Raw genomic sequence first — 115,343 nt, forward strand, 5'->3', positions numbered from 1 at the left:
TTTGGTTCCTACGGCGAAGAGGTATTTACCCTAGTGCTCATGTATATCGGGACCGTGTTTACTTTCAAACTAGCCCAGATCTACTTTTCCAAAATAGCGTCATTACTGGGTTCTATGATCTTTCCATCCTCTTGGTACCTCTTCTCCTCAGGAGCCGTTTCCTCTTCTATTTTTTTCAATGATCTCTTTACTTATTTTTCGTTACCAGTACTTACTTATTTCGTGGTAGCTTACTCCAAGGGTAAGATTCCATTTTACAAATACTTTCTCACATTCTCACTAATAGCATTCATAAGCCTTACCGCATCTGGTGACGTGATCCCGTTCGAATTTGTATATCTGATAATAATACTTGTGTACTTTATAAGGAAGTTCAACGTCGTAATAGCCTCAATCCTGTCAATGATCCTTGGTCAACTCTACTGGCTTTACTTAGCTGTAGCACCTACAGTATCATATTTTAGTGGAATAGCAAACACTTCCTTGTCTATATATACTGACCTTCAGACGTACACCCCTCTTAGCCTTACAATAAGGAGTCTGGGGGCTGTAAGCATTACTTATATCCCAAATTACGTTTTACTGTTGTCACTAATTATTCCTCCCGTTTTAACAATACCCCTTCTGAAAAAGAGGAAGGATATAGCGTTTTTCTACTTCATTTGGATACTAGGGGTTGGTCTACTTTCCTCTTATACTACCCCATTTAGACCTTTAATAGAATACGGTATACTGCACAGCGGTTTGTTTGCCCCTTTTAGAGACGCACCGCTCTTTCTGTCACCAATAATTACACTACCTTATGCACTGTTAATTTCTGCTTTCCTTGAAGAGTTACTTAAGTTCAAAGCCGGTTTAATTACCTCTCTTATGTTGTTCCTAGTCCTGAGTTTAGTAATCCCTTACCCAGTTATAATATCTTATAACACTGGTAGGATTAGTATACCACAACAGTTCATAAAGACAATTACTTACCTTAATGAACAAGAGGGGGACTTTACAGTAATACTTTTGCCGTTTCCTGTTTGCGGTTGGTACGGGACGAGTTGGTATTACGGTAATAACATATTCTTATACTTTCTCAAAAAACCCTTGCTTGCAGGCGGTACCTATTCAGGAGGATATTTTATGGAACTTACAACTAAATTGAACTATCTAATCTACATTATTCGAGGGGAGAATAACGTTAGCACTACCTTACAGTCCATTAAAAACCTCCTTATGTTATTCAACGTGAAATATATCGTGGTCGAGGAAGATGCGCAGAACGTTGGAATCGTGGACTTAATTTATCTCCCTCCTCAAAACTACACTGCGTCATTAGAGATTCTACAAAAGTTTGGTATAGTAGATTTAGTCGAAAATTACTCACCTTTCTTAATATACAAAGTTAACTTAAATACGTCCTATGTATACGAGACTAACAGCAGTAACATAACTCTTAGTGAGAATTTGAGCTCTATTCTAAAACCGGTTAAATTTACCTTTAACGGTTATCAAATTACTTTCAACGTGAGTAACTCCAGACATATACTTCTGACATTTGCTTATTCTCCCTATTGGAAGATTCAGGGAAAAACAGGCTATAATATGCTTGGGTTCATTATGTATAACGTGAGTGATAACGGAAAAGTGACTATATATAACTCGCTTACACCGAAGCTCTATTTATCTTATGGTATAGCCATAGTATACCTAGTAGCGTTGATTTTATACACATACATCTTACGTAGGTACGGTTCATCTCGGGTACTTTTCAACAGAGTTTTAAATGTTTTCAGAGCTTTTCTTATTAAAAAATAAACTTAAAAAAGTTTAAACTTAAAATTCCTCTATGGCAAAATTCCTCATAGTAGTCAAGTCCCAAGACCAACTTAACGTAAATACTGCGGTTAACGTAGCTCAAGGGCTAAAAATGATGGGAGCACAAGACGTCAAAATGGTGTTCCTAGGCCCCGGGATTACAGCCCTATCAAAGAAGAACAACATATCAGAAATAGTTTCAAAGGCCTCTGAAAATTTAAAGAAAATGAACATAACCGTTTACGCATGCGAAATGGCTATGAAGAATTATAGCGTGAGTAAAGAAGACTTAGTATACGTTAATGAAATATCGAGAGGAGCCGACGTAATAGTTAAATTCGCTGACAATGGGTATACTGTATTAACTTTCTGATTTTTTAATCTCATCTTCTTTTTTGTTTATAATTTACGGATTTAACTTCCTCACAAGAAAATCTATTATGGGCTTACCGCTTGATGAGATTCTGAAATATTACCCCGATGAGGACACAGTTAACCTTATAATTACTACATCGTGCGATAAGGTCGATGATTATGTTAAAAACCCCAGGTTTTTCCATAAATATTCTAAAGTCCTAGACAAGTTATTACCTTGTATCAGAGACGTACGAGCTCTTTTAGAAAACTTAGATAAGGAACTGTATTTAGGAGATAAGCTGTCATCTTGGAGAATAATTATATCGGCATTCAAAAAAGGCGTAGTCGATAGGGACTTCATAGATTCACGTAAGAATACATTGAGTCAAATACTTACGCAAGCTGAGGGGTGGGAAATAATTCTTGAAATCATAGACTTGGTTAGGGATAAAATAGAGGAGAACAAGAAAAAATTGTATGAATTACTGCCTTCACACGAAGAGTTATGGGAAGTCATATACAGAGGAGGAATTACAATCCCTTCTCTCGTGCTTGAGGATCCTCGTGTTAAGTCTGGCTTAATAAAGTCCAAATACTTCTGGAAATTCTTGCTTAAAAGTAGAAAAGACGGAACGATCAAACAAATAGTTATTAACGGGCTTAAAAGGGGGAATTTAACAACGTGGTATTACTCTCCAGAGTTCGTACGATCAGGCGCTATCTCAGAAAACGAGATTTACTCTAACTCCGCAGTCCTCCTAAACAAGATAAGGTCTAAGTCTACGTGGATAGTGATTGCAAGGATTTCTCCTTTTCTAGAAAAGGATCTCATCTCACAATACATAAGCGTATTTTTCGAGAGACTCTTTGATGGAAAAATTTTCATAAAACTCTTAAAGAGCGGAATACTGACATCCGAGTACAGGGAGTATTATTTAGAGCTCCTTATGTTTGATCACAGAGCATGGGTTTACGTGGACAAAGCTGTTAAGTATAACCTTGTGAGCAAAGAAGAACTCGACATATTTAAGGAATATTTCGAATACTTCGTTAAAGTGTTTCCAGATCTTAAAAGACGTGAGAAAAAGATCAGGGAAGTATTAGGTTGGGCTTGAACACCACCAGGTAAGTATAAAGCCCAAGACTGTGTAAAATAGCGATACACGTTTCATTTCCTGACTAAAAATGTTCAGATCATGAAAGGTAAGTTTATAGTGATAATAGTCACCGAAAGCTAGAACAAGGACAGGTATAAAAGAACCGTCTAGATGGATCTTTAACCCAACTCAAGCCTCTTAATAGTGCTAGGCATGTAACCGGCGTGGGAAATAAACCCCGAAACGTCTACATCCTTCAATTTCATTACCACAACCTTACCTAAAAGTCCTCCTAGGTCTACGTAGGAACCGGGAGGGGAATCTACTGGAATAATCCTCGCCCCCAGAATTTTGTTCAGTGTAATACCCAGGGCTAAAACGTCTGATATGAGACCTATAACCTTGTCCATCCCTTGGGACTTACTGACACCCACCATGTCTATCCCGCTATTACAAACCGCTGATAAGGCGATGAGAGTGTAAAAGTCTATATACCCTTCAAGTGCTCTCTCGATCATAACTGAGTCTTCGCTCACCGGAATAAAGGTACTACTAAGCCCTCCTACCGCTGAGGTAGCCATAGCACCTCCCTTCTTCACCGCATCCATCAATATTGCTAATGCAGCTAAAGATCCATGACCTCCCATCTTCTCTATGCCCATCGCCTCTATTATACCAGCAACACTGTCCCCAACCGTCGGAGAAGGAGCTAAGGACAAGTCCACTGTTGTAAAGTTTATCCCCATCTTTTCAGCAACCCTCTTCCCTATCAATTCGCCGAGCCTTGTGACCTTAAAGGCCGCTCTCTTGATCACATCATGAAGTTCTTCCAGTGTCTTGGGTTTGCTCCTCCTTATTGCGCTTTCTATCACACCCGGTCCGCTAACTGCTATGTTAATAGTAGCTTCAGGCATCCCGAGACCATGATGGGCTGAAGGTACGAAAGGCGAATCGGGCGGTACGTTGGCCATTATACTTGCCCTAGAAGACGAGGTAGGTGGCATGTTAAAGATTTCGTTGACATACAGTTTTATTGCCTCCATATTCATCCCGGCAATTGTAGAGGCAGCGTTTATCATCCCGGTCAGTCTGCGGGTGGTGTTTAAGGCTTTTGCAAAGGTCTTTAGGGTCTTTAGAGCACCTTTAGTAAACCCCCTATCAGCAAAGGCTGAATAACCACTTATATAGTCTATTTTGTGAATCTCGGCTAGTTTATCTAAAAATTTAGCTATTTCTATTCCTTCTTCTTCTGATAAACTTTCTAGGAAGAATTGAATAGGAGATACAGCAACCCTTCTAGTCACCACTCTTATACCGTATTTCCCTGACACTTCATCCACGGCATAAGAGAACTTTTCCAAGGTTTGGTTTAAAGTCTCCAATCTCTTTATGGTTGATTCTAAGTTCCCTGCAAGTGCGAATAGTGTGTTTATACTTAATGTAACAGACCTTATGTCTAATTCTTCTTCTCTCAGCATTCTATAGACTTCGATAATTTCATCAGCACTGTACCGCATTCTTCACACCCTTTCTATATACCTAAAGACCTCTTCATGGTAGGCTTGCACTTCTACTCCTAGTTCCTTACCTTTCTCTTGCAATTGCTTCCTTAACTCCGCTAGGGACACTTTACATTTCGATATGTCTACCACCATTATCATTGCGAATATTCCTCTGACTACGGTCTGTGAAATGTCTATTATGTTGGCGTTATTTTCCGCAAGCTTAGATGCGATCCCAGCCACTATTCCCGGTTTATCAGCCCCAACTACGATAATTATAGCGTTCTCCATCTGGATTATGTACGAGTAGAGTAATTTAACTCTTGGGATTTTTTCCGTATATTAGTTCTAGAACTTATTTATAATTGTAGATAAATTGTGATATGTGCTATATATTATAAATTACATTTTAAAATTTGATTCAGGATTCCCACCACCAACTCTGAGCAAAATATTTATACTATCCTGTTATATATATAGTAGGAAAAGTAAGATGAGGGAGACTATAGAGGTGACCAGAATTGCGATTCCTGAAGTATATAGCTATAAGTTGGACTTTATGGGGAGTATCTCTATATCTATTTTCTCCATACTTAACTATTCTTCTTGAGAGTTCTATATCTACTCCTCTTCTTGTAGACTTAACATATATAATAAGTTCTATCGCTGGAATACTCTTTATAAATCTACTAAAAGTATTTAGAGACGAAAGCATCATTAAGATGTCGATAGTGATTTCTGGACTAGGTCTCATCATGCTAGGGCTGTCAAATAATGCTGTAATGGCAATATTAGGTTTAATAACGTACAACACTTATTGGATTGCCGTACCGTTCTTCTACTACAATTTATCAAGAGCAGAGAAAGAGCAGTTCTCAAAGACTTGGGCGATTTCTATGATTCCTGCATTGATATTACCTATTGTAGGGGGATTAATAACACTTCACATTGGAGTCAGAGCTACCTTCATAATTTCAGGGGTACTGATGATTCTGGCAGCAGTTCCGTTAACCTGGGTAAAATTTAGTATTGAAGGGGAGGGACGTTCCGAAAATAAGGAAAGTTTAATTCCGCTTATCTTCTCCGTTCTTCCCTTATCTCTAGCCCTCCCCTTCTTATATGAGCTGAAGTCCTTTGAGTTATCAACCGTTTGGCTAACGTACGAGATAGGGGAAATCGTCGGCATATTGTTAACATGGATATCGTGGAGAAATAATAACTCCTTAGCTGTGGCGCTGCTGATCTTTTCAACAGTGATCGTAAACTCCTTTGTAGCGTTAGGAGGTTTTTACTACGGACTATCGGAGGCTGTCCTGAGCTCTGGAGTCGGTAGCGTAAACCCCAGAAGTTTCAAGACTGCAATTAGAGTAGCTACTATGGAAGCTTCGTTGTGGACAATAGGATACATCATCTCGTCTTTAGCCTACATAGTTAGCTACTCACTGCCCTTTGTTTATGCAGGTCTTATAGCACTTCTATTTGCTTTACTGATAATGGCTAGAATTGAAAATAGAAGGGTCAGAATACCTAGCCTAAGGAGAATCGAACTAATTGTCCCTCGAGGAATAAAACACGTGGCTTATGAAGGAATAGAACCCTATTTTAAGTTCGCATAGTTTTTAAAGTGAAGGACTATTTGCAAAGATAAACTTTTTTCATATAAGTTCTAATATTCTCTTAATTTAAATATAGAGTATATTGAATCTTTAAGTGTAAGAAAAAGTCTAAGGCTCTTAACTTCTTAGTTTTATAAATAACGCTTAAAAGTGTTGAATGAGATGCTCATTGAGCATGAAACTTCAATATGAGATACCGATAGCTATAGGTCTTTGGTGGATACCCGTCATAGGTCCCGCAATATTTGGAGCTGTTGACGCGTTTATAGAGAGGGACTTCAAAAAGGGCATGATATCTACAGCAATATCTTCAATTTTGGCTTCATCATTTTACATTTACTTAACATTTTCCGTGATAAGAGCACCCATATTAGGCAATTTATTACCGGTTATTACAGTGGTTATGTCTGCTGTAGGTGTTATAATATCATTAGCAACTGTGTACCTAATATTATCAAAGCTGAGTATTACTTCTGTAAGCGGAAATGGGATTTACACTGAATTCTATTCCTCTAGTGTGGAAGAGGCAAAGAGCAAGGTCGAGAACTTTATATCTAGTTTAGGGATAAATCCCTCAGACTGTCCTAGTCCCTCCCTTGAACTATCGGAAGATAAAATTAGGACTACAATGGCATGCAACGGTCTAAAAATACAGTACGAAGTTACTCAGGAGTTAAGGGGGAAGTATAAAGTAAAGGTGTGGGTAAATAACAGCAATGAAGTGTAACAGTTAAATCCGTTTGTCGAAAATCAATTTAATTAAATGATCCTCCCTCATCAAGATATAAGGGAGTTATTAGGAAAAGTAATCATAAACTATTCAGAGCAAAACGTTAGGGAAAATGGTTACGATCTGAGAATTTGTGGAGATAAATACTACGAAGTGCTAGGTAATGCAGAGTTACCAGAAAAGAAAAGCGAGGTAATGTCATTTCACTTTAATGAAGTTGCTAGATTGAAACCGTTAAAAACGTATCTTTTTGAGACGTGTGAGGAATTCAGAATGCCGGATAACTTAGCTGCATTGCTTACACTGAGGAGCACCATGGCTAGAAACGGTTTTCAAGCCCCACCTACAGTAATAGACGCTGGTTATCAAGGAAAAATCACAGTTGCAATAACTAGCTTTTACGAGTCCTCTCTAAGAAAGGGCATGGCCACACATCACGTGATTTTCATGGAGCTAAAAAAACCTACAGAGAAGACTTATCGCGGGCAATACCAGTTTGGAAAAATAATCTGATGTTGGCTAACTGACCATCTCTAGTAACTTCCGATGTTCTTCGTCCCTTTTCATCCTAGCATGTCTCTTCCAATTGCCGAAAGTCTTACCCTTGATCTTCGCCTTACATACCGGGCATTCTTCGACTCCGAACTTCTCAAGATGTATCTTTAGACTCCTGATGTCCTTGAACTTGTGCAAATCCGGAAATAACTGACTTGTCATTTAGGTCTTTGAGGGGAGCAAAGAGAACCCGTAGCATCTTGTAACTATACTACGAGAACATTAATAAGTATTTCCTTATCTTAAAAATAGGAAAAGACCGATTTTTAATAATAATGACCAAGCTTATTAGAGAAAATTAACCTCATATTACATAGAATTTTATATCTTAAATGTTGAAATAAGAGTTGGTATTATGGGATTTAAATAAACAGTACCAAACTACCATGGAAGTAAGTACAGTCATCAGTTAACTTATTATCCTCAAGGAATTTCACAAGCCTTATTTCTCCACGGTACTGGCTGAAGTTTATATTAACTTGGGGGTGAATTTAAGACTCACCGAAGAAGTCCTCATAACTTATTACGTTTTGACTAGTAGTATCTTATAAGTTGACCGAAAGGGAAAAGCTGACCTTTTACTTAGGAGGGAAAGGGATAGGAAAGACCACTTATGTAAAGCAACTCTTAAAGGGTAAAAAGTGGATCGACCTAAGGAGCGTAAACACCTCCGATTACATCTCGCTTAAGGATTATATAGGGGTAGTGGATGTTTATGATCCCAGTACAACCTTAACAAATTATAGAGTATTTGACCAAAGAAAGGCGATTAGTAATATTCTCGAGTTCTTCGACAAAGGAGGAAAGAAAGTTATAATAGTGACTCACACCCTTGAACCTTTCAAGGAAATTCTATCCTCTTATAATCACGATGTAATCGAGCTAGACCTCAGACATGTTGTAGATCAGATTTTAGGAAACAAATATAGTAGCGAAGTTAAGAAACGTTTGAAGGAGTTTAGCTATGGTTACGCTGTAGGCGCGAAGTACTTAAAGCTGTTGAACAAGGAAGTCAACTTTGAGTCCCCTGAGGACATTATAAGGGAGTACATAAAGTCCCTAAACGTAGAACCTATACTCGTCAAAATCAGGGGAAAACTGGGTGTCTTACCCAGATCAATTGTAGGTGAAAACATACTCTCCCAGAAACTTGAACTCCTAGTGGAAGAAGTTTTGGAAGATATGGCGAAAGACTTAGGGGAAGAGGAGACAATGCTGAAACTCCAAGACATAATCTTGCGCTTTGATGAAGAGTGCATTAGGCAAGCGTTCTTAGTTTCGGTTACAGTTAGCAAAGCTGGTTACCTCTGCGATAAGTGCCCTCAGCTCTGTGTCGAGCATGAACTACCCTTAAGTATCAGACAAGCAGTTTTATACCCTAGTAGGATAACCTTGAGGCTACCTTTTAGGGGATGCGGGAGGACTTCAGATGACGCTATCAGATACGGATCCTCAGATAGAGAGGGAGTGTGCTCTAAAGAGATCCTTAGCAGTATTACTAAATACGTAATGAACGAGTTCTCCGCTCAGGTCTTGCACGAGTATTTGGGTCGTTTCTACGCTGATAAGGCGAACGACACAGAAAGTTTACGAGCTTTAGGTGTTTACGTGAGGACTATGTCCTTGTACTTGAGAGATAAGATACTACCTTACGCAGAGAAGATAATGGATAAGGGAGATTGGATAGCAAAGTCGTTGATACTCCCCTACTTAGTTGACGTTACAAGTGATGCTAAGCCTTTCATAGCTACAATATGCATGGAAGGTATAGAACAGTGCAAAGTAGCTCTGATAGATGGTGGAATAGACGAACTTAACGCCAGATATGATAGGGACTTAGACCTGAGCATAAGGAAAGCCCTTTCTGATCCCCCTATTTTGGTAAAGGATTACACTAGGTATCTCGGGATTGACACTGATAAGTGGCTAGTTATAAGGAAGGAATATTATGAGAGCACATTAGGAAAGTTCTTGGTTTATGCAGGGTATCCCGATGAGGCACAAAAGCATCTCATACACTGCGTTAATTCTGAGATAATGGATACGATGGTGAATTGCAGGATACTATGGGCAAAAACGATGGTTCTAAAAGGTCAGGACGTTTCGGAATACACTAAAGAGTTGTGGAACGAGGTAAAGAACAAAGTAGAGATCCTACCACAAACTAAGGCTATAGTCTTGTCCTTTTACGTAGTCTCTAACGACGATAGTGTAACTTACGAAGCGTACTCTCATTTACTCCGTCATGTACCTTACGTTAAAGTCCTTGTAGACTGTTATTTCGGTAGTTGTAATAAGGTTGAGTTTGCGTTAGTTACTGCCCATAAGGACACTATGGTCCCTGCTATTATGTACAAATTAGGCGAGATTAGTCAGGAACAAGCCTTTGAAGAGTGTATAAATACTTCTGACATTACGGAATGCGACAATTACGTTTTAAACCCAAATAAAGCTGTAGAAGACGTTTTAAACAGGACTATTCCGGGCAAAATGCTTTTGAGCGGAAAGTTAAATAAAAAAGAGTTATTACTTTCAATTTAGGTCAAGTCATGACCTTTTGAGATTTCATCTAATATCAGCTTCTCAATTATGACATTGAAAGCGTCATCTAATGATAACCCTTCGCTTAAAGCGTAGAGCTCAACTTGCCTTAAGATTTCTTCATCTAAGGTAAGCGTAACTTCCGTTCTCATCAAAATTTCTATCGAATTTCATATATAAGGCGTTATCTATCCCTTACTCCTAAAAAAATAGGAAAAGTCATTCATAGGATAAAACTAAGATAGTCTAAACTCTTCTCCTTTAGTTCCCTCTTAACTCTTCCTAAAACCGTATATCCGCGGATTATTTTTAAATAATTACCTTGATACATTTATACGTATTACGTCATCAAATGGTTTAAAATTCGGAAGTATTAGTTTAATTTTCGAATCAAAACTATCTTCTCTCTTTTTTAGATTTAATAACGATTTAGACAAAGAATATAAAGTTTTTTATTTCTATTACTCTTCCTAGTTGATCGCACTGTTACTTCCCCTCCCCTGACAGAGATTCGTAAGTGACTTAAAAGAAAATATGACTTAACAAGATTTATACATTCTCCATAAGACATTTCATGTCATAGCCGTACTTAGTTTTAGACAAGGGCGTTAAAAGTAAAATCTTTTTAATACTTTACCTACTAACGTTTAATAATTCTACATCACTCAATCATAATTATGACTTTAGCAGCTGTTGATATCGGAGGAACATTTACTGACATAATCATCCTAGAAGACGACGGTAGTTTGAGATTTTATAAGGGGTTGACAACACCAAAAGAACCAGAAATAGGTGTCAGAAAAGGGCTACAACAACTCGGAGTCAAGAAATTGTCTAAACTCTTCCACGCAACAACTATCGCAACTAACGCACTTTTAGGACAACTTAACTTAGAGTTACCGCGTACAGCCCTAGTCGTAACTAAGGGTTTCAGAGATATCATAGAAATCGGTAGACAAAACAGACCAGAACTCTATAATCTCTACTTTACCAAACCTAAACCTCTAGTTCCAAGGGACTCAAGATATGAAGTCGACGAGAGGACAACTCCAGACGGTAAAGTCATAAAGGAACCTAACTTAAAAGATTTGGACGAACTGCTCAAGAAAAGTTACGAGGCAGTAGCTATTTCCTTCCTCCATTCTTATAAGAATCCCGAAAATGAAAAGAAGGTTAAAGACTACTTGTCTAAGTTCTTTAAATACGTTGTAGCCTCCCATGAAGTGTCACCTGAACAAAGGGAGTACGAAAGGACTTCTACGACAGTGATCAATGCAATGCTTATGCCTATAGTGTCGAGATATGTTGAAGGACTACGAAGTCTTGCCGAAGAGGTGTACATAATGTCTAGTTCTGGAGGACTGATAACCTTAGAGGAAACGGTAAGGAGACCAGTACAGATAATAGAAAGCGGTCCCTCAGCTGGACTAATAGGTGCTAAAGTATTCGCGGAGAAATTGGGATATAAAGACGTAATAAGTTTCGACATGGGCGGTACTACGGCTAAAGCAGGGGCAATAGTTAACGGCGAAGTAGAGATTACTTCTGAATACGAAGTTGGGGGGAGGACACACCACGGGAGGATTATAAAAGGTTCTGGCTATCCAGTGAGATTTCCATTTGTAGATCTTGCCGAAGTCTCTGCAGGTGGAGGTACGATAATATGGGTTGATGAAGGAGGTGCACTTAGAGTTGGTCCAATAAGCGCTGGTGCAGATCCGGGTCCAGTGTGTTACGGTAGGGGAGGCGTTTACCCCACATTGACAGATGCTATGGCTGTTGAGGGTAAAATAGGGGACTTACTCTCAGGTGAAATGAGGTTAGACATTAAATCTGCCGAAGCTGCATTATCAAAGTTAGGTGACCCAATAGACATTGCAGAGGAAGCCATAAAACTCGCAAGCGTTGAAATGGCTAGGGCAATCAGACTCGTTACTGTAGAGAGGGGATTAGACCCTGAGAACTTTACGTTATTTGCGTTTGGAGGAGCTGGTCCCCAATTCGCTCTTGAACTTGCTGATGAAATGGGAATTAGAGAAGTAATTGTCCCACCCCATCCTGGGTTATTCAGCGCACTATCTTTACTAACTGCTGATCTGCGATTTGAGGCTAGAAAAGCATTTCCTGAGGACGTTGATAAGGCATTTGAAGAACTTGAGAGTAATATCCACGACGTTGATTACTTCATAAGGTATATTGACGCTAGGTACAAAGGACAAGGTTGGGAGCTAACTGTAAGGGTAGAAAAAGGACAAGACTATCGTAAAGCTTTCGAAGAGAAATACCTCTCGACATACGGTTATACTTTACCGTATCCGATAGAAGTCGTCCTAGTTAGGGTTTTCGGTGTCAAAAGACTTATCGACCTTAAGCTCACAGAGCAAACTAGTGGTGAAGTAAAAGTAAGTAAAAGGAAAGTGTATTTAGGAGACTGGACTGAGGTTGAAGTATATAAGAGGGAAACCTTACCCAAGGGGTTTAAGGCAAAGGGACCGGCAATAATAGAGGAGTATAGTTCTACTACAGTGGTAAAGGATGGGTGGGAATTCGAAGTTAGTAAGTTTGGGTCTATTATACTCAGGAGGGTCTGACCATGAAGTGGGAAGTAATTGATAAGGCTACTACTTTCATAGCGGAAGAAATGGGCGTCCTCCTCAAAAGAGCTGCCCTCTCTCCGAACATTAGGGAGAGAATGGATCATAGCTGTGCAATAGTGGATAAGGAGGGTAGAATAGTAGCCCAAGCCGAACACATTCCAGTTCATTTGGGCTCATTTAAAGTTGCAGTGAAAAACGTACTCCCTTATGTTAACTCGGAGACTGTTATATTTAACGATCCTTATATTTCAGGCACACATTTAAACGACGTAGGGATAATAACGCCAGTGTTTTATAGAGGCGATTTAGTCGCATACGTAGTTAATAAGGCTCACCATGTTGATGTAGGAGGCCCATCTCCGGGGAGTATTAATCCTAATGCGTCTACCTTATATGAAGAAGGAGTAGTTATCCCTCCCATGCCGCTTAATGACGAGGTCTTGAAGATAATAAAAGAGAACTTTAAGACTCCAGAGATATCCTTGGGAGATATAAAGGCTCAAGTTTCTGCAAACAACATGGGAGTAAAAAGACTGAAGGAGCTCTTTGATAAGTATGGTTTAGAGAACGTCCTTAACGCATGGGAGAAGAGTATTGAACACACTAAATCGTTGTTACCGAGGTGGAAGGAAGGAATATATGAGGCTGAAGATTACATAGAGTGGAAGGACTCCTTACTCAAAATTAAGCTCTCATTAATCGTAAAGGAGGACAAGGTGATTGCAGACTTCTCAGGGACACACCCACAAATAAATGGACCTCTTAACGCAGTGATTGGAGTGACTTATTCTTCTGTGTCATTTGCAATAAGGTCTGCAATAAATAAGGAAATACCTACTAACGAAGGTTTTTACTCGTTTATAGAAGTGAAGGCCGAGGAGGGTTCTTTAGTAAACCCAAGAAAACCCGCTGCTGTGGGTGGTGGTAACGTGGAAACATCACAAAGGATAGCAGATGTTACATTCTTAGCCTTGTCAAAATTTTTACCAATTCCAGCTGCGGGATCAGGAACTATGATGAACGTGATGATGGGAGGCATTCATGATGGCAAATATTGGGCCTATTATGAAACAATAGGTGGTGGTAGTGGGGCGAGACCTAATTCCGACGGTGTCTCGGCCGTTCATGTCAATATGACGAACACTATGAATACCCCTATTGAGGTTGCGGAGTCTTCCTACCCTATCCTCTTTACTTCATATAAGATTAGAGAAGGTAACGGAGGAAAGGGAAAGTATAAGGGAGGAGATGGGATTATAAGAAGTTTTATAGCCCTCGATAAAATTAAGTTGTCTATCCTAGCTGATAGATTTAAGATAGGCCCTTGGGGGTTATATGGAGGAGAGAATGGAAAGCCTGGGGCAGTAACCATAAGGAGAGAGAATGGAAAAATAGAAGTTATGCCAAGTAAATTTTCTACGGAGCTTGAAGCAGGGGATGAGGTTATAATAGAGACTCCTGGTGGAGGGGGATACGGGAAACCTGAAGGATTAACAATAGTATTATCTCTAAATGCTTTTTAAAGTCAATATCTATTTCTTACAAATCAAAAATGATATTTGATGATTATTATTCCTATCGTCGTAAATCTTTCTTAAGATTGTCAATATTAGCGGGTTTTATACCGATCTTAATACTAGAAATTGTAGTCTTTGGTACGTCGTCATATCTGGTTGATCTTATCATTGTTTTTGTAACTCTCGTAACTTTGTTTATTCCTTCCAAGTTATTTTATGCTTATAAGATAGAAAACAGATCCCTTTATGCTCTAGGTAGAAAGATATTAGACTTAACGGATATAAGAAGTGTGATTATAGAGAATAGGCGAATAGAAGGAAGAATATACATGGGTGATTTAACAATTTACACGAAGGACGGGAAAAGAATAACTTTACCTAAGATCCTAAATCCTGACCTTCTCTATTCTACTTTGAGTGGAGAGAAAACACCCAATGATAACGAAAAGTAAGCTTTCCTAATTGAAAAAGTTTATAAATATTCTTGATGAGAATACACTATGCAACAAGTAATACAACAAGAAAAACAAGAAAGCAATACGATTAGCAAGATAATGAGCAGTAGGAAGAAGAAAGAAGCTGAAATTTTAGAAACTCCTAAAGTTGTAGTAGACTAAATTGAATAGAAAAAAATTAAAGTTAACTTTTATGTAAGTTTTTTGTTTATTTCTTCTTGGTACTTATGCAATTAGGAATTGCAGCCCACAGTTCAATACCTTCTAAAGAAGCTGAAGAGAAAGTGAAAAGGTTTATAGATTCGTTAACCTGTAAACCCAGAATATTGCTGGGCGGTTATTGGGGACTTATGAAGATAATTGCTGATGAGGCAATTTCAAGAGGTTTACAAGTTGTAATTTTTCTACCCGTGGAAAGGGAAGACGTAAAAATACCATCAGAAGTGATTAGAGTAAATACTGGGTGTGAATACAGATGCAGGTCGGTTATGCTAGTACGTTCATCAGATGTCCTAGTATCGTTAGGCGGAGGAGTAGGTACGCTAATAGAGATTGCGATGGCTTACGCTATGGGAAAACCCACATTCGTTCTGGTAGACGCAAATATGCCTACGGACGAACTACGGAAGGCTTATCCACGTTATTTCGACGATAGGGCAGTAGTTGATATAAAGTACTTTTCGGATCCTGAAAAGATAGCTAAAGTTATCTGTTCTGAAGAGTTTACAACTGTGAAAACCGACTTCGGTTAAACCGGGTATTTAGAACAAACATCTTTATGCTTTGTTTAAGAGTTTTATACCATGCCAGACGCTTTTTCCATTATATTAGATGAAGTAGCCGAAGATGTCTACAAGCGTTTAGGTAAAAGAACCAATGCTTCCGTCAAGCTGATTCCCTTTAACCCCACAATACTAGGTTACGTTAAAGCTAATGATTATACTATATATTTAAATTCAATACCATTCAGCTTAGTTAAAAATGACCCCATTAAATCGAGAGAATATTTATACGTAGTTATACTCCATGAATACTTGCACTTAGTCGGAATTGCCGACGAAAGAGAAGTGAGAAAAATTACTACTGAAATAACAGCCCAAAAGTTCGGCAGGACAAGTTACGCATACTTATTGGCTGAAAAACTGACAGACCCGATAGATTTACACTTAATGAACAAAGGGGACAGACCACCAATGTATATGTAGTAAAAATTAATTATTTCGCCGTTAGTATAGTAAACTTGAGTGATGACATCGCCAGTATAAGACTGGATGACTTCACCTGGCCTTCCTGAGTCATGGCCTTCCTGAGTCACGGTTTCCTTTTAACTTCTTCCCATCTTCCGTTTATAAGGACGTACCTACCATCTTTCGCTATGACTTCTCCTTCCCTTATTACGTATCTCGGAGGTTCCATGAACCTTATGAGGTCAATTTCGTCTTCAGCATTAGTGACTAATAAATTCGCCTTTTTGCCTTCTTCTATACCATATTCCGTTCTCCAAGCTCTAGCTGCGTTATAAGTTATCAGATTTATCGAATTTCTCAACTCGTCAAAACCTGTAAGTTGATCTAAATGAATTGCCATAAACAGTACTTGTAACATATTACCGCTTCCTAAAGGATACCAAGGATCCATAATACAGTCATGCCCCAAAGCTACGTTCACTCCGTGATCAAGCAGTTCCCTAATAGGTGCCATTCCTCTTCTCTTAGGATATTCATCTAACCTCCCCTGAAGTACAGCATTTACAAGGGGGTTCGGTATTACTGTAATTCCAGCCTTTGAAACAATGGGTAAAATCCTATATCTATATGCCTTATCCCAACTATGCATTGCTGTGACGTGTCCTGCAGTGACTCTGTTAAACCAATTGTTCTCTATTGTCTTTTTAGCCACAACCTCTAAATACCTTGAGTTGGGGTCGTCAGTTTCGTCAATGTGACCGTCCACATCTTTGTTAAACTCTTTAGCTATGTTAAAGGCTAGATCTATTGAATTTACTCCATCCTCTCGTGTTATTTCATTGTGAGGGATCAAACCTACGTTATCCGCACCTAGTTCTACAGCTTTGTAAAGCAGTTCATCGTTACCCTTGTCTGTATATATCCCGTCTTGGGGAAAAGCAGTTATTTGAATGTCCGCTATTTTCTTTAGTTCCTCTCTTACTTTCAATAGAGCTCTTAATATTTTAAACTCCTTTTCCGTTATGTCTGCATGACTTCTGATCCATAAAGTCCCGTAAGCTACCATGAGTTTCACAGCTGTCGTAGCTCTCTTTATCACATCGTCTTCAGTTAGTTTTCCTTTAATTTCTTTCCATATCCTTATACCCTCCCAAAGAGTGCCGCTAATGTTTTGTACTGGAAGGAAAACACTGTCAAGGTGGAAGTGCATGTTAAAGTAAGGAGGTATAACTAGCTTACCTCCAGCGTCAACGAGTTCTTCTCCTCTACATTCCCCTACACATGTGATTATCCCGTTCTCAATTCCTATGCTAACTTTTCTACCGTCAAGAAGTTTAGCATTTTTAACGATATACATCATGAGACATAAGAAAACGTATGTTATAAACGTTATATCTTATCGAACGGTCAGTTTCTCCTAACACTGATTATCCAAATTCCATCTTCTTTAGCCTTCTCAACTTCATACCCCCTAAACAAGTAGGATATATCTACATCACTCATCAGAATAAGAGTTTCATTTCTCTTCAATTTTTTAAGCAACTCCTTAGACTTATTTCTAACTTCCTCTAAGTCTTTTTGACTCATATCTACTACTATTATATTCTGCATAGTCATGAGTAGGATAAAGGGATTATAAACGTTTTTCAGAGAGTCCTTGATCACTGTTTATTAAACAGTGTTAATCAGCTTAACAAATTTTAAATTACAATATAAATTATAAAAATTACCTTAATTAAATATAAATTGAAAAAATGTCAGAACTTTAAAAAAGGAATTAACTTTTAGCAATTTTTGTATAAAAGCTTAAGTCTATCGCAGTCGATAACGAGAATGGTGTAGTACAAGCTATAAGCCTGCATTTATCTCTTTCACACTCGTATAGTCCATACCCAGTACTGCACCAGTCACTTTTCCTTATCGTATAGTATTTTGAGATATTTGATTTCATAAAACAAATTACCTTAAATAAAGTATATAAGACTTAATCTAATTATTTGGATTAAGAGTATTAAAAATGAGGACGGTTGTTTAAGCATTTCGAAACTAAAATAAATAATTAGAATAAAGTAATTTAACTTATTAAAAATCAACAACTACTCTAGTTTAAACCTCCTTAACGAAAAGTTAAAAATGTTATATTTCAACCTCTACCTTGAATTTAGACTACTTTATCTCTGATTCACGTCTCCTTTGTCAATCTTCATTAATCAAGTTCAATTGAATAGTTGTTTTTGTTTAAACTAAACTTTTTTAACTAAAAAAAATAATAACTCACTTATGCTTGAGCTCACTTTACTCCAATACGTGCTCTCGGTAATCTCAGGATTTCTAGTGGGCTTCAGTTTAGGGCTAATAGGAGGAGGAGGTTCTATACTAGCAATACCTCTACTCCTCTACTTTGTAGGTCTAGCGTATTTACCAGGAGTGAACTCTAACTATATAGATCACGTGGTGATTGGGACTACAGCACTCGCTGTAGGATTAAACGCATATATAAACGCTTTTATCCACTGGAGAAAGGGAAACGTAAGGATTGTAGAGGGAATAGCGTTTACAATACCGGGAATATTAGGAACTTACACCGGTGCTAGAGTTGGGCTGTTAGTTCACGGAGGGCTCTTGCTTTTCTTATTCGGAATTTTAATGATTGTAATAGCAGTAATGGTTTACAAAGGAAAGGATAGACCCAAGAGTACTAAGGTAGCAGAACCTAACACTAATTCGCAAGGCTTAATAGAGTCTTTAAGAAGAATTAACTTCGCTAGAATTATTCCGGTCGGATTTGCTGTAGGCTTTGCTTCAGGTTTCTTCGGAATAGGTGGAGGATTCTTAATAGTCCCCGGATTACTCTTCAGTACTGGTTTATGCATGATTAAAGCTGTAGGAACTTCACTGATATCTGTAGGAACTTTCGGTGTCACTGGAGCTTTAACTTACGCGTTAGCTGGTGAAATAGATCCTGTGATCAGTATATTATATTTAGCTGGAGGTGTGGCAGGAGGGTATGTAGGTGCGAAAATAGCCAGCAGCCTACCAAGAGGGATGTTAAGAAAAGTCTTCGCCGTGATAATAATTTTGGTAGCAATTTACTTAATGTACCAAAATGCTTATGCGTTAAAGGCATTTTGAGTTTTTTCATTTAAGACCTTTTGATAATATAAGACCATTCCAAAAAGTATTCCAAGTTCATATAGATAAGGCGTGAAGAAGGTAAGAAGTGTTCCTAAGACTAGAACAAGGTAAACTATCCTAAGAATCATTTCTTTAGAGTTGAAAAGCCCTATCAAGCACAGACCTAAGGTTATTATAATCGTAGAGTATACCCAGAACGGATCAGCAAGCAGGATGGGAGGGAATGTAGCGATTCCTATCAAGGGGAAGGGTCTTTTCTCACGTTCCCGTTTCGTATATAATTTATTATATAAAGGGATAACATTTCAGCCATCATAGGATAGAAGAACCAGTAAGAGTTAACAGAATAGTTAAACACGTCCAAGGTATTTTCGAAGTACGAACTTCCTAAGTAGGCTAAATTAAAAGTATAACCCATCAGGAATTCATTGATTACTGCCAAAACGGATATGTATATCTCATGCCCACCTCTGTATTCCTTCGAAGTAAGCTTTTTAGCTACTAAAAAGAACGGGACTAGTAACGATACCATATAAATACTATTGGTGAGAAAGGCTAAGGCAAGTGAGAAAGACGGGGGGTAATATAAATAATAGATAGCACTAAGAAACATTATTGCCATCATGCCAAGAAGGAAATATACAAGGAATAACCCAGCGTAATTTTTCACCCTCTCTGACAAGTATAAGATCGCCACTATCACGACAACCATTACCGATGCTATTCCAGAGTATAGTAGCAGATCCACTACCTATTTTCCCTTCCTATTGTTTAAAAGGTTTCCCACATTTAACGTTAGACTCATTTAAGTGTTTAACGTTATATTCACTTTTATAAAAATTTATAAAATTAGCAGAGTTATTAACTATCATGACAGATAAAGCAAACTATTTGGGAGCCTATTTTTCATGGGTAATGGACTCATATGACCTCGGTGCTGTAGTAATAACTGCTTCTGTTTTAGAAAAATTATTTTATCCAGCACTGGGACTCTTAGGAGCTGTTTTACCGATAGTCTTCACCGTAATATCAAGACCTTTAGGAGGATTCTTGTTTGGTCTCTTTTCAGACCTTAGGGGAAGAAAGATAATGCTAATCTTTACAGTGTTAGGATATTCTGCTACAATCGGTATAACTGGGATTCTTCCTACATATTATCAAATAGGAATTCTAGCCCCAGTTATACTTTCGCTGTTAAGAATATTTCAAGGGATATTCATAGGTGGTGATGTATCGAGTAGTTTTACATTAGCAATGGAAAGCGTTAGTACGAGAAGAGGATTATTCTCGGGAATAATGCAATCCGGTACTTTGGTGGGTTTTGTATTGGTCGATTTACTTTTTACTCTACTCGCACCTAAGCCCTTCTTTACATCTTATGGATGGAGGATAATTTTCTTAACTGGTATGATCCCAGCTGCCCTAGCAGTGATAATAAGGTTTAAAATGTCAGAGTCCAGGATCTACATGAAAGTAGAAAAGCCAAAAACTAGGGATGTTATATACGGGCTAAAGCCGTTAATTCAGACAATATTTGTTATGATAGGATTTTGGATTATGATATATGCAGGCCCACAATTCGTCCCCGTATTGTTAGGTACTATAATGAAACTACCTCCTTCAGTTTACGGCCCTCTAACACTATACATGAACCTGATAGGAATCCCATCGATGATAATCTCCGGATTTATTGCCGACAAAATAGGGAGAAAGTTTATGGGCATATTGGGAGTTATAGTGTCTTTAGTCACAGCGTCCATACTGTATTTAGGGGTAATTCAGGGTTTTCCTCTACTTTACGCGATATTACTCTTTGGCTTTGGAGTTAACCTTCCCTCAGGCATTACTCCAGCTTACCTCTCAGAGAGGTTCAGGACTATAAGTAGAGCTACTGGAGTCGGATTCTCGTATAACGGTGCGTTCATCGTAGCCGGATTCTCCTCTATATACATATCACTTCTGAGCAAAACTTTATCGCCATATATATCTGCACTTATAGTGTTCAGCATAGGGAGCGTGATTTCGATAATAGCACTCCTGATGGGTCCGGAAACGCTAAGACAGTCTGAACTAACTGCAGAATAAGAACTTATGAATTTTCCTTACCAATTCTTTTTCGTCTACATTAACGGATAATGTTAGAGATCTCATCCTACCAGAAGTAGGGACTTCAGGTAGGTTAAGACACTCATCAGTTCTGAATATGTAATCCACAAACTGAGAAAACTTCATCCTTTTTTGTTCTGAGGCCTTGAGCAGTATTTCGTACCATTCCTGAGGTATTTTTACCTTCATTTTTTACCCTATGCTAGTTGTCTTCACTTGATATTTAATAAAAACATAACCGCAATTAGGACAGACTTTAGTTATCACGTTTCCCTCTCTCACTACTTTTATTTCCACCACGTTACCGCAATTAGGACAAGTCCTCTTGGCCATGAATTAATTGTTTACGTTAAAAAGTTTAAAAGACTCATTCCTTTATCTTAAATTGCTTCAACACATTGTCTCTCCTGATTAGCTTTGTAATGTACGGTGGAACAGTCACAGTACCATTTCCTTTACCTACGACCCTGCCTATTACCTGAGGACTTTCGCCTACCTTTTCTAATTCGTCTAGTAGTTGATCAGCTATCTTCTTATTTACAAACATCACTATAGCTCCATTAGTCCCTATAGTTGAATTGGGTATTATGAAGTTCTCTGTGGCAAACTCACATATTTCACGGTTTATTACAGGGATTGAGTCCAGTTCAACGTTAACCTTTGCCTTTTCCGCAAACTCTTTTATAACAAATATACCGGGACCGGTAACGTCCGTAGTCATCGCAATATGATCTTCCTTAGAAAAGGCTCTCCCAAACTCCGGGAGGTGATTATAAATTACTTTCGCCACGTGAATATTAGGTCTTGACATCACTCGTAAAGCTTGACTCTTAACCTTCTCGAGTTTCGAAAATGATATCCCCTTGCTTTCCATGAGTTCCACTAGTTCAGGTACTGCCAGAACCCACAAGTGGACGTTTATCGGGGTTAACTCGCCAAAATACCGAGTAGTCACGATGACCGTATTTTCGTCTACTTGGTCGTAGAAAGTAGGTAACTCGTGATCACTCTTGCCTATTACTGTAGCACCCATCATTAAAGTCTTGGTTGATGGTTGTATATCATTCTTAAGCTCCATGTTGTACTTCCGCGTGAAGTTCTCATAGTTCCTTAACAGTTTATCTTTAAGTTCTTCATTAGGTGCGTCTGCGACGGGTATGACCGTGAGGTCTTGGAAGACACCTTTAGTGAAGAGATCATTTAACGAGTTTGATATCGCTACGTCTACTTGAGTTTGGGAGCCAGGGTTATCTAACGGGTCGACTATCTGTATCGTATCATTATTAGCTACCGTATAGGATTTTTCTAACTTACCCTCGAGTCTAAACAAGTCTAACACCGCTACCTCACCGTCCTTCTTTGTAGTTACTATTGAGTGCCCTTTGCCAATTGTTAATTTTCGGTTCGTCTTAATCGAAGTATATGCGTTATAGAGGAAATTAGCAAAGGCTTGTGGATCTCCAGCAGTTTCTTGGTTAACTTGAATTAAGCTAATAGCTCTATCTGCATCAAATTCCCCTCCGTTTATCAGCCTCTTATGTATGACCTTTTCAGTCGAAATGAAGATGTCTGCGTCCTCTCTAGGTAGTATGTAAATGTTTCTCTTTTCCAGATCCTTCCTGAGTTTTTCAAGTGCGGGATACACTGTATCTATAAGGTCTACCTTAACAGCACAACCAGTTGCTAGTGATAAGGGATTTAAACCCATGCTTTTATAAATCTCTAAATTCTCTCTAAATTTAACAAAAATGTCCATCTTGCTAACCACTGAAAAAAAGATTATTTTTGTGTCTTTTAAATTCTTCTAAGAAAAAGAAATAATCATCCTAAAATAATATAATGCTTTTGAGATAATTCTCATACTCTATAATTCCGTCCCAATATCTTTAACATGGTAATAAATATACCTAATCCTCTCTGAACGTCTTCGTCCCTCATCGCAGCAATTAACCCACCTAGTGTGATCTTTGGTGGATTAGAGAGCATCTTTTTAGCCTCGTCTGAAGTTAAGGAAGAGACCATGTTATAAAACACTGGATCCATAGCGTGCTCTAAGAACTCTAAACCTTTTGGTAAGAAATCTAGTGTTAAGGATAATGTTGATGCTATATTACCTAAAGCCTCGTCGTTCAACATATCCTTTAACGTTTTCAGTGCATATAAGCTATTTAACCCGACTTCAAGAGCCCCAGACTGATCTAACTCCTTTAATTTAACCATCAGTTTATCTACAACATCCCAATTTTTCAGGGTGTTTGTAATCCCCTTATAATTCTCCGCAAATACATTTGAGAACTCGAGTAACGCTGAGAGTGTGTTCCCCAAATTCGCTAACGCGTCGTCGTTTACCATATCTTTAAATGTCTTCAATGAGTAAAGACCGTTAAGTGCTACATCTAAAGTACCACTCTCCTTCAACTCACGGAGTTTCTTAGAAACATATGCCAGAGAGTCTAAGTTTTCTATAAGTTCTTTAAACTTATCGTAGTTATCAGCGACGCTCTCCGATAGTTCAAGAATTCCAGACAGCATAGCACCTACGTTAGATAAGGCATCATCGTTAAGCATATCCCTTAACATCTTAGCTGAGTAAGATAAGTTAACAAGAGTGTCCAGTGCACCGCTCTCCTTAAGCTGAGTCACTACCTTCAGAGTCTCATTAAGAGCTGGCAGATGATCTATTAGTTCTGCAATCTCGTCTACTTTCTTCTCATCTATCTTACTTATTACTTTTTCTAAGTTAATGTCCTGCATACTTACCCTCTCCTCACCATACAGATATTATCTGGCCACCACCAACTTCCATTTGAAAGCTCGTAATCCCTACAATATCATCAACGACATCGCTATACTGCCCTTTCTCTATTCCGAACAATTTACTGACGTAAGAGCATGCGTAAACTTTCAACCTACCGCTCTTCTTAGCCTTTCTGTAAAACCCCATCACGTCCTCATTTGATGCTTTCTTTGACGTTTCATCGCTAATTTTCATCTCTGGGTTTTCCTTTACAAACGCTTTTACGACATCCATTGTTACAAATATTACTACTTCATCTCCCATACTAGTTGATATGACACTCCACATTCCGGCAAAAAGTACTTTAGAAAGTTCGTTGCTTCCAAGGACTATTCCCACCTTTGCCATTATGCTCACACTAATGCCTTCGCTGTTACTGTCCAGTATAGCTTATTGTACAATATCTTACCCCACCAGTGGACATATGATGGTGGTGGTGGAATCGGTGGGTTATTATAGTTAAACCTAATGTATGTCGCTTGGTCTAGTCCAGTAACAATGTAACAGAATACTGAACCATCATACATCTTCTTCTGTTTAATTCCTCTTATGTCATTTACAATGTTTGCTGTTACCACATAGGATTCGAAGTCCGCAGTAGAACCGGCCTTTAATATTGGAATATCTGTAGTATCACCGATCACGTAGACATTTGAATACCCCTTCATTTGCAGAGTGAACTTGTCCGTCGGTACCCAATTCCTCTTGTCACCGATACCAGAGTCGCCTATTACTTTAGCACCCACATGTGGTGGTACTCCTAATAGTAAGTCAAACTTGATTTTCTCTCCTTCTTGTGACTCTATTACCTTCTCTTTAGGATCAACCCTAGTTACTGTGAACGGAGATATTATTTCAATTCCTCTCTCTTTAAATATCTTTATCATCAGGTCATTTGTAGACTTTATGCCGAAGACTCCTTGGATTGGGTAAGTGTAGATTATTCTGGTCTTATCCCTTATTCCTATGCGCCTAGTCCAGTCCTCAAACATTAAAGTCATTTCCAGAGGCCCTACAAGACATTTGTGTGGTAGTCTAGCCACATTAATAACTACTGTACCACCTTGGAATTGCTGGACGGCTTCCCTCATTTTCAAGGCATCTTCATAACTCCACGGAGTGTATTCAGTCTCTCTTAAGCCCGGTATTTCGTCCCAATTTAAATGAGAGCCAGTTGCTATAACTAAGTAGTCATAAGTGTGTTTCACTCCGTCAGCTGTCACTACCGTGTTATTAGCGGGGTCTATCTTGGTTATTTCTCCCTTCTCACCGTGAACGAATTTAACCCTATCATCAAGTAAATCCCTTTCGTTCTTTACTATCTCTGTAGGTTCTACCAGACCCATACCTACGAAGAGTTGGCCAGGCTGATATACGTGCCTATCAGATTTATCTAAGACTACTACTTCTACCTCTCCCTTGCCTATTTCTGGTGATAACGCTTTAGCTAGTCTATTAGCTACTATTGTTCCAGCTATTCCACCACCAGCTATAATTATCCTCTTCATGACCCCTCACTTCTGAATAATTAATTTGAACTTGTTTCCCTCTTTCGTTTCACTTACTACCTTGTATCCCTTCTTAGTTACCCATGCAACCACATCTTTCTTTGTTGCTTCATCTCCTAGAATGACTTCTACTGCCTCTCCCACTCCGATTTCATCCATAACTCCAGAAAGTTCCCCTATTGGACCAGCACATGAAGTTCCGGTTAAATCGAGACTTTTTTGGATTTTGTAGGAAGACATAGCCCTCACTATATATTAAATATTTTTCGGATATATATGTTTTTATTAAAATTCTTCTTATTTTTAGTAATTTAAAAAGAAATTAATGCTTGAATTAACAAAAAGAATGATTAAAAACGGAAAATTTGTGTTAAATTCATTTAAAAGAAAAAATAAGCTACTTTAACAGAGTTAAAGTGAAGTTAAGATGAGAGTAAATGAGGAGTATTCATCACCATATTATCCACACATAGTAGATGTATTCCCTTCGGTAGTGAGAAATATGTGGAAGAAAAATAAAGTGCTAATTCTCGACATAAGGACTCCTATGGAGTATGAAGACCATCATATTCCAGGTGCACTGCTCGTTCCAATGGATTACCTTGATGTTTTATTACATAAGATCCCTCACAAAGAGATTGCGGTATTTTGAGAACATGGCAACAGAGCAAGACATGCCACGTATGGAATGCCAGACTTATGGAAAGGCGGGAAGGTATACTACGTCTTAGGTAGAATGGCAGGATGGATGGGAATGGGGTACGAGGTTGAAAGTGGAATTGATGAAAACGGAGTAAAATGGCAGAAATGGCTAGAGGAACTTACAAACTCTTGAATTTTAAGAATGTATTTTTATAATATAATACTTTCCATAACTTCTATAATTTATTCTATATGTTGCCAAGATTTATATTAAACATTTTCACAACTTAACATATAGTTATTTTGATAAATTCAGTTACATATTAACCTAGATGTATTACAATCAAATTCAGAAGCCGTGATAAAAGTTTAGATAATTAATTAAAAAATCAACCATAATTATACTTTATACCACCATTTGGAAACCTGAACTTAATAGCACCATAAGGACAGATAACTAACGCGCCACCACACTCTAAACATCTCTCGTAATGTACTATGATTCCACCATCTGTGACTGCTCGTATGTACCGGCTGGACAGGAAACAGTACAAGGTTTATCTTTACAATGCAGGCATTTCTCTTGGTCGACCTCTATATGCGGGATTTTGTCTACTTCGTAAGTGTTTAGCCCTAATCGCTTCAATAAGGGTATCATAACATCACCTTTATCAAGTCGTCTATAACTTTACCGAGAGAAACACCCTTCTCTCTCAATATAATTAGAGCGTCTGTGACCAGCGTTCTCCTCTCCTCACTTACAGTGAACATATCAGATAGGATATTACATAGTATTTCAGGATAGAGAGACAACGACGAGTTTATCACGCTAAACCGGTTATAAGCTAATTTCATGTGCTTTAATATGAAACTCTCCTCTAACATTTTGTAGTAAATCTCGGTATCTTCGTAATTCTTACTCTCTAAGATCTTCTTAGCGGCAATACCTGCAATTATACCTGAGCCTATAGCTAGATCCATACCCCTGATAGTAAAGCCATCATTTATTAGGAAACCTCCAGCATCACCTACGGCAATTACGTTCTTTGCATATAAAGGAGGGAGATTACTATAGCCGTAATAAGGGATCGCATGAGCTGAATACTCTAATACTTCTCCCTCAATACCCATTCTTTCTCTAAAAGCCTCTACTAGGTCTTTAGCCGGGACTTCGCCTTTCGGTAGCGAATCGAAAGTCGCTGTAAACCCTACTGATAATGTGTCCTTATTAGTGTATATAAATCCTCCCCCTTTAACCCCCTTTATTGCATTGACGATAGTTATTGCCTCTCCCTCTTGTCCTTCCTGCAAATCAGCTTTTACGATCTCCTTAACTCCTAGCATCCACTTGTCTGCTGTAAACCTCCTTAAACCCAAACTCCTGAACACTACTGACGTAACTCCAGATGCGTCAATCACTAGAGGTGCTCTTAATGAACCTTTGTCTGTCTCCAACGTAATTCCTCCCCCCTCCCTATAGGCGTTGTAAACGTTGGTAGAGTAGGAAATTAACAAACCTAGATTTTCAGCCTCACTCGCCAACCATCTATCGAACTTAGCCCTAAGAACGCTATAACTATTCCTTTTACCTCTTTCCTCAAAACTAAACGTTATCTTTCTGTTATTCTCGCAGAATATGTAGTAAGTTTCCTTAGTTATTGGTCTTTCTAGGGGAGCCCTCTCCAAAGCATCCGGTATAAGCTTAAGTAATGAGTGGATATACATTCTTCCTCCAGACACGTTCTTAGCACCGCTGTATTCACCCCTTTCAAGGAGGACTACGTTAATCCCCTCCCTCACAGCGGTTATACCGGCAGATAGTCCCGAGAGCCCTCCGCCTACAATAATTAAGTCGGCATCAAAGCTCACTTGTTCCTCACCTTTTCAGTGAAAATCTTACAGAATTCTAATACGTCACCAATAATTGTGTAATCTGCATTATCAACGATAGGAGTGTTTTTATCTTTGTTTACAGCGACAATGACCTTTGCGTCCTTTATCCCGGCTAGGTGTTGAGGTTGTCCAGAGATTCCTAGAGCGATGTAAAGCTTAGGCTTCACCTTCTGTCCTGACAAACCTATTTGTCTGTCTTCGGGAAGCCACCCTAACTCAGCTGTAACTGGTCTACTTCCGCCCAACGTCCCTCCTAATGCTTTTGCTAACTCCTCAGCGTACTTAATGTTTTCCTTTGAACCTATGCCTCTCCCCACACTTACAATGATTTGGGCACTTGATAAGTCAATATTACCACCTTCCTTATGTTTCTCCTCTAGAATCCTGACTTTCTTATTTCTCGGTAGGTCAACCTTAATGATTTTACAATTATTGTTCGCTTTCACTTCCACGTTTTTCTTACTGACTGTTATCACGATAGGTAATGTGAACTCGAGTTCGGCAATCGCCATACCGCTATAAACTATCCTCTTCGCCTTGTTGCCATAAAGTTCGATAACCTCTGGAATTATTGGAACTCTTAGAGCACCAGCAACCAGTCCCGCGACAGTCTTATCTCTTTTCGTGCTTCCAATTATTGTCATTTCAGGCTTCAAACTTACTATGTACTCTGCAATTTTGCTCCTCTGTAGCCTCTTGCCCGATAACATGATTTTCATCACCGAGTTTTGTCTCATTCTTCGAGACTACTATCGCTTTTTCTTTTACCATACTCAATGCTGTCTTTATAAAGTCTAAGTCCTCAGAATAAACTACCGTAGTCATAAAACGTTCTCCTCCTTCAAGTACTGTATGAGTTTCTCCACGCTTCCTCTATCTTTCCCTCTATAATTACCCTCTTCCTTGGGTAAGGGAGACTATCTTGATCTTAGAAGACGAGTTACATTGTAATGTCCTTATCGGTTTTTTCTGAGACTCAAGTATTTGCTTAACGCTTGGGATTCTGGGCGTATTTATCTCCCCAACCACTGAGATAACTGCTGGTAAGTCGCTTTCTACTACTTGAGAAAAATACGTCAAATTTCTCTCAGCTCTTACCTTATTTTCGATATCTCACGTAAGTAATCACAGAATATCCTAAAAGTGAAGCTAGGTAAGGTATAAATACACCCCCACTACTATCTGTCGTGGTTTCTCCTCCTATTACCAAGCTAGGGTTAATACTTTTTATCTGTTCAGCTACATTTTCAGCGACGGACTGTACGTCCATTTCCCTCATTTCCAATGAGATCACTTCGTCAAGTCCCATAGCTAGAGCTTCTCTTATGCTCTTCCTATCAGTTACCCCTGCGGTAATACCTATAGCCTTAAATCCATACTTTTCTTTTATCCTTACGGATTCTTCGATTGCATTTTTATCGTAAGTACTGATCTTAAAGGGCACATTCAAGTCTATGCCGTTAGGCGTTATCCTTATGAGAGTGTCGTCCGGCACGATTCTGAAGAGAGCGACAACCGAACCCATGATTATATATTTGTTTTAATACTTATACGTTTGACTAATGTTAATAAGTTAATATTCTGAATATTTAAGAAATTTTTAGAGCCTAAAAAAGCAATAGAAGGGAAACAAAAAGATGTTACACAAAATTACTTGGCTTATCTTGAAACCCTTTACTTTCCTTTCTCAGCCTTTGCTAACATGCCTAATAGCTCTTTGGGAGCGTCTTTCTCGCTTACAGCCCCCCTACCAGTCTTGCCATTGTCGTCATAAGTGAAGGATATCATTTTTCCCACTCTCCAAACCTTCTTTATCTTTGAAGTATCTACTTCTTTCTCTTCTCCCTTATACTTGAACTTTACCTTTGCCATTTTTCTCGATCTTCTCTATGTAGATTGTCTTTTATTAATATTTTCATTACAAATGAGGTATTACATTTAATCCAAATAGCATTAGTAACACATTACAATTTATTTCATTAATAACCTCACTTTTCCATTTAATACCGGTGTTCCTCCATAATCGTTAATATCACCGGGGACTACAGCGTTTAACAATGCCTTGTCGGAGACTAAAAAGAACTTGTAGGTAAATAGAATACCTTTGGGTAAGCTCTCGTCTTTTAACATTTTAACCTCGACCATCATGCCGTTTCCCTCAAGTATTGCGTAACCTTCATAACAGCAGTTATAGACCACAAGTTCCCTACTCCTGTAAACCTCTTTAAATTGACTGTTTGTGTAGTTAGGGTGAGAGGAGAAGACTAAATAGTAACCTTCAGGTGGTCTAATAAGTTTCGGTAATGGTTCAACCTTGACTTTCTTTACCTCCCTTTTGACCTCGACTTTCACTATCTTTTCCCTCTTCAACCTATCCACTGTTACACCAGTATTCCTGAGCGCGTAGTTCAAAGCGCTCCATTCGTCCTCCTCTATGAGGGGATGAGAAATACCTAGTTCTTTTGCTATCATCCTCATTAACCTAATTTCGTCGATGCCTTTCGCTGGTCTTATCGGTTCGTTATAAACCAGAAAGTTATGCCAATAACTATATACTACATCATGCTTTTCTAGGAACGTGGGCGCTGGGATAACTATATCGGCTACTTTTGCTGTATCGCTCAAAAAGGGATCGTGTACAACAAGCTTAACCCTCCCTTCCTTTACGGCTTTAAGAATCTTATGACTCTTAGGCAGTGAATGTAACGGATTGGAGTTCCAAACATACAAAACCTCTATCTTTCCCTCCTCTACATAATCTCCTACATTAGCCATTGGCACTATATTCCCCGGTCTAGAATAGTGCAGACCCCTCAAATAGGCAAAGTCGATTCCCAAGCCTTGGCTGTTTGAATAGTAAAAGCCGTAAGGTATTCCGAGAAGTGCTGGGATTAACGAAATGAGAGCTATAGCGTAACCACCATGATATGTCCTGCCGAGGGCAAAACCTATTATAGTAAGCGGACTTTTTTCAATATAAATCTCACCTATTTCCTCGATTTCAGATCTGCTCAATCCAGTGATTTCTTCGATTTCAGCCCACGTATAGTTGTCAACATACAATCTCAACTTTTCAGGATCATCTAACAGAGGATGTAGTGAATTCAAATAGTTCATGAGATATTTCAATATACCTACTGCTAAGAAAGAATCACTAGAGGGCTTTATGAGATATCTCTTGTCACTTCTTTTCGCTGTTTCACTCATCCTAACGTCTATAGCAACCTTAAACTTATTCCTCACCAAAGCCCATCCATGAATAAATGAGAAAACCGCTTCACTTCCCCAGAACACTACAGAGTCAAACTTTTCGAAGTCCTCAGGTAGTGCACCTAATGACGAACCATAATGAAGCTTTATTGCCTCATGACCTTCACTAGAACATATAGAGTAATCGGTTGATAGTGCACCTAAAACGTTCCACAACCTAGCCGGGAAATACCAGGTTAACAAACCTTGGTTCCCGTCGTAGTCTACGTGGAGTATTTTATCTTTCGGAGTGTTCTTTACAATTTCTGCAACTTTCTTCACTGCCTCTTTTAACTCTACCTCCTTACCTTCAATTAGAGGATGTAAGACCCTATTGATTTCGTTTCTCTTTAGGTCTGTCCTACCCCTTGAACATGTAAAACCGTTTACGGGAAAAATATTAAGGGGTTTATAATTTTCACCAGAGAAAACACAAGTGTCATAACAGTCTCTAGTACACGCTATTACCATGAGGACAACTGTGTGAGAGTAAGTTTAAAAAATTAAACTCTACTTAACCATTCCTTCACGGTAGTCATGTTCGGTCTTTGCCTCGGGTCTGGATGAACCAACCATAGTAAGACCCTCTCTAAAGCATTACAGTTTTGACCCCTCATATTACAATCGTTAACTAACCCATTGAAGTAATTGTAGTATTTGCTTACCACATCGGGATAACTGGAGTTGGCTATCTCTGGAGGGTTAAAACCGTGAACTCCTTTGTATAGAGAGTATAAGGATGCTCCTAAGGAGAATACGTCCATCTTAGGGTCTGCAAGCGAATTAACGTTGAACTGCTCTGGAGGAGCGTATAATGGAGAGATCTCTGTTACCTTCTGCCCTATCTTCTTTGCTGCCCCTAAATCGCCTAACTTTACGATTACACTACCGTTTACAAACTGGTTAAGGATATCTTGAGTGGTCGTAAAGTTTATTTTCTTGCTCAAGAAGAAGTTCTCCGGTTTAACGTCTAGGTGTACATAACCTTCTTTATGAACGACTTCTAAGGCACTCGCTATCTGATAGCCTATTAATGCGACTACTTTATACCATAATGAGGAATATACCGTACGGTCATTGACGATAGTCCTAATATCACCTCCTTCCATGTACTCCATGACTATTGCTGGGGGACTCTGAGTATACTCTCTTAAGCTACCTTGAATGACATTCCTCAACTTATTTGAGTCTATGTAGATAGCGAATATCTCCACGAGGTGTGGTGACCTCTTTGATAGGTTAATTAGGTTAGCAGATTCCGTCTGAAGATCTTGGAATACATCTAGAGCTATTTGCGTTAAGTCGTTGGGTGCAGTTTGGGAATACGAAATCTTTCTTATTTTCATTGCATAGTACTTCCCACCATAACTAACGAGAAAAACTACACCGAATCCTCCCTCTCCCAGAATACCCTCTACCTTGTAACCATAAATTTTCCTACCTATCCACTTAGTGTAATCAATTTCATTAGACTGCCTTTTAGTCCTCTGCTGCCTCGGTCTTATAGGTTGTTGCAATAGTTTCTGTTTAGCCTCTTCAAGCTTCTTAATCGCTTCGAAAAGGGTAGGCTCTAATGTAACAGCTATATCGAATTCCTCTATCGCTTTTTTATAATTACCCATCGCAAAATACACTAAGCCCTTATTATAATGGACAGCGGCGTTCTTGGGGTCGAGCTTTAACGCTTCATTGTATTGTCGTATTGCTGCCTCATACTTTCCCATCTTATAGTATATTTGCCCTTTGAGGTTATGTACCTCAACAGAGTTAGGGTTCTTTCTAGAGACCTTATTCAGCTCATTGAGGGCCTCATCGTATTTACCTTTATTTAGGTAAACCACTCCTAAACCCAGATGGGCAACAATGTTGTGAGGGTCGAGCTTGATTGCTTCCTCGAAGACTTTCTGTGCCTCATCGTATCTGCCTAGACCTAACAAAGATAGACCCTTATAGTTAAGGGCTTCCACGCTCAATGGGTCTACTTTCAATGCCATCTCTAACATTCCAAGGGCATCGTCATACAACCCTTGGCTATAGTATGTTATTCCTTTATGAAGATAAACGTCAGAGTCCTTAATGTTATACCAGAGTGACAATTCTATCACCTTATCGAGAAAGGCTAAAATATGTATTTAGGTGTAAGACCTTAAATACTTGATCACAGAATGAAGAGAGAGTGATGAGAGCGACCGTATCGGAACAGTGAAGAAATTCCTTTAAGCTGAGTTTTCCTAATAGCGATAATAGTAATAGTGACTATAACCCCCTATGTAGTAGGAAGCAAATAACATGAGTACTCCTAACATAAATGCCAACCCGTTTACAGCAGGGTTATTGTAAGAGAAGTGGGCTAATGCAAATCTCCTCCACTTTCCATTCCTCTTCACATATATCCCCCTTTCCGTGAAAACATCTAATAACATGTGTGATGGACCATTCAACAGACTTACCAAAGCTAAGGATAACAGTTCTTCACTCACATATTCATATATATAATAATAAAGTAATGACAACAACAACGCCGGGATAAACCCCCAGATAACACTCCTCGGCAGTGTGTGAGTTAATGGAGTCCTCTTAATTATCTCCTTCCCGTAAACACTCCTTACCTCATGCCCCAGTCTGTCTATCAACGTATTACCAAGAACTGACACAACTCCTGAAAAAAAGAGTGAAGTGTAAAAGTGATGAACCAAGAGAGTGTCAAGAAAAGTAAGTAAACCCAAAGAGAAAACATAATGTGTCTGAAGTTTCACAAAGGTATAATTTAAAAAGAAGGTAAAAAATTCTTTTTATTGTGTATGATTACCACTTACTACGTATTGTATATGATATCTTCCTATATGCTTTAAGATCGCTATTACTACTCCAAGTCCTACTCTAACCTCTGGATCTTTGAACATATTTAGTAAGTCCCACCAATGATCTATCTTCATTATCTTCTCCTCCTTTAATGCTTCACCGGTCTCGTTTACTAATAACGTGTAGTATTTGAAGTTCGTTAAGTCAAACCTTGACATGTCTTTCACTATGGCACTCCAGTTGGTCATCAAGTTAAAAGTAAAGTCATTTACTAGCCCTGACATAATCTTTCCTATGGTTTCCTCATCGTCTAGAATACCTTTAATAACGTCTATTAACCCTAATTTCTTGATCTTGCTATACAACTCTATTACGTCGTTGAGGGTGGTAAGTGTGTCTTCCTTAGTGGCGAACTCCATTAACTTTACTATATTACCCCAATTACTTATGACGTTAAGAGTGCTATCGTTAACTATAGCTGAAAGTATTTTACCGAGTGTTTCTTCATCTTGTAATAGTCCCTTTATCGGGTCTAATATACCGGTCTTGTTTAGAATTCCTACTAAATCGAGTACAGCATTTAAATTCTCAATTGTTGAATCATCAGCAAACATATCAGCAAACTTCATTAAATTGTTCCACTTAGTCATCAAGTTCAGGGTCTGATCGTTGATAATAGAAGATAGTACCTTTCCTAACATCTCTTCGTCTGATAAAAATCCTTGAATCGCTGAAAGAAGGCCATACTTATTTTCTGCTGTTGATAAAATATCTACTAATTTTGTAATTGCTGGAAGTTTCTCATCGGATAGAAGAGATTCCAGTTGAAGATCTGCTGACATCATCACCAGCTCGCTAAGAACTTCTCTAGAGCCATATCTCCTTTAGTCCACATGAAGTACTTCGTGAATAACTCTTTCTTTAAATGGTTTGCAGCTGAAGGTATTGCCTCTGAGACCTGACCGCCGTACCAAGTATCATCTTTTACAGCTACGGCAAAATTCTCATATGGATTGTCAGCTACACAAACTATAGTGGGATAGTATTTGTCTATTTTTACGCTAACTCCTAATCTATTAGCCAAGTGCTGTGCAGCAATTCTTGCCGTCTGTACAGCTAAATAGCCTAGTTTAGGAACTGTTATAGAATTCGCATCACCTACTGCATATACATTATCATACTTTATGGATACCATATTTAAATCGGTTGGAATAAATCCTCCATCATCAATTAGGTCTGGCGTAGAATTCTTTAATGCCGGATTTCCGGTGTACGGCGGAATTAGTATGGTTAAGTCAGAGGGTATAGTCTTACCATCCTCGCTTACTATTTCATGCTCTCTTATCTCCTTTATCTTAAAGTTATGAACTAGCTCAATTCCCATAAATTTATAGATCTCAGCCACAGCTTTTCTCGAATTTGGTGACAAGTCTGATAAGTACTCACCCGGTGAGAAAACTGTGATCTTTGTCTTGTTCCATACTCCTCTTTTCTTTAAATATCCAGATAGCATTAATGACATTTCGAAAACTGGTCCTTCGCATGCTGCATCTGCATTAGGCACGTAGTTCTTAGGAACTTTAGGAGCTGGGTTGTGGCCCTGATAGAAGAAACCGGAACCAATTGCAATATTTCCTCCTTCAAAGGTTAGTAGTCTATCTCTAAGTTTTACAGCATATTCAGGTTCACAAACACTGTAACCATACTGATCCCAACCCTTAATTAGTTCTGTAGCTAAGTTAGCACCTAATGCAACTATAACGTAGTCGTATTCCTCTTCTGTTTCAGCTCCAGATGGAGTTTTATAAATAACTTTGTTACTCTTTGCATCTATCTTAGTCACTGTTCCCTCTTGGAACTGAATACCTTTCTCAGGTAGTGCTTGAGCTAGGTCAATCTTTAATTGTTCAACATCCATATAATTCACTGCTACGTGAGGTAACGCAGGTCTGAAGTAGGAAAACCTACTTTTATTAATCACTTTTATATCAGCCGCTTTACCTACTAATCTCTTTAATGTGTATGCAGCTGTTAATCCACCAAATCTAGCTCCTAATACAAGTACTTTTGGCATAATTAACTAAGTGAAACCGTGGGTTATATATTTTTGTAAGAAAGTTTTTTTATTAAAAACCTTAAAAACTAAATCAATTCCTCCATTCTGACTGGAATTTTTGTAAATTTTTTGCCAACAGCTTTCTCTAACGCCCTGATTATTGCTGGGGGTGCACCTATAGTAGCACCTTCACCTATTCCCTTTGCGGGTAGTGGGGCGTTAGACTTACCCTCCTCTGAGTATATCCACTTCATATTAAAGGACTCAACTGCACTTGGTATAGCATATTCTGAAAAGTTAGTAGTCAACGGATTACCGTCCTTATTATACACTATTTCCTCCAAGAGAGCCTCCCCGAATCCCTGAATAACTCCCCCGTGCACTTGCCCCTCAGCTAACATAGGATTTACTACTAAACCTATATCGTCTAGGGCAACGTAATTTAACACTTTAACTTTACCGGTTTCATCTACCTCAACCATTGCAATATGACTACCGTATGGGAAAGTATAATTGTCTAAACCGAAAGAAGCAGTAACTTCCAGCGTTGGCTCAGCCTTATACCTCCAGACTCCGCCTAAGTTTGCCGTTGCTTTTCTGGCTATTTCTTTCAGGGTCATTTCCTTGCCAGACTTAGGATTATATACCTTACCGTCTTTGTATTGCAATTCCTCTACATCACTCTTAAGGAAAGACGCTGCTAACTTCATTATGTTATCTTTCAGCCTCCTAGCTGCTAGCAATGCAGCATTACCTGCTAAAGTTAAACTCCTGCTACCGTAAGTTCCGAAAGCGTTGGATATTTTGTCAGTATCGCCCCAAACAACTTCCACGTCATCTATACTTATTTGAAGTTCATCGGCTACTATCTGAGCTATACCAGTAGCGGTCCCTTGTCCATGAGGAGAAGCTCCAATTATTACCTCCACTTTACCGTCAGCTAGCAGCCTAACGGACGCACTTTCCCAAGGGCCAAAATTATTCTGCTCGACGTAGAAAGATAGACCTACTCCTACTCTTCTACCTTCTTTTCGTAATTTTTCTGCCTCTTCTTCCATCTCTCTGTAGAACCTCTCCGCCTTTAATATCAAGTTCATATAGTTACCGTTGTCGTATTTAAGTCCGAAGGGGTTAGTATAAGGGGTTGACTGGATAACGTTTTTCTTCCTGACCTCTATCGGGTCTAATCCGAGCTCATCAGACAATATATCCATTATTCTCTCGTATACAAAGGCTGCCTCAGGTCTACCAGCACCCCTATACTGGTCTATAGGTACTTTATTCGTCAGTACTCCATATACGTTGGCTAAAGCGTTTTTAATGTCATAAGGACCAGTAACTAACGTCGCAGCAATATCTGCCAAATAAGTACCGTGCCATGCGGCGCCTAAATCAATTATTACATCATCAATAATCGTGTTAACTCTACCATCTTTGTTTGCCCCCACCTTAACTTTATGTATCTGCCCTCTTGCGTGATAAGTTGACAAAACGTCCTCGCTTCTGGTGAGGACTAGCTTTACGGGCCTTCTCGTAATTAATGAGACATAGACAGCAATATAATCCTCTGGATACGGGAATAACTTCGATCCGAAAGCTCCTCCTACATCAGCCTGAATTACCCTAATGTCCTTTACCATGTCTGAAAAAGCTGCTAGTAAGTATGACCTCATGAAGTGGGGTGATTGCGTTGAGGCATAGACAGTTAATCTATCCTGCTGATAATCAACTACTAATCCTCTGGGCTCCATTGCTGCGGGATAAACTCTGGATATGTAAATTTTTTCCTCGATCTTAACTTGGCTTTGCTCGTAAGCCTTTTCTGGGTCTCCCCCTTTGTAGGTCTTCTTGTAAACAATGTTATCCCTACCTTCAACGGCTTTCACTTCATTTTTCATCGCTTCTTCAGGGTCTACGACAGCAGGTAATTCCTCGTATTCGTAAGTAATTGCTTCAAGAGCGTCATACGCTACGTATCTGTCTGTTGCAATAACAGCAGCTATTGGCTGCCCCACGAATAAAATTTCATCCTTAGCCATAGGGAAATTTCTTGGCCTATTATCTACTTGTAGATTCAGCCCGGTAATAACGTTCACCACTCCAGGTAGCTTTAACGCATCTTGATAATCTATATTCTTCAGCTTTGCATGAGGTACTGTGCTCCTTAAAACAGCTACGTAGAGCATACCGTTTAATTGTATGTCGTCAACGTATCTTCCGGTCCCAGTTATTAACTTCAAGTCTTCTTTCCTTTTTACTCTTTGTCCAACGTACACATGCTTACTTAGACTAAAATTTTATTTAAGTTTTGGATTTTTACTTGACCAAGTAAATTCAAAAAGTAAATGATTCTGAATTACTTTACATAAATAATGTAAAACTTTATTAGATAGTACGCGCAATAGTTCAAAACGGATACTAATGGAGAAAAGCAACATTTTTGTAAGGGAGTCTTCTGGTCTAATTAAACAAGTGAATATGTTAGACGTCATTATGCTAAACGTCGGTAACATGTCTGCGGGTCTAGCCCTTTATACTGGAATTACACCTTATGTTCAGCCTGGCTCTAACCTGCTCGTGGCTACACTAATCGGTTTTATCCTAGCGATCCCTCAAGCTCTAATATATACTTACTTTATAAGGAAAGTACCTAGGACGGGCGGAGATTACGTATGGATCTCGCGAACCCTACACGGAAGTATAGGAGTCATTATGGCATTGTCTCTAATGATTGAGTCCGTAGCATATTTCGCTCTAACGGCGTTTTTTGCATCATCAGCAATTCAGTCTGTTCTTGCCGAGATAGGTAGCTTAAATGGACAGACATCATTAATAAACTTGGGGAATTACTTAGCCTCACCAATACCTTCCTTTATACTCGCTTTTGCTGTAATGGCTATAATAGTTGCTATAAATATTATAAAGGCAAAATGGGGTTATTCATTAATATCAATTCTAGGTCTGTTCTCTCTTTTTACTACGATCCTCGCTATGGGAGTTTTAGCTTTGAATGCAGGAGACTTCTCCATAAAGATACAGCCAGTTCTCAAAGCATTAAATATCACTTATGTGACTTATAACGGACCCTCTTTCAACTGGAACGCAACTTTATTCATGCTACCTTTCTTAGCACTTTATACCTTCCCGTGGATGCAAGCAGGTCCAGCTGTAGCTGCTGAAATAAAAGGAAAGAATGCATTAAAATACAACGTGTTCATAAGCCTCATCCTCACTTTCATCATAGTTGAGGCAGGTTATGGGTTAATGTATTATGTGGGTGGTTACGGATTTACAACTGCAGAATATATGCAGAACGGATTCGTTTATACTTTCTGGAGCGTTGCTATAGGTCTTGCTAACAACATAGTTTTAGAATGGATAATAGGACTAGGACTAATAGTCTGGGAGTTCTTCATATTAGCTTACGGTGTAATAGTCTTCTCTAGGTATATCTTCGCAATGGCTTTTGATAGAGTGCTTCCGTCAATATTTGCCTCAGTGAGCAAGAACGGAAGTCCGGTTTACACACACTTACTAGATTTAGGATTAGTCACAATGTTCTTAGCGGTAATATACTTCTTAGGGTCTTCTAATGCTTTATCTTTATATGGTGCAACTATATTAGGTGCATTATACTTCCTCGTTGTTTCAATAGCTGGACTGAGACACGGTATTAAGAATAATAATAGTATACTAATTCCTGCGTCGGTGATCTCTATAGTTTACTTCGCGTACTTGACTTATGTGTCTGGAACAAATCCTGACTTTGGCTTTATGACAAGTAGTGGAGTTGACTTCATCACTTTAGTTTTCGTTCTGGGGACTCTTATAGGATCAGTTATAGTCTACATAGTTTCTTACATACATAACAAGAGTAAAGGAGTAGACTTAAACCTAGTATATAAGGAGATACCGCCAGAGTAAGGTGGTTAGGTTTTATTTTTTAACCCTTTAACCTCTCTTCTCTGCCTTTGTTTTTTAGATCTTCTTCTGAAGTTGTAACAAAGCATCGTAGTCTCCTAAGGCTGATAATAAAACCCCCATAACACCCTTTCTCTTTAACGCTTGTATGAAGTCTTGCGCCTTGTCAATATCAACTGTGGGTTGGTTAAGGACTTTAGCCAACTCTTTATTCTTCTCGGTTTTCACTATTACGTAAGGGATTAGGATAGATGTATTAAGCCTATCGAGCTGGTCAGGGTCTTCTAGCCTTAAAACCAAATAAAAATCAGCATTCGCAAACTTTAACCTTTTCTCGATTTCCTCTCTACTCTTTCTCATGCTGATCATCAACCCTGCGTTTACTCCATACTCCTTAGCAATTTTGACCGCTTCTTCAGGAGAAACATAACCGACTTCCCTGCCTATTTTAGGCTTATCTCCTCTAGTAAATGTTATATCGAAGTTCATCATTTTGCTAGTTATAGATAGAGAGTGGAGAAAAAGCTCGTTAGTGTCTAAGGTCCTTTGGTTTATTATAATCCTCTTGTCCTCAAGGATATGCCTGATGAGAGTCCCAACTACTGAGGGCAAGGGTGAAGGCATTCCTAAAGGTGAGTCCGGAATGTCAAATCCATCAAAGGGCTCCAATTGTGATATTATTTTCATGAGCTTTTCTAACTTATGCTTATGATGAACTTCTACTAGAATTTGCATTGGTTTATGCTTTACAGTCTGGTTTATATGTTTTGATGCTAAAATTAGGATTATGAAATGTGCTAAGTGCGATGAGAAGGCTATTATTAAAATAGCTTACGCTAATATAGCTCTATGTAAAACACACTTCTCGGAGTGGCTCGAACACAGATTTGAGAGGTTAATTAAAAAATATCACATGTTAGATGGGATAGAAAGAGTAGGAGTAGCTGTATCAGGGGGTAAGGATAGCACTACCTTACTTCATTTAATGTACAAGCTCTCAAAGATTTACGACTTTGAATTAGTCGGAATAAACATCGATCTCGGAATAGACATGGGCAAAGCATACTCTACCAAAAGTAGTGAATTAGCTGTGAAAAACTTCGAAATGTTGGGACTCAAGTACAAAGTGATCAGGATAAAGGACGAATACGGTTTCACCATTGACGAGGCTAAGAAAAAAATTAAGAGACCTGTTTGTAGTACGTGTGGATTAGTCAAAAGGTACACATTAAATGATATAGCTGAAAGGGAAGGGTTAGACGCGATTGCAACTGGACACAACTTAAACGACATGGCTCAGTTTGTACTATCCGGTTATTTTAGCGGAGATATTCTAGATCTTTCTAGGTTAAAGCCGGTCTCTCAGCCTGAGAAGGGGTACAAAGTGAAAAAGATCAAACCACTTTTTCTAATATATGAAAAAGAAATACTGACTTACGCCATTATTAATAAAATCCCGTTCCTATATGATTCGTGCCCACATACCTTTAGGGTAGGCGGAGCGACGCAGGACAAGATAAGAAGGAAATTAGAAGAGTTAGAGGATGAAATCCCAGGTTTCATGATGATGTTAGTTCAAAACTTTGTGGACAAGATCCAAGGCCCCCTTGAAAAGGAATACGCAAGAGAAGAAGATATATCAAGGTGTAAAATCTGCGGTAGACCAACTTCTAAAGGAAGGGAGATCTGTTCTTTCTGTGCAACAAGAATTTCAATGGGGGTACTGAATGAAGCAAGGTGAGGACGAAAAGGGCAAAGTCATAAGATACACGCTAAATTACCCAGATGGTTCTTATGCTGGTTACGTTGTATTTGATGGTAAGTACTCCAAAGTGTACAACGAGAAAGGAGAAATTCTATTTGAAGTAGAGGGTCTCTTTCCTCCGAGAAGGAGGAAGGTGAACTACCAGTGGATAGAAAAAGTTCTGGAAAAAGGTATGCCTGATTGTAGAAAGAGATTTATACTTTACGTAGCTAGCCGGTATTTGGTAAACGTTAAAGGTTTGGATGAGAACGAAGCCATAGAACAGTTAGAGGAGTTTTACTCTAAGAGCGGAGGCAAAGTCTATGAATCTTGGTTAAAATCTGTCGTACGGGGGGTAAAGACTAAGAAATTACTCCCATGGTCACTAAAGAGGATCGAGGAAAAAGATAAAGAGATGTACGAAATAATTACAAAAATTTTAAATGAATGAATTTATACTGTGAAGTTAGATGAAACTTTTATGAGCAAGAAGTGGAGCGCAACCACTTGGTTTGTAGTTCTTGGTCCCCTTGTAGTATTTCTTGCATTGACTATATGGGTAGCTAATGTATTAGAAAGAGTTCCAGGTTGGCAACTGGTTCCTTACATAGCAGTACCGATGGCTGTAATATTCTTACTACTCGGAGCCCTATTCAGGTATAAATGGGGAAAATTCATATTTGGTTAAGAATTAGTTAAGGGAATTACTTCTCCATGAGGACATTTTCTAGGTTCTCCAAGGTACTTGTGTAGTTTTTCAATAATCTCCTCGGGGACTGCGAAGTCGAATTGTGTAGAGTACTTACAAGCATCATCAAGAGAAAATCCTATCTCCACCAATAAGGACTCTATAACCCTATGTGCTTTTATTAAATTGTCTATGGCTTTCCTACCCTCACTTGTTATTTCTATCCCACTTCTGGTCTTCTTTATATAGCCCTTGCCTTCTAAATGCTCCAGTTCCTCGTAAGCACTTGCTGGAGATACGTTTAACTGTTTTGCTATCCAACTTAACTTAGCAAGTTGTCCCTGATCATTATACTTCTTAATAACAAGGAGATACGAGAGCTCTCTTCTTGAGATACTCACAATCTATTGATCCTTAACTAAATATTTAAACTATTATACGATTAAACACATCGTGGAAGGAATTATACCTGAAATAGTAACACCGTTTGCACAAGATGAAAGTCTAGACGAGAACTCATTAAAAAATTACCTAGACTTCCTAAAGAGAAATGGAATACAGACTGTGTTCGCTTTGGGAACTACGGGAGAATTTAACATGTTAAGTATGGAAGAAAAAGAGAAGTTTATAAAGTCACTGAGACTATCCACTAACTTGAAGGTCATAATAAATATAACAGAAAACTCCACTTTAAACGCTCTTAAGTTAGCTAAACTCGCTGTTGAAGTGGGAGCTGATGGGATTGCATCTTTACCTCCGATATATCATAAACCCTCAGAAAAGGGGATAATAGGTTACTTTGAATCGCTCTCGAAGTTTGGAATACCTCTTTACTTATACAATTATGATGGAAAGGCATATGTAGAGTTAGATTTGGTGAGAAGGTTAGTAAGTGAAGGAATTATAGACGGAGTCAAATTGACTACTAATAACATCTTGTTACTACAACGGTATGTAGAACTAAAGCAAGAAGGAAATCCCTTCTACGTAACCATAGGTAACGACGAATTGATATTTTATGCAATGATGTCGGGAGCTGACGGTGCGGTATCAGCTACTGCAAACGTCGCACCGGAGTTAGTATTGAAACTATTTAAGCAACTAAAGGAAGGTAACTTTAAAGAAGCGTTAGAATTCCAGAAAGACGTAACTACGCTTACCAGAGCGATTAGTAATGGAGATTACCCTGCTGGTGTGAAAGTAGCGTTAAAATATCGCGGAATATACGTTGGTACGGTCAGAAAGCCCCTTGAAGAAAAGATGGAACAGAATTCAGTTATTTACGCCACTCTTAAGGAGTTAAACTTGTGATGAGGGTCGATGTGATGATTTGGTGATTTCAAATTATCCCCGGCTGAAAGTCATAACTTTTTTCAGCTCACCCTTTTCGGTACGTCCCTTATTGTAAAAGAATATAAGGATAGGATTACTGGTACGACAGTATATAGGAATATGGACACTACCGCGTCCTGAATGCTACCCACAGTCAATGGAAATATATCGAGTGCTTTAACGAAAAGGCTAAACTGTGAGTTAGCTAATGGTAGAAATGGTAACTGAGTAGCACCCCAAGAAGGCAGGGCTAGGGCGATAGATATATATGTAGCAATGTGTGTGAAGTTGCCTATGAATACAAGTATGTCAGAAACTAGGATAGAACCTATCAGTAGAGAGCTAGAGATTATGAAGGAAAGACTGCTCCTCCTCAATATCTCCCCTATAGAGAAGGCTACGGAGAAGAAGACTAAAGATGACACAAGGACTAGTCCTACTATCTTAGGTAAGTCAATTAGGTCTGTCTGGGCTCCGAAAAACCAGAAAGAAAAGACTAGAGAAAGAACTACCATTAACCCGTAGATCATAGCCAGAAGAGTAAAGGAACCGAGCCATTTTTCAGCGTAAAACCTTATCCTCGTGACGGGCTTTGTTAAGAAGAAATCGATCGTCCCCTGCTCATATTCCTCCGACATTGAACCAGATGCTATAGAGATCGCTAAGAAGTGGAGGAGTAAACTCTGAGGCAGGAGAGCTCCCACAGCCCACATGTAAGGGTAAAGAGGTATGAGGATTACCCTAACTGCCTTAGACGGCACTAGATATAGTGCTAAATACACTGCTATCTCGAAAAAAAGTGATACTAACACAAGAACTATAACCTTCTTACGCGCTATAGCCCTCCTCCACTCGTAAAGCAGAATGTCAAACATTATTTATCGCCCTCTCATACGCCTTTTCTATGTCGACATCTAAGTAGTAGGATCTTACTTTTACTCCCTGAAAGATTAATTCCCTAAGTAGCTCCTCTCTTTTGTCTTCAGACAAAGTGACATAATACTTACCACCACCGTCACTTTCGACCTTCTTCACAAAGTCAAGACCTTTTAGTACTTCTTCAGCTCTCTGATCTGCCTCTATCACTACAACTATGCCCAAAAACTTCTTTATCAGCTCCTCCACATTACCTTCGAATACCTTGTTTCCTCGATATATTAGAACTACTTTATCAGAGAGTTTTTTCACATCCTCCATTTCATGAGAGGTCATTAAGATTGAAGTTCCTTTTTTCTTCAATTTGTTAAAGGTATCCCTAATGTGAAGGGAAAAGATTGGGTCTACTCCAATATTTGGCTCGTCCATAATTAGAACCTGAGGATTGCCCAAGAGGGCTTCAGCAATTGCAATCCTTTGTGTCATCCCCTTACTGTACTTAGCTATTTGTCTGTCCGCAAATTCCTCAATGCCTACGAGTTCTAAAAGTTCATCAACTTCATCCTTACTCGCTCCCTTCATTTTGGCTGAAAGCCTCAACACTTGTCTGCCAGTTAAAAAAGGAGGAAGGTTCGGTAACTCTTGAACGTAACCTACCTCACGAAATACAGACTTGTCCTTAAAGGGATTTTTTCCTAATATCTCCACACTACCTCCGTCTGGAAACATTAATGCTAGTGTACACCTGATCATAGTGGTCTTTCCTGCCCCATTAGGACCTAAAACCGAAACAAACTCTCCCTTTTTAACTTCCAAAGAGACTCCGTTCAAAGCTACTTTACTTCCGTACTTCTTTTTGAGCCTATCAATCACTATCATTTGACTTTTTTCAACTTTACGAGAGAAGATAAAAACTTTTATTCTATGGATAGAAATTGATCGTTATGACAAGACATGTATGGATGATAGGTGGAGCACAAGGTTTGGGCGTTGATACTTCCGCAAATATATTTGGGAATGCGATAGCTAAAGCTGGTTATTATATCTTTGGTAATAGAGAATACTACTCTAACATTAAGGGAAGACACAGCTACTTTCAAGTAGTCTTTGATGAGAAAAGGATTTTCAGTGTATCTTCTTATACGGACATTCTAACGACTTTCGACGCTGAAACACTGTTTCAACACTTTACTGAGGTAAGAGATTACGTGATTTACGGTATCGATTACGAAAATACTTCACTCGACATGGTAAAGTCTATTGAACCGGAGATAGCTGAAGAGGTCAAAAAGGAGTTGAAGAGCGGTTTCACGGTAAAGGATGTAGTAAATTACCTGACCGCAAAAGGGGTAAAGGTAATAAAAGTAAATTACCTAGATTCTTTGAAGAAGATAGCTAACACTTTCAAAGTACCACTGTCCGTAGTTGAAAGAAGCAAGAATATGATAGCTGTAGGTGTCTCATTCGGTCTCCTTGGTCTTCCATTTGGGCTCCTTAAAAACGCAATTCAGGAGACTTTTAAGAACGAGTTATTCTTCAAGATGAATACAATGGCTGCTGAAATGGGATATAACTTAGCCCCAAATGCCTATCATCTCGCCGTGAGAGAAGTTAAGAAAGATAGAATACAAGTTGACGGAAACACTATTTCAGCGATGGGTAAGTTAGCTGGGGGCTTGAGATTCCAATCCTACTACCCAATAACACCGGCCTCTGATGAGAGCACCTACATAGAGGCTAACCAGAATCTGGATATGATAGTTGAGGGAGGAGAACTCCGGAAAGGAGGTGCCGTAGTAGTTCAAGCCGAGGACGAGTTAGCAGCAATTAATATGGCTATTGGTGCAGCTTTGACGGGAGCAAGAGCTGCAACAGCTACTTCTGGCCCAGGTTTTTCACTAATGTCAGAAGGTATAAGTTGGGCTGGAATGAACGAAGTACCGGTTGTTATAACTTATTACATGAGGGGTGCACCTGCAACAGGTTTGCCGACTAGGTCTGGGCAAGCTGACTTAAAGTTTGCGCTCAACGTGGGACATGGGGAATTCCCCAGAATAGTCATTGCATCTGGAGATCATGCAGAGATATTCTGGGACGCGATTTGGGCTTTAAACTTGGCTGAGAAATACCAAACACCCGTAATACACATTATTGAAAAGACTTTAGCCAATTCATATACCATTCTGGATGAGGACTTACTTACCTCAGCCCCAGTGAAAATCGAGAGGGGTAAAATAGTATATCCTACTACAGAGAGGTTTAACAGGTTCGAAATCACTGAAGACGGAATTTCACCGCGGGTATTCTTAGGTTATTCCAGCATATTCTATACTGGTGATGAACATAACGAAGAAGGACACATCACAGAAGCGAGTAACAATAGGCTCAAGATGTATGAAAAGAGAATGAAGAAGCTTGAGACGGCAGATAAGGAAATCCCTGAAGAACAAAGGGTGAACGTTGTTGGTGATGGAGACATCGTGCTCTTAACGTGGGGTTCACCTAAGGGAGCCATTTTGGACGCAATGGATGAGTTGAATAAGGAAGGAATTAACGTTATGATGGTTCAGGTAAAAATGTTTAACCCTTATCCCGTGAAATTAATGAGGAAACTATTAGAAGGAAGGAAGAAAATTATTGCAGTTGAAAATAATTATCAAGCTCAAGGTGCTGAAATACTGGCTGAGAAAACTGGAATATTTGCTACGAATTATATACTTAAGTGGACTGGAAGACCAATAGCTAGAGAAGAAATTATATACGGCGTAAAACAAATTATTAAGAACGGAGACAAGAAAGTGGTGTTGAATTATGGAGCGTAAACCAGTATTTAACGATTGGTGTCCAGGGTGCGGAAACTTTGGTATACTAAGAGCTGAAGAGATGGCGTTAAGGGAACTAGGTGTTGACCCAAAGAAAATAGTGATAGTTTCTGGTATAGGATGTTCCGGTAAGATCCCACATTTCATCGAATTACCTATCAGTGGCGTTCACACACTTCACGGTAGGTCTATAGCTTTTGCTACTGGGATAAAGACAACAAACCCATCGTTAGAAGTTGTGGTAAATGTTGGAGACGGCGATGGTGTCGGAATAGGAATGGGTCACTTCGTGCATTTGGGTAGAAGGAATTTGGACATCACTGTTATAATACATAACAATGGAGTCTATGGTTTGACTAAAGGACAAGCATCACCAACATTAGGAAGAGGTGTGAAAACTAAGTCTTTACCAAGACCGAATATAAACGACGCTGTAAACCCCTTAGCAGTAGCCTTGGCTGCAGGTTATACTTTTGTAGCAAGAGGATACGCGTACGATATCGTACATCTGAAAGAACTTATAAAGAAAGGGATTAAGCACAAGGGAAGTGCAGTAATAGAAATTCTTCAGCCATGTCCTACTTATAATGATGTGAATACTAAGGAATGGTATGATAAGAGAGTTTACAAGTTGGATAACGATCCAGCATGGGATCCAGTGGTTAAAAGAGAGGAAGAAACAAAGACAAAGTTTGAAAAAGCCATGATGAAAGTAATGGAGCTAGGAGAAAAAATACCTCTTGGCGTGTTTTACCAGAACGAGCTTATCCCGACTTTTGAGGAAAGGCTTGAACAAAACATACCTAACTATAGAGAATTTTACCCAGCAATCCAGCCTATTGAACTTAAAGGTATTGGCACTACTGACATCACTGAGCTGATAAAAGCTAAAAGAGTTTGATTTTATCATTTTCTAAACATTTTCCCTCAGCATTTTCTTTATAATTTTTGCCTTTAATAAGAAATTGAATTAAGATACAAAAGTTATACCTTTAATTTAGTTTGTAACTCCTACCAACATAAACTTCTTGCTCTTTTTGTCCTCTATTACAGTACCTTCTTCTGCCAACTCGTACAATGCTTTCCTTATTTTCTCATCACTTGCTAAGTTAGTGAGAACATTGTGTATCTCTTTTACGTCCATTGGTTTCTCTTTAAGAAGATTAAGTATAACTTCCTTTAGCTCGTCCTCCTCTGGAGCTATTACAACCGTTAGCTCATCGTCGTCATAAACCACTTCTAGCTTATTTTCTATCTCCTTCCTTTTATTCACAACCTCATTCATTCTTATCCCTAATATATTATTAACTGTTTGTTGGGATATAAACTTTTGTTAGGTATGTAAAAATAATTTAAACTAGTAAGTGCTGTTTTTCTTATTAAAATTAAATTAAGCTAATAATATGATGACTAATAGAAGAAAAAAAAATTCAAAATTTCTTCCGAATAATTATTTATCATTCACTCTTTTTTAAATCCACACATATCTCTCCAAAGTTCCTCTAAGTAGCCAAACAGATAATGCACATATAACAGCACCTATCAACGATAAATGTGATAAAAGCTGATTTCAAATCTTGAAGTCAGGTAACTTGCTCATTGTTCTAAGATTACTTCATCACTAATGTGAATAATAGACGTATAAACAATAAGTCATAGCCGTCAGTAAATATCTATATCTCGGTTTTACCAAATCACTTTATTTATATATCATAGAAGGTCTTGTGATCTAACGATATAAATACATCCTTCGGATTTGTATGATATTTCAGATTTAAGTTTTTTATAAAAACCATTCAAACGATTTATATATGACTATATTTTACAATTTCGCCTATATAGTTATTTATAACTTATCGGGAAAAACTATATATTACCGCCTATTGATCTACTTTTGATGGAATATAAGCTAAGGGACATAGTGAACGACAACGGAGAAGTAGTTAATGTACCTAAAGGATTTTCAGCGATAATGCTCGATAAAAGACTAATGCTTATAAGAGGAAGAAACTCTATAATACTCGTTAAGGTTTTCAATAACCTCTATGCAATGAGGGCTGTGATAAACGGAAAGATGTATTATCGATTTGTAACATATGACAGTAAAATAATAGAGAACGGAAGTATAGTTTTACCAAGAAGGTATAAGGACAATAATATCATGAAAGCTCTAGATTTAGTAATAAGAAAATTGGAGGAAGTAGAAGACGTTGACAAGATAAAGGATGCAATATTTTACCTTTACTTAGCAAAAAACTGCCTTAAAGGAGACAAACAGTCGTGTACAGAGCTTGAAGAACAGTTGTTCTTTGAAGCAGAACCGTGAATACATTCAGATCTTACCCAAACGTCCTTTTTCTTTAACATTCAAATATTCATAAACTAGTGAGATAAATTGATGATCTTGTTCCTTTTCTTTAGTTACAATGTATCTGAGTGTTTCTAATTCTAAAGAATTTACACTGTAGATTAAAACGAAAAGACCAGTAGGTTTGTGAATTATGGCCACAATACCATTCTTGAAAACCAGTAGTTTTAGCGTATCTCCTTCTAGGGTCTCAATGGGTTTCAGTTCTAACGGGTTCAGCCTAGTTATCTTGTTTTCCCATAATACTCTAAGCATTCTCTCTTCTGCTTCTCCTATCCCTTCAAGCTTTGAAAACTCTTTAATTATATCCATTCACAAATTTTTAAGGACACAAGGTTATTAACTATTTACTTTGTTAGTCGGAGTAACTGATGAAGGTGAACTTGCTAGAAGTATTGCCAAGTATCTCAAACAAGTGATTATCATCGACTCACCACAGAGGGTAATAAAGGAAAGACCTAACGTTGTAATCCACACATTTGAGGTGCCTTACGATGAGGCTAATAGAAACCCCTCGGCTGCGTGGAACATTAACACGTGGTATTCCATTAACGTGGCTAGGAGCGCTCACAAAGTCAACTCCACTAACGTTTTTCTCTCGACTTTCATGGTATTTGATGGCAAGAAAGGTTATTACACCGAGACTTCCACACTCAACCCACTCAACTATTACGGGCTTAGCAAGCTTGCAGGAGAATCTGGAATTATGGCTCTAGGTAATTACTTAGTGGTTAGATTTGGTGCATTATATTCCACAACTTATAGAGGAATATTTTACCCTTTTGTGAAGGGTATCTTGAGAGGAAGGAGAGTAATAAAATGCAACTCTAACTTTTACGTATCACCGATAACCGTTGAGGAGGCTTCAGAGATAGTTTCTAGCTTGATAAAAAGAGGGATTAAGGGAGTTGTCAATGTAGGAGGAAAAAGGAAGAGTATGGTTGAGGTTTGCGAACAACTAGGCGATATGTTTAACGCTAAAGTAGTTCCATTTGAAGGAAAATACTACGATTTTTCCCTAGACGATTGGCTCCTAAGAGGTCTTGGATTCACTGTCAGAAGTTAAGAAGAAGTTATATCCTTTCTTAATCATCAATCTGTCCATCTCACTTACGAAGTTCTGCATGTAAAAGTCAATATAAGGAAACTTTGTCGTTATCGCTTCTTCCCTTAATAAACTAACTATTTTTCCGAGCCTCTCAAGCTTCTTTTCACCGCTCTCCTCTAAGTATAGGAATCTCATTATCTCTCTACCCGTAGTCCTCGATAGCTCTCCATGACGCAGATAAACTAATTTTAACATTAAATAAAGTGAACGTGAAACCCTGCGTAATAGTTCATCAATATTTTCCGCATTTTCTATCGAGTAAACATTTTCAAAGTATAATTTTTCAACTGTCTCAACTTTCATAAGAGAAATATCTCATTACACATTTAAATTTTTATGTCAGATACAGTCTTATGTCACTGGAACTTCTACTCAGTAGATTTCTTTATTACGTCGAAAAAGGGGATCCGTTACCCATAGCCTTCAAAAAAGCTCACGAAATGGGAAAATATAAAATCGATAGTAATGATGCTTACGAAAAAGCAAAATTACTGATACTACAATACCTTTCTTTGAAAGGTAAAAGCAGGAGGAAAAAAGTCAAGGAATTCTTGCAGGGAAAAGGAGCAGTAGTTTTCCCTGATTGGATGGAAAAAAAGCTTTCAGGACTTTACGACATAGGAGAGCTAAAAAGGTCGCTGATGAGAAAAACCACGTGGTTTTGGGTTAACACTCTCAAAACTGATGAAGACAAAGTGATTAAGAGTTTAGAGAACAAAGGTATGGTATTGGAGAGAGATAAAGATTATCATTTTTTATATAAATTAATAAATGGTAATCTCTCTAAGACGAAAGAGTTCAGAGAATATAAAGTTATAATACAAGATAAGGCAAGCGTGAGTGTGGTTGCGACACTTTCCCCTAAAAAAGGTGAGAGTATATACGATATGACCTCAGCACCTGGGGTAAAAGCAACACTAATTATGGTGCTCACTGAAAACGGAGCTAAACTCACTCTTAGTGAGGTAGAGTATAAGAGATTAATAAGGGAGGTCAACTTCATGAAAAACGTTGGAGTAAATTTGGACAGAGTTAATATTATACACGGTGATGCCACTCATTTAACTTTCTCTAAAAAATTCGATAAAGTTCTACTAGATGCCCCTTGTAGCTCTTCAGGTATGATTTCAAACGAGCCAACGGTACTCCTTAGGTTAACAGAGAGTAAGGTTTCAGAGTTTTCAAAGTTGCAGATGGAGCTCTTGGGTAAAGCCCTATCTCTATCATCTACTGTAGTATACGCTACATGTTCAATATTCCCAGAGGAGGGAGAGGAGGTTGTTAAGAAGGTTACTCATAATGTAGGTCATAAGGTAGTCTTTTCTAAACGCTTCATACCTTATATTCACGATACAGAGGGCTTTTTTGTGTCAAAGCTTGAGGGGTAACCTAGATACGCTTTGCTAATTAATTTTCTTATTCTCCTTGACTTTAAGTAGTCTCTAATGTTCACATAGTATTACCTTAACGAACAAGGTTTATAAGGGAGAGGGCAAATTAAACAATAATAATCAGGGAAACTTGAAGTGGTATAATGATTAAACTATTTCAAGTATGAAAAATAACGATATTCCCCCTTCTTTACCCTTTAAATAGTTCCTTATCCTTAAACTTTTTATGTCATACTTTGAACTGATCAGTGATGATAGAAGACCTAACTAAATTATTGAATGAAGTAAAAACGAAAATATATAATGAAAAGAAGGAGTTGATGAAAGATATAGGAAAGCTCACTTCCTCAATTCATGATAATATAGCTTCAGAAATCGCAAAAGCTAAGAAGGAAGGTAGAAAAGTAGATGAACTAGAGAAGGAGTTCAAAGAGTTACTAAGTAAGCTCGATAAGTTAAAGGAAAACCAAGTTAAGATGAGCATAAAGGACATAAAGAGTGCTTTAGATACTTACATTAAAAAAGCTGAAGATATAGTAGAAAAATTAAAGAAAAAATAACGAATTAATTATCTTTTTAGCCTTTCTTTTACGCCTATTCTATCAATATCACATGACGCTTGCTCTTAGGCCACGTTATTATACTCACGAAAATTACTGCTGTAGAGAACAAACCCACTATATCAATTCCCTTCACTAATCCTTCGACACCAAAGTACTCACCTATAAACCGTTTGTCTCTACATTTTCATTTTACTCGTTTTATGTTGATCAGGTGTAGGGACTTAGCCCTCAAAAAGAACTGAAAGTCAGGTGAGCCACGATACCACCAGTCTAGTACCTGTCGAAATAAAGAAGAACTGAAAGGTGCATAACCTATACCATATCTAGCCTGGACTATACCAGTTATTGTCCACGGGGCTCTCGTAAGCCAACACAGTCCCTGCAGTCCACTGTGCACCCATAAACATCCCTTCAATTATCCTGGAAGCATAAAGTACTTCTACGTTAGGAATAAAGGTAAAGAGAGAGTAACCGGTTGTTCCGATAATTGAAACCGGTTTCCTACCTATTTTGTCAGCCACATTCCCGAAGTAAGTTCCACCCATGATCCTTCCTAGGGTGAAGAGCACTGTGTAGCCAAAGAAATCTAGCCCATAAACTCTCTCTAGGTAGGAATAGATATGACAATAATAATAAGTCGTAAATGTTACCTGTCCAGGCAGAGATTGACATAATGGTCGAGTGGATGTAATTTTCAGGCTTAAAAAATTGAAAAAAGGTTGTTTGTATTATACTTTTACAAATTAATATAAATCAAAGAATTGAAATAAAATCTTTTCAGCTTAAGTTCGAAATTCTACATTACAGTTCCCGAAACAGTTTTACATGAGATTGGAGACAAGCTAGGTAAATTTTTTATTAATAGTTTGTGTTTCGAATTACTATGAAAATAGGACTAGCTGGATTAGGTATAATGGGCTACAGGATAGGGGCAAATTTAGCAAAAGCTGGAAAACTACACTTAGTTTACAACAGAACGGAAAGAAAAGCAGAACAGTTCAGTAAAGAATACGGTGTTAAGTACGTCAAAGATCCCATTGAATTACTGAAAGAGGTCGACCTATTGATTACAATGCTAGCTGACGACGATGCTGTTAGCAATTTCTTAACACCTTTGATACCTTATAGCAAGGGTAAAATTATAATAGATATGTCTACTATATCACCCTCAGTATCAATTGGAATTGCAAAGAAAGTTGCAGAGAATGGAGGTTTCATGTATGACGCACCAGTTATAGGCACTTCAGTTTTCGCTGAACAAAAGAAGTTAACAGTATTATTGGGAGGTCCAGAGGAAAAATTGGATGTGGTTAAGGAGATACTTTCTGAAACTGCGTCTACGATCCTCTATATGGGAGGAAACGGAATGGGATTATATGCTAAGCTTGTAAACAATTTGATGGTAGGCGTTTATGTGGCCGCATTAGCAGAAGCGTATAACTTCGGTGTAAAGGCTGGATTAAAGCCAGAGGACGTTCACAAAGTCCTAGCCTTATACGGTAGTGCTAAGTCTCCAACCTCCGAGCTGAAGATACCTAAAATGATGAACAATGATTATTCAACTCAATTTGCAACAAAACATATGAGAAAAGACCTAGAAATAATAACAAAAGAGACACAGAATATTAAGGTAATTAACCCATTGTCGTCAATAGCTTTACAGTTGTACAGGGTGGCAGAGGCTATGGGTCATGGAGAGAACGATTATGCTGCTGTTTTAGAAGTATATCGTAAAGGTAACAAATAGAGTCTTAATACTTAAAAAATAAAATCTCGGTTAAATAAGTCTCTTTCTATCCTTTCTCAGATACCTCCACGATATACTACAGAAAGAGATAAAAACTATTTTACTTATTTCGTCAGTATTAAATATCTATCTCCTTGTTCCTTAACTTTTAATTCTTTTAGTTCATCTGGAACTGTAGCTTTCCTTTCAAAGAGAAGTAGTATCTCATCAAAGTTATTTAGCACTTGTTTAAAGAGCTTACCCATGAATTCTTTATTGTATATAGATGGAATGGCCTCTACTTTATAGTAGTTTCCTTGGTCAATATAGTCAGCAAACTCTATCTCCATTATTTCCTTAACTCTACCGTCCCTCTTAGCCGTACTTTCAACCATAGGTATAACGACTCGTTTACCTTTTAGATTTTCTATTACTTCAACTTTCTTCTTTAACTCATCAACAACTTCAAAGAATTTCTTCATATAATATGTAGCAATATCCGTTAAGAAGACCTTATCCTTAGCATCATACTTCACATGAAACTCACTGTAAAGCCAGTTATAAGCTTCAATTATTTCCTCACGTCTGTTAGCAATTATGTCAAAAAACTTTATCTTTAGACCCTTTGTTAGAGCTACGTTTAGCAATTGCATTCCTACTATTACATCACCGTCCGAGACTTTGTCTACTGGATAAGAGGAGTTCGGTATTACTGCTAACGGTTCAGCTCCGATTCCATAAAGTACTCCGTCCTCTAAGTCTGTATAGGAGTAAAATACTATTCTATAGTGATCAAGGAATTGTGAATTGGGGTACCATTCTAAATACTTTTTCAATCCCTCCTCCTTTACTTTTTCGATTTCGTCGTAAATCTTCTCAAAAGCATCCTCAAATTTCTTGAAGTTACCGTCAAGTCTACCATAAGGTATGAATATGGGTTCTCCGAATTTAGGAGATAAATACCTCAGCCCATAATACTTAGCTACATCGTTAAGGTTTACGTCCATAACTGTCTTTATAACTTCTCTCATATGCTGGTTAAGTGAATCTATGTGGAAGATCTTCTTTTCTCCTCTCTTTAGTAATGCCATAGTGGTTATTTGAGAGCATTAAAAATAAATCTAGTGTTCGTAATATAGTAAGCTTATGACATCTAGTAATGATATCGTCTATTTAACATTACTTGAACTGTTTACGCTATTGACTTTCGCTCAGTTAGGAAGGCTCATAACCCAAAGGTTTTACCTCCCTATTATCATAGCTGAAATAATAGTAGGTATAATACTGAGCCCTTACGCTATAGGCGGATATATTGACAATTTGATCGGGTTGCCTATCTTTGAAGTTAATTCCTATCTTATTCTTTTTGCGGATTTCTCTGTGGTCCTACTGATATTCGCCGCTGGTCTCTCACACGGATTTAAAGGTTTGAAAGAGTCCGGATTACCGGGTTTTATAGCAGCTACAGCCGGTGCTGTAATTCCCACATACTTGGTTTACGCAACTTTCACCCTCATTTACAATACAACAGTTTCCGCTATTATGGGAGCCGCAAGTGCAGCGACAAGTCTGGCTGCAACTACTTCGATTATTGAAGAGTACAAACTTTATAAACACGATTTCACGCGACTGGTTATATCTGCAGCGGCTTTAGATGATGTTGTATCACTCATCATTTTGTCCGTAATTCTTGAGCTAGTTACACTAAAAACTATTTCCTTTGGTCGGATACTAGTTAGCGTGATAGAAACGGTCTTAGCGTGGTTAATAATGTTGTTCTCAGCAGTATTCGTAATTCCCAGAGTAATTTCTAGGATAGAAGATGATTTAATTAACAACGTCTCATTAGTAATACTTTTCATTTTAGTCCTTATAATGTTACTCTTAGGCTTTTCTCCCGTAATTGCAGCCTTCATAGCCGGTGTGGCAATTGCTGAGAGTGTAAAATCAGAAAAAATAGTTCAGTTCACTTCAACATTACTTTCTATCTTTGGCCCTGTTTTCTTCATATACGTCGGAATGGAGACCCCTTACACCACGTTCCTTAACCCGTATAATTTATCCCTAGGTCTTCTATTAAGTTTTCTCGGTATCTTAGGGAAAATAGCTGGAATCTTTCCTGTTGCCTTTTTCATTACAAAGAGTGTAAGAAGGTCGATCATCGCTTCAATAGGTATGATACCGAGGGGTGAAGTAGGGCTGGTAGTAGCTACTCTAGGTCTTACCTCGGGTATTATAGATACTAATCAGTACTCTCAGATCATTATTATGGCTATAGTAACAACAATTATAGGCGGATTTCTGTTCTCCTATCTTGTAAGAAAGTGGATTCTGACTACTTAAACAACCTTTAATTTAACTTTTAAAAGCCATAGGTGTAAAATTGTGTCTATGGTTTGGAAACGCACTATAAGTGCTAAAGCCCTAGAAAAAGCTAAATTTGCGTCAGTTAAAGTAGATGATAAAGTAATTTTCATCGCAAACGTTAATGGAACCCTATACGGAATGGATGCAGTCTGCAGTCACGCTAGGTGTATACTAGGATTACTAGATGAACAAAAGCTCACAGTGAAATGCCCATGCCATCATGCTGTTTTCGACCTTAAGACTGGAGCAATGTTGGAACCACCTTACGTTGCACCAGACGCCCCTAAAGAAAAATTGGGATTAAAAACATATCAGGTAAGAGACAACGGAGGATGGGTAGAAGTAGACATTTAAAAATAAATTTTATCCTTACTAAACAGATTAGTTCATTAAGGTCTTATTAAGTAGGTAGTTTTCAGTAGAGATTTCTTAAGCTCCCTAAAATTTTTTATAGGGGTAATTAAGCTCTCATTTTTTATCTTAACCTAATTAGATATAGCCTCTTGGTTGATTGGCATATTCTTCTTGATTTTTCTAACGTATTGACTGCCTTATAGAGCTCCTCAACCGTATTTTTCTTTCCTCATCAGCTAGTCCAGTCTAATCTAAGACATTAAAATTCCATTGTTAAATCAAAAGAGGTGAGTATATATTAAAGTGAGTCCAAAAGCTAAATGAGATGAATGACAAAGACACAATCTTTGATTGACTATATGAAACTCCTTATGAATATAGCTTCTTGATTTCATGTTCTGCTACTCTATGAAAAATACTAACCTGACTTGAGAAGAATAAAAACTAAATAAGAAAGTGTTAAGTAGTTTGTTTAACTTGTGTTAATTGAGCTCCGCAATTCCCACAATATTTTGCACTAGGCGGATTAATGTAGCCGCATTTGGGACACTTGATCGGCATTAAAGAAGCTCCACAATTAGGACAGAACTTAGCCGCAGCAGGGATAATAGCTCCACAATTCCAACACTTCTGCGTATTTTGTTGTGTCTGCGAGTATTGGCTACTTTGTTGGTATTGTGATTGAGTATATCCTTGCTGATATGTTTGTCCCTGCTGAGAATACGGTTGACTATATTGACCATAGTTAGGCTGCGGATATTGCGGTTAAACTGGATATAAGGGTGGAGCACTCATGACAGCCATCATAACTATATTCATGATCTGGTCTTCCTGCATTAGATCCTTGGCTATATTATATACATCGTATGCAGCTCCTGCACCTCCAAGTAATGTAAGCAACTTGTTGTGTAAATCCTCATCCGAAAGTACGGCAATACCACCAGAAGCTAGTAATGGTAGCATATCTTGCAATAAGTCGGTCATTCCAGTCTCTACCATAACATAATTAGGACCCTGACAAATCCTTATAGTATAAGCTTTATTTGAACCGGTTAAATAACCCAAAAGGCTCGTATGTTGTGCTTGTATTATTGCAACGTTCTGCCCAGTCATAGGATAAACCTGAAATCCTTGACTCATCAGATACATTGTAACTTGTTGAACCACATATTGGAGGTTTACGGGATATTGAGTAGGAATCATCTGTTGCTTACCGCCCAACCCTACGGGTTGCATACACATCATTATGTTTGCCATTCCTGAGGAGTTACTCATAGGGCCGTTAGGATAGCCGAAGGGTTGAAAACCCATTCTAACCATTCTTATGAAGACCTAATTATAAAAACATTATGTTAGTGAAAACAATAGAGTAAACATTAGACTCCTTCCCTGATTTCTTATAAAAATGAGAGTTAGTATCACGGTCGTGTAAAGAATAAGAGCAAATCCAGGATGTTAGATAGTTTATTGGACGTGATAAGGCAGTGCTGGTATGAAAACCATGTCGATACCAAGCACTGGAAAAAGTCTCTTCCTTCAAGAGCTCAACTTATCCATGATAGTTTGGTCTCTATTATTAGTGAATTATTATGTGAAGATAAGAGGCAAGTGGTTCAGTCTCTTTCGACATTGAATTTAACGTAAGCAGAATAAAATGTATTAGAACCAATATTGAGAAAGCAAACTTATTCGTTATGAAGAGATAATCAACTTTACTAAAAATTTCTATTATTAGTTCTACGAATTTTTGAATAATTTTTTCTATATAGGAGTTATTAAAGTTGGTGGTAAGATAAAAGCTAAGAGATAGGAAAATTTATAATATGGATAAGCTATCCATATATTGATGAGAACAAACTCAGACCTCAGAACTTTAAAGATTATATTATTTTATAGTATAGAAATTATTCTGACAATAATACTTTTTTATGGTTAACAGTCATTTCGCAACAGTTGGGCAACGTTGAAGTAAAGGTAAAAGGGATCGGGGCAAGTTTCTTTACTCTAGGGGTCCTTGCATATATATTCGGTTTGAGACATGCAGTTGACGCTGACCATCTAGCTGCAATAGATAATTCTACAAGAAAGCTTGTTCAAGAAGGTAAACCATCAATGTTTACAGGTTTGTTTTTCTCTCTTGGTCATTCTTCCGTAGTTATTATTCTCTCTGTAGCGTTAATGGTTTCAACAAGGTTAATAGAGTCTTCTATTCCCCAACTAGAAAATTTAGGTTCTATAATAGGCACGTTGATAAGTGGAGTTTTTCTTTACATAATAGGTTTTCTAAATCTTTTAGTTTTATTCGAGATTTACGAATTATTTAAAAAAGCTAAAAGAAAAGAGTTGGACGAAAATAAGCTGAATGACGCTTTGCTTAAAAGGGGGTTCATGAACAGGTTTTTCAAGAACTTGTTTAGGATTGTCAGCAACCAGTATTACCTTTATCCGATAGGTTTCCTATTCGGCTTGGGTTTTGATACAGCTTCAGAGACCGCCCTATTAGCAATAAGTGCAGGTACAGCAGGAGTCTTCACCAAGATCCCGATTTGGACATTACTAGTTTTCCCCTTCTTATTTACTGTCGGTATGTCACTAATCGACACTACAGACGGCTTTTTCATGAACACAGCTTATAAATGGGCTTTCATAGGCAACCCTTTGAGGAAAGTGTGGTACAACTTAACAATGACGATGGTATCTATTCTTGTCGCATACTTGGTCGGTACTTTAGAATTATTAGGTTTAGTACAGTCTGAGTTTAATTTGACCGGAGGTGTCTGGGACGTAATTGCACTAATTAACGGTGATGTCTGGTGGGGGAATATAGGCATATTGATAATCCTGACTTTTGCCATCGTATGGGGGGTGTCAATCTTACTTTATAACATAAAAATAAAGAGGTATGAGACGTAGGCAAGGTAAGAAATATGTGGAAACTGATAGAACGATAACTCGAAAATAGACTTTTACAACGTTAGACACACAATTTATTTGCATTTAACGTGGATTATTGTTTTTCTCCTCGTCCCTCTAAAGTTTTCGTATAAATGTTATTCACATCATTAAGTAAAATCTAATTTTTATAGGATGTGGTGGGCGGTACAATTTTTCCCTTCTTTATCTACTCCTCTTCTAAATTTATCTTTCCTCTCATTTCATTGAGAAATCTAGTATACCTCTTTATAGTGTCCATCACGAAAATGATTCCAGCTATAAATACTATTATTAAGGAGAATACCTCTGCACCTAAAGAGTCTAATCTAGTTAAGTAAAGGGATAAGATAAAAGATGTAAGGAAGAATGAGGCAAAGAACACGCTCTTGGGTAAGACATAGTTAAAGAGAAGTACGTAATCATCGTCCAATATGACCTTCTTAACTACATATTTACCGTCATAAGTCTCTTGAATAAGACCAGCACTCTTTAGCTTGTTCACGTGATACCTAGCGGCGCTTACTGAGGAGAAACCTAAGTCTTCTTGTATCTGTTTCAAGGTAACACCGTTTCTATTCGTCAGTATATAATAATAGACTTTCTTCGTAGATTGTCGCAGATCTAATTGCATATTATCAATTACTACTAATGTTAAATAAACTTTTCCAACGTTCACATTGGAATAGATATATAAAGTATTTCAAGCAATCTATCATTCGTGAATAAAGTATTAGTAGCGACAATCGCAGGGGTATTATTTTCGCTGGGTATTGCATTTGCGGTGATCTATGTAACTACTTACCTAATGATTTCTCCTCACTCCAATAAGCCTTCCCAAGTGCAGACTAATGCGGGAAATACGACTGAGCTAAAACCTTACGTATTCGACGTTAACGTTAGCCAACCGGATTTTGAAGTAGAACAAGCAATAATAGGGGAAATAAGAAATAATATAACTCTCGTTCAAGTCCCCTCGTCTATAGAGAACTATACTTCTGAAATTAGTAATGGAATTGCCCCAATAAACACATCATTCGACTTTGCTTCTGTAGAATCTCGGTACTCAACCGTATTCTATGTAGTACCTAATCTTATTGAGGCAACCCCGAACTCCACTGTACACTTTTATCTTTACTTGAACATGTCTTACTATAACGATCCCGTTTACACATATTATATTTACGGTGTCACTAAGAACGTTTCAGTAACCTTCTTGAAAAACGTATCAGGTTTTGGAGAATACCAGGTCAATATTACTCTCGGTAACGTGAAGCCTGGAACTGTAATATTCCTGCCAGTATGGGACATTCACGGGTACGAAATAGAATATATAATTATATGGGTTGTCCCAGCTAACTTACACAACGTGTAAGGCTCAGCGCATGAATGGTTCCTCATCACTCGGTTGTCCCAGTTTTCTCTTCATCGCTTTTTATCCACTCATTGTTCGTTCCCGCTAGCCGACATCACATCTCAGCGAGGGAGACCAAGATCACTCATTTTGGTGTAACTTATTAAATTCTTCCAGGAAGTCATCCACGAATTTTTTCTCTCCTAGTACTGTTATATCATCAACTTTAGGGTCGTAATATTTCTCTATAATCCTTATTATTGAAGTCATAGAGTTAGGAAGTATTTCAACGACCTCGCCTCCCTCGAGCTTATCTGTCTCATATATAGCAAATGATTGATTTTTATACACGACAACTTTAAGGATAGCGATAACCTTTCCGTCCTCTACTTTCTTATAAACGTTAACATTTCCTATAGGTTCACCTAGCCCATGGCGGACGTATTCAGCATACTTAAGCATAACTTAATTTACTCCCGAGAAGTTTAAATTCTGTGGACTACCTCAAGGACTTGTTTGAATTCCTCAAGATAGACACTACATCGGCTAAAGGAAAAGGAGAAGAAGGGGCGAGATTTCTCGTCGATTACATGAAAGAAAATGGTATCGAGGCAGAGTTAATACAACATAAATCTAAGAACCCTTACGTTTACGGAGAAATAAACGTGGGAGCCTCAAAAACTCTCCTAATTTACAACCACTACGACGTCCAACCGGTAGAACCGTTAGACAAGTGGAACACAGACCCGTTCAACCCCGTTATTAAAGATAATAAAATCTATGCAAGAGGGGTAGGTGACGATAAAGGATCACTCCTCGCAAGGTTACAAGCTATAATAGACCTGATGAAAGAGAATAAACTAAAAATAAACATTAAATTTCTATACGAAGGAGAGGAAGAGATCGGAAGTCCTAATATGGAGGATTTCCTAAAGGACTATCACGAGAAGTTTAAGGCTGACTACATACTATGGGAAGGTTCAGGTAGGGCTCCTAACAACGCCCCTCAAATAGTCTTAGGAGTTAAGGGCTTGTTGTATGTGGAGTTGAGAAAAAAGACTCCTAAAGACCTCCATTCTATGTATGCACCGATTGCAGAGAATCCAGTATGGGATCTAGTCTACGTGCTGAGGTCATTAAGAGACGAGAGCGGAAGAGTCTTAATCCCTCACTTTTACGATAAAGTAAAGAAGTTAACAGAGGAAGAGAAGAGGTATCTCAACATAGACGAGCGCTATCTAGAACAAGCAATAGAACAGAAAGTTCAGGAGGGAGGAATGTTGAGACTGGTAGAGGAACCAACATGTAACATAGCAGGGATTTATGGAGGGTATACTGGAGAGGGTTCTAAAACTGTAATACCCTCTTATTCCTTCGTTAAGATAGACTTCAGGTTGGTCCCAGATCAAGATCCTGAGGAAGTTCTGAAACTACTGAAAGAGTATATAGCTCCTTACGGGATTGAAATCGTAAAGTATGGCTCCGTAAGACCTTACAGAACGTCGATAAACAGTGAGATAGCAAGGGCTTTAATAAACTCAGCAAAAAGAGTGTATGGTGTTGAACCCATTGTGTTACCTAACAGTCCAGGTACCGGGCCTATGGAAATGATCAGTAGGCACTTGAACATTAAACAAATAGCTGATGGGGTCGGAGTAGATAACTACGGTTCTAATATTCACTCCTTTAATGAGAACATATACGTAGACGATTATAAACTGGGAATGATGTGGATGAAAGAGTTACTAGCGGAGTTGAGCCGTTAAATGCTCTGGTTAGTACTTACCACGGGAAAATGCAACCTCACATGTGACTACTGTGGTGGCTCATTCCCTAAGGAGATTGTACCGTGGGGAGTTAAGTATGATATAAATAAGCTCAAGGTAAACATTGAAAGGGACCCCAACGCGACTGTGATATTCTATGGTGGAGAACCGTTAATGAATCCTAAGTTTATAATTCAGGTAATGGATAATGTTAGGGCCAAAAGGTGGGGTATACAAACTAACGGGATAGCCGTAAGATTACTTCCTGAAATTTACTGGAGAAGAATGAACGTGGCCCTGCTCTCTATAGACGGGAGGGAAGAAGTCACAGACAAGCACAGAGGGAAGGGAGTATATAAGATAGTAGTTAAGCACGCATCTTATCTCAAAAAATTAGGAGTTGAGACAATAGCTAGGATGGCAGTGACTCAGGATGCCGACATCTACGAAGAGGTGATGCACTTGTTGTCACTAGGTGTCTTTGACAAAGTCCACTGGCAATTGAACGTTATATGGAGCGAGAGGTGGGACTTCGAGCGTTGGGCTTACTCTTCATACCTACCCGGAATAAGGAGGTTAGTAGACTATTTCATGAGTGAGATGAGAAGAGGGAAGATCGTAAAGATCGTTCCTTTTTTGGGAGTGATAAGTGCTCATTTCTTCAAGAGATATAGGGGTGTAGCTTGTGGTGCTGGCTATGATAGTGTATCTATCTCAACTGACGGTAGAGTGTTATCCTGCCCCATAGCTGTCAGAGAGAAGTGGGCGGAATTAGGAACACTTGACTCCTTCAAGTTACTCGAAGAACCATTACCCAAAGAATGTAGGAACTGTGAATTTAAGGACTATTGTGGAGGAAGGTGTCTCTATACTATTCATGAACGGTACTGGGGTGAAGAAGGGTTTAAGGTAGTTGACGATGTTACGAAGGAGTATCTAAGGATAGTTCTCTCACGCGTTGATGAAATAAAGGAGCTTATAAAGGAAGGAGTAATAAGGCTGGAGGATCTGAGATACGACCCTACAGAGGACTCTACGGAAGTCATACCTTAATATATTCCTTTATCGTTTTTCTTATTGTGAGTGTTTCTACATTCCTAAACGAAATAGCGTCAAAGTGGCAAAAAGCATGGGAGGAAAACAAATTATACGAAGTAGACGCTGAAGAGGGAAAGCCTAAGAAATTCATAACAGTAGCCTTTCCTTATACTAATAGCCCTTTACACATAGGTCACGGTAGAACTTACATCACTGGAGATATCTACGCTAGGTACTTGAAGATGAAAGGTTATAATGTACTGTTCCCCTTTGCGTTCCAGTATACTGGTACTCCGATTCTGTCCATAGCTGAGGCCGTAAGAAGGAAAGATGAAGATATCATCTCAACTTTCGTTAAGATATACGGAATACCTGAGAGTGAAGTTGAGAAGTTCTCAGACCCACAGTACTTAGCGGAATACTTTACAAAGGACATGGAAAGAACAGCTAAGACCCTCGGCTTAAGCGTTGACTGGAGAAGGAAATTTACCACAGTAGATCCTTATTTCGAGAAGTTTGTCCAATGGCAGTACAAAAAGCTAATGGAGATGGGATTCTTAAAAAAGGAAAAATCTGCAGTAGCCTATTGTCCAAACGACCAATTCCCCGTAGGAATGCATGACACTAGAGGAGACATAGAACCAGAAATAATAGACGTTGACGTAATTTACTTTCCGTCAGAGGAAGGTCTTTTCTTTCCCGCTGCTACATCAAGACCTGAAACTGTTTTCGGAGCAATAGCCTTGTTAATTAATCCAAATACGGAGTACGTAATAAGTGTAGATAAGAAGAGAGGTAGAAAGGTCGTTTTATCCAGATACGCTTACGAGAAGTTAAAATATCAGATAGAGTTAGAGGTAGAGAGGTCAGTAAAGCCTAATGAACTTCTCACATTCAGAGTGAAGAATCCGTTAACCAACAAAGACATGAAAATTATAAAGAGTAAGTATGTTGAGCCAAAGCAAGGTACTGGTATAGTAATGGCCGTTCCGGCACATGAGCCGATCCATTACTTAGCTCTAACCGAACTAGGTGAAAGTTTTGAGATTATACCGGTGATTTATACCGATGATTACGGAGACATACCAGCATCAGATGTTCTTGCGTTAGCACAGACGACAAATCCTCAGGAATTAAAGGACTACATAGATACGCTTTATAGAACGGAGTATCATAAAGGTGTAATAAGAGAGGATATACTAGATTACGTTCCCAATTTCCTCAAGGACGCGGTTAAGGAAAGGGTAGTAAACAAGAGTGTGAGGGAAGCTAGAAAAGCTGTAGTTGAAATGTTAAAAAACTTAGACTCACATTTTACAATTTATGAAATAACGAACGGCCCCATATATTGTAGATGCGGATCAGAAATAGTCGTAAAATTAGTTGACGAACAGTGGTTCATAAACTATTCTAATAGTATTTGGAAGGCGTCAACCCTGAAAGCCCTGGAAAAAATAAAGTTCGTACCTGAAGACACTAGAAGAGAAATGGAGAAAGTTGTCTTCAATATGCAACCCAGAGCATTTACTAGGTCAAGAGGGCTAGGAGTGAGATTACCTTGGGATGATAAGGAAATAATCGATAGTCTCAGTGACTCTACTATTTATACTGCTTTCTATACAATATCTCATAAGATAAAAAATTTAGACTTAAATAAACTAGATGATAAGTTCTGGGACTACGTGATGTTAGGTAGAGGAAGCCAACCAGAATTAGGAGCTGAAGTAAACGACATAAGGAAAGAGTTCACTTACTGGTATCCAGTAGATTCTAGGCACAGCGGAAGGGATCTGATTCAGAACCATTTAGCATACTACATCTATCATCATGTCGCCATATTCGGTGAAAACTTACTACCGAAGCAAATAGTCACTAACGGCTTTATCAGAGTAGGAGGAAAGAAGATGAGCAAAAGTTTCGGAAACATATACCCTCTATCAAAAGCAATTAGCGAATACGGTGTTGATACGGTCAGGTTAGCTTTAACTTCTACATCTTCCATAGGCGACGATATTGAGTTCAATGCGTCGATAGCCAAAAGTATAGGAGACCAACTTAAACATATCCACGACTACATTGTTGCTTTGTTAAAAGCTCCTTCAACCCAAGAAATCAGGAAACCAGATTTGTGGCTTTCGTCAATAGTATCTGATTTCGTGAAGAAAGTAGATGAGTCTATAGATAAGTTAGATTTAAGGTCAGCGTACATTATCGTTTACTACACTATGTATGAGACTGTAAAAGACTATGTAGAATTAACTAATGGAATTGTCAATAGGGACATTTTACTAAGCGTTTTATCCACATGGATAAGGATGATGGCCCCGTTCACCCCACATATAGCTGAAGAGTTATGGCATTACTTCAACGATAGTTTTGTAGTCAATCAAAAGTTTCCTGAGCCTTCTGAGTTAAAATATGATGGAAGTTCGTTATTAGAAATAGAATATTTAAGGTTATTAGTCGATAAAGTAAACCAACTATCCGCCAGTATGAATAAGGAACCTGAAAAGCTAGTAATTTATGTAAATAGCGATCAAGAGCTAAAGAAGATGCTAAGAAGGGCGATAAGAGCTATACAAGAAAGAAAAACGTTGAGAGACTTCATAAGTGAGGTGGGAGAGGACTCCATGTCAAAGAAATTGTACGAGGTAGCGTCCGAATTACCATATCTGGTTAGAGAATTATATCTACAGAACGAACTTAACGAGGAAAAAGTGTTAGTATCAAATCTAAAGTTCATCATGAATAAACTGAACTTGACCGAGATAGTAATATACGATGCTAAAGACCAGTTGAGTCCAGATATTAAAGGAAAGAAAGAGTTAGCGTTACCTTTGAACCCTGGGATTGTGATAATATAAAGGTGAAAAAGTTTGGATTTTTTACTTTCAACAAAAATCCTAGAGAGAGCTAGACAAGTTATTTTAAATGCCGATAAGGAAATAACCGTTATATCTCCTAACTTCGATTATGATTTTGCATCCTTACTGTTGGATAGAGCTTCGAGGGGTATCAATACTACAATAATAACCAGTAATCCCGATTGGGCAAGCTGGTTTGAAAATAAAAAGAAATCCTACGGAATGGACGAAATAAACGAACTAATGAAGGAAAGAGAGAAGCATAAGCGAGAACAAGTTAGGTTAATGAGACTCAGAATTATTACACCAGCTATTTTAACAGCAGTAGGTGTTTCAGCCTTCTTCCTGATTTATAAAGTGCTAAATACCTCCGTTTATGTATCTGTTCTTCCACTCATTATATTAATTATCATTTCTGCTTATGCGGTTATGAGGTTCCAAAAGAGAATAGCTGAACTTAACTCCACAATAGCAATACAACAACAAAGCCTCGATCAAAGATTACAAGAGACTAGTAACATTAGGCAAGAGATACAAAAGAACCTTAAGTGCTTTCTTAACCCAAGTGTGTACTTTACATTAGTATACAACGGTGACGAAGGATTCGTAACTTCACTACCCTTATCTGATGACTCAAAAAATGAAAAAGTCTCGTTCTATGAAAAGATTAAAAAAGAGGAAGTAGACTACGTAGTAAGGTTATTAAGCAACCCTTCTTAAAACTCTGAGTATTTCTAGTGCGGTGTCTATTTCTACTTGTATATCACTAAACTTCCTACTTGAGAAATAATCTTCTACCTCTTTCACACTTACGCCCAAGTAAGGTATTGCTCCTCTAAGAGACCTACCCAGAATTGCTGTCCCTTCATAAATGCTTCTAAGATAGTCCATGTAAGTCTCTAGCCACTTCCACACTGCAAACCTCGTGTACGGATTTCTGGCAACCACCGGTAATATCCTCGCTGTATCTTGCCGTTTAATTTCACCGGTGAGACCTAAACTTAAAGTGTTTACTACGAGATAAGGCTCTCTGAAACTCAACATCGCATTTAGTAATCTAATTTTCTCTTCATCGAACTTTTCACTTCTATACTTCTTCAACAATTCATCATATGCCTCTTCACCGTATGCTATTGCATACGCAGTAGCTACAGCTTCCTTAATGTTAGAGTCAAGACTATCGTACCCCTCAAAGGCAACAGCTAAACCTAGAGCGAACTTGTTATCTACGTAAGCATATGTTCTTAACAAGTTACCGTAAATCCTTCTTGAGTTTTCGTCTTTTTTACTCACCCAATGTGGAGTCTGCAACTCTAAGAACTCGTGTATCAACGTATATTTAGACGTGTTTATACTCCACAGCCCGAATAGTTCTCCTCTGATCTCATCGACTACTAAGTAGTTATCGTCACTCATTAAACTCCTCACTACATTTTCATATGTCTTATATTCAACTTTTCCAGCCAATAACATGTTATAATAGTCATCTAACAATCCCCATCTCTCCAGATGGTTGGGGTTGGACTCGAAGAATAAACTTACATCGTCATACATTACACGATAAAAACCGGTTCTGTCAATGTTTAACTTCAATGATTTTACGTCTTCCCCGATATCAATAGTTGCACTCTGATCCTTCATCAAGAAGGTAGACTTTTTACCGTTAACTTCAAGAGTTATGGGTATTGTGTAAACTCTGGGTGTCCCTTTAGTTAGGGTAAACCTCTCCTGCGTAAGTTTAATTCTCTTATCCTCTACTGTAACTTGAATTAACGGGTACCCGTCTTTTGTAATCCAGTCCTTTACTATTTCACTCACAGGTTGTCCCGAACCTACCTCTAAGCTACTCCAGAAATCACTACCGGTAGCATTTGAGAACTTATACTTCTGAAGGTAGTACTGAATACCCTTTTGGAAAGCCTCTTTACCAATATAAGCCTCCATCATCCTGAGTATACTTGCTCCCTTTCCGTAACTTATATCATCGAAAATCTGTTCCGCCTCTTCAGGTGTCTCAACATGAGTCTCTATGGGATGAGTCGTGGAGAGGGAGTCCCTGAACATAGCTCCGCTTGTCTCATCCGTTAAGAACTTAGCCCAGAAGTCCCAGTTCGGGAATAATGCGTCTACAGCTTTATAGCTCATAAATGTTGCAAAACTCTCGTTCAACCATAAGTCGTCCCACCACTTCATAGTCACTAAGTTCCCGAACCATTGGTGAGCTAGTTCATGAGCAACAACACTGGCAACTCCTCTTTTCTGTGCAAAAGAGGAGTTCTCGTCTGCTAATAGTGCTGTTTCTCTGAAAGTTATCGCACCCCAATTTTCCATAGCTCCGAAGGCGAACTCGGGTACTGCTATCAAATGTTCTTTTGGTAACTGGTACTTTATCCCGAAATAATTATTGTAGAAGTCAATTACCCTCTTAGCTATATCGAGTGCAAACTTACCCTTGCTTACCTTACCTGGTACCGTAGCTACTATGATGTCTATATCATCTAGTTTATCTCTTATCTCCTCAAACTTACCTATTCCTAAGTACAGCAAGTAAGTTGACATTCTGGGTGTCTCTTTAAATTCTACAACTTTCTTACCGTTCTCAGCGTCATATACTCTCTCAACGGGCATGTTTGATATAACGTCTAGGTCTTTGTCAACTTTCACAGAAATCTTAAAACTCGCTTTATATGCAGGGTGATCTACACAAGGTATAAACTCTCTAGCGTGGCTTGATTCAAACTGAGTCGATATTATGTAATTGCCATCATAAGGGGCTTTGTATATACCAACTAGACCCCTCTCCTTCACCTTCCCTTCAAACTCCACCTCAACTACATCTTCCACATAGTTTGTGTCAATTAAGACCCTACCCTTTTCATGAGTAAAAGAGACATTTTTTCCGTCAACCTTGACAGATTTTATCGTTAAACCTACAGCATCGAGCGGGAGCTTTTCTCCTTGAGCTAACTTGCAGTAAATCTTCTCGTTACCCTTATAAGTTAGCTCTTTAAAGTTAAAATCTAAAAATACTTCGTACTTATTTATTTCCATAAAGCACACTTGTATATAAATACCTAAAAATCTATCTTCATTCATGTTAGTCCGAATAAAAGTAGGTGGCGAATTGGTTGAGGTAAATACTAGTTCGAAGAGAAGCTACATATCTTCATTTGGTGAAAGTAAGTATTACGCTGGAAGGCTCACATACTATCTACTAAAGACAATTAACAACATACCTAGACTTTACGGTTATATAAAGGGAGATCCGATAAACGGGTGGAGAGAAACATTCGAAAGGACATTTTTGAATTTAATTGCATCAGATCTAGACGTTGCTAAGAACTGGTTTAAGGCATCTTATGAAGTTGAGTTAACCCCACTAAGTATAAAGGGAGAAGTTGACGAAGGTAATGTATCAGCTGAGGTAGAGCTTAAGGAAGTGCCTCAAATAAAAGAGCAAGGTATAAGGGGCACATTTGAGGTAGACTCCTTTTACTTTTCTAAGATAGAGAAAGTGAAGCCTTCGATAATACCCGCTGGAAGAGTAGGATACTTATCGGCTTTCAGTAAGTTCCTTGTTATTCAATACGAAAAGGCTCCCGGGATCCCAAAGGCTTTCGGTATTGCTGCAGAGTTCATAAATTCCATGATACTACCTCAAGGTTTCAGTGACGAAATTAACGGTCACAAGATCTACGTAAACCAAGAGGAGAACTCGGTGTATATGGATAAGACTCCATTACAGAACGCTCCTCCAAATGTCTTATCAATTTTAGCCTTAAGGACATTTTTGAGAAGAGCCACTGAGAATGAACTTATAATTATAGAGGACCCTGAGATCCATCTTGATGAGAGCGAACTTAACGAGGTTAAAGAGCTCTTAGAAAAAACGAGAGCTAGAATAGTACTTGTGACTTCTAATAAAATACTTTAATTCAGGCTATCGACCCCTCTTCATCTTTCCGTTTATGTCGACCTCATCATAATGTCCCCCACCCGGCTGAGGATCTTCATCGTCCGTCAAAACCTCAGACCCTGGTGGAGGGTGGGGTAATTTTAATTATTTCCTTCAAGTTAATAACGATAGTGTCGCAAGCAAAAAAGTTTCTCGAAATCCAAGATCTAATATTAGCAAGGACTGCTATGGAAAAAGTCTCACTCCATCTCTCTAACAGAAAAGAAGCAGTTTTCCCTTGGGTTGAGAGGGAATTGAAGGAGTTTATCAGAAAATATTCAAACCACAAGGAGCTGTCCACTTATGCAATCAGTATCAAAGATGCGATAGAAAAAAAGGACACTGAAGCGTTAAGGAAAAGTGTGAATGAGGCCAAGGAGAAATTGAGTAAGATCATTGAAGACGCGTATAAGTCTCTCTCACAAGGACAGTAAATCAACATAAATATTTTAAATTGTAGAGTATATTATCGTGGATTTACAGGAGATTGCCGAACAAGTTAGAAACTGTAGAAAATGCGACTTGTGGAAGACTAGGAAGAATGCTGTACCAGGAGAGGGAAATCCGCACGCTGAAATAATGTTCGTAGGTGAGGCCCCTGGTGAAAATGAGGATATTGAAGGTAAACCCTTCGTCGGTGCTGCTGGTAAATTGCTGACCAAATTAATCACAGAGGTTTTGGGATTAAAGAGAGAAGACGTTTTCATTACGAACATAGTGAAATGCAGACCTCCTCAGAATAGAGATCCTACAGAAGAGGAAATAATTGCTTGCAGTCCTTATCTAAGATTGCAAATCGATATTATAAAACCTAAACTGATCGTTACTTTAGGTAGGCATTCTACTTCTTATTTGTTCTCTCTCATAGGGAAGTCTTTCAGTTCTATAACTAGAGTTAGAGGTAAAGAATTTGAGTGGAAAAAAGACGATAATACTATAATCAAGGTTTTCCCTACATATCATCCTGCCGCTGCCCTTTACAATCCCAACTTGAGGAAGACTCTTGAGGATGACTTCAGAAAGATTAAGAGTATTCTGACTAACACAACAAGCTCAAAAAGGGTTACACTGGAATATTTTATGGGTGGAGAAAATAGACCTAGGGATAAAGAAGAAGAAAGTAATAGTCACGGCGTCCAGTAAAGGTATAGGTTTTGCTATTGCAAAGAGGTTTTTAGAAGAGGGGGCGGAGGTAATTATCTCCTCACACGATGAGTACAACTTGATCAAAGCTTATGAAAAACTGAAACCCTTAGGCAAAGTTGATTACATTAAGGCTGACCTCACAAAGGCTGAGGACGTAGAGAGATTGATCGACGAGGGCTATAGGAGACTGTCCGGCCTAGACGTTTTGGCTTATGTTACTGGAAGTCCTAAACCTGGAAACCTATTTGAATTAGGAAATGAAGACTGGCTCAATGCGTTTAACCTACTTCTTATGAGTGCGGTAGTCGCTGTTAGAGAGGCAGGGAAAAGAATGAAAGAAGGAGGTCGTATAATACTATCAACCTCAATGACGTTAAAACAACCCATTGATAACTTAGACTTGTCCAACGTAGTTAGATTATCTTTAGCCGGTCTCATCAGGGTCGCGTCAAGAGAATTAGGGCCTAAAGGAATCACAGTTAATGGCATAATGCCAGGTTGGACTTTAACAGACCGCGTAGACCAACTAGTCAAGGACAGAGCTAGGAGAGAGGGGAGGAGTGAACAAGATGTACTAAATGACATCGTTAAAGACGTACCATTAAAGCGTATTGGAAAGCCTGAGGAAGTGGCAAACGTAGTCCTATTCCTTGCGTCCAATCTAGCAACTTATGTCAATGGTGCCCTTATACCCGTCGATGGAGGAATTCTAAGGTGTATCCTTTAAAATCCTTAGTACTAATAATACTCTCTTTTTTCTCTTTATAGGAGACATCCTAAAATTTGGCGTTTAACGATTATATGTATGCCATCAAATTAGATCGTAGTGTGGTTTAGGTATGAAAGTTATCAACTTTTACGTCAACAACTTTCGAAGTCTTTCCTCAGTAAGACTTGAGGAACTAGGAGGATTAAACATCATAGTAGGTTATAACGGATACGGTAAGACTAACTTGTTGACAGCTTTATATCTATTCATAAAGAACATGGGAGCAGGACTCGAAAAGAGAAGTGTTGAGGATAGAGAAGGAGAGTATGTACTTCTTTGGAAAGATTACGACGTGTCAAAGCCTATCACCATAGGTGGAGTAGTGGAGTTTAACGAAGATGAGACAGCAATGGCTATAGGAAAACCAATGAGGATGAGAGTAGAAGTCTCCAATAAGATCAAGTATAATAATAAATACGTTGAGTGGACTTTAGACACCTTAAACGTAAACAACTCTCCTCCAACCAGCGACAATTTAGAGACAGTTAGAAATTTGTTCGCATTTGCCTCCCAACGCGTCGAATATGTGCCAATTTTTGATCAGGTTTACTTCGATTCTGTGATAAAGAAAATGATAGAGATGAACAGAAGTCCAATAAACATGAAGAGAAAGTGGTACGACTTCATCAATCTAATTAGTGATACGATCCCCGAGATTAAAGGAGTGGAGTTTTGGGACAGTAATAAGTTAGTTTTAAACATCCAAAACCTGCCGATCTACATAGATTTAGCTGCCAGTGGTTTCCAAAGAGTAGTCTTAATGCTTTTCATACTTTGGTTAAGCGGAAGTAAGATCTTACTATTGGAAGAGCCAGAAGTGAATATGTATCCTACATTGCAGTCCAGAATCATGAAGCTGATTAAGGAGTGGACGAACAAAAACGTGTTTCAAGTGTTTATCACAACTCATTCACCTTATGTTGTTAGTGCGAATGTAGACTCCTATATTATAATGAGGAAAAATAACGGAGTGTCAACAGCAATAATGGTAAGACCTGATGAACAATTAAAGTCTGTATTAGGCATTTTAAGAGCTAATATGAGTGACCTATTGTTTAGCAAGTTCGTTATATTAACAAGTGAGCTCGCTGAGCCTTCAGTAATTCTGAACTGGCTTAAAAGAATCGGGATATCTAACGACGAGTTAGGAATAACCGTTTACAAAGTAACTAACGATATAGAATTGCACTTGTGGACTAGGCTCAAAGACTTGTTAGGTCTGAATGCTATCTTCTTGGGTTTGTGTGATCGCGTAGATCCATCGTTAAAAGATTACTGTGTGTCTCTAGGGAAGGAAGTTGAAAACTATTACACTAAGTCCAGACTAATAGAGGTGATAAGAAAGTTCGGAATAAATCCTGACGATAAGGAACTTAGGGATCTAACTAAAGGTGATACATACAGTTGGCTGGTCAATATATTCAAGAAGAGGGGGTTCGATTACGATAAATTCAGAAACAGCATAGGGGAGCTAGTCACAATGAATGATGGTATTGATATGCCTAAGGAATTGGAAATTTTAGCAAATAAAATTAAATCTTTTGAAACCTAAAATATATCTTGTGATAAGTCAACAGTTACTATTAGCAATAGGGCTTTCCTTAGTATTCTTAGGCATATTGACAATCATAGTGGGTATTCTAGTTGAAATTTTCAGGGAAGCTAAGGAGAGAAAAGAACATCCGCAAGAGGAGAAAAGTAAAACCGAATACGGTGGAGTTGTATTCATAGGCCCCATACCTATAGTTTTCGGTAGTAATAAAGACATGGCTAAACTAGCGCTAATAATAGGAGTTATAATGTTCGTATTCATAATTTTGATTATCATATTAAGTACGATTACGTAAGGCTTAAGATTTCTTCTTCCCCAGTAATCCTTTTCCTACCTCTATACCCCTCCTCAGCATAGTGCCAATACATTATATCTTTCTCACCCATTTTCCAACACAAATAAGCAGGCCTGTTATTTATCACAGCCGGAAAGTCGACCAAACCTATGTCAGGGTCTCTCAGTATTATCCCCTTCTCTGTGATCTCTTTTACAATCTTGTCAATTTGTATCGTATATTGTAAAATTGCAGACTTATCACCTTTTATCAGGCTCTCCTCTGCCATGTATTTGACTCTCTTAATCTCAGTAAGCTTCTGCCTGAGCCACGGTAACAGCTCACGAGCACTTTTAAGATCGAAATAAGGATACTCCACAAATATAGTTTCTCAATCATCATTTATATTTACTTACTAGTACCCGAAAAGGACCTACCGATGCTTTATAAATTGATTAACCGATCACATGTACTCGCGTTATCCCATAAAGACATAATGTAATTCCACAATACTACATCAATAGACAAATGTCTATTACACACTCTGGCTTAGGTTAATAAAGTTACACGAGTAGAAAATAGTAGTGATTGTGATATGATATATCGGTATATAGATTTGGATGAGTATTTAACCTTAGTAGCATTAGGATATTATTAATGAGACTAGCGGAGAAGTTTATAAGGGACGCTTTATTTTTATCGCTTAAAATGATGAATGAAAACGACTCTTCTTTGGCAGGGAAAATTTGGGAAAATGTAATAAAAGCAATAGTAGCCTTTGCTCAAGAGAAAAGCGGCAAAGACGTTTTAGCACTTGCCCTAGGTATGGCAAGTATAAATGCGGGAGAGTTCCGCTCAAATAACTATAAAAGTATAGTGAAGGAGACGTTAAAAGTAGCTGAAAAGATTGGCATTCAAGACGAAGAAGTTAAAAAACTATATCAGGAGGTTAAGGATAGTTTAAAAGAATTGGAATAATTAAAACCCTTACTTGTAAAATCAAACATAAAGATTATATTACTACCTCCTCCAGAAGCAGTATCGTAATTACAATATAGTATTAGAAATGACATGAGCGTGAAGATTGCAGAATGTTTACATATACGTTCATAATATTACGACATGCGCACTAATTATATTTCCCATTGGAAGACTTCACCCTTTAGCCTTTAGAGTGAAGAGCAAAATTAGAAACCTGAAAACCTTTTCTATACCAGTATAGCACTGTGAAGATTAACTACCCTGCGCCTAGAAGTGAAACTAAACTTACATCGTCTATCTTTATTTATAAATGCCCATCCTGACGTGTATCCAGCATTTTTAAAGTTTTTTCCAAAAAATTGGGTAAAGATAGATATAAAGATTAGATGAATAAGTTACTATGCAAAGAGGAACACCTATAGCTGTTACTGTAACTAGATGGATAGGTCTACTAGGAGCATCTCTATGGGCAGGAGTACACTTAGTTCTAGCGGCTCATGTAGCATTCCCAGGGTATCTTACAGCCACGGAGATATATAGTACATTCTTCGGCTTTACTTCGGCTCTAGCGATAGTTACTTCAGTAATATTCCTGTTGGGAATAAGAGGCTTATATCTGCCTACACTAATTTTCTATATAATTGACTTAGCATTATTAACTGAGACAAGAACTGCACCCGCATTATTTATAGGTAAGGTTCTTCCGGTAAATATTTACGTAGAAATAAGTTGGGTACTTGACGTTCTACTGATTATAGTAAGTGCATTGTTATGGAAAATTGACAGAGCATAAAACAAGGTAATCTTTTTTTAAATACCTTCTTCTTTGTTACTTTTACACTAAAAAAGAAATAATTTATAGACTGTAAGACTGTACTATAAAATGAGATTTTTAAATTGTGGTAAATTTTTAATTATGTCCAGTGGGGGGATTGAGTGCTCATTAGAGCTCTATGAAATCCCCTTGTCCCCATTTCCTTCAGTAAACTTTTTTGCTTATACATGATAAATTCTCAAGTGAACGAAATAATAGATTTTCTCATCAGGAGAAGAAGTATAAGAAGGTTTCAAAATAAACCAGTAGACATGAATTTAATCAAGGAGTTAATAAGAGTCGCAAACCACTCCCCAAATTCCAATAATAGGGAACCGTGGAAGTTCATAATTATTGCGGATGAATCGATTAAGAAGGAACTCTCAACACTACATAAAGGAGCTTCTCACATTGCATATGCCCCAATAGGTATTGCCGTAGTAGCAGAGCCTGATTTAAGTCCAGAGACGTGGATGATAGATGCCTCAAATGCTACATTATATTTTGTCTTAGCTGCTTACTCAGTAGGATTGGGAGTAGGATGGATAGCTGCTTATGAAAATAGGAAGGCTAAGGAGATCTTAGGGATCCCGGAGGGAAAAATATTAATGACTCTTCTCTCCGTAGGATATCCTGACCCTGAGTACAAAACCCAGCCCAAGGAGGTTAAGAAGCCCGAAGATGTGATTTTCATAAACAAATGGGGATTAAAAGTACTTTGATATAAACTCTTCATAATACTTCACTGCTTTCCTTAAATTTTCTACTTCGTTCTCATGCTTAGATAATTCAACGTAAGCCCTAGCTAAGAAGAGTGTCTCATTAGCTTTCTCAGCATACGATATTGCCTTTTTAAGAAAGTCCACTAAATTAGTCCTTTTATAAAGCTCGTTCAATAGCCTGACTTTATCGCTATCAGTTCCCTCACCGTACTCCTCTAATTTCTGGAGTGCTTCATATAACAAATCTTTATTGTAAAAAGAGAGCTTGTATAGAGCTCTAGCCTCTCCTTTTACATCCTTTAACTCCCTAAATAACTCCAATGCCTTTTCGAGATCCTCTTCTGCTTCTGAAGAGAGAAGTGCTTCCGCTAATAACCTCTTGTTGCCCAAAAATTGGGCTAACTCAATTGCTTTCTTCAAATACTCCCTTCTGCCGTTCCTAGCCAGATAAATGTAAGAGACTATTAGGTCTTCTGTAGGCTCATCGAAGTTTTCTAGAATAGCTCTTGCTTCGTCCACATGTTTGATGTCACCCATTGCAAGGCAGACCTTAGCCAAGAGCCTTTGAGAGTGAACTTTCATTACATTTTTTGTAACCGACAGTTCCTTCAGTATTTCATATGCTGACGTTAAGTCTTTCTTTTTAAAGAGACATATGGCTAAATTAAATTTAATTATAGCTAGATCGTCATCGTTCTTTGTTTTCTTCAGTGCTTTTCTGAAAACTTCTTCAGCTTCCTGATACCTCTCTAATTCGGTATAAATAAGTCCTAATTGGTTCAGTGACGCAACACTGTCATCCCCTTGTAAAAGCTTTACCGCTTCATCTAAAAGACTCTTATCTTTTTTCCTCTTGTACTCTTCATAAAGGGCTTTAGCCTTCTCTAGTCTGCTACTGTCTCCCATATATATTTATAATATTCTTCAGAGGTTTTATTCCAATCGTACTTTAAAGAGGACTCATAGCTTAGCTTCGACAGATACCTCATGAGGTTCTCGTCTTCTATTAAGTAGTTAATAGCCTCTGCTGCCTTGTTATAGTCCTTATAGTTTACTAAGAAGCCGTTTACACCTTCCCTTATAATCTCAGGCATAGAGCCTGTGGAATAAGCTACTGCTGGGGTACCACAAGAATTAGCCTCAACTACAGTCATTCCCCATCCCTCGATAAAAGAGGTCGAAAGCACTACCCACGCCTTTTGGTAAAGCTCTATCTTCTTTTTTTCGTCTACTTTTCCGAGAAAGAATATGTTCTTCTCACCAGCTATTACATCTTTAATCTCTTTCTCCATTTCGCCAGAACCTACCATAATAAGAACAGCCCTTTTATTGCTCAGTTTCTTGTAGATCTTTATAGCATCTAACGGGTTCTTGTACTTCTTTAACCTACCTATCCATAAGATGAGTGGGTATTCTGACTTCTCACCAGGGGTAAATTTTTCGTGGTCTATACCGTTGTAAATAACCTTAATTACATTCTCATTAATTCCGAACCTTTTTACTAACTCCTCTTTAGTAGTGTTAGAAACAGAAATAAGTCTGGGGTAGTTCTTTACTCTTTTCTCAAGAAACTTTACGACATGTGATAAGAGCGGGTTGAGTTCGAAGTCAACGACATCCTGATGGACGTGATGAATCAAACCTATACTCCTCTCATTAACCTTATAGGAAAAAAATGGTACAGCATGAGCTACACTGTCAATGACTACATCGTATTTCTTAACCTCCTTTAGCGAGTAATAATGTAAAGTAAGGGAATTTCCTTTCCTGATTAACTTTATCCCGTCTATCTCTTCCTCTGCCGTGCCCTTATTCTCACTCATCCAATAAACTTCTATACCTTTCTTAACAAGCCTTTTTCCTACTTCATATATTACTTGCTCTGCACCTCCAGCTTGAGGGTGAAAAATATCTCTGTGATTAACGAAAAGTAATTTCAAGTCGGGATTATTTACTACTGAAATACGTATAAAACTATTTGTAATGTTACGTTTTAATTCCAGCGATATTGTACTAAAATTATTACTTAGAGAATTAGTCATTATAGACTAGCTTTTGTAAAAGTCCATTAGTTAGAAACAAATTTATATTTAGAAACTAATAGTTCAATTCCGAACAAACATGAAGAGTGAATGGATTGCTTTGTCCAACACCAGCATCGCAATATTCATAGCCTTTGCAAATTACAACATGATAATTATCGCCTTGCCCCAAATATTCAACAGTCTAAGGTTTAATCCAACAGCTCCTGATGCACTGGGTTACCTAATTTGGCTAATTTTAGGATACATGGTAGTTACGTCTTCTTTAGTAGTCACATTCGGCAGAATATCAGATCTCAAAGGCAGAGCAAAGTTATACTCCCTCGGATTTCTGATTTTTGCAATATCTTCAGGTCTATTATCTACGGTAAACGGCTACGGTGACAGTGCAGTTCTCGAAATGATAATTTTAAGACTTTTCCAGGGTGTAGGCGGAGGCTTATTGATGGTAAACAGTGCGGCAATTCTTACTGACTATTTCCCGAAGAACGAATTGGGCAAGGCTCTCGGTCTGAATCAAGTATCGGGACTGGTCGGCGGAGTCGCAGGGTTAATTATAGGAGGTGTTCTTTCTGTGATAAACTGGAGATACATATTCCTCTTGGACTTCGTAGTTGGGATTATAGGAACTCTTTGGAGTTTCAAGTCCTTGAGAGATGTTCAGAAACCGATCAAACAACCGTTAGACATAATCGGCAATATCCTATTCGCACTTGGAATAACTCTACTCTTGATCTCAGTTACTTACGGTCTTTTACCTTATCATAACCAACAGCTGGGTTGGGGGAATCCCTTTGTAATCACTGGCTTAATTATCTCCTTCTTGACAATAGGTATGTTTGTTTTCGTGGAAAGGAAGGTTAAGAACCCTATGTTCGACTTATCCTTGTTTAAAATCAGGGATTTCTCCGTAGCTAACTTCACTAATTTTATCGCCTCTATGGCGAGACAAGGAATACTTCTAATGATGCTCGTCTTATTACAAGGAATATGGTTACCGCTTCACGGAGTGCCTTATTCCCAGACGCCTTTCTGGGCGGGGCTTTACTTAATACCTAACACGCTCGGATTTGCAGCGTTAGGCCCGATAAGCGGTATACTCTCGGACAGATACGGGTCTAAAGTACTCACTTCGTTGGGCCTCTTCATAAGTGCACTAGGGTTCTTTCTACTCTCCTTATTGCCATATGATTTCCAGCTCTGGCAGTTCTTCGCAATATCCTTCCTAATGGGGGCAGGGATGGGATTGTTCTCTTCACCGAACATGGCTGATATAATGGCTTCAGTACCAGTACAAAAGAGAGGAGCTGCTTCAGGTATGAGGGCTTCGCTACAGAACACGGCATCGGCTATAAGTGTGGCCCTTTATTTTAGTGTAGTAATTACCGGTATGGCTGCCACACTAAACTCTTCAATAGAATCTGCTTTGTCCTCATACGGCATTCATTTAAATGTAAACTTACCTGCAGCAGTCGCTATATTCTCCGCTTTATTAGGCTATGATCCCCTTTCTAGCCTGGCTTCCTCATTACCCACGTCTGTAGCTTCACATATAGATACGCCAGCCTTCTTCATTACAGCAATAGCCCCTTCTTTCATTTCCGGATTTAGGTTAATGCTAAATATATCAGCTGCGTTATTAGTATTGTCTGGAATATTATCACTAGTAAGAAAAGGTGTTAGAGTTGGAGAAATGGGAAATCGTGTTGAAAGGACACAAAAAGCTGAAAAAGCTCCTGCAGATTGAGGCTGAAAAACTCGGGCTTACGTATACTGAAGTCCAGGTCTTGCATTACCTCACTGAGGGAGAGAAGAACGTAACTTCCTTGGCTAAACTGGTAGACGTAAACAAGTCCACTATGGTGGAAGTGCTTGACAAACTGGACAGAATGGGTTATATAATTAGGGAGAGAGACGCGGAGGACAGAAGAGTTGTAAGAGTTAGGATCACAGAGAGTGGAGAGAAAATTCTTGAACAAGTTAGAGCGAGATACAGGGATTTGATTAACTCATTACTTGAAAAAGTAAAGGACAACGATAAGGTAGTAGAGTTCTTTGAAGTCATCATGGAAGAAGAGTGTAAAAGAAAACCTCAAGTAAATGTAAAGGGAGAAGTAGAGTAGTAAATTTAATTGATCTTTTACAGAAAAATTTCTAGTCATTTTATATGGATTCCCGTTATAATGATAACAAAATTATCAATACTATTAACGTCAAGACCATGTAAAGTATATACCATTGTATTGAACTATTGACGAAACTTCTTCCAAACACTTTTCCTATTTTTCTAAGATTCCTTCCTAGCCTCACTATTATCGCCCAAAATACATCAGTAGAATCCGTGTTTACGTAAACACTTTCATGCTTCAGAATCTTTCTCAGCATTAATCTCACGTTATTAGATAACGCAAAAGCGGTGAATTCCTCTTGGTCTCTTACACCATTATTCCAAACGTTCACTCTCCTCACTTTAGGTTTTCCAAACACAACATAAGTAATTCCTGATAAAACTACTATTAACATGAATACGTATAAGGGCGATATGCCTCCGAAAACTTTCCCTTGGTATTGGGTTACTATTAGACAAAACATGCCTAAAGAAGTCAAAGATGTCTCATAAGGGTAAATAATATGAGGCATTATAATTCCGAGCAGCAAAACCATTAATCCCGAAACGAATATTATCGAACTGACTCTTTTCTCATAATTTCCGTTATTCCGGAAAAGATTAATGTAAGATAATAACTTTAACATAAAGGCTGTAGCAAAGCCCTCACCCATTGCTACTGTAAACCCTGAGACTATGAAGAGTACAGATAACATGTTGTGAAGAAGATAAGCGAGGATGAACAAAAGCTCTAAGAGTAGCCAAGAAGCTATTCCTCCTAAGTTAGGTAAAAGTCCAGACATAGACGATGTAGCAAGAGATAGTCCGAGCGTGTATAATCCGCCCCTGAACTTTTTGGTGAAGGAGAACGCGCTAGAGTCTTGCAGACTTGTTGCCAAAAAGAGACCTGTTTTCGCTATAGAGTGTGCAAAAACGTAAAATAATACACCATAAAACGATATGTGTTCTATCTGAGTCATATTAAGAGACTTCGCGAACATATATATAGATAAAGCTGCCACTATAGCCCCATTATTCTCGGCTGTACTAAAAGCCAGGCTACCCTTAATGCTTTCTGATACATAGGCATATAGTGCACCGAAAAACACTGTTATCGATCCCAAAACCAAGAGGATTAAAGGAAAATATAATGGGATAGTTTGTGTAAGAATACCTAATTTCAAGATACCGTATACTCCCATTAGAGTTATGGTAGAGCTGACTAGTGCTGACATAGTAGAAGGGGCATCTCCTTGGGCAATGGGTAACCACTCTGCAGCTGTGAAAGGAATTATACCCATCTTTATTAAGAAGCCCACAGTGGCCAGCATAAGAGGAATAGGCGAAGTCAAGACCATAAACGACGATCCGCCCGCAACAAGAAACGCCGACAACAAGAGAACCGTACTTACCTCACTGAAGGAGATAAAGACGAAGGCGGAGCCGAAGTTACCCCTTTTTCCTAAGTAATAATAAATGGGTATCGACATCACTTCCCATCCTACAAGGAATAGTAAGTACTCATCAGCATCAAGTATAGTTATCATTCCAGCTATTGAAAGTGTTATAGCCTCTTCAAGGAGTGTGTCTTTACGGTTGAACAATGAAAAAATTGATATTAAAATCCATACTAAAGAAGAAAGGAGACCAAAGTAGGATGTAATGCTCGTAAAGTTTGTTAAAGAGTAGTAGGTGAGAACTGCAGAAACAACTATAATCCCAACATAACCTAGTTTTCTACCGAATATAGATAGTAAGGGAGGTATATAAGCAAGTAGAAGGAGAAGACTGTTCATTCTTTCACCCTCCTTAACGCGTCTAAAATTGTGACTGGATTAGGCGGGCAACCAGGAATTATTACTGTAGCTTCAACAGGTACACTGTTTCCTATGACCCCTCCAGATATTGCACACGCACCTAGTAGTATGACAAGTTTAGGCTCTGGCATAGCGTCGTAAGCCTCTTTTATTACATCCTTCATCTTCTCCGTCAACACTCCCATTATTACTAGCGCGTCAGCATGCCTAGGTGTATTAGTGAAGAATATTCCAAATCTCGTCATATCATATTGAGGGGAAGCAATTAACTTTAGTTCGAGATTGCATCCACCACAAGTACCAGAATCCACCACGAAGAGGTAAAAAGAGCGCTTGAAGAGTTTTTCAGTTTTAGCCACAGTGGAGATATAAGGGTTCATATTAGGCTTGTAACTAGGATAACATCTCCTACAAAACACACATTTCTTAGCGTCCCATCTTCCTTTTTCTATAGCATTAGTCGGACAATTAACTTCACCACTACCTTGAATCTCGGTAGACCACTCAGCAATTTCTTTCGTTTCCTTTTCTGTAATGACTCCACGTTTAATCCCTTTTATGAACCACCAGTTCTTCAAACTAGCCTCACCCCTATCTCACTTACCCAGATACCAAAGCTTTCCCAATTAAACGGAAAGTCCGTAAAGATAGTTCCAACCACGCTTTTCAAAAAAAGATCAAGATTTATAGAAGATGGATAAAGAAATAATATCTCCTCAATAATGTCGTCGTTTATTTTAACGTAATATGCGAGATCGCCTGAAGGACTTTCGACCCGGGCTAGCCCTTCCCCTTCACCGCGTAATTTATTACTTTCCGTTGAAGAGATCTCACGTAGGTTATTTATAATATCTCTAATAAGTATAGAAGATTCCAAAATCTCATATCCTCTAACTAGAAATCTTCCGAACGCATCCCCTTCTTCCCTAACAACAGGACTTATATTGAAATCCTTATAGGGTAGGAAGTCACTGTCAACTCTAGCATCGTAAGGAAAACCTGAAGCCCTTGCTGCTGGACCTATAGAGTTTTCGTCTTTCAGTTTCCCGTTTGATTGAAGTCTGTCAATGAAAATTCGGCTCTCTATTAGTCCTTCAAATATTGTTTCGAACATTTTTTGAATCTTTTCAATCCGCCTGTCTATTCCTTCAAAGTTACACTTTACATCATTTATTTGATTAACTCCAAAAAAGTACCTGTGCCCGCATGCGTTTCCTATAATTCTATTTAACTCCTCAACTAATGAAAGGAGCTCATAAGTAGGTACAGATAGCGAAGCCATCTCAGTAAGTCGTGAAATAACAAAGAGATGATTTCTTATTCTTTCTAGTTCCAACTGTATAATTCTTCTCATTTGCACTTGATAATCTTGATCGACATCTAATGCATCTTCTACTGATAACAGAAAAGACAAAGTATGTGATGCAGAAAAAGGAGCATTTATTCTTTCGATCCTTAATAAAGCGTCATTCACATTAAGCCCTCTTACTTTAATTATTCTGTCTTTGAACGAGGTCGCATCAATGTCCAGTATCCTCTCACCGTCGGTAATTATATCAAACTTTATGCTCTCTAATAAACCTCCGGTAGAGGGTCCATAAACGAATTTAAAGCTACCATAAGTCCTCTCTCTTTTAGGTCTTTCAATCTCACATGTCTCCTCAGTGAGTTCCCGCTCATACAAACAGTACTTGCCTAGTCTCCCTATCTTTCTACCTTTTCCTCTATCACTCCATTTGTAATACTTCATTTCTACATCACCACTAAGAGGTACAATATTCCTATCATAAGCGATATGATTGACGAGACCAAGGAAATAGAGGACATTAATGGTGGTTCATTTACTTGCCTATTGTCCATGTCTTTGCCTGAAAATACTACCTTGCTCACGTGGTAATTTATTGAAATAAACTCCAATGGGATAATGATTAAGAGGGTTGCAAATATCGAGAAAAATCCTCTCTCCAGCAAGCTTTGTAGTATTAGGAATTCACCTATAAAAGTCCCAAAAGGCGGAGTAGCAGTTACAGCTAACGAAGATAACAGTAAAGAAGAAGATGTCAGCCTTAACTTACTAACTCCTTTCAACTCGTCTATTCTTTTCTCCTTTAAAACCTTCACGAGAATGCCCGATGAATAGAAAGCTGAGGCTTTACCGAAAGCGTGTGACAGTAATAGTATTAAAGCACCTATAGGTTGCCCTATAACGAGTCCTATTAGAGCTAAGTTCATATTTTCTATTGTAGAGTACGCGAAAAGTCTTTTTATATTCCATTGATTGGATAAGATAATCGAAGACGTCAACATTGAAAGTAAGGAGAAAACTAAGTATAAGTTAGTTAGAGGGTCTATCTCGTACACTCTATAAAGGACGTATAAGGCTGAAGGTAATAATACACCAGAAAATAACGCACTGATAGGTGAGGGTGCTTCACTATGTGCATCAGGTAGCCAAATATACATAGGGAATACCCCTACTTTAGTACCAAAGCCTATCAATGCTAATCCTACTGCTAATCTCATTATTTCACTGGATTGATGTAAAGATAGGATCGTGGATACCGTGAGCGTATGGTACTGATAGTAAATTAAAATAATTGAAAATAGGGCTATAGTCACTCCCGCCGATACTATTATTATGTACCTCCAAGTTGCTTCCAAGGAAACTTCTGAGTATTCGGTAGCTATTAAAAGCGCGGATGTGATAGTTGTTAGCTCAACCCCTATCCACATAAAACCATAATTATTCACAGAAACCGTAAACAACATAGAAGACACAAAAAAGTTCAGTAAAACATAGTATATCTTTGTATTAAGAATTCCACTGGGTTCTGCGTCACCAATATACTCTAGGGAATATATAGACGAAAGTAAGTATATCGAGGTTATCATTAAAGTGAAATAAGTGGTGAAGCTGGTGACGTAAAAGAATCCTGATATAGGCAATAAGCCCTTCTCTATAAACAATATTACTGATAATAATAGGGAAATAATTGAGGTTATTATTGTAGATATTCTTAAAACTCTAACATTGAAAAAAACTACATTAGAAAGAGAGGGTATAAGGATCGACAGTATTAAAAGTAATTGACCGTTCTCCACTTCTGTTTCACCCCCTTAATTCTTCTATGATTTTGTGTTCCTCCTTAACCCGTGTGAGGACGGAAGATATGATTATCAACCCTAAGACGTCTAAAAATATACTTACTTCTATCAAGAAAGGAATTGGAATTAAAAATATACCGAATAATACTAGAGAATTTTCTTCTTCAATATATCCTAAGATTTGTGAGACAGTGCTTTTTCTACTTAGAATTAAAAAGAGACCTTGAAAGAATAGCGCAAAAGAGAAAACTAGATCATAAGAATTGTTTGCATTTAGTAAGGAATTATACTTAGAAACAACTAAATAGTATAGTATTAGTGAGGCTGTTATAAAGAAAGCTAAGTCAAGTATGAGTTCTGAGGCAACCCCTCTCGTACTTTCTCTATAACCATGAATCTTTTTTAATCCTTTTAATAGAAAGAATGTGATAAGAGCACTTCTTACAAATATGATTATAATACCGAGAAAAACATAGTCCGAAATTCCGGTTATGAAAGCTAGGTAGAAAGAAAGGGCTGATATTAGTCCTGATTGTATAGCTTGAGCATAAATTTGTGGTTTAAAATAGGCTTGACCTTGGATATAGAAAGCCACCAAAATTATAAAAGAGTTAATTAGTTGTATGATTTCTTCCATCACTCTCCACCTTGTAATACTGTTAAAATTAAGGAAAAGAGGGAAAGAAGAAAGGCTACAGCTAAAAAGTCCTGAACCTTAAATAGTCTCAACTTCGCTAATGTCGTGTTAATTATCACCGCTATTAGTATTAATAACATCCACTTTCCGAACATAATTCCGACATCCTCAATAGCTCCTAGAGGCCCCTTTATCAAAAACCATGGAAATAGAAAGACGTTAAGTAAGACTGATCCTAAGAGATACTGTTTTATGTAAGACCCCCATTTCAAAATGGCTAATAATTTTCCGCTGTATTCATAGAGCAATCCGTCGTCTATCATACCAAGTTCACTAAGACCAGAACTTTCTACAGGTAATTTCCCAGTTTCAAAAAGCCATAACATAAAGAAAGATACTGATATGAACACATGAGCGAGAGATAAGTAATGCGTGATATCCTTAGTTAAATATGATAGAGTAACGTATGGATTGTTAGTACCAGTAATTAAGGCTACTCCAAAAAACACTGTGATCAGTGTAGCTTCTGATAAGAAAGCAAAGGAGAGAATACGACTGGCGGATAATGCAACAAAATTACTACCACTTTGCATCGAAGCCAATATCTTTATGAACGATGCTAGGGAAAATAGTAAAGCACCACCTAAGAAGTCTACTGTTGGAGTAAATAGTACGGGCTGAGGGTAGACTACCGGTATTACAAAGGATATCATTAGGTAAATAGAAAACATAACATAAGGAGAGAAAATAAATATCTCGGAACTTGTTGTAGGTACTAATACTTCTTTCTTTATGAGTTTGTATATATCATAATAAGGTTGAAATATGCTTGGACCTCTCCTACCTTGTATTCTAGCTAAAGCTTTCTCATATATACCCTGATAAAGCGGAGACAATAGTATAACTGAAAGGACTTGAACTATCGTTTCTTCTACTATGTAAGCCTCATTTGACGCCATACTTCTCACCTTTTAGAGAAGTAGGCGTCATCAGCCTCCATTAAAGGAGGCGGTTCGGGGCATTCACCCACGGGGTGACGCCATACCCCGCCTCACGTGTCAGCAAATATATCTTTATTTCACGTCTTAAATATGTTGTTTATAAACTCTAAAGACAACTTTTGTATTTGTCATTGAGATTTATTCACTACTTCGCCCTGACGTGCATTCATCATTTATCAGCAAAGACCAATTCGCACATCTCCAGAAATATCCTTTTCAAGACTAAAAAACTTCTAGTACTTATCTCCTCAGTCTGTTGCCGCCTATATGAATCCCATTCCTCTCGTTACTACCAAGTTGCGATACCACTATACCACTAAACATAATCCCTATCCCTAGCATCACCAGAAAGTTGACCTCAATTACACCCCTAATATAGTCAACTAATGTGCTGAATATAGGTATTGAAAATATTAAGACTACTATCTTAGTAACCTTTTCCATCTTAAGCATCATATTCCATAACAAGAACATTACCAGTCCACCTAAAAAAGTACTGTAAGAGAACGAGATTAAAAACGAAGATGAAGGGTCGAACTTATAGTCAAAAGGTATCATGATTAGAAAGAATAAAGAACCTAAGAGAAATTGAGATGCGTTAACCATTAACGGATTCAAGTCCCTTAGCTTTCTGTAATAAACCGTAAACATTGCCCAAAATACAGCGTTAGTAATCGTCAGGACTGCACCTATCAATGAAATGTGTAGAGAACTAGTGTATACTATGAGCCCTAAAAATCCTATAATAATTCCGATTGTCTCATTAATTGAAGGTTTTTCGTTCAAAATGAAATAGGATATAGGGATAGCAAACAAAGGCATTGTATAGCTGAGTACTGCAGACTCTGAAGGGGGGACGTATAGTAACCCGTAACTCCACAAGGCCGTGCTTGTGGTCGTGAATAGGCTGAGTAAAAGAATATCCTTATTAATTAACAGTTTGCGTGTTATGGAGAATAGTATAATCCCAGATATTAGGTACCTCATTCCCATGAACACGGGAGGAGAAGAATATTCCAACCCTTCCTTAGTGAAGGAATAAAGAAATGTGCCTATTATAACGTAAGGTATTAAGTACACCGAGAGTAATTTATTCAATACCAATCGCGACTGAGACTCGAGTTTACGTTTATAAAATTTATGTATAAGAGTACTTTAATTGCTAGTAAAGTATAAGTTACTTAAGGTCAAAGTTTTTAACGTATCTTCGTCGTAACCTCTTGTTACTTATAGACCATTCTTCCGCTTCCCATGTTAAGAACGTAACGCTTTATGGTATTTCAACCTTTACCAAGTAAATTTTAAATACGAACAAAATATGAATAAGAAATGAAGCATGCCGCGGTAGTCTAGCGGTCTAGGATGGGGGCCTGTCGAGCCCCTGACCCGGGTTCAAATCCCGGCCGCGGCGCTGAGTGGGGGAATACCCCCACGTCCCCAATGGTAACACACATCTCGGTTACCCTCCTAGCCTCCCTCAACCTCTCTTGCGTTTTAAGAAGGGTTTTAGGCCAGTTTTTTATTCAAGTACCAAGAGAGCGTATTCAAGTCGATATAGTTGTTCTCGCGTGAAGTATCCATTTCATGATTTTTCAACCTCTCCTTTTCTTTAACTTTACTTCTATATTGGAAGAGGTAAAGTGATACTAGTTTTTTAAGGGGTTTTAGTCCTTAGCCTTGTCAATCATGTTTTCTATTTTATTTGCAAAGTCTCTATGAGAATGCTCCAGTTTATTCTAGGACTATCATAGGGTTTTATCTTGAGAATTATTTCATAACCTTTCAAGCTGTTCACGTATTCCCTCACTTGTTATTATGACAGTAGGGGTTAGTCATGCCAGATCAGAAGACTTAGCTTCAGTTAAGGGCTTCGACCATGTATCCCAGTTGGAGAGTATTACTCTCCCAAACTAGTAAACCTATATAGGGAAATGGCCTAAAGAGGTACAAAACCCAAGTGAGTCTTCTCTAGAACAAGTAGTTTAGAATTAGTGAGAAGTATCTTTTACACAAACCTATATTATGAATAGTTTTAGGTAGATCATTAATTTTAGAGCTTCCTTAATTTGCTTTCAAGCAAGAATATTTAACTTTTCCACTAAGTCTCTGCCATTTAATTCCATCTCCTTAACTCTCTCCATAGGGATATTTTAATAAGTAAGTAGTGTATTTTTCCAGTTCTTACTACTTTTAGTTACGAAAACCTTACTAAACGGATTTACCATTTTTAAATTATATAAAAAACTTAAAAACCAACAACTGATAGAATTTAATTTGAAATGACAGATCCTCGAGGGAGCCCAAGTAAAAAAAGTCCCGATGTATACTCAAAAGTAGCTGAATTGACAGCTAGAATAGACAGACTTCCTACAATGGTCTTACCCATCTCAGTTATTCTTGCTTTGGCCTTCGGTTATTTCATCGCACTTTATGACGTCATTGATATTGGTGTAGCATTCTCCGGTACATCACTTCCTTATACTGGGTTAACAACGTCCGAGGCAACTACCGTAGTGTCAATGGGATTATTCGGTTATATACCGGGTGCCATAATCTTGGGATATCTGGCTGACAAGGTAGGAAGGAAACCTATGCTAATTTTTACGGCACTTTTAACTGCAGTTGGTAGTCTTGGTAACGCTCTATCAGTAAACTATCCTATGTTTCTCGTTTTTAGGTTTATTACTGGGATGGGTATAGGTGGTGACTTAATTCTCGTACCTACTTACTTGGTAGAAATGGTACCTGCTGTTAAGAGGGGTCAATACTTCAACCTGGTATACATAGCTGGATGGGCAGGGCTAGGATTAGGTCCCTTCTTAGCATCTCTAATAGACGTTTTAAACCCAGCAATAGGTTGGAGAGTAATATTCCTAATAGGTGCTACTTTAGCTTTTATAGTACTCGTTATAAGGACTCACGCAGACGAGACAGTTAGAATGCTAGCCTTGAAAGGAAAAATAGACCAAGCTGAAGCGATAGTTAGAAAGATGGAGGAAGAAGCAAAGGTAAAGGCTGGAGTAGCTGAACTCCCGCCTTATAACCCTCTACAGTACAAAGTAGAAGAGAAAAATCCTTTTGCAGTGTTCCGCAACAAGAAATATGCTATAAGAATAATCTCTGTCATGTTATCTATTTTCTTCTTCTACTTCGGCGAGTACCCGTACTTGACCGAATTCCTGCTTTGGGTTAATAGCGTTTACGGTAACGACAAAGCCTTAATTAACGAATACACTGTGTTGTTCGGAACTGCTGGTATAGGAACTTTTCTGGGAGCAATAGCCCTTAGGTTCATAGTCGAGAAAATTAGGAGGGCAATTCTGACTACTATTGCTTATGCTGTTGGTATGTTACTAGGAGTTTTATTGTCAGTGTATTTTGTGCTTCAAAACAATACTACTCTAGCTTTTGCGGCAATGTTCTTAACGAACTTCATAGGGGTAGGTTGGAGTAATCAAATGAACTACCTTAACGGTACTGAAAATGTCCCTACTTATGCAAGAGCTACATCCTTTGCATTTTCGGACGGACTTGCACATCTAGGAGCTGCTATCTCTACTGCAATTATCTTTGGCTTTATACCGACTTTAGGATCTCTTGGGACTTGGGTATTATTCCAGGTACCGATGGTCTTAATGGGAATAGTGCTAATATTCGTTTTACCAAACACTATAGGACAAAGTCTGGAGAAAGTAAACGAGGCAGAAGCAGGAATTTGAATTCGAGTTTAAGAAACATCTTGAAACATCTTTTTTCCTTTACTTTGCGCTCTCCAGGACTTAAAATAAATTTTTTCCTTTTTTTTAACCTCCTACTTTAGTCTCCTTTGCTAATAACTTCTTTACTTCTCTTTCTAACCAAAAGTCTCTTGGGGTTAAGAAAGTTATCGCAACTCCCCTTTTTCCCATTCTCCCAGTCCTACCAATTCTGTGTATATACGTCTTCAAGTCCTGAGGAGCGTCAAAGTTGATAACCTTGTGGACTAACGGTATGTCAATACCTCTGGACGCAACATCCGTTGTTACGAGGATATCATATTCCCCTCTTCTAAACGCATCTATGTTTTCGTTTCTCACCCTTTGAGGTAAATCACCCCTTAGTTCTACAGCGTTATCTAGTAAGTGCACTAATTTGGCTACCCTACTTCTAGTCCTCATAAATACGATAATTCCGCTGTCTTCTTCCTCCCTTAAACTCCTAACTTTTGACCTCCAATCATCTTCTACTTCAAGGAATTTGTGTTCAACGTTAGCTAGTCCCTCACACACATAAACCCTTTCGGGATTATCCACAAACTTAGATGCCAAGACTTCTACCTCTTTGGGTATAGTAGCTGAAAAGAGTCCCGTTATCTTCCTACCGGTCGTATGCGATAAAATCATCTCAACGTCCTCTATAAAACCCATGTCTAACATCAAATCCGCCTCATCCACAACCACTATCTCGAACTCCTCTAGATCTATTTCCCCTTTTCCCCATAGGTCTAATAATCTTCCCGGGGTAGCAACTACAACGTCGGCACCTTCTAACTCTCTAAGTTGTCTGTTGTAAGGCATACCTCCGTATATTTCAGCCACTTTTATCCCCTTGTATTTACCGATAGATTTAATGTGAGATGAAACCTGCCTGGTGAGCTCCCTAGTAGGGGTAATCACAAGTGATTTATACCCGAGTTCTACAATGGGAATTCCGAAGGCAGCTGTCTTTCCGCTACCGGTTTTAGCTCTTACTATTACGTTTTTCCCGCTTAACATTAGCGGGATTGTCTTTCTTTGAACTTCAGTAAGTTCGCTGAAGCCCATTTCTTTCAAAGCTTTATCTACTTCTTCACTAAACATAAACGCTAAGTAGTCCCCGTAATTAATAAGCTTATAGGTGTATCGAAATTAGCGCGGGAGATCATTTAGCCGCTAAGAGGACATTCTTAGCTTGGGTGAGAACATCCATAGCTTTAATGGGATTCGGATTTGTTATAGCCAAGTTTCAAATTTTTCTACACGTTTTAGCCCACGAACCTCTGACATCATCATCCCTTCTAGGAGGTGTTATAATGATAATCATGGGAATAGCTACGCTTCTTTATGGTTTCTACGAGTATTTGCAGGACGAGAAGCAGATAAAAGAAAACAAGTTTGAGGTTGAATTAACTCCTATGTGGATTTATACTGGACTATTAACATTATTGGCGGTGGCTCTAGTGGTGAGCCTTTACATCAGTGCATACCCGTAGACTCTTGGGGTCTTAGGTTTAGCGTTCATATTCAAAATTATTGCCCTTTTGATGGTTATTGGAATCTCTCCGTTTAGTTTTATTTCATTTCCATTGATACTTCCCAATACTTTAAAACCGCCAGCAACTACGTGAACGTTACTAGCTTCCGAAGCCCATTTGAACTTATTGACATTTTTGATTACGTTAGTAAGGTTAATGCCAGGTTTAATTAGAGCAGTTACGCCTTCTATTTCTTCGAGCTTCACATTACGTAATGCAAAACCTATCCTAGTTCCGGGTTGAACAGCTTGCTGGTCTTCGTCAAGCACTTGTATGCTTTTTACTTCCACTTCTTTTTTCATCGGTAATGCAACGAGCTTATCGTGAGCCTTTACTTCAGTCAGTGCAAAACCCAGAACTACTACTCCTACACCTTTTACATTGAAAGCCCTATCTATATATACGTAACCAAGATCGCTCACCGGCTCGTCTATTTCAACGAACTCTGAGATCATGTTACTAATTGAGAGCTCTTTAAAGACCTTGCTGAAGGTCTCTCTATCAGGAGGCGGAATAACAACTCCTTTTAACCCCGAAGCTTCAGCTAATAAAGCGAGTTCGCCTTCTATCGCGGTAAGTTGATTCATGACCAGATAAAAGGAAGACGATATTGAGAGAGCTTCAGCTTGGTCTAGTAGCTTAGTAGGAGTTAAAACTGACCTGATAAGCTCGCCTATCTTTTTGTAGTAAATATTGTTCTCCGTTTTCTTGCCAAGCTTTTCTGCAGTCTGTTTTATCAACTCCTCATTCGAAGCCAGCACAGTCGTTATTGAACCTCTCAGCATAAGTGAGTAAGAAAAGCCAGATTTAAAAGACTAGCGTAAAATACGCTACTAAGAAATATACAAACAATAGCATTATTGACTCCTTTAACCCCAAGTTCTTGTCCATAAGTATGAAGATCGCAAAAGTATTAGCTATTAATGTCGCAACTATCTCACTCATCCCAGGCTGAAGGCTAACGTTGTTAAACAAGCCTACTATCGCTAAGAGCACGGTAGCGTTCTGTATCTTGCTACCTACGAAGTCGAATATCGCTAAAGACCCTCCGCGTTCAGAGGTGGTCGTGAGTCGTATTGCTGTTATTGTTTCTTCTAACTCACCGGCTAACGGGGTTAATATTAATGCTAACCAGATTGAGGGTATGTGGAAATAACTAGAAAGTTCAGCCACATCACCAATGAAAGGCTCTGAAAAAAGGATTAGCAGAAATGCACCCATAACTAAGTACAGTGTAGCCTTTATTATTTCCTCGGTTTCAGGTTCCTCTCTGTCCTCTTTTACGAATTTCCTCACTCTGTAATAAGTATAGTAACCGTACAAACTGAGGAGGGGGATTGATGTATAAATGTCCAGAGAACCGTATATCAAAACGATTAGGAGCAACAAGGTTGAAGCGATCAGAAATCTATGCTCCACCGAATAGTCCTCAGCAATTACGAGATTTTTCTTCCACCTCAAGAAATTGTAAATCCCGAGTAAGCCTACTCCAAATGTAAATAGCATTACGTTTCCGCCTATCGCAGAGCCTAAAGCTATATAGGGTTCACCCCTTATGGAAGCAATAATTACAAAGATAGTTTCGGGTAGTGCTGTAAGTAGACCCATTATTATTCCGCCGGCCATACCTTGTCCCATGAATTCTTCAAGTTTCTCTGCACCTCTAGCAATGAGTTCTGCAGATAAAACCAGAATTGGGAATATTATCAGTAAATTGCCAACTATCAATACGCGATATAATCAGCTCTTACCCCTTTAAGCTTTTACGAAATTAAATGAATATTAGCTTATCACTAATAATTTTACTAACTCAAACTAATACTAAGTATTTGCAGACCCTCTATTTCGAGTAAAGAGATATTGTAGACCTAAGAGAAATTATAAAACTAAGTTACGGATGTCATTATTTTCTCTACGGTACTCTGCCAGTACGAGCTCGATAAAAAGAACGGAAGGTCGAGAACTAATAGAACAACTGTGCCAATAATAAATACCGAAAGGTAGGGTAAAAACGCTATAACCTCTAGGAGGCCAAAAGGGATAATAGATAAGAATGAAACCAAGAACCTGCCCGCAGTTATTGTCTGAATATTTTGGAATGACGCACGGTAGAACCTCGAGTTTAGGGACATAACGAAAATCGAACTTAAAGGTAAATCTACCATAACGGTTAAGCCGAGAACAACCTGACCGCTCAATACTTCAAAAAGACCTATTGGTAAAAGGACTACGACTAGGACTATAGCCTTACTTATGAGATAATTCCTGAAGAACTCCAAGGGAGTCATAACGTTCATGTCTAACCATATCGGTTCGCTAATTAGTGCGGAACTTGATAATGAGACAGTTAAGACCCACGTTATGATAATGACGTAAAAATTAAGAGTAAAAATTCCAACTATTTTTAGAATATAAACAAAATATGTCACAGAACCAATTAATGAGGTAATTAACAAAATTTGCCATAACTTAACCCTCTTAGTAATGTATGTTGTAGTACCCATGAAATTAACCCGACCACCTACTTCCAATACGTTTAAGTTTTTAACTAACATAACCAAGAGAGGATTCCTTACTTTAGTAAAGTTAATCTGTTGCTTAACCTCACCTTTTTCAGACGTTATCATGATATTAGAATAATTTGTGAAGGAAAACCTCTTGATGGCTAGAAAGAATGAACTTAGGGACAACGTTATCAGTAACGAAAACCCTATCGTATCATATCCGACAAACATGGACATAGGACTAAAAGGAAATCCAACACCTGCTGACAAGAACCAACCACCAATTCCTAAAGCTACGAGCACTTTCCTCTTCATACTGAATGAATAAGTTATGGCTGGAAGTGAAGCTGAGATCAAACTCAGAAGAAATGGAATAAAGATACCATATAAGCCTATAGATAGTACGAACCACGATACAAAAAGGATTGAGAGAGCCAAATTAACTACTATGGAACCAATAATAACTGAAGTGACTAGCATTCTATCGTCTATTGGAAGCATTGCCAGGAAATCACTATCGGATTTAGATACCATGCCAAATCTAGTGTTAAATATTGATGTGGCTACTAGGATCGAGGAATAAAATATAGAGAATAACGAAAACTCTGTTATTACATGAGGTGGCTCAAAATTATAGCTTGGCAAGGTCATTACTACTAAAATTGCCGAGATAAGAACGTAGAGGATGAAAGATCTTTTAGGAATCCGGGAAAAAATAACAAATTTTATGAGTTTACCCCACATTACTCATCAACCTTGCCACCACACTTTCTATCGGTTCTTCCTCTTTTCCCATAGACTTCAAATCTACTATTGAGCCACTCCATATTACAGAGCCTTTAGATATCACAATAACGTGATCAGTTAACCTGGTAGCTATTGACATAATATGAGTTGAAACTAAAAACGTAGCGTTCATTTGCCTCAACATACCTATTACTTTTTCCTGAGTAGGTATATCAAGATAGTTAAGGGGCTCATCCAATAAGACTATTTCAGGATTATGAAGAAGTACTAACGCTATCGCGAGTTTCTGCTGATTTCCTCTTGAGAGCTTACCGGCTTGTATATTTTCATATTGAACCAAATCTAGTTTCTCCATCATCTCCCTAGCCTTCTCTTTAGGGTTAGGTATACCTCTTAGCGCAGCTATATACTCTAAATTCTCTCTTACTGTGAGTATTCTATATGGCATCGGATCTTCTGGCAGATACCCCATAATCCTCTTCACTTGTTTATCCCCCGGCTTCAGACCTTTAATGAAAACGTCGCCTTGATCAGGCTTTAACATTCCAGCTAAAATCTTCATGGTAGTGGACTTACCTGCACCATTAGGACCCAGAAGTGCATATCTACCGCCGCAAGGAATAGAAAATGAGAGATCTCGAAGGGCTTCTATTGAACCAAATCTCTTATAAACGTTAACCAGTGTAATACAATCCATACATAAGATTTCTAAGTTGGTTATAATTAAACATATTCACCAGATAATAGAACTGCATAGAAATATGAAAATTTTTATTTATGATTTATCGTAAAACCGTAATACTTTAGTATAATTAGGATTTTTCGTTAAAGAGCATCTAAATATCTAACGTTTATAATAAAACAATATTTGAAATAAGCTAAGCTTTGTTGCCCTTTTATTAAATATATTTTACTACTAATGAGAGTAAAGTAAATAAAGTAGAAAGTATAGTATTTACAATTAGGCTGTTAACAAAAAATCTTTAAAGGGAATAAAGGTGGGGCGGTGGAAAAGTTCGGAGGGGTGGTGAATGATGTACTAATATAATCAAAAGGATGCTTTTTTAAAGTTAACTTGTTTGAAATAAAGTGTTGTTAACGTGCTTTTTATCTCATTTTCATATCCTTATTTTTTCGGTGACAAAAAAAGATATCTATTTTTAAAATTTAGTTCTAGATGTTCCCCCCTTAAAGTCCCATAATGATTAATTATAAAAACAAAATCTGAATATAATTTGATTTAAATAAACGGAGTAGAATTTAAATTAAGCGAATTTATAATAACAATAGTGAACGCCCGAAATTACACTTATCTACCTATTTTTCTTGATCTTAGAGGGTTAAAAGTTCTAGTGATAGGCGGGGGTACTGTAGGTACTAAAAGGGCTTTAAAATTCGCGGAGCTAATGAGTGACGTTACGGTAGTGAGTTTAGATTTTTCGACAGATCTTCAAAGAGCTTACGAAGAGAAGAAAATCAAACTGATTAAGGGTGATGCAAAAGCATTAATCAACGATAACTTCCTTTCACAATACCACATAATAGTAACGGCTACCTCAGATAGGACTCTTAATTCTTCGATATGTAAAGTTGCTAAAATCTTGGGAAAACTATGTAACGATCCGACCAACCCTGAGGAATCCAATTTCATAGTCCCCATTTACTCTATTGAGGACTCTATAGGCGTAGCCGTTACTACTTTCGGTAAGTCTAGTCTTTCCTCAAAGTTTATCCTACAGCTGATTAAGGAAAGAGTTCTCAACGACGAAGTGAAAAAGCTTGTAGAGGTCATGGGGCTAGTTAAGGATAAGATGAAGTCGGAAGTAGAAGACCCAAGAAGAAGATTCTCGTTGTATTCCTTAATTTTCAATGATCCTAAGTTTAGGGATTATGTGAGTAAAAACGACATAGAACACTCAATTAAGAGGGCGGAGGAGATAATCAATGGCAATAAGACAGATTAAATTAGACAATTATTACGCATTAATATACACTTATAAAACGGTAGGTCTCGATAAGTTATACGAGCACTATATTAGAGACGAGGAACTTAAGGCATTAAAATCTTCAGACGACATTGAGATTTGTGTTCTCCAAACGTGCAATAGAGTCGAGGCTTATCTTTATTTACACAATTTAGAAGACCTTAAAAACTTTCTAGAAAGATTAGACTCTTTCCATAAAGAGAAGATAACCAAAGATGCTATAATCCTACAAGGTAGAGACGTGGCAAAGCATCTCTTTGAGGTCGCCTCGGGAATAGATTCACTTGCAATTGGAGAATATGAGATTCTTAGACAAATAAAAGAAACTTCTGAGAAATGCAAAAAATTAAAGCTAATCGATGACGCTTTAGATCTACTATTTACTTCAGCAGTAAAGACCGGTAGGAGGGTTAGAAGTGAGACTAATATATCGAAAGGGAAGACCGGTGTCTATTCGCTTGCAGTTGATTTTGTAACAAGACAATTTAAAGATATCAAAAACTTAAAGGTTGCAATTGTAGGAGCTGGGGAAATAGGAAGTAAACTAGCCCATATGCTTAGGGATGCTGGTATAACAAATGTAACGATTTTTAACAGAACTCTGAGCAGAGCCTATGACGTAGCAAGTAAATTTGGATATAAAGCTATGGAACTTGACTTTGACGAGGTAAGTAAATTTGACGTTGTATTCGTGGCTATCTACTACCCACAGAAGGTCAAACTAAACGGGCCAAAACTAGTAGTTGACTTATCATTGCCAGCTATCGTTGAAGGTAATAATGTAGTAACCTTAGAAACCCTAAAGTCTCTTTCAGCCCAAATAATGGAGAGGAAAATGGGAGAGATAGAAAAGGCTAAGAAGATAATTGAGGCGGAAGTGGATAAGTTCAATAGAGAGATTGAGACGTATAACCTCAACAGGCTGATTTCAATATTTATGAGTAAAATAGAGGAGATAAGGAGAGAAGAGATCAAGGAGGCAATAAACGTTTTAGCTAAAAAGGGGCATCCGGAAATGGATGAAATATTAGAGATAATTGATAAGATGAGTTCATCTTTGCTGAAGAAAGTGTTCTCGCCGGTTTTAGAGGATATTAGAAAAACTCCTAATAGGATGGATTACCTTAATTATCTAATAGAGGTTTTAGGAAATGGTAACGTTTCCGACTCTAAGACCGAGAAGACTAAGAACTAATAAAGTAATAAGAGACCTGGTAGCCCAAACAACTCTTAATGTTTCCCAACTAGTCTTACCTATTTTTGTGAAGGAGAACATAAACGAGCCAGAAAAAATTGACAGCATGCCCGACGTATTCAGGTACCCGCCTAACGAACACCTAATCAAATTCGTAGAGCAGTCCTACAGTCTCGGAATAAAGAGCTTTATACTGTTTGGTATTCCTTCGTATAAAGACGACTTTGCTTCTTCAGCATATGCTAAGGACGGGATAATTCAAAGGAGCTTAAGACTTCTTAGACAAACTTTTGGAGATAAGATTCTCTTGATAGCTGATGAATGTACTGACGAGTACACCAGTCACGGTCACTGCGGAATAGTAGTTAATAAAAACGGTAAAGCGTTGGTTGATAACGATGAAAGCCTGGAGGTTCATGCTAGAATTGCCTTAAGTCAAGCTGAAGCTGGGGCGGATATAATAGCTCCGTCATCAATGATGGACGGAGTAGTAGGAGCTATAAGGAGGACACTTGACGAAAACGGGTTCAAAGACATTAGTATAATGTCTTACAGTGTAAAATATGCCTCGACTTTCTATTCACCTTTTAGAGATGCTGCTTACTCTAAACCTGCTTTCGGAGATAGAAGAGGATATCAAATGGATCCTAGGAACTCATACGAGGCAATTAAGGAAGCTCATCTAGACGTAGAGGAAGGAGCGGACATATTGATGGTAAAGCCAGCACATACATATCTCGACGTAATAAGAATCGTGAAGGAAAACTTCCCTGAATACCCCTTAGCCGCTTATCATGTCAGCGGTGAATACAGCATGATAAAAGCCGCTGCGCTAAATGGGTGGATCGACGAAAAAACAGCTGTCTTAGAAATAACAACAGCAATCAGGAGAGCTGGAGCTGATATAATACTGACGTATTATGCTCCGAAGATTGCAGAATGGATCAAGGAGGGTGTTCCGTTTTGAGCGAGAACCTATGGAAGGAAGCCCTGAAGCTTTTTGCTGGGGGAGTTAACAGCCCAGTAAGAGCTGCAGTTAAGCCTTATCCGTTTTACGTAGATAGAAGTGAAGGTGCTTTCTTATATACAGTAGATGGAAAGAGGCTAATAGATTACGTTTTAGGATATGGTCCACTATTTTTAGGGCATCGTCACCCCTATGTCGAAAAAAAGATTATAGAACAAGTTCAGAAGGGTTGGCTCTATGGTACTCCTAGTCCGGTTGAGATAAAGCTTGCGGAAAAGATAATCAGACATTTACCTTCTGCACAAAAGATCCGGTTCGTTAATAGCGGAACTGAGGCTACGATGTTAGCATTGAGGTTAGCAAGAGGGTATACTGGAAGAGAGAAAATACTCAAATTTAACGGCAATTATCACGGGGCTCATGATTATGGCCTTGTAGAGGCAGGTAGTGCAGCTACCGAATTCAACGTCTCTACTTCTAACGGAATACCTTTGTCAATAAGAAATACAGTCGAGATATGCGAGTACAATGACCTTTCTTGCGTTGAAAAGACGCTGAAAAAAGAAGACATAGCAGGGGTAATAGTAGAGCCAGTAATGGGTAATATGGGGTTGATCTTACCGGAGAAGGACTTTTTAAAGGGGTTGAGAGAACTAACCAAGTCCTATAACTCACTTTTGATATTCGACGAGGTCATTACGGGGTTCAGATTGGGACTTAGCGGAGCTCAAGGTTATTTCGGCATAAACCCAGATTTGACAACTTTAGGAAAAATTATAGGAGGAGGTCTACCTATCGGAGCTGTAGCTGGAAGAGCTGAAATAATTGATTTGCTAACGCCTTCAGGTAAGGTTTTTAACGCTGGGACCTTTAACGCAAACCCATTAAGCATGGCAGCCGGTTTAGCGACAATCGAAGTATTAGAAAGGGAGAAAGTTTATGATACGGCTAAAGAAGCTACTAAAGCTTTCAGTGAAGAACTCTCTATACTTCTAGAGAGGAAGGGCATTACCTTTACCCTTAATAGAATTGAAAGTATGTTCCAGGTTTTCTTCGGCGTGAAGAAAGTGACTAATGCTACCGAAGCAAAACAAGCTGACAAGAACACATATTTTAAGATGCATCAGAGAATGTTGGAAGGAGGAGTCTTCATTCCACCAAGTCAATTTGAAGTAATATTCTCTTCTGGTGCTCACAACTCCTCAGTAGTAAATACTACTATAGAAGTAACAAGAAAGGTGATAAACGAACTATGAATAAAATAAGAATAGCTGCTAGAGGGAGTAAGCTCAGCAGAATACAGGTAAGAATGGTGGAAGATAAATTAAATAAACTAGGAATAGAGACCTCATTCGTCGAGGTTAAAACAAAGGCTGACCTATTTCAAGCTTCGCCCTTATCACAGCTTGGAAAAGGGGTTTTCGAGAAAGAAGTAAACCAAGCTGTCATCAACGGGGAGGCTGATATTGCAGTCCACAGCATGAAAGATATGTTAAGCGAAACTCCACCCGGTTTAGAGCTCTATGCAGTCCTAAAGAGAGACCCGCCCTTTGATGTCCTAATTTCATTATCACATAAAGGTCTGTTCGAGTTGGAAAGCGGTAAAGTTATAGGAACGAGTAGCATCAGAAGAAAAAATTCGATAGTATTTTATCGTAAGGATCTGTCGGTGAGAGACCTTAGAGGGAACATCGACACAAGGTTAAGAAAGTTATTTGAGGGTGAATACGATGCAATAATTGTAGCTGAAGCCTCAATAACGAGGCTTGCTGCTTACGACCACCAATATCAAGGAATAAACTATTCTAAATTCGATCCTACACTCCTAACTCCTGAAGCTAACCAAGGAATAATAGCTATTGTGGGAAAGTCTAACTCTCCCTTAAAAGACCTTTTCAGAAAGTTAAATGACGAAAAGACCTACCACGAAGCAATAGCCGAGAGAACGGCTCTAAATATTATTGGAGGAGGATGTCATTCCCCCTTAGGTGTATTGTTTGAGGAATTAGATGAGGGTGAATACCGAGGAATAATGACTTTCACTAACGGAAGAAAGAAAATTACAGTTGAGGGTATTTTCCGAGGAAAACCAGAAGAGGTAGGAGAGGAGCTAGGTAAACAACTGTTAAAGGAGATTAAGGATGAAGGTATTGTTATTAAGACCTGAGGGCAGTGAAGTACCCCAAGATCCCGAGATAGAGATAGTTAATATACCGATATTAAAACCTGTATGTACACCCCACACGCTGCCTTTTAAGCCGAAAACGATAGGATTTACAAGCGTAAACGCGGTTAAATGTTTTAATTACGCCGAGGTTTTCGAAAAAGTTGATGAAGTTTATGCAGTAGGGCCCTCTACAGCAAATGCGTTAAAAGATATATTCAACGTTAAGCAAGTGATAGTTCCTGAAACTTTCACCGTTGACTCGATGGTCCAGAAGATGTTAAGAAATTCAAGAGATAAAACAATCTTAGTAAGAAGTAGTGTCGGGTATAAGAGGGACAAGGAGAAGTACCCACAGATAACCCAAATAGTTGATTACGACCTTTTAATAAACGAGGAGAACTTAAGGAAGACCAAACAACTTCTATCTGATTGTGTTTTTAACTATGTAATAATTACTAGTTCTCTAATAGCCACATTAGTTAAGGACTCTCTGAGAGAGTGTACTAAAGTAATTAGTATAGGTCCATCAACTACCAGAGCTTTAGAGGGGGTTAATAATATATATGAAGCTAGAGAACATGATATGAATGGAATATTTATCTTGTTGAAAGGGCTTTTGAGGGATGATTAATGGATGATACTACCTTACGCGAGCTCACTCTTAAAACATTAAGAGAGATAGTGGGGGAAATTGATGAAAAGACCTTAGAAATAAAGTTCTTTCAACAATTTAAGGACAAAGTAGATATTTACGGTAAATTCGAGAACGAAAAAGGTTTTTATGAGTTCGCACTTAGTTTTGACGAAAAAGGCAAAGCTAAGAGAAAAAATGTTAATATGATAATGCCCAAAGACATCAAGGACGAGATAGAGAAGAAAACAAAAGTTAACGGGTAGGCGTTTTGAGACTTCTATTAATAGTCATTGACGGAATGGCTTTTCACGTAGTAGAAAAGATAAGGAACAAGCTACCTACGATAAACGAGTTAATATCAAAGGGCTATTTCGGAAAACTCGAGTCCGTCTTCCCATCATTAACCCCTATAGCTTTAGCTTCTCTTGTAACTGGTAATACTCCTAAAGTAAACGGTGTTACGGCTCCTAAAATATTCGTTAAAGACAAACCATTATCTAACGAACTCTCTGCATACTCTAGCGATCCGTTAAAGACCGACCCTCTCTGGGTTTACTTGAGTAAAAATGGGTATAATACATTAGTGACCTCTTCACCACAAGCTTTACCCGATAAATGGAATATGGAAAACTCTGCCCTTTTCGATCCGTATAAGAGTAAAATGAAGAAATGCAGTGATGGAAGAGTGATAAGTGAGGGAGAAAACAAAGTTCTAGGAAAAGTTTGGTTAGTTGAAAGATCTTCGAATAAATTTTACGTAGCTATTCCCTCTCCAAACGGTGATAAAATCATAGAGTTAGAAAAAAATGAGTGGAGCTTACCAATTACCGTTAAGGGAAAGTGCGGAAAAGAGGAGTTTAATGCTATAACCATATTACACGCAAGGGAGAACGACATATACATATCACCTATAGCTTTCGATAATAAGAGATGGGGTAATAAACCTCAATTAATGGAAAGAATTTGGAATGAAATATCTACTGTTTATGGTATGATTATGGACGGTGACCATGTTTCGCTTCATAAGGATATAATTACCTTTGAAGAATACATGGAAACTGTTAAGAGAACCTTCACCTTCTTTTACAACTATACTAAATATCTTCTTGATAACGTGAAATGGGACTTTGCTTTAACATATTTGCCAGTAGTTGACAATGTACAACACTTATTATATGGTTTAGATGACGAAAAGGCTTGGGAGTATATAGTACAAAGTTATCTTATGGCTGATGAATTCATAAAAATGCACTTAGATTATGCTGATCTAGTGATAGTTGCCTCAGACCACGGTATTGAAAAGGTAAAGAAAAAAGTGTTTATTAACAAACTACTGGAGAAAATTAATGTCTTGTCCTTGAACGAAAAGGATGAAATCGACTGGTCTAGGACTAAAGCATATTACGGCGGAGGAGGACAGATACGAATTAACCTAAAAGGTAGGGAAGATAGAGGAATAGTATCACTGAAGGAATTCCCTAAGCTAGTTAGATATATAGTCAGGAATTTAGAAAACATTACGGATGGCGACGAAAAGATTTTTACTTCAATATACGCCAGTGAATCACCAGCACCCGATCGTGAAGGTGATATTAAGATAGGAGGAATTAAGGACTATTACGGAGTTAGCAGCGCCGTGAAAAAAGACATGGAAGTGATTGAAGACGTTATCCCTTATAAAATGAACAGTGGTGAACACGGGTATTTTAGAAAGAATGACCTATACGGGATCATAATCGCAAAATATAAACAATTAGAGCTGAATAGGACAGAAACTATTCAACAGGCTAAGATAATAGATATAGCACCTACAATTCTTAAACTATTCAATATTAATAACATTAAAATGGAAGGAAGACCAATATTAAAATTGTTAGAACCTTATGAGAGTTCCCGCCGCATATACTAAAAGGACAAAGAGAAAAATCGGAATAAGCTATGACGAATATGGTATGCCTTACACCGAATACGTTAACGAGAAAGGAGAAATAACTTCCGTCTTTACATCCTCTCCGAAAGAGAGGCATCCTCTACCCCTCAGAATAAACATAAAGTTTCTTCATGAGACTCGACTACTAAGAAATAGTAGTGTACTACCAGCTCTTCCATTCTTCCAAGACCTACCTAAACATTACTCACCTCTTAAAAAACACAAAGATGTAGAGAAAGTACATTTCAAAAGGCTGATCATTGGAGGAGGAACCTCAGGTATAGCTGCTCTGAATGAGGACTCAATTATGATAACTAGGGAGGTATTCGGGGACATCCTATTTGACGAGTCTCCCTCTTCCTTACTTTCCAAGGAGGAAATAGTGAAGAAACTAAAGGAAAAAGTGAAGAAATTCGAAAATAAAGTTCTTTACGGTAACTACATGGGGAAATTTGACGAAGGGCTACTTTTCGAGCTAGAAGACAAGTTCCTTCTTGTAGAGGCTGAAGAGATAGTAGTTTCTACCGGAGCTAGGACTTTAAAGCCTATATTCAAGGGTAATTGGGAACAAGGAGTAGTGTCAAGAGAGTATTACATTAGGAAGCTAAAGGAGGAAATCAGAGAGGACAGTAAAATACTAGTATTAGGATATAACGATTTGGCTGTAAAGACGGCTCTGAACTCTAAAAAAGCTATAATTTTAGCTCCCCAACATGTTGACTTTGCCTTTTCACCATTATACAGAGATCTTGCAAACGAAAATGGAATAGAACTTGAAAGGGATTACATCGTAGACGTGGTTAGAACCGATGACAAGAAACTGATAGTCACGACAAAAAAGAGCGAATATGAAGTTTCACTTATCGTATTTTCTGTTCTCAAACAACCGAGGCTTGAGGTTACAAGTAGTATGGGGCTTTCGTATACTTATGAAAATCACGTATACAAGCCTATAAGTGAAAATAACGTGCAAATAACTGGTGGGATGTTGGGGATAGTTGACGAATACTTAAGTTTACTCAGTGGTGAGGTTCTTAATGACCCGAGTAAAATGGATGAGCTGAGAAACCACTCGTCAAAGGAAGTTACATTCCCCATCTCACCTTATTATTATGGAAGCAATGGTCTGATTTGCGAATGCGAGGAGGTTTGGTTAGAAGATATAGAATATGCAAAATCTCTCGGGGTTAAAGATACTGAAGAAATAAAGAGAGTTACCGGGTTAGGGACTGGAAAGTGCCAAGGTAAAGCATGCGCAATAGTTGCAGGAGATTACTTGAAGAGCAATATTCTAATTTCCTTCAGGACGCCAATTTACCCGGTGAGAATATGATCATTATCGGTGCGGGTGCCCATGGTCTAAGTTTAGCTTATCACTTGGTCAGAGAGGGTTTTAATGATATTAAGATAATCGAAATGAAGAGGGTAGGATTTGGATCTAGCAGTAGAAATGCCTCTAGATTTCGTTATCATTTCTTCAGCAAAGAGAATATAACATATGCCAAGAAAGCCATTCCGTACCTAATACAGCACGTTAAAGAGCTAAGGCTTAACTCTCTACTTTATTTCACGGGATACTTATGGATCCTCAGGGACGAAGAACAAATCTCAATCCAAAAGAAGTTGGACAGCATGTGGAAAGCTGAAGGTATAGAAGGTGAATTCAGAGATTGTAGCGAATTTGAGTTTCTAAAAAGCGAAGGGTTGTGTTACTACGCGCCTCAGGATGGTGCATTCCATCACGACTATTTAATTTACAGTTACTATCTGGAGATAAAGGATAAGGCAAGATTAATCATAGATGAAGTAGAAAAAATAAACTTCAAAGGAGGGAAGGTAGCGGGGGTAAAACTAGCAAAAGGTGGAGAATTGAATGATGATATTGTAGTGATAACAGCTGGTGCTTGGAGCGGTAAATTAATGATGAATTCCGGGATTAACGTACCTATATTTCCTGAGAAGAAGGAAATCTTTATAACAGAAGACGTAAGTTTTAGGGTAAGACCCTTAGTAATAGACACGAGTAATAAGGTCTATTTTTCGCAAACACTAAAGGGTGAAATAATCGGGGGTACAGAAACTCCTAGACCGTACGATTTTCTACCATTTACTAACTCTTTCGAAGAGCTCTCACACTTTTTGAGAGCAATAAGGGAGATTGTGAAGGGCATAGAAGGCATAGGAATATTAAGAGGTTGGAGCGGTTATTACGAAATGACGCCTGATAGTTCCCACATAATGGGGTATGATGACGAGTGGCCGGAAGGACTATATATTGATGCCGGTTACAGTGGACATGGAATGATGTTTGCCCCGTATTCTGGTAAGCTTATGGCTGAACTAATACTGAACGGAAAAGTTCCGCCAGAAATGAGACCGTACTTACCTACAAGATTTAAGGAAAAGAAGCTGATAGCGGAAAGTCTAGTAATATAACCTTAACTACCACTGGAGGACGGCAATACTTTTACTTTCTTTCTATAATATTTTGTTACATATACCGCAAAGTCATACGCATATTTACTCCTACTCCCATCTAGGATTACTAAGTCGGCTGTAGTCATTTCCACATATTTCAAATTATCCTCGAAGTCTCCGTGGCTACTAAATCCTATGATAAATGAGTTCGAATCTACCGGTTTTATGAAGTCCTTGACAAGCCAACCGTCTAAGAGGAAGTTAGTTGTAGTCTTAGTCCTCCTCTTAAATTCGGTTGCGTGTTTAAACTCCACGTACCATCCATCCTTAATTATCTTCTTTCCCTCTTCAGTGTTTTTATTTACAAATTTACCTACCATTTCTCCGTATTTTTCAGCTATGGCTGTTAATTTCTCCACCTTATTTTCAACCACAAACGGTGCATCGACGTTATACTTTCGTAATACTTTCATAACCTCTTGTAACTTTCCGTAGTATGCATAAATAGTAACTGGACCTTTAAGGAGAGCATCTGCTACATAATCTGCGAATAACATCTCTATGTCATCCTTGTATTTTCTTACAAAGTTTGGATTGCCGTAGGTTACGTCTATTATTAATACGTCGGGATTAAGAATCGGCGTACCTTTCCCTGGGTTCCTAAAATCACCGGTATAAGCTATCTCAATTCCTTTTTCAGTTTCAATAACTACTTGTGAAGCCCCCATGATATGCTCCGCCCTCTCAAGCTTTATCTTCTCGCCAAGAAGATCTACCTTTACTCCGTAATTAAGCGGTAGTTGTTTGTGCTTAGGTACGTTATATCCTAACACTTGTAATGATTCAATAGTAATGGGTGAGGCAATTATGCTGGTACATTCCTTAATACTCTTATTTAATTCGTTTATGTGATCAGCGTGAAAGTGTGTTACAGCCCTGAATAACCTCTTATAATGACCATCAATAACGAAGTTATTACCCACCAGTATTGCACCGTTATCTTGTATATCGAACACACTAAAATTAAGGAAGTAACAATATATGAATTTTGATTAGGAAGGTTGCGTTTCTCCGCTTGAATCCTCTTTTTTCTTCAGCTTCAACTTATACATCTCTAAGATCTCTTGTGGTGTGGTAGCCTCTTCTACGCTCTTATCATCCCTCCACCTTATAAACCTGGGAAATCTTATTGAGAGCCCTGCTTCCTTGCTTACTTGACCCTTACAGCAGGTATGCTGAGGGGAAAGAGTTATCTCCGCACCTATCACCTCAGCCACATACTTTGGTTGAACCCATATATCTGGTTCCATCTCTGACTCTACTCTCGGGTCTTTGGAGTCCATTTTGATCTCCATAAGTTTCTTTTGTAGCTCATCCAGTTCCGCATCGCTGAAACCCGAGGCAACTTTACATACTGTATAAAATGTGTCAGTCTCAGGGTCGTAAGCTGCCATTAGTAGTGAGCTTAATTTTCCTCCTCTCTTACCTCTCCCGTAAAAAGCACCAACAACTACTAGGTCAACGCTGTCAGCCATCTCGCTCTGATAGTCTCTCTTGAGTTTTATCCACAAGAACCCCCTAGCTCCTGCCTGATATATTGAGTCTTTACCTACAGCCTTCACCATTATTCCCTCTGCGCCTTCCGAGATAGCCTGATAGAAGTACTCTTTCAGTTTTTCGACGTCATCTGTAAATATATGATGAGCAACGTGCAACTTGTCGTTGGGCTTTATTATTTCCTCGAGCTTCTTTCTCCTCTCTGGCAAAGGTTTCAGAGTGTAATCCTCTCCGTTATAATACATTAAGTCGAAAAGGTAGACATTTACTGGGTATTCCTCAACCGCCTCGTGTATATCGTTTTTTCTCTTCCTATGCATTAACTCTTGGAAAGGTAAAATGTCTCCACTTTCTTTATCTATAGCCACTATCTCGCCTTCGATTATCACCTCATCTGCATCGATATAGTCTTTAACATAATCTCTTACGTCGGGATACTGCTTAGTAATATTTTCGAGCCTTCTTGAGAATATATAAATCTCATTACCTTTCTTGTGAATTTGAGCCCTTTCCCCGTCATATTTATAATCTACTAACGCTTGACCTCCAACTTTTGATAATATTTCAACCGGGTCGTTGAGCCTTTCTGCTAGCATCGGTCTTATTGGTATTCCTACTTCAGGCTTTAGATTCTTTAACGCTTCAATACCCTCCGAAGCCACTACTTTAGCTATGTTACCAAGATCAGCCCTTAGATTGTAAGCCCTTTCTATTATTGGACGTGCGTGAGGACCACCTCCATAGGCGTTAGCAAGGGCGTCCATAATTGTTGCATCTCCTATACCAACCCTCAATCTCCCATCTATGAACCTTATAATGTATTTCGCTTCCAGAGGATCGGCCTTCTTTAATAAACCAGCTAGGGAGCGAATTTTTACGTCCCTACTTCCTTCGCCCTCAGCCAAAGCAATCTTACTTAGAGAGTTATATACTTCCTCAACAGTTAGGGGAGAAGATGACGAAGCACCTAAGAATGTTAAAATTGTCGTTCCGCTGCCTGACTTTTTCAGCCTATAGGCTACTTCACCCAAGTCACCTACCTTTTTAAGTTCGGCTTCGATTGTATCCTCCTTGACGTTTATCCCTATGGATAAAGCCTTTATCATTAACTTTTCTCCGAGACCTATTTCTGGATAACCATAAAAGTCAGGCCATAGTTTTCCCTGAATTATATAAATAACTTTATCTATTACATCTTTATCTGATTTCTTAAACAAGTCAGTTAACAACGAAGTTATTTGTATCCTTGAAGATATTCTCTCGAGTTTATCAAAATATTCAGCGATTAGTTTAAACTCCATCACTTTAATATGTTGATCAAAAAGTGTAATAAGGATGATGAAATCTGGCAAGACCGAGATATGACGAATCAGAGTTACACTGACCTCTTATTCAAGTAACCTTTTCCTTAAATAGTGTTTGTATACAAAATATTAAGGTAGCATGATTCTTGGAGATCGTGATTTGAAATATTACCTTGAAAAGGGATGGATTGTAATAGACCCATTAAGGGAAGACAGTGTTAGGGAAAACGGAATAGACCTTCGTATTGGTGGGGAAATAGCTAGGTTTGAGGAAAGGCAAGACAAGGTGTTTGACCCTGACAATCCTGATTACTCGCTATTTCACGTTGAGAAAGGGGAGGAGTTTATAATAAGGCCTTATGAGCACGTATTGTTAACTACTGAAGAGTTAGTGAGGTTGCCAAATGATGTTATGGCTTTTGTTAACCTTCGTTCGTCTTTTGCTAGGCTAGGTCTTTTTATTCCCCCAACAATTGTGGATGCTGGGTTTGAGGGTCAGATTACGATAGAAGTAGTAGGTTCTTCTTTCCCAGTGAAATTGAAGAGGGGGATGAGGTTTCTACATTTGATCTTTGCCAAAACTTTAACACCAGTTGAGAACCCATACCAAGGAAAATATCAAGGACAAAGAGGAGTAACAGTTCCTCGGTTTACGAACAAAAATCACAGTTGAGCTGCTAGTTTCCATCCTTTAGAGTTAGCGTCATATATTACCAGTGCTTCTTTTGCCAATTTCCTGAATAGTTTTGCCTCTTTAGGTTCAAGCTTACTTGCAGCCTCTTCAGGATCAGATGTATCTATCGACGAAATATCTCCAATAAATTTGTTGTAAAAATCTTGACTCATAGCTATTCTTTCGGATTCTAAGTATATTATTTTAGCCCCTTCTCTCTCAAGTTTATTGAAAAAAGCTGTAGGATCTCTTAATGCCTTAAGTTCCGACTCAAATAATATCCCTTCTTCTTGTAACCTTTCAATAGCTGTCTTCTTGGGTTGTGGTTGCTCTTTCTTCGTTTCAACCTTGATCTGTTTTTTCTCTTCACTCTTTTCAGTCTTTTCAATACTCTTTTTACTACTTTCTAACTCTTCAATTTTTTCTGCGAGATCTGCAATTTTCCTCTTTATTTCATCTATTTGTGCCGTAAAAGGATTTATATAATCCATTATTTTTCTCTCTAATTTTGTGGTAATCTGATTCACTATTTCTGGGTTATTCACGTCAATAGTAATTTGGCTTTGAATTGGAGTTTGCCTTCCGAACAAAACACTCCTTATGTATTCCGAAAGAAGAACGTAACCCTCTTGTCTTGCCTTTTCTTCTAATTCCTTGTATTCTTCATCAGTAAGCTTAATTGAAATAATTTTCACAAATAAAATAAGTCATGTGTTATTAAAAAACTACTTTCCTTAAACTTGAGATTACGCTTTCTGATTCTGCTTCTCAAGGATTGAAGCTATGAAATTCTCCTCAGTGGGAACTCCTATGAATTCAACAGAGCCGTTTATAGCTACAGAAGGCACTGACATTACTTGGTATTTCTCGGCTATGTCTTGGTTCTCGTACGCCTCTATCACATCTGATAGTACATTACACTTACCAGCTTTACAAGCTTCGTAAGCTACCATATGAGCCATTAAAGCAGCGTAAGGACAGTAAGGACATGAGGGAGTAACCACCGTCTCGATCTTCACAAATCCGTTGAGTTTCTCTTTTATTGCATCAATTGTTTCTTGGCTTAATCCACTTTCATTTAGTGAAAGCCTTACAGCAGTCTCAACTAGTGCTCTTATCTCTTCTCCCAATGGAGCACCAGTCCACCTTATATAGCCTTTAACGAAGGCAACAGTTGGAACTCTCTCAATATTAAACTCTTTGAAAACTTGTAAGTCATTTTGATTAGCTTTGTCTACCACGTGAACCTGTAATAAGCTTTTACCCTCCTTTTTAGGAGCTGCGTCACCCATGAATTCTAAAAATCTTTTCGTAACATCACAATAGTGGCAGTGTTCATCTAGAGAGTTTATAAATACGTACACATCAACAGGATTTTTCATATCTTTTAAAGCATCTTGTAAAGCTTGTTTAACTTCATCTGTAAAAAGTTCTGCAAATTCTTCCTCCATCCTAACCACGCTACTAATCTTTTTTCGCTTCGCCAAATAAAAAAGTAACTACTATAAATTCAAAATTTCCTCTTTTTTGCATTTAATTTGGTTGGGCTTTAGAACAAGGATATTTTCTGAATTAGGACTTATCTCTCTGAAAATAATACCTTGGAATTTCTTAACTTTTACTTTTGGATTTAACCAGCAATCAGGGTCTAATCCTGCTTTGAGACAAGTTTCGGCTAGGAAGGTCTCAGAGTCCCAACAATATTCCATAGGAACTTGAGGCAACAATAGACCGCTATACATTATCCCGTACTCGACAATCAATCCGTCTTCTCCTACTTTAACTTGATTCACGAGGTCTTTCCTATTGCTTGTTGTAATCTCCTCGGGTTTTGTCAGAACTGTTACTTCTATTATAATCTCATTGATCTCGTGCTTAGCTAGAGGAGGAAACCTGGGGTCAGAAAACGCAGCACCAATTGCAGCCTTACTTACTATCTCTCTAAGCGGTGCCACAGCCTCAACATAGCCTATACACCCTCTAAGGGATGTAGTTGAACCGGTCTCTTTTTCAAGTGTAACAAAAGCTAATCCTCTTTTATCTAGGACGGGGTCATGAAGAGACTCATCAATCTTTTTTCTCAATCCTAACTTGACTTCAATTGACTGTCTTGCAATCTTTATTAATTTCTTGCCTAACTCTTCAGTGAGTTCATTGATCGTAACTAATTGACTGCTGTTGAGACTCATTATTCTTTAATATTGCTCTCGCTCTAATAAGAGTGCTCTCTATAGTTCTCCAATGAGAACCTTTCCAATACTTTTTATGACACCTAGTACACTCCCACAAATTGTCATTAACCTTCTTCAGCACACCGTTACATACGGAGCACCTTGAAAAATTAGGATCTACAATATTCAAATCTATAGAGTATTTAGAAGATAATTTAGCTAAAATTTCTTCAATTTTCAGACCGGGGATAACATAAAAACACTCTAGCTTCCTCTTCCTAGCTCTTACACATAACCCTCTATCTCTCGTTATAATTATTCTATTCTCATCAGCAGCAATCTTCAAAATTTTCCAGTCTTCAAAGTTATTATTGTAAACAGTATCGTAACCTAATATCCTCAGCCACCTTGCTAGCTTGCCCAACATTGCATCTACTACGAATTTCTTAGTTTGCATCAAGCATTATACAGTATTACAAATATTAAAAGCCACGACGCCAATAATATTGAAACACCTCTACCTAGTAAATCCCACTTAGTAAGGTTAAAACCCCTTATAGTACCGTAGACTATCCCAACGGATAATGCATATGCAATTAACGGAATCAGAAGTGCTATTACCTCGTTATTCACTAAGATGAATGAAAGGACACCGCTTAATGCTCCCATAATCCCCCTCAGCACCAAGATTTTATCTTCCTTCTCCACGGTAATTAATAGACTATAGGGGGTAAAATAGTTGAACAGAAAAACGAGCATGTCTTACATTGATCTACTGGCGTGGTACACAGAAAACAAGAATAAACTTGAAGGGTGTAGAATAGACAACATATTCAAAATCGAAGGACTTTCAGCCTACTTACTTAAGCTGTATTGCAGAGGGGAATATAAGAACTTAGTCTTAGAGCCAGGTAAGAGAATCCACTTCACGAAATATGAAAGACAAAAAGACTCGACCGCCGAAGTCACAGTGTTACGTGAGCTCCTTCGAGACAGAATAATAAAAGACACCTCAATCTTAGGAACGGAAAGGATTATAAAGATACTTGCATCAGAGAAAATCATCTACTTAGAATTACTCCCGAGAGGTCTCATGGTGATTACAGATGAGAATAATAGAATACTGTTCTCTACAGAGTACAAAGAATTTAAAGACAGAACTATAAAATTAGGTCTGACTTATACCCCTCCACCACCCCTTAACCCTCCGACTAAGGAAGAGATAGAAAAACTACTTAAGAAAGGTAACCTAAGCAGGATTTTGGGAATACCTCAAGAGCTCGTTGAAGCTCTGAAATTACACGCAACCAATGAACAAGAGCTAGAGGAATCCAAGAAAAAGGTTGAGGAATTATTGAGGAAGATATCAAGCGGTAATTTCGACAAGTGTCTAATTAAGGACACTACTGTACTCCCGGTAAAAACTGAAGGTTGTATTGAGATGGAAAGTTATAATGACGCATTGGATGAATTTTTTACAGCAGAGGAAAAATCGTTAATAAAGAGTGAAATAGACAAAAAACTTGAGGAAGAAAGGAA

General features: G+C 38.2%; 124 protein-coding genes, 1 tRNA gene, 2 pseudogenes and 1 riboswitch (2 of these 128 cut by a window edge). Of the genes and pseudogenes, 62 read left to right on the top strand and 65 right to left on the bottom strand.

The genetic code is table 11. The features are described from left to right. The 3 genes from D1868_RS00330 to D1868_RS00340 form a co-directional block, all read left to right on the top strand. Positions 1–1,803 carry the 3' portion of a hypothetical protein gene (locus tag D1868_RS00330; RefSeq protein ID WP_156004776.1) on the top strand. Its footprint begins 261 nt before the window's first position, so 1,803 of the gene's 2,064 nt are visible here — the last part of the coding sequence; the start codon falls outside the window, past its left edge; its stop codon occupies positions 1,801–1,803. A 31-nt stretch (positions 1,804–1,834) separates the two neighbouring features. Continuing rightward, a complete protein-coding gene (locus D1868_RS00335; protein WP_156004777.1) occupies positions 1,835–2,176 on the top strand; it encodes a DsrE family protein in 342 nt (113 codons plus the stop codon). 67 nt (positions 2,177–2,243) lie between these two features. Further along, positions 2,244–3,275 (top strand): hypothetical protein, encoded by a 1,032-nt coding sequence (locus D1868_RS00340; RefSeq protein WP_156004778.1) that lies wholly within the window; start codon positions 2,244–2,246, stop codon positions 3,273–3,275. A gap of 161 nt (positions 3,276–3,436) precedes the next feature. Here D1868_RS00340 and D1868_RS00345 read toward each other — a convergent pair whose 3' ends face one another. Both D1868_RS00345 and D1868_RS00350 read right to left on the bottom strand, forming a co-directional pair. Further along, the gene (locus D1868_RS00345) at positions 3,437–4,774 is read right to left on the bottom strand and encodes a DUF711 family protein (RefSeq protein ID WP_156004779.1); all 1,338 of its coding nucleotides are present in this window, start codon (positions 4,772–4,774) and stop codon (positions 3,437–3,439) included. Between the two features lie 3 nt (positions 4,775–4,777). After that, entirely contained in the window at positions 4,778–5,050 is a 273-nt protein-coding gene (locus D1868_RS00350; RefSeq protein WP_156004780.1) for an ACT domain-containing protein, read from the bottom strand. 230 nt (positions 5,051–5,280) lie between these two features. Between D1868_RS00350 and D1868_RS00355 the strand changes: the two genes are divergently transcribed. The 3 genes from D1868_RS00355 to D1868_RS00365 all read left to right on the top strand — a co-directional run bounded on the left by D1868_RS00355 (position 5,281) and on the right by D1868_RS00365 (position 7,618). Then, positions 5,281–6,375 (top strand): hypothetical protein, encoded by a 1,095-nt coding sequence (locus D1868_RS00355; protein WP_156004781.1) that lies wholly within the window; start codon positions 5,281–5,283, stop codon positions 6,373–6,375. A gap of 175 nt (positions 6,376–6,550) precedes the next feature. Further along, the gene (locus D1868_RS00360) at positions 6,551–7,102 is read left to right on the top strand and encodes a hypothetical protein (RefSeq protein WP_156004782.1); all 552 of its coding nucleotides are present in this window, start codon (positions 6,551–6,553) and stop codon (positions 7,100–7,102) included. A gap of 36 nt (positions 7,103–7,138) precedes the next feature. Next, on the top strand, positions 7,139–7,618 hold the full coding sequence (locus D1868_RS00365) for a dCTP deaminase (protein WP_156004783.1): 480 nt from the start codon (positions 7,139–7,141) through the stop codon (positions 7,616–7,618). A gap of 6 nt (positions 7,619–7,624) precedes the next feature. Here the strand turns inward: D1868_RS00365 and D1868_RS00370 are convergent, their stop codons facing one another. After that, positions 7,625–7,822 (bottom strand): hypothetical protein, encoded by a 198-nt coding sequence (locus D1868_RS00370; RefSeq protein WP_156004784.1) that lies wholly within the window; start codon positions 7,820–7,822, stop codon positions 7,625–7,627. Between the two features lie 390 nt (positions 7,823–8,212). Between D1868_RS00370 and D1868_RS00375 the strand changes: the two genes are divergently transcribed. Next, positions 8,213–10,201 carry a hypothetical protein gene (locus D1868_RS00375; RefSeq protein WP_156004785.1) on the top strand — a complete coding sequence of 663 codons (1,989 nt, stop codon included), beginning with the start codon at positions 8,213–8,215 and terminating at the stop codon, positions 10,199–10,201. On the opposite strand, the gene D1868_RS10875 is transcribed toward D1868_RS00375, so the two are convergent. Next, entirely contained in the window at positions 10,198–10,353 is a 156-nt protein-coding gene (locus tag D1868_RS10875) for a hypothetical protein (RefSeq protein WP_196770252.1), read from the bottom strand. The genes D1868_RS00375 and D1868_RS10875 overlap by 4 nt on opposite strands. A 525-nt stretch (positions 10,354–10,878) precedes the next feature. Here D1868_RS10875 and D1868_RS00380 point away from each other — a divergent pair. The 5 genes from D1868_RS00380 to D1868_RS00400 all read left to right on the top strand — a co-directional run bounded on the left by D1868_RS00380 (position 10,879) and on the right by D1868_RS00400 (position 15,975). Beyond that, positions 10,879–12,792: a hydantoinase/oxoprolinase family protein gene (locus D1868_RS00380; protein WP_156004786.1), complete on the top strand. Its 1,914-nt coding sequence runs from the start codon at positions 10,879–10,881 to the stop codon at positions 12,790–12,792. Positions 12,793–12,794: 2 nt separating this feature from the next. Beyond that, positions 12,795–14,321, top strand: a complete 1,527-nt coding sequence (locus D1868_RS00385; RefSeq protein ID WP_156004787.1) for a hydantoinase B/oxoprolinase family protein — start codon at positions 12,795–12,797, stop codon at positions 14,319–14,321. Positions 14,322–14,350: 29 nt separating this feature from the next. Further along, a complete protein-coding gene (locus D1868_RS00390; protein WP_156004788.1) occupies positions 14,351–14,767 on the top strand; it encodes a hypothetical protein in 417 nt (138 codons plus the stop codon). A gap of 230 nt (positions 14,768–14,997) precedes the next feature. Further along, positions 14,998–15,522 (top strand): SLOG cluster 4 domain-containing protein, encoded by a 525-nt coding sequence (locus tag D1868_RS00395; RefSeq protein ID WP_156004789.1) that lies wholly within the window; start codon positions 14,998–15,000, stop codon positions 15,520–15,522. Between the two features lie 51 nt (positions 15,523–15,573). Next, entirely contained in the window at positions 15,574–15,975 is a 402-nt protein-coding gene (locus D1868_RS00400; RefSeq protein ID WP_156004790.1) for a hypothetical protein, read from the top strand. A 106-nt stretch (positions 15,976–16,081) separates the two neighbouring features. Here the strand turns inward: D1868_RS00400 and D1868_RS00405 are convergent, their stop codons facing one another. From D1868_RS00405 to D1868_RS00415, 3 genes are all read right to left on the bottom strand, one after another. Continuing rightward, the gene (locus D1868_RS00405; protein WP_156004791.1) at positions 16,082–17,314 is read right to left on the bottom strand and encodes an amidohydrolase family protein; all 1,233 of its coding nucleotides are present in this window, start codon (positions 17,312–17,314) and stop codon (positions 16,082–16,084) included. 50 nt (positions 17,315–17,364) lie between these two features. Further along, positions 17,365–17,568, bottom strand: coding sequence for a hypothetical protein (locus D1868_RS00410; RefSeq protein ID WP_156004792.1), 204 nt, complete (start codon positions 17,566–17,568; stop codon positions 17,365–17,367). Positions 17,569–17,734: 166 nt separating this feature from the next. Further along, the gene (locus tag D1868_RS00415) at positions 17,735–17,908 is read right to left on the bottom strand and encodes a hypothetical protein (protein ID WP_156004793.1); all 174 of its coding nucleotides are present in this window, start codon (positions 17,906–17,908) and stop codon (positions 17,735–17,737) included. Between the two features lie 329 nt (positions 17,909–18,237). Between D1868_RS00415 and D1868_RS00420 the strand changes: the two genes are divergently transcribed. Further along, the gene (locus tag D1868_RS00420; protein ID WP_156004794.1) at positions 18,238–19,089 is read left to right on the top strand and encodes a sulfite exporter TauE/SafE family protein; all 852 of its coding nucleotides are present in this window, start codon (positions 18,238–18,240) and stop codon (positions 19,087–19,089) included. On the opposite strand, the gene D1868_RS00425 is transcribed toward D1868_RS00420, so the two are convergent. After that, positions 19,068–19,334: a hypothetical protein gene (locus D1868_RS00425; RefSeq protein ID WP_156004795.1), complete on the bottom strand. Its 267-nt coding sequence runs from the start codon at positions 19,332–19,334 to the stop codon at positions 19,068–19,070. The two genes, D1868_RS00420 and D1868_RS00425, sit on opposite strands and share 22 nt — an antisense overlap. Beyond that, positions 19,331–19,840 (bottom strand): hypothetical protein, encoded by a 510-nt coding sequence (locus D1868_RS00430; RefSeq protein WP_156004796.1) that lies wholly within the window; start codon positions 19,838–19,840, stop codon positions 19,331–19,333. The genes D1868_RS00425 and D1868_RS00430 overlap by 4 nt, the downstream gene beginning before the upstream one ends. 122 nt (positions 19,841–19,962) lie before the next feature. Between D1868_RS00430 and D1868_RS00435 the strand changes: the two genes are divergently transcribed. Further along, a complete protein-coding gene (locus D1868_RS00435) occupies positions 19,963–21,177 on the top strand; it encodes an MFS transporter (protein ID WP_156004797.1) in 1,215 nt (404 codons plus the stop codon). On the opposite strand, the gene D1868_RS00440 is transcribed toward D1868_RS00435, so the two are convergent. The 7 genes from D1868_RS00440 to D1868_RS00470 all read right to left on the bottom strand — a co-directional run bounded on the left by D1868_RS00440 (position 21,163) and on the right by D1868_RS00470 (position 25,743). Continuing rightward, positions 21,163–21,387, bottom strand: coding sequence for a hypothetical protein (locus tag D1868_RS00440; protein WP_156004798.1), 225 nt, complete (start codon positions 21,385–21,387; stop codon positions 21,163–21,165). The two genes, D1868_RS00435 and D1868_RS00440, sit on opposite strands and share 15 nt — an antisense overlap. A gap of 3 nt (positions 21,388–21,390) precedes the next feature. After that, positions 21,391–21,531, bottom strand: coding sequence for a zinc ribbon domain-containing protein (locus D1868_RS00445; protein ID WP_156004799.1), 141 nt, complete (start codon positions 21,529–21,531; stop codon positions 21,391–21,393). Positions 21,532–21,565: 34 nt separating this feature from the next. Then, a complete protein-coding gene (locus D1868_RS00450) occupies positions 21,566–22,954 on the bottom strand; it encodes a SelD-related putative sulfur metabolism protein (RefSeq protein ID WP_156004800.1) in 1,389 nt (462 codons plus the stop codon). Positions 22,955–23,055: 101 nt separating this feature from the next. Next, a complete protein-coding gene (locus D1868_RS00455) occupies positions 23,056–23,952 on the bottom strand; it encodes a helical membrane plugin domain-containing protein (protein ID WP_156004801.1) in 897 nt (298 codons plus the stop codon). 13 nt (positions 23,953–23,965) lie between these two features. Next, positions 23,966–24,343: a DsrE family protein gene (locus D1868_RS00460; RefSeq protein WP_156004802.1), complete on the bottom strand. Its 378-nt coding sequence runs from the start codon at positions 24,341–24,343 to the stop codon at positions 23,966–23,968. A gap of 5 nt (positions 24,344–24,348) precedes the next feature. After that, positions 24,349–25,503 (bottom strand): NAD(P)/FAD-dependent oxidoreductase, encoded by a 1,155-nt coding sequence (locus D1868_RS00465; RefSeq protein WP_156004803.1) that lies wholly within the window; start codon positions 25,501–25,503, stop codon positions 24,349–24,351. Positions 25,504–25,509: 6 nt separating this feature from the next. After that, positions 25,510–25,743: a sulfurtransferase TusA family protein gene (locus D1868_RS00470; RefSeq protein WP_156004804.1), complete on the bottom strand. Its 234-nt coding sequence runs from the start codon at positions 25,741–25,743 to the stop codon at positions 25,510–25,512. Between the two features lie 187 nt (positions 25,744–25,930). Between D1868_RS00470 and D1868_RS00475 the strand changes: the two genes are divergently transcribed. Further along, on the top strand, positions 25,931–26,338 hold the full coding sequence (locus D1868_RS00475; protein WP_156004805.1) for a rhodanese-like domain-containing protein: 408 nt from the start codon (positions 25,931–25,933) through the stop codon (positions 26,336–26,338). Between the two features lie 196 nt (positions 26,339–26,534). Here D1868_RS00475 and D1868_RS00480 read toward each other — a convergent pair. The 13 genes and pseudogenes from D1868_RS00480 to cutA form a co-directional block, all read right to left on the bottom strand. Then, positions 26,535–26,803, bottom strand: a pseudogene (locus D1868_RS00480) (ferredoxin family protein). Beyond that, positions 26,800–28,014 carry an FAD-dependent oxidoreductase gene (locus D1868_RS00485; protein ID WP_156004806.1) on the bottom strand — a complete coding sequence of 405 codons (1,215 nt, stop codon included), beginning with the start codon at positions 28,012–28,014 and terminating at the stop codon, positions 26,800–26,802. Before D1868_RS00485 ends, D1868_RS00480 begins: the two are co-directional and overlap by 4 nt. Then, on the bottom strand, positions 28,011–28,748 hold the full coding sequence (locus D1868_RS00490) for an electron transfer flavoprotein subunit alpha/FixB family protein (protein ID WP_231112397.1): 738 nt from the start codon (positions 28,746–28,748) through the stop codon (positions 28,011–28,013). Before D1868_RS00490 ends, D1868_RS00485 begins: the two co-directional genes overlap by 4 nt. Continuing rightward, complete coding sequence (locus tag D1868_RS10970; protein ID WP_231112398.1) at positions 28,684–28,863, bottom strand: hypothetical protein; 180 nt, start codon at positions 28,861–28,863, stop codon at positions 28,684–28,686. The genes D1868_RS00490 and D1868_RS10970 overlap by 65 nt, the downstream gene beginning before the upstream one ends. Before the next feature lie 66 nt (positions 28,864–28,929). Next, complete coding sequence (locus D1868_RS10975; RefSeq protein ID WP_231112399.1) at positions 28,930–29,118, bottom strand: hypothetical protein; 189 nt, start codon at positions 29,116–29,118, stop codon at positions 28,930–28,932. A gap of 19 nt (positions 29,119–29,137) precedes the next feature. After that, positions 29,138–29,563 carry an adenine nucleotide alpha hydrolase family protein gene (locus tag D1868_RS10980; RefSeq protein WP_231112400.1) on the bottom strand — a complete coding sequence of 142 codons (426 nt, stop codon included), beginning with the start codon at positions 29,561–29,563 and terminating at the stop codon, positions 29,138–29,140. A gap of 149 nt (positions 29,564–29,712) precedes the next feature. Continuing rightward, positions 29,713–29,910 carry a Sul7d family chromatin protein gene (gene sul7d, locus D1868_RS00500; RefSeq protein WP_156004807.1) on the bottom strand — a complete coding sequence of 66 codons (198 nt, stop codon included), beginning with the start codon at positions 29,908–29,910 and terminating at the stop codon, positions 29,713–29,715. Between the two features lie 99 nt (positions 29,911–30,009). Beyond that, positions 30,010–31,758 (bottom strand): molybdopterin-dependent oxidoreductase, encoded by a 1,749-nt coding sequence (locus D1868_RS00505; RefSeq protein WP_156004808.1) that lies wholly within the window; start codon positions 31,756–31,758, stop codon positions 30,010–30,012. Between the two features lie 32 nt (positions 31,759–31,790). Beyond that, positions 31,791–33,383, bottom strand: coding sequence for a tetratricopeptide repeat protein (locus tag D1868_RS00510; protein ID WP_156004809.1), 1,593 nt, complete (start codon positions 33,381–33,383; stop codon positions 31,791–31,793). Positions 33,384–33,518: 135 nt separating this feature from the next. Then, positions 33,519–34,043, bottom strand: a complete 525-nt coding sequence (locus D1868_RS00515) for a DUF1286 domain-containing protein (protein ID WP_156004810.1) — start codon at positions 34,041–34,043, stop codon at positions 33,519–33,521. Between the two features lie 36 nt (positions 34,044–34,079). After that, complete coding sequence (locus D1868_RS00520; protein WP_156004811.1) at positions 34,080–34,931, bottom strand: helical membrane plugin domain-containing protein; 852 nt, start codon at positions 34,929–34,931, stop codon at positions 34,080–34,082. A gap of 2 nt (positions 34,932–34,933) precedes the next feature. Continuing rightward, positions 34,934–36,163, bottom strand: coding sequence for an NAD(P)/FAD-dependent oxidoreductase (locus D1868_RS00525; RefSeq protein WP_156004812.1), 1,230 nt, complete (start codon positions 36,161–36,163; stop codon positions 34,934–34,936). A gap of 68 nt (positions 36,164–36,231) precedes the next feature. Next, positions 36,232–38,421: a glyceraldehyde dehydrogenase subunit alpha gene (gene cutA, locus D1868_RS00530; RefSeq protein ID WP_156004813.1), complete on the bottom strand. Its 2,190-nt coding sequence runs from the start codon at positions 38,419–38,421 to the stop codon at positions 36,232–36,234. 145 nt (positions 38,422–38,566) lie between these two features. On the opposite strand from cutA, the gene D1868_RS00535 reads away from it, so the two are divergent. After that, positions 38,567–40,069, top strand: a complete 1,503-nt coding sequence (locus D1868_RS00535) for an APC family permease (RefSeq protein ID WP_156004814.1) — start codon at positions 38,567–38,569, stop codon at positions 40,067–40,069. Positions 40,070–40,123: 54 nt separating this feature from the next. Here D1868_RS00535 and D1868_RS00540 read toward each other — a convergent pair whose 3' ends face one another. Then, positions 40,124–40,801 carry a hypothetical protein gene (locus tag D1868_RS00540; RefSeq protein ID WP_156004815.1) on the bottom strand — a complete coding sequence of 226 codons (678 nt, stop codon included), beginning with the start codon at positions 40,799–40,801 and terminating at the stop codon, positions 40,124–40,126. 52 nt (positions 40,802–40,853) lie between these two features. Between D1868_RS00540 and D1868_RS00545 the strand changes: the two genes are divergently transcribed. The 3 genes from D1868_RS00545 to D1868_RS00555 are packed head-to-tail and all read left to right on the top strand — an operon-like array spanning position 40,854 to position 42,498. Further along, positions 40,854–41,807, top strand: a complete 954-nt coding sequence (locus tag D1868_RS00545) for a TIGR00269 family protein (protein WP_156004816.1) — start codon at positions 40,854–40,856, stop codon at positions 41,805–41,807. Then, a complete protein-coding gene (gene priX, locus D1868_RS00550; protein WP_156004817.1) occupies positions 41,794–42,261 on the top strand; it encodes a DNA primase noncatalytic subunit PriX in 468 nt (155 codons plus the stop codon). Before D1868_RS00545 ends, priX begins: the two co-directional genes overlap by 14 nt. 30 nt (positions 42,262–42,291) lie before the next feature. Further along, positions 42,292–42,498 carry a hypothetical protein gene (locus D1868_RS00555; RefSeq protein ID WP_156004818.1) on the top strand — a complete coding sequence of 69 codons (207 nt, stop codon included), beginning with the start codon at positions 42,292–42,294 and terminating at the stop codon, positions 42,496–42,498. Here D1868_RS00555 and D1868_RS00560 read toward each other — a convergent pair. Further along, positions 42,495–42,902 (bottom strand): metal-dependent transcriptional regulator, encoded by a 408-nt coding sequence (locus D1868_RS00560; protein WP_196770285.1) that lies wholly within the window; start codon positions 42,900–42,902, stop codon positions 42,495–42,497. The two genes, D1868_RS00555 and D1868_RS00560, sit on opposite strands and share 4 nt — an antisense overlap. A 49-nt stretch (positions 42,903–42,951) precedes the next feature. On the opposite strand from D1868_RS00560, the gene D1868_RS00565 reads away from it, so the two are divergent. Continuing rightward, on the top strand, positions 42,952–43,809 hold the full coding sequence (locus tag D1868_RS00565) for a dihydrodipicolinate synthase family protein (protein ID WP_156004820.1): 858 nt from the start codon (positions 42,952–42,954) through the stop codon (positions 43,807–43,809). Between the two features lie 62 nt (positions 43,810–43,871). Here D1868_RS00565 and D1868_RS00570 read toward each other — a convergent pair whose 3' ends face one another. Continuing rightward, entirely contained in the window at positions 43,872–44,705 is an 834-nt protein-coding gene (locus tag D1868_RS00570) for an ABC transporter permease (protein ID WP_156004821.1), read from the bottom strand. Continuing rightward, complete coding sequence (locus tag D1868_RS00575; RefSeq protein WP_156004822.1) at positions 44,698–45,585, bottom strand: ABC transporter ATP-binding protein; 888 nt, start codon at positions 45,583–45,585, stop codon at positions 44,698–44,700. Before D1868_RS00575 ends, D1868_RS00570 begins: the two co-directional genes overlap by 8 nt. Positions 45,586–45,650: 65 nt before the next feature. On the opposite strand from D1868_RS00575, the gene D1868_RS00580 reads away from it, so the two are divergent. Continuing rightward, positions 45,651–47,528, top strand: coding sequence for a 2-oxoacid:ferredoxin oxidoreductase subunit alpha (locus tag D1868_RS00580; protein WP_231112401.1), 1,878 nt, complete (start codon positions 45,651–45,653; stop codon positions 47,526–47,528). Then, on the top strand, positions 47,515–48,429 hold the full coding sequence (locus D1868_RS00585; protein WP_420824488.1) for a 2-oxoacid:ferredoxin oxidoreductase subunit beta: 915 nt from the start codon (positions 47,515–47,517) through the stop codon (positions 48,427–48,429). The genes D1868_RS00580 and D1868_RS00585 overlap by 14 nt, the downstream gene beginning before the upstream one ends. A 96-nt stretch (positions 48,430–48,525) precedes the next feature. Here the strand turns inward: D1868_RS00585 and D1868_RS00590 are convergent, their stop codons facing one another. Then, positions 48,526–48,801: a hypothetical protein gene (locus D1868_RS00590; RefSeq protein WP_231112402.1), complete on the bottom strand. Its 276-nt coding sequence runs from the start codon at positions 48,799–48,801 to the stop codon at positions 48,526–48,528. A gap of 624 nt (positions 48,802–49,425) precedes the next feature. Between D1868_RS00590 and D1868_RS00595 the strand changes: the two genes are divergently transcribed. Further along, complete coding sequence (locus D1868_RS00595) at positions 49,426–49,854, top strand: hypothetical protein (RefSeq protein WP_156004825.1); 429 nt, start codon at positions 49,426–49,428, stop codon at positions 49,852–49,854. A gap of 6 nt (positions 49,855–49,860) precedes the next feature. On the opposite strand, the gene D1868_RS00600 is transcribed toward D1868_RS00595, so the two are convergent. Further along, positions 49,861–50,208: a hypothetical protein gene (locus D1868_RS00600; RefSeq protein WP_156004826.1), complete on the bottom strand. Its 348-nt coding sequence runs from the start codon at positions 50,206–50,208 to the stop codon at positions 49,861–49,863. 40 nt (positions 50,209–50,248) lie between these two features. Here D1868_RS00600 and D1868_RS00605 point away from each other — a divergent pair, with 40 nt between their 5' ends. Next, the gene (locus D1868_RS00605; protein WP_156004827.1) at positions 50,249–50,962 is read left to right on the top strand and encodes a sugar nucleotide-binding protein; all 714 of its coding nucleotides are present in this window, start codon (positions 50,249–50,251) and stop codon (positions 50,960–50,962) included. Here the strand turns inward: D1868_RS00605 and D1868_RS00610 are convergent. Next, positions 50,930–51,307, bottom strand: coding sequence for a hypothetical protein (locus D1868_RS00610; protein WP_156004828.1), 378 nt, complete (start codon positions 51,305–51,307; stop codon positions 50,930–50,932). The genes D1868_RS00605 and D1868_RS00610 overlap by 33 nt on opposite strands. 50 nt (positions 51,308–51,357) lie before the next feature. Here D1868_RS00610 and D1868_RS00615 point away from each other — a divergent pair, with 50 nt between their 5' ends. Together D1868_RS00615 and D1868_RS00620 are read left to right on the top strand one after the other, a co-directional pair. Continuing rightward, on the top strand, positions 51,358–52,392 hold the full coding sequence (locus D1868_RS00615) for an RsmB/NOP family class I SAM-dependent RNA methyltransferase (RefSeq protein ID WP_156004829.1): 1,035 nt from the start codon (positions 51,358–51,360) through the stop codon (positions 52,390–52,392). Between the two features lie 254 nt (positions 52,393–52,646). Beyond that, positions 52,647–52,955 carry a hypothetical protein gene (locus D1868_RS00620; RefSeq protein ID WP_156004830.1) on the top strand — a complete coding sequence of 103 codons (309 nt, stop codon included), beginning with the start codon at positions 52,647–52,649 and terminating at the stop codon, positions 52,953–52,955. Positions 52,956–53,281: 326 nt separating this feature from the next. Here D1868_RS00620 and D1868_RS10985 read toward each other — a convergent pair whose 3' ends face one another. Next, entirely contained in the window at positions 53,282–53,527 is a 246-nt protein-coding gene (locus D1868_RS10985) for an MFS transporter (RefSeq protein WP_231112403.1), read from the bottom strand. Positions 53,528–53,841: 314 nt separating this feature from the next. Between D1868_RS10985 and D1868_RS00630 the strand changes: the two genes are divergently transcribed. Next, complete coding sequence (locus tag D1868_RS00630; protein ID WP_156004831.1) at positions 53,842–54,705, top strand: NAD(P)-dependent oxidoreductase; 864 nt, start codon at positions 53,842–53,844, stop codon at positions 54,703–54,705. A gap of 104 nt (positions 54,706–54,809) precedes the next feature. Here the strand turns inward: D1868_RS00630 and D1868_RS00635 are convergent, their stop codons facing one another. Continuing rightward, positions 54,810–55,775 (bottom strand): hypothetical protein, encoded by a 966-nt coding sequence (locus tag D1868_RS00635; protein ID WP_156004832.1) that lies wholly within the window; start codon positions 55,773–55,775, stop codon positions 54,810–54,812. 55 nt (positions 55,776–55,830) lie between these two features. Between D1868_RS00635 and D1868_RS00640 the strand changes: the two genes are divergently transcribed. Then, on the top strand, positions 55,831–57,027 hold the full coding sequence (locus tag D1868_RS00640; protein ID WP_156004833.1) for a cation:proton antiporter: 1,197 nt from the start codon (positions 55,831–55,833) through the stop codon (positions 57,025–57,027). Positions 57,028–57,075: 48 nt separating this feature from the next. Further along, entirely contained in the window at positions 57,076–57,405 is a 330-nt protein-coding gene (sdx, locus tag D1868_RS00645) for a sulredoxin (protein ID WP_156004834.1), read from the top strand. A gap of 459 nt (positions 57,406–57,864) precedes the next feature. On the opposite strand, the gene D1868_RS10990 is transcribed toward sdx, so the two are convergent. After that, positions 57,865–58,014, bottom strand: coding sequence for a zinc ribbon domain-containing protein (locus tag D1868_RS10990; protein WP_156007898.1), 150 nt, complete (start codon positions 58,012–58,014; stop codon positions 57,865–57,867). On the opposite strand from D1868_RS10990, the gene D1868_RS10995 reads away from it, so the two are divergent. Then, positions 57,947–58,090, top strand: a complete 144-nt coding sequence (locus tag D1868_RS10995) for a hypothetical protein (protein ID WP_156004835.1) — start codon at positions 57,947–57,949, stop codon at positions 58,088–58,090. The genes D1868_RS10990 and D1868_RS10995 overlap by 68 nt on opposite strands. A gap of 80 nt (positions 58,091–58,170) precedes the next feature. Here D1868_RS10995 and D1868_RS11000 read toward each other — a convergent pair whose 3' ends face one another. Further along, the gene (locus D1868_RS11000) at positions 58,171–58,716 is read right to left on the bottom strand and encodes a hypothetical protein (RefSeq protein WP_156004836.1); all 546 of its coding nucleotides are present in this window, start codon (positions 58,714–58,716) and stop codon (positions 58,171–58,173) included. 535 nt (positions 58,717–59,251) lie between these two features. On the opposite strand from D1868_RS11000, the pseudogene D1868_RS00665 reads away from it, so the two are divergent. Beyond that, positions 59,252–60,318, top strand: a pseudogene (locus tag D1868_RS00665) (HoxN/HupN/NixA family nickel/cobalt transporter). Positions 60,319–60,526: 208 nt separating this feature from the next. Here the strand turns inward: D1868_RS00665 and D1868_RS00670 are convergent. Continuing rightward, positions 60,527–60,970 carry a helix-turn-helix domain-containing protein gene (locus D1868_RS00670; protein ID WP_156004837.1) on the bottom strand — a complete coding sequence of 148 codons (444 nt, stop codon included), beginning with the start codon at positions 60,968–60,970 and terminating at the stop codon, positions 60,527–60,529. A gap of 87 nt (positions 60,971–61,057) precedes the next feature. Here D1868_RS00670 and D1868_RS00675 point away from each other — a divergent pair, with 87 nt between their 5' ends. Then, positions 61,058–61,711, top strand: a complete 654-nt coding sequence (locus D1868_RS00675) for a hypothetical protein (protein WP_156004838.1) — start codon at positions 61,058–61,060, stop codon at positions 61,709–61,711. A gap of 120 nt (positions 61,712–61,831) precedes the next feature. Here D1868_RS00675 and D1868_RS00680 read toward each other — a convergent pair whose 3' ends face one another. After that, a complete protein-coding gene (locus D1868_RS00680) occupies positions 61,832–62,152 on the bottom strand; it encodes a hypothetical protein (protein ID WP_156004839.1) in 321 nt (106 codons plus the stop codon). A gap of 32 nt (positions 62,153–62,184) precedes the next feature. Here D1868_RS00680 and D1868_RS00685 point away from each other — a divergent pair, with 32 nt between their 5' ends. From D1868_RS00685 to D1868_RS00700, 4 genes are read left to right on the top strand one after another with little or no spacing between them, the layout of a single operon-like run. Continuing rightward, positions 62,185–63,456, top strand: coding sequence for a M20/M25/M40 family metallo-hydrolase (locus D1868_RS00685; protein ID WP_156004840.1), 1,272 nt, complete (start codon positions 62,185–62,187; stop codon positions 63,454–63,456). Then, complete coding sequence (locus tag D1868_RS00690; protein ID WP_156004841.1) at positions 63,457–64,509, top strand: radical SAM/SPASM domain-containing protein; 1,053 nt, start codon at positions 63,457–63,459, stop codon at positions 64,507–64,509. It abuts the gene before it with no gap. A gap of 26 nt (positions 64,510–64,535) precedes the next feature. Then, positions 64,536–67,358 carry a leucine--tRNA ligase gene (gene leuS / locus D1868_RS00695; protein ID WP_156004842.1) on the top strand — a complete coding sequence of 941 codons (2,823 nt, stop codon included), beginning with the start codon at positions 64,536–64,538 and terminating at the stop codon, positions 67,356–67,358. 12 nt (positions 67,359–67,370) lie between these two features. Beyond that, positions 67,371–68,078, top strand: coding sequence for a phospholipase D-like domain-containing protein (locus D1868_RS00700; protein ID WP_156004843.1), 708 nt, complete (start codon positions 67,371–67,373; stop codon positions 68,076–68,078). On the opposite strand, the gene D1868_RS00705 is transcribed toward D1868_RS00700, so the two are convergent. After that, a complete protein-coding gene (locus D1868_RS00705; RefSeq protein WP_156004844.1) occupies positions 68,061–70,409 on the bottom strand; it encodes a M1 family metallopeptidase in 2,349 nt (782 codons plus the stop codon). The genes D1868_RS00700 and D1868_RS00705 overlap by 18 nt on opposite strands. Before the next feature lie 73 nt (positions 70,410–70,482). On the opposite strand from D1868_RS00705, the gene D1868_RS00710 reads away from it, so the two are divergent. The 6 genes from D1868_RS00710 to D1868_RS00735 all read left to right on the top strand — a co-directional run bounded on the left by D1868_RS00710 (position 70,483) and on the right by D1868_RS00735 (position 75,075). Next, complete coding sequence (locus D1868_RS00710; protein WP_156004845.1) at positions 70,483–71,292, top strand: hypothetical protein; 810 nt, start codon at positions 70,483–70,485, stop codon at positions 71,290–71,292. Between the two features lie 152 nt (positions 71,293–71,444). Then, positions 71,445–71,747, top strand: a complete 303-nt coding sequence (locus tag D1868_RS00715) for a hypothetical protein (protein WP_156004846.1) — start codon at positions 71,445–71,447, stop codon at positions 71,745–71,747. A 37-nt stretch (positions 71,748–71,784) separates the two neighbouring features. Further along, positions 71,785–72,456, top strand: a complete 672-nt coding sequence (udg, locus tag D1868_RS00720; protein WP_420824476.1) for a type-4 uracil-DNA glycosylase — start codon at positions 71,785–71,787, stop codon at positions 72,454–72,456. After that, on the top strand, positions 72,407–73,186 hold the full coding sequence (locus D1868_RS00725) for an SDR family oxidoreductase (RefSeq protein ID WP_156007899.1): 780 nt from the start codon (positions 72,407–72,409) through the stop codon (positions 73,184–73,186). The genes udg and D1868_RS00725 overlap by 50 nt, the downstream gene beginning before the upstream one ends. Positions 73,187–73,298: 112 nt before the next feature. Beyond that, the gene (locus D1868_RS00730; protein ID WP_156004850.1) at positions 73,299–74,780 is read left to right on the top strand and encodes an ATP-dependent nuclease; all 1,482 of its coding nucleotides are present in this window, start codon (positions 73,299–73,301) and stop codon (positions 74,778–74,780) included. A gap of 10 nt (positions 74,781–74,790) precedes the next feature. After that, positions 74,791–75,075, top strand: coding sequence for a TIGR00304 family membrane protein (locus D1868_RS00735; protein WP_231112404.1), 285 nt, complete (start codon positions 74,791–74,793; stop codon positions 75,073–75,075). Here the strand turns inward: D1868_RS00735 and D1868_RS00740 are convergent. Continuing rightward, the gene (locus D1868_RS00740) at positions 75,068–75,433 is read right to left on the bottom strand and encodes a DUF2203 domain-containing protein (protein ID WP_156004852.1); all 366 of its coding nucleotides are present in this window, start codon (positions 75,431–75,433) and stop codon (positions 75,068–75,070) included. The two genes, D1868_RS00735 and D1868_RS00740, sit on opposite strands and share 8 nt — an antisense overlap. A 278-nt stretch (positions 75,434–75,711) precedes the next feature. Between D1868_RS00740 and D1868_RS00745 the strand changes: the two genes are divergently transcribed. The 3 genes from D1868_RS00745 to D1868_RS00755 all read left to right on the top strand — a co-directional run bounded on the left by D1868_RS00745 (position 75,712) and on the right by D1868_RS00755 (position 77,571). Next, positions 75,712–76,032, top strand: a complete 321-nt coding sequence (locus tag D1868_RS00745) for a hypothetical protein (protein ID WP_156004854.1) — start codon at positions 75,712–75,714, stop codon at positions 76,030–76,032. Between the two features lie 403 nt (positions 76,033–76,435). Next, the gene (locus D1868_RS00750; protein ID WP_156004856.1) at positions 76,436–76,828 is read left to right on the top strand and encodes a hypothetical protein; all 393 of its coding nucleotides are present in this window, start codon (positions 76,436–76,438) and stop codon (positions 76,826–76,828) included. A 224-nt stretch (positions 76,829–77,052) separates the two neighbouring features. After that, a complete protein-coding gene (locus D1868_RS00755) occupies positions 77,053–77,571 on the top strand; it encodes a nitroreductase family protein (protein ID WP_231112405.1) in 519 nt (172 codons plus the stop codon). Here D1868_RS00755 and D1868_RS00760 read toward each other — a convergent pair. Both D1868_RS00760 and D1868_RS00765 read right to left on the bottom strand, forming a co-directional pair. After that, positions 77,557–78,477, bottom strand: coding sequence for a tetratricopeptide repeat protein (locus tag D1868_RS00760; RefSeq protein ID WP_156004860.1), 921 nt, complete (start codon positions 78,475–78,477; stop codon positions 77,557–77,559). The two genes, D1868_RS00755 and D1868_RS00760, sit on opposite strands and share 15 nt — an antisense overlap. Beyond that, positions 78,456–79,511, bottom strand: a complete 1,056-nt coding sequence (locus D1868_RS00765; protein ID WP_156004862.1) for a glycosyltransferase family 4 protein — start codon at positions 79,509–79,511, stop codon at positions 78,456–78,458. Before D1868_RS00765 ends, D1868_RS00760 begins: the two co-directional genes overlap by 22 nt. Positions 79,512–79,692: 181 nt before the next feature. Between D1868_RS00765 and D1868_RS00770 the strand changes: the two genes are divergently transcribed. Then, the gene (locus D1868_RS00770; RefSeq protein ID WP_156004864.1) at positions 79,693–81,360 is read left to right on the top strand and encodes an MFS transporter; all 1,668 of its coding nucleotides are present in this window, start codon (positions 79,693–79,695) and stop codon (positions 81,358–81,360) included. After that, the gene (locus tag D1868_RS00775) at positions 81,299–81,736 is read left to right on the top strand and encodes a MarR family winged helix-turn-helix transcriptional regulator (RefSeq protein ID WP_156004866.1); all 438 of its coding nucleotides are present in this window, start codon (positions 81,299–81,301) and stop codon (positions 81,734–81,736) included. Before D1868_RS00770 ends, D1868_RS00775 begins: the two co-directional genes overlap by 62 nt. Positions 81,737–81,791: 55 nt before the next feature. Here the strand turns inward: D1868_RS00775 and D1868_RS00780 are convergent, their stop codons facing one another. The 7 genes from D1868_RS00780 to D1868_RS00810 form a co-directional block, all read right to left on the bottom strand. Continuing rightward, the gene (locus tag D1868_RS00780) at positions 81,792–83,516 is read right to left on the bottom strand and encodes a proton-conducting transporter transmembrane domain-containing protein (RefSeq protein WP_156004868.1); all 1,725 of its coding nucleotides are present in this window, start codon (positions 83,514–83,516) and stop codon (positions 81,792–81,794) included. Continuing rightward, entirely contained in the window at positions 83,513–84,115 is a 603-nt protein-coding gene (locus D1868_RS00785) for an NADH-quinone oxidoreductase subunit B family protein (RefSeq protein WP_156004870.1), read from the bottom strand. Before D1868_RS00785 ends, D1868_RS00780 begins: the two co-directional genes overlap by 4 nt. Next, a complete protein-coding gene (locus D1868_RS00790; RefSeq protein WP_156004872.1) occupies positions 84,112–85,287 on the bottom strand; it encodes an NADH-quinone oxidoreductase subunit D-related protein in 1,176 nt (391 codons plus the stop codon). Before D1868_RS00790 ends, D1868_RS00785 begins: the two co-directional genes overlap by 4 nt. A gap of 2 nt (positions 85,288–85,289) precedes the next feature. Further along, positions 85,290–86,639 carry a proton-conducting transporter transmembrane domain-containing protein gene (locus tag D1868_RS00795; RefSeq protein ID WP_156004874.1) on the bottom strand — a complete coding sequence of 450 codons (1,350 nt, stop codon included), beginning with the start codon at positions 86,637–86,639 and terminating at the stop codon, positions 85,290–85,292. A 7-nt stretch (positions 86,640–86,646) separates the two neighbouring features. Beyond that, on the bottom strand, positions 86,647–87,279 hold the full coding sequence (locus D1868_RS00800; RefSeq protein WP_156004876.1) for a hydrogenase: 633 nt from the start codon (positions 87,277–87,279) through the stop codon (positions 86,647–86,649). After that, positions 87,279–88,238 carry a respiratory chain complex I subunit 1 family protein gene (locus D1868_RS00805; protein ID WP_156004878.1) on the bottom strand — a complete coding sequence of 320 codons (960 nt, stop codon included), beginning with the start codon at positions 88,236–88,238 and terminating at the stop codon, positions 87,279–87,281. Before D1868_RS00805 ends, D1868_RS00800 begins: the two co-directional genes overlap by 1 nt. A 14-nt stretch (positions 88,239–88,252) precedes the next feature. After that, positions 88,253–88,335, bottom strand: a riboswitch (Fluoride riboswitch). Positions 88,336–88,520: 185 nt separating this feature from the next. Continuing rightward, positions 88,521–89,384, bottom strand: coding sequence for a DMT family transporter (locus D1868_RS00810; protein ID WP_231112406.1), 864 nt, complete (start codon positions 89,382–89,384; stop codon positions 88,521–88,523). 234 nt (positions 89,385–89,618) lie between these two features. Here D1868_RS00810 and D1868_RS00815 point away from each other — a divergent pair. Next, positions 89,619–89,691, top strand: a tRNA-Asp gene (locus D1868_RS00815). Positions 89,692–90,559: 868 nt separating this feature from the next. Continuing rightward, positions 90,560–91,999: an MFS transporter gene (locus tag D1868_RS00820; RefSeq protein WP_156004880.1), complete on the top strand. Its 1,440-nt coding sequence runs from the start codon at positions 90,560–90,562 to the stop codon at positions 91,997–91,999. An 84-nt stretch (positions 92,000–92,083) separates the two neighbouring features. Here the strand turns inward: D1868_RS00820 and D1868_RS00825 are convergent, their stop codons facing one another. Beyond that, complete coding sequence (locus D1868_RS00825; RefSeq protein ID WP_156004882.1) at positions 92,084–93,118, bottom strand: DEAD/DEAH box helicase; 1,035 nt, start codon at positions 93,116–93,118, stop codon at positions 92,084–92,086. Positions 93,119–93,213: 95 nt separating this feature from the next. Between D1868_RS00825 and D1868_RS00830 the strand changes: the two genes are divergently transcribed. Then, entirely contained in the window at positions 93,214–93,510 is a 297-nt protein-coding gene (locus D1868_RS00830) for a YidH family protein (protein ID WP_231112407.1), read from the top strand. Here the strand turns inward: D1868_RS00830 and D1868_RS00835 are convergent. The 4 genes from D1868_RS00835 to D1868_RS00850 form a co-directional block, all read right to left on the bottom strand. Continuing rightward, on the bottom strand, positions 93,489–94,337 hold the full coding sequence (locus tag D1868_RS00835) for a translation elongation factor (RefSeq protein ID WP_156004886.1): 849 nt from the start codon (positions 94,335–94,337) through the stop codon (positions 93,489–93,491). The genes D1868_RS00830 and D1868_RS00835 overlap by 22 nt on opposite strands. Before the next feature lie 22 nt (positions 94,338–94,359). After that, positions 94,360–95,280, bottom strand: a complete 921-nt coding sequence (locus D1868_RS00840; protein ID WP_231112408.1) for a sodium:calcium antiporter — start codon at positions 95,278–95,280, stop codon at positions 94,360–94,362. 158 nt (positions 95,281–95,438) lie between these two features. Next, complete coding sequence (locus D1868_RS00845; protein ID WP_156004887.1) at positions 95,439–96,701, bottom strand: hypothetical protein; 1,263 nt, start codon at positions 96,699–96,701, stop codon at positions 95,439–95,441. Positions 96,702–96,789: 88 nt separating this feature from the next. Further along, positions 96,790–97,500, bottom strand: coding sequence for an ABC transporter ATP-binding protein (locus tag D1868_RS00850; RefSeq protein WP_156004889.1), 711 nt, complete (start codon positions 97,498–97,500; stop codon positions 96,790–96,792). Positions 97,501–98,092: 592 nt separating this feature from the next. Between D1868_RS00850 and D1868_RS00855 the strand changes: the two genes are divergently transcribed. From D1868_RS00855 to D1868_RS00900, 10 genes are read left to right on the top strand one after another with little or no spacing between them, the layout of a single operon-like run. Next, positions 98,093–98,767, top strand: a complete 675-nt coding sequence (locus tag D1868_RS00855; protein WP_156004891.1) for a precorrin-2 dehydrogenase/sirohydrochlorin ferrochelatase family protein — start codon at positions 98,093–98,095, stop codon at positions 98,765–98,767. Then, entirely contained in the window at positions 98,748–99,983 is a 1,236-nt protein-coding gene (locus tag D1868_RS00860) for a glutamyl-tRNA reductase (RefSeq protein WP_156004893.1), read from the top strand. Before D1868_RS00855 ends, D1868_RS00860 begins: the two co-directional genes overlap by 20 nt. Continuing rightward, positions 99,940–100,950: a porphobilinogen synthase gene (hemB, locus tag D1868_RS00865; RefSeq protein WP_156004895.1), complete on the top strand. Its 1,011-nt coding sequence runs from the start codon at positions 99,940–99,942 to the stop codon at positions 100,948–100,950. Before D1868_RS00860 ends, hemB begins: the two co-directional genes overlap by 44 nt. Continuing rightward, positions 100,923–102,206, top strand: a complete 1,284-nt coding sequence (gene hemL / locus D1868_RS00870) for a glutamate-1-semialdehyde 2,1-aminomutase (RefSeq protein ID WP_156004896.1) — start codon at positions 100,923–100,925, stop codon at positions 102,204–102,206. Before hemB ends, hemL begins: the two co-directional genes overlap by 28 nt. Continuing rightward, entirely contained in the window at positions 102,203–103,117 is a 915-nt protein-coding gene (gene hemC, locus D1868_RS00875; RefSeq protein WP_156004898.1) for a hydroxymethylbilane synthase, read from the top strand. Before hemL ends, hemC begins: the two co-directional genes overlap by 4 nt. Beyond that, positions 103,092–103,748: a uroporphyrinogen-III synthase gene (locus D1868_RS00880; protein ID WP_156004900.1), complete on the top strand. Its 657-nt coding sequence runs from the start codon at positions 103,092–103,094 to the stop codon at positions 103,746–103,748. The genes hemC and D1868_RS00880 overlap by 26 nt, the downstream gene beginning before the upstream one ends. Continuing rightward, the gene (locus tag D1868_RS00885; protein ID WP_156004902.1) at positions 103,748–104,014 is read left to right on the top strand and encodes a hypothetical protein; all 267 of its coding nucleotides are present in this window, start codon (positions 103,748–103,750) and stop codon (positions 104,012–104,014) included. Before D1868_RS00880 ends, D1868_RS00885 begins: the two co-directional genes overlap by 1 nt. A 5-nt stretch (positions 104,015–104,019) precedes the next feature. Next, on the top strand, positions 104,020–105,660 hold the full coding sequence (locus D1868_RS00890; protein ID WP_156004903.1) for an alkaline phosphatase family protein: 1,641 nt from the start codon (positions 104,020–104,022) through the stop codon (positions 105,658–105,660). After that, positions 105,635–107,014, top strand: a complete 1,380-nt coding sequence (locus D1868_RS00895) for a (2Fe-2S)-binding protein (protein ID WP_156004905.1) — start codon at positions 105,635–105,637, stop codon at positions 107,012–107,014. The genes D1868_RS00890 and D1868_RS00895 overlap by 26 nt, the downstream gene beginning before the upstream one ends. After that, positions 107,011–108,117, top strand: coding sequence for an NAD(P)/FAD-dependent oxidoreductase (locus D1868_RS00900; protein WP_156004907.1), 1,107 nt, complete (start codon positions 107,011–107,013; stop codon positions 108,115–108,117). The genes D1868_RS00895 and D1868_RS00900 overlap by 4 nt, the downstream gene beginning before the upstream one ends. Positions 108,118–108,119: 2 nt before the next feature. On the opposite strand, the gene D1868_RS00905 is transcribed toward D1868_RS00900, so the two are convergent. Both D1868_RS00905 and D1868_RS00910 read right to left on the bottom strand, forming a co-directional pair. Continuing rightward, positions 108,120–109,115 carry an MBL fold metallo-hydrolase gene (locus D1868_RS00905; RefSeq protein ID WP_156004909.1) on the bottom strand — a complete coding sequence of 332 codons (996 nt, stop codon included), beginning with the start codon at positions 109,113–109,115 and terminating at the stop codon, positions 108,120–108,122. 36 nt (positions 109,116–109,151) lie between these two features. Further along, positions 109,152–110,957, bottom strand: coding sequence for an ATP-dependent DNA ligase (locus D1868_RS00910; RefSeq protein ID WP_156004911.1), 1,806 nt, complete (start codon positions 110,955–110,957; stop codon positions 109,152–109,154). Between the two features lie 142 nt (positions 110,958–111,099). Between D1868_RS00910 and dcd the strand changes: the two genes are divergently transcribed. Next, complete coding sequence (gene dcd, locus D1868_RS00915) at positions 111,100–111,633, top strand: dCTP deaminase (RefSeq protein WP_156004913.1); 534 nt, start codon at positions 111,100–111,102, stop codon at positions 111,631–111,633. Here the strand turns inward: dcd and D1868_RS00920 are convergent. Genes D1868_RS00920 through D1868_RS00940 form a run of 5 tightly spaced genes read right to left on the bottom strand, consistent with a single transcriptional unit; the run spans position 111,624 to position 114,512 of the window. After that, on the bottom strand, positions 111,624–112,328 hold the full coding sequence (locus D1868_RS00920) for a plasmid mobilization protein (protein WP_156004915.1): 705 nt from the start codon (positions 112,326–112,328) through the stop codon (positions 111,624–111,626). The two genes, dcd and D1868_RS00920, sit on opposite strands and share 10 nt — an antisense overlap. A gap of 51 nt (positions 112,329–112,379) precedes the next feature. Beyond that, complete coding sequence (gene pdo, locus D1868_RS00925) at positions 112,380–113,084, bottom strand: protein disulfide oxidoreductase (protein WP_156004917.1); 705 nt, start codon at positions 113,082–113,084, stop codon at positions 112,380–112,382. A 51-nt stretch (positions 113,085–113,135) separates the two neighbouring features. After that, a complete protein-coding gene (locus D1868_RS00930) occupies positions 113,136–113,822 on the bottom strand; it encodes a TIGR00296 family protein (protein ID WP_156004919.1) in 687 nt (228 codons plus the stop codon). Next, positions 113,785–114,261 (bottom strand): Mut7-C RNAse domain-containing protein, encoded by a 477-nt coding sequence (locus D1868_RS00935; RefSeq protein ID WP_156004921.1) that lies wholly within the window; start codon positions 114,259–114,261, stop codon positions 113,785–113,787. Before D1868_RS00935 ends, D1868_RS00930 begins: the two co-directional genes overlap by 38 nt. Beyond that, entirely contained in the window at positions 114,261–114,512 is a 252-nt protein-coding gene (locus D1868_RS00940) for a hypothetical protein (RefSeq protein ID WP_156004923.1), read from the bottom strand. Before D1868_RS00940 ends, D1868_RS00935 begins: the two co-directional genes overlap by 1 nt. Positions 114,513–114,543: 31 nt before the next feature. On the opposite strand from D1868_RS00940, the gene D1868_RS00945 reads away from it, so the two are divergent. Then, on the top strand, positions 114,544–115,343 hold the start of the coding sequence (locus tag D1868_RS00945; protein WP_231112410.1) for an Rqc2 family fibronectin-binding protein. It continues 991 nt past the right edge of the window; the window shows 800 of its 1,791 coding nt (coding positions 1–800); its start codon is at positions 114,544–114,546; the stop codon falls past the right edge of the window.

The sequence above is a fragment of the Stygiolobus azoricus genome (genome assembly GCF_009729035.1).
Classification (GTDB): Archaea; Thermoproteota; Thermoprotei_A; order Sulfolobales; family Sulfolobaceae; genus Stygiolobus; species Stygiolobus azoricus.

Excerpts from the sequence above, each read along its gene's own strand:
- D1868_RS00805 (WP_156004878.1), bottom strand. The coding sequence starts at position 88,238 with ATGGCGTCAAATGAGGCTTACATAGTAGAAGAAACGATAGTTCAAGTC.
- D1868_RS00490 (WP_231112397.1), bottom strand. The coding sequence starts at position 28,748 with ATGTTATCGGGCAAGAGGCTACAGAGGAGCAAAATTGCAGAGTACATA.
- D1868_RS00825 (WP_156004882.1), bottom strand. The coding sequence starts at position 93,118 with ATGTTTAGTGAAGAAGTAGATAAAGCTTTGAAAGAAATGGGCTTCAGC.
- D1868_RS00900 (WP_156004907.1), top strand. The coding sequence starts at position 107,011 with ATGATCATTATCGGTGCGGGTGCCCATGGTCTAAGTTTAGCTTATCAC.
- D1868_RS00570 (WP_156004821.1), bottom strand. The coding sequence starts at position 44,705 with ATGTTTGACATTCTGCTTTACGAGTGGAGGAGGGCTATAGCGCGTAAG.
- D1868_RS00455 (WP_156004801.1), bottom strand. The coding sequence starts at position 23,952 with ATGCAGGACATTAACTTAGAAAAAGTAATAAGTAAGATAGATGAGAAG.
- D1868_RS00395 (WP_156004789.1), top strand. The coding sequence starts at position 14,998 with ATGCAATTAGGAATTGCAGCCCACAGTTCAATACCTTCTAAAGAAGCT.
- D1868_RS00930 (WP_156004919.1), bottom strand. The coding sequence starts at position 113,822 with ATGAGTCTCAACAGCAGTCAATTAGTTACGATCAATGAACTCACTGAA.
- D1868_RS00545 (WP_156004816.1), top strand. The coding sequence starts at position 40,854 with ATGAAATGTGCTAAGTGCGATGAGAAGGCTATTATTAAAATAGCTTAC.
- D1868_RS00730 (WP_156004850.1), top strand. The coding sequence starts at position 73,299 with ATGAAAGTTATCAACTTTTACGTCAACAACTTTCGAAGTCTTTCCTCA.
- D1868_RS00630 (WP_156004831.1), top strand. The coding sequence starts at position 53,842 with ATGAAAATAGGACTAGCTGGATTAGGTATAATGGGCTACAGGATAGGG.
- D1868_RS00370 (WP_156004784.1), bottom strand. The coding sequence starts at position 7,822 with ATGACAAGTCAGTTATTTCCGGATTTGCACAAGTTCAAGGACATCAGG.
- D1868_RS00350 (WP_156004780.1), bottom strand. The coding sequence starts at position 5,050 with ATGGAGAACGCTATAATTATCGTAGTTGGGGCTGATAAACCGGGAATA.
- D1868_RS00460 (WP_156004802.1), bottom strand. The coding sequence starts at position 24,343 with ATGGCAAAGGTGGGAATAGTCCTTGGAAGCAACGAACTTTCTAAAGTA.
- D1868_RS00535 (WP_156004814.1), top strand. The coding sequence starts at position 38,567 with ATGGAGAAAAGCAACATTTTTGTAAGGGAGTCTTCTGGTCTAATTAAA.
- D1868_RS00895 (WP_156004905.1), top strand. The coding sequence starts at position 105,635 with ATGAGAGTTCCCGCCGCATATACTAAAAGGACAAAGAGAAAAATCGGA.
- priX (WP_156004817.1), top strand. The coding sequence starts at position 41,794 with ATGAAGCAAGGTGAGGACGAAAAGGGCAAAGTCATAAGATACACGCTA.
- D1868_RS00620 (WP_156004830.1), top strand. The coding sequence starts at position 52,647 with ATGATAGAAGACCTAACTAAATTATTGAATGAAGTAAAAACGAAAATA.
- D1868_RS00465 (WP_156004803.1), bottom strand. The coding sequence starts at position 25,503 with ATGAAGAGGATAATTATAGCTGGTGGTGGAATAGCTGGAACAATAGTA.
- D1868_RS00780 (WP_156004868.1), bottom strand. The coding sequence starts at position 83,516 with ATGAACAGTCTTCTCCTTCTACTTGCTTATATACCTCCCTTACTATCT.
- D1868_RS00615 (WP_156004829.1), top strand. The coding sequence starts at position 51,358 with ATGTCACTGGAACTTCTACTCAGTAGATTTCTTTATTACGTCGAAAAA.
- D1868_RS00600 (WP_156004826.1), bottom strand. The coding sequence starts at position 50,208 with ATGGATATAATTAAAGAGTTTTCAAAGCTTGAAGGGATAGGAGAAGCA.
- D1868_RS00705 (WP_156004844.1), bottom strand. The coding sequence starts at position 70,409 with ATGGAAATAAATAAGTACGAAGTATTTTTAGATTTTAACTTTAAAGAG.
- sul7d (WP_156004807.1), bottom strand. The coding sequence starts at position 29,910 with ATGGCAAAGGTAAAGTTCAAGTATAAGGGAGAAGAGAAAGAAGTAGAT.
- D1868_RS00405 (WP_156004791.1), bottom strand. The coding sequence starts at position 17,314 with ATGTATATCGTTAAAAATGCTAAACTTCTTGACGGTAGAAAAGTTAGC.
- D1868_RS00390 (WP_156004788.1), top strand. The coding sequence starts at position 14,351 with ATGATATTTGATGATTATTATTCCTATCGTCGTAAATCTTTCTTAAGA.
- dcd (WP_156004913.1), top strand. The coding sequence starts at position 111,100 with ATGATTCTTGGAGATCGTGATTTGAAATATTACCTTGAAAAGGGATGG.
- D1868_RS00860 (WP_156004893.1), top strand. The coding sequence starts at position 98,748 with ATGGCAATAAGACAGATTAAATTAGACAATTATTACGCATTAATATAC.
- D1868_RS00635 (WP_156004832.1), bottom strand. The coding sequence starts at position 55,775 with ATGGCATTACTAAAGAGAGGAGAAAAGAAGATCTTCCACATAGATTCA.
- hemB (WP_156004895.1), top strand. The coding sequence starts at position 99,940 with ATGGTAACGTTTCCGACTCTAAGACCGAGAAGACTAAGAACTAATAAA.
- D1868_RS00835 (WP_156004886.1), bottom strand. The coding sequence starts at position 94,337 with ATGCTGAGAGGTTCAATAACGACTGTGCTGGCTTCGAATGAGGAGTTG.
- D1868_RS00415 (WP_156004793.1), bottom strand. The coding sequence starts at position 17,908 with ATGAAATCAAATATCTCAAAATACTATACGATAAGGAAAAGTGACTGG.
- D1868_RS00420 (WP_156004794.1), top strand. The coding sequence starts at position 18,238 with ATGCTTGAGCTCACTTTACTCCAATACGTGCTCTCGGTAATCTCAGGA.
- D1868_RS00595 (WP_156004825.1), top strand. The coding sequence starts at position 49,426 with ATGGAATATAAGCTAAGGGACATAGTGAACGACAACGGAGAAGTAGTT.
- sdx (WP_156004834.1), top strand. The coding sequence starts at position 57,076 with ATGGTTTGGAAACGCACTATAAGTGCTAAAGCCCTAGAAAAAGCTAAA.
- D1868_RS00885 (WP_156004902.1), top strand. The coding sequence starts at position 103,748 with ATGGATGATACTACCTTACGCGAGCTCACTCTTAAAACATTAAGAGAG.
- D1868_RS00750 (WP_156004856.1), top strand. The coding sequence starts at position 76,436 with ATGCAAAGAGGAACACCTATAGCTGTTACTGTAACTAGATGGATAGGT.
- D1868_RS00555 (WP_156004818.1), top strand. The coding sequence starts at position 42,292 with ATGAGCAAGAAGTGGAGCGCAACCACTTGGTTTGTAGTTCTTGGTCCC.
- D1868_RS00525 (WP_156004812.1), bottom strand. The coding sequence starts at position 36,163 with ATGCCAAAAGTACTTGTATTAGGAGCTAGATTTGGTGGATTAACAGCT.
- D1868_RS00820 (WP_156004880.1), top strand. The coding sequence starts at position 90,560 with ATGACAGATCCTCGAGGGAGCCCAAGTAAAAAAAGTCCCGATGTATAC.
- D1868_RS00400 (WP_156004790.1), top strand. The coding sequence starts at position 15,574 with ATGCCAGACGCTTTTTCCATTATATTAGATGAAGTAGCCGAAGATGTC.
- D1868_RS00365 (WP_156004783.1), top strand. The coding sequence starts at position 7,139 with ATGATCCTCCCTCATCAAGATATAAGGGAGTTATTAGGAAAAGTAATC.
- D1868_RS00385 (WP_156004787.1), top strand. The coding sequence starts at position 12,795 with ATGAAGTGGGAAGTAATTGATAAGGCTACTACTTTCATAGCGGAAGAA.
- D1868_RS10980 (WP_231112400.1), bottom strand. The coding sequence starts at position 29,563 with ATGGGTTCGGTTGTCGCTCTCTTCAGAATCGTGCCGGACGACACTCTC.
- D1868_RS00445 (WP_156004799.1), bottom strand. The coding sequence starts at position 21,531 with ATGGCCAAGAGGACTTGTCCTAATTGCGGTAACGTGGTGGAAATAAAA.
- D1868_RS00340 (WP_156004778.1), top strand. The coding sequence starts at position 2,244 with ATGGGCTTACCGCTTGATGAGATTCTGAAATATTACCCCGATGAGGAC.
- D1868_RS00435 (WP_156004797.1), top strand. The coding sequence starts at position 19,963 with ATGACAGATAAAGCAAACTATTTGGGAGCCTATTTTTCATGGGTAATG.
- D1868_RS00800 (WP_156004876.1), bottom strand. The coding sequence starts at position 87,279 with ATGGAAGAAATCATACAACTAATTAACTCTTTTATAATTTTGGTGGCT.
- D1868_RS00380 (WP_156004786.1), top strand. The coding sequence starts at position 10,879 with ATGACTTTAGCAGCTGTTGATATCGGAGGAACATTTACTGACATAATC.
- D1868_RS00610 (WP_156004828.1), bottom strand. The coding sequence starts at position 51,307 with ATGAAAGTTGAGACAGTTGAAAAATTATACTTTGAAAATGTTTACTCG.
- D1868_RS00520 (WP_156004811.1), bottom strand. The coding sequence starts at position 34,931 with ATGTCAGCAGATCTTCAACTGGAATCTCTTCTATCCGATGAGAAACTT.
- D1868_RS11000 (WP_156004836.1), bottom strand. The coding sequence starts at position 58,716 with ATGGGTTTTCAACCCTTCGGCTATCCTAACGGCCCTATGAGTAACTCC.
- D1868_RS00470 (WP_156004804.1), bottom strand. The coding sequence starts at position 25,743 with ATGTCTTCCTACAAAATCCAAAAAAGTCTCGATTTAACCGGAACTTCA.
- hemC (WP_156004898.1), top strand. The coding sequence starts at position 102,203 with ATGAATAAAATAAGAATAGCTGCTAGAGGGAGTAAGCTCAGCAGAATA.
- D1868_RS00880 (WP_156004900.1), top strand. The coding sequence starts at position 103,092 with ATGAAGGTATTGTTATTAAGACCTGAGGGCAGTGAAGTACCCCAAGAT.
- D1868_RS00450 (WP_156004800.1), bottom strand. The coding sequence starts at position 22,954 with ATGGACATTTTTGTTAAATTTAGAGAGAATTTAGAGATTTATAAAAGC.
- D1868_RS00440 (WP_156004798.1), bottom strand. The coding sequence starts at position 21,387 with ATGAAGGTAAAAATACCTCAGGAATGGTACGAAATACTGCTCAAGGCC.
- D1868_RS00580 (WP_231112401.1), top strand. The coding sequence starts at position 45,651 with ATGACAAGACATGTATGGATGATAGGTGGAGCACAAGGTTTGGGCGTT.
- D1868_RS00850 (WP_156004889.1), bottom strand. The coding sequence starts at position 97,500 with ATGGATTGTATTACACTGGTTAACGTTTATAAGAGATTTGGTTCAATA.
- D1868_RS00360 (WP_156004782.1), top strand. The coding sequence starts at position 6,551 with ATGAAACTTCAATATGAGATACCGATAGCTATAGGTCTTTGGTGGATA.
- hemL (WP_156004896.1), top strand. The coding sequence starts at position 100,923 with ATGGATCAAGGAGGGTGTTCCGTTTTGAGCGAGAACCTATGGAAGGAA.
- pdo (WP_156004917.1), bottom strand. The coding sequence starts at position 113,084 with ATGGAGGAAGAATTTGCAGAACTTTTTACAGATGAAGTTAAACAAGCT.
- D1868_RS00790 (WP_156004872.1), bottom strand. The coding sequence starts at position 85,287 with ATGAAGTATTACAAATGGAGTGATAGAGGAAAAGGTAGAAAGATAGGG.
- D1868_RS00335 (WP_156004777.1), top strand. The coding sequence starts at position 1,835 with ATGGCAAAATTCCTCATAGTAGTCAAGTCCCAAGACCAACTTAACGTA.
- D1868_RS00680 (WP_156004839.1), bottom strand. The coding sequence starts at position 62,152 with ATGCTTAAGTATGCTGAATACGTCCGCCATGGGCTAGGTGAACCTATA.
- D1868_RS00910 (WP_156004911.1), bottom strand. The coding sequence starts at position 110,957 with ATGGAGTTTAAACTAATCGCTGAATATTTTGATAAACTCGAGAGAATA.
- D1868_RS00640 (WP_156004833.1), top strand. The coding sequence starts at position 55,831 with ATGACATCTAGTAATGATATCGTCTATTTAACATTACTTGAACTGTTT.
- D1868_RS00410 (WP_156004792.1), bottom strand. The coding sequence starts at position 17,568 with ATGCAGAATATAATAGTAGTAGATATGAGTCAAAAAGACTTAGAGGAA.
- D1868_RS00770 (WP_156004864.1), top strand. The coding sequence starts at position 79,693 with ATGAAGAGTGAATGGATTGCTTTGTCCAACACCAGCATCGCAATATTC.
- D1868_RS00505 (WP_156004808.1), bottom strand. The coding sequence starts at position 31,758 with ATGGTAATAGCGTGTACTAGAGACTGTTATGACACTTGTGTTTTCTCT.
- D1868_RS00690 (WP_156004841.1), top strand. The coding sequence starts at position 63,457 with ATGCTCTGGTTAGTACTTACCACGGGAAAATGCAACCTCACATGTGAC.
- D1868_RS00540 (WP_156004815.1), bottom strand. The coding sequence starts at position 40,801 with ATGCAAATTCTAGTAGAAGTTCATCATAAGCATAAGTTAGAAAAGCTC.
- D1868_RS00345 (WP_156004779.1), bottom strand. The coding sequence starts at position 4,774 with ATGCGGTACAGTGCTGATGAAATTATCGAAGTCTATAGAATGCTGAGA.
- D1868_RS00745 (WP_156004854.1), top strand. The coding sequence starts at position 75,712 with ATGAGACTAGCGGAGAAGTTTATAAGGGACGCTTTATTTTTATCGCTT.
- D1868_RS00670 (WP_156004837.1), bottom strand. The coding sequence starts at position 60,970 with ATGCAATTAGATCTGCGACAATCTACGAAGAAAGTCTATTATTATATA.
- D1868_RS00575 (WP_156004822.1), bottom strand. The coding sequence starts at position 45,585 with ATGATAGTGATTGATAGGCTCAAAAAGAAGTACGGAAGTAAAGTAGCT.
- D1868_RS00760 (WP_156004860.1), bottom strand. The coding sequence starts at position 78,477 with ATGGGAGACAGTAGCAGACTAGAGAAGGCTAAAGCCCTTTATGAAGAG.
- D1868_RS00935 (WP_156004921.1), bottom strand. The coding sequence starts at position 114,261 with ATGCAAACTAAGAAATTCGTAGTAGATGCAATGTTGGGCAAGCTAGCA.
- D1868_RS10970 (WP_231112398.1), bottom strand. The coding sequence starts at position 28,863 with ATGACTACGGTAGTTTATTCTGAGGACTTAGACTTTATAAAGACAGCA.
- D1868_RS10875 (WP_196770252.1), bottom strand. The coding sequence starts at position 10,353 with ATGAGAACGGAAGTTACGCTTACCTTAGATGAAGAAATCTTAAGGCAA.